Origin of the sequence: Mycoplasma sp. P36-A1, from assembly GCF_049478495.1 — a bacterium.
Lineage (GTDB): Bacteria > Bacillota_I > Bacilli_A > JAJDGJ01 > JAJDGJ01 > P36-A1.
The window spans coordinates 980,416-1,095,758 of record NZ_CP168083.1 but is presented as its reverse complement, the minus strand read 5'-3'; the positions used below and the strand labels follow the sequence as shown (position 1 = coordinate 1,095,758).

101 protein-coding genes and 1 riboswitch (1 of these 102 running past the window's edge) are annotated in these 115,343 nt (G+C 26.2%); of the genes, 75 read left to right on the top strand and 26 right to left on the bottom strand.

Translation table 4 applies throughout. The features are described from left to right. Positions 1 to 207 precede the first annotated feature (207 nt). Entirely contained in the window at positions 208 to 801 is a 594-nt protein-coding gene (locus tag ACD762_RS05215) for a hypothetical protein (RefSeq protein WP_423362912.1), read from the top strand. Between the two features lie 309 nt (positions 802 to 1,110). On the opposite strand, the gene ACD762_RS05210 is transcribed toward ACD762_RS05215, so the two are convergent. Continuing rightward, the gene (locus tag ACD762_RS05210; protein WP_423362910.1) at positions 1,111 to 2,844 is read right to left on the bottom strand and encodes a hypothetical protein; all 1,734 of its coding nucleotides are present in this window, start codon (positions 2,842 to 2,844) and stop codon (positions 1,111 to 1,113) included. Between the two features lie 271 nt (positions 2,845 to 3,115). On the opposite strand from ACD762_RS05210, the gene ACD762_RS05205 reads away from it, so the two are divergent. Further along, entirely contained in the window at positions 3,116 to 4,297 is a 1,182-nt protein-coding gene (locus ACD762_RS05205) for an NAD(P)-dependent malic enzyme (RefSeq protein ID WP_423362908.1), read from the top strand. 35 nt (positions 4,298 to 4,332) lie between these two features. Here the strand turns inward: ACD762_RS05205 and ACD762_RS05200 are convergent, their stop codons facing one another. The 3 genes from ACD762_RS05200 to ACD762_RS05190 all read right to left on the bottom strand — a co-directional run bounded on the left by ACD762_RS05200 (position 4,333) and on the right by ACD762_RS05190 (position 7,883). Continuing rightward, positions 4,333 to 4,851 (bottom strand): hypothetical protein, encoded by a 519-nt coding sequence (locus ACD762_RS05200; RefSeq protein ID WP_423362906.1) that lies wholly within the window; start codon positions 4,849 to 4,851, stop codon positions 4,333 to 4,335. Between the two features lie 138 nt (positions 4,852 to 4,989). Then, positions 4,990 to 6,249: a peptidoglycan editing factor PgeF gene (pgeF, locus tag ACD762_RS05195; RefSeq protein ID WP_423362904.1), complete on the bottom strand. Its 1,260-nt coding sequence runs from the start codon at positions 6,247 to 6,249 to the stop codon at positions 4,990 to 4,992. A 5-nt stretch (positions 6,250 to 6,254) separates the two neighbouring features. Next, positions 6,255 to 7,883, bottom strand: a complete 1,629-nt coding sequence (locus ACD762_RS05190) for an Rqc2 family fibronectin-binding protein (protein ID WP_423362903.1) — start codon at positions 7,881 to 7,883, stop codon at positions 6,255 to 6,257. Between the two features lie 174 nt (positions 7,884 to 8,057). On the opposite strand from ACD762_RS05190, the gene gmk reads away from it, so the two are divergent. The 4 genes from gmk to ACD762_RS05170 all read left to right on the top strand — a co-directional run bounded on the left by gmk (position 8,058) and on the right by ACD762_RS05170 (position 12,587). Beyond that, entirely contained in the window at positions 8,058 to 8,618 is a 561-nt protein-coding gene (gene gmk, locus ACD762_RS05185; protein WP_423362901.1) for a guanylate kinase, read from the top strand. A 49-nt stretch (positions 8,619 to 8,667) separates the two neighbouring features. Beyond that, positions 8,668 to 10,818 (top strand): replication restart helicase PriA, encoded by a 2,151-nt coding sequence (priA, locus tag ACD762_RS05180; RefSeq protein WP_423362899.1) that lies wholly within the window; start codon positions 8,668 to 8,670, stop codon positions 10,816 to 10,818. A gap of 9 nt (positions 10,819 to 10,827) precedes the next feature. Continuing rightward, positions 10,828 to 12,093 (top strand): 16S rRNA (cytosine(967)-C(5))-methyltransferase RsmB, encoded by a 1,266-nt coding sequence (gene rsmB, locus ACD762_RS05175; protein ID WP_423362897.1) that lies wholly within the window; start codon positions 10,828 to 10,830, stop codon positions 12,091 to 12,093. Between the two features lie 272 nt (positions 12,094 to 12,365). Next, the gene (locus ACD762_RS05170; protein WP_423362896.1) at positions 12,366 to 12,587 is read left to right on the top strand and encodes a hypothetical protein; all 222 of its coding nucleotides are present in this window, start codon (positions 12,366 to 12,368) and stop codon (positions 12,585 to 12,587) included. Between the two features lie 49 nt (positions 12,588 to 12,636). Here ACD762_RS05170 and ACD762_RS05165 read toward each other — a convergent pair whose 3' ends face one another. Together ACD762_RS05165 and ACD762_RS05160 are read right to left on the bottom strand one after the other, a co-directional pair. After that, a complete protein-coding gene (locus ACD762_RS05165) occupies positions 12,637 to 13,089 on the bottom strand; it encodes a hypothetical protein (RefSeq protein WP_423362894.1) in 453 nt (150 codons plus the stop codon). Between the two features lie 114 nt (positions 13,090 to 13,203). Beyond that, a complete protein-coding gene (locus ACD762_RS05160) occupies positions 13,204 to 13,821 on the bottom strand; it encodes an acetate uptake transporter (protein WP_423362892.1) in 618 nt (205 codons plus the stop codon). Positions 13,822 to 14,097: 276 nt separating this feature from the next. Between ACD762_RS05160 and rlmN the strand changes: the two genes are divergently transcribed. The 11 genes from rlmN to ACD762_RS05105 all read left to right on the top strand — a co-directional run bounded on the left by rlmN (position 14,098) and on the right by ACD762_RS05105 (position 32,410). Then, positions 14,098 to 15,216, top strand: coding sequence for a 23S rRNA (adenine(2503)-C(2))-methyltransferase RlmN (gene rlmN, locus ACD762_RS05155; RefSeq protein WP_423362890.1), 1,119 nt, complete (start codon positions 14,098 to 14,100; stop codon positions 15,214 to 15,216). Further along, positions 15,137 to 15,865, top strand: coding sequence for a Stp1/IreP family PP2C-type Ser/Thr phosphatase (locus ACD762_RS05150; protein WP_423362888.1), 729 nt, complete (start codon positions 15,137 to 15,139; stop codon positions 15,863 to 15,865). The genes rlmN and ACD762_RS05150 overlap by 80 nt, the downstream gene beginning before the upstream one ends. Before the next feature lies 1 nt (position 15,866). Then, positions 15,867 to 17,606, top strand: a complete 1,740-nt coding sequence (gene pknB, locus ACD762_RS05145; protein ID WP_423362886.1) for a Stk1 family PASTA domain-containing Ser/Thr kinase — start codon at positions 15,867 to 15,869, stop codon at positions 17,604 to 17,606. A 13-nt stretch (positions 17,607 to 17,619) separates the two neighbouring features. Further along, positions 17,620 to 18,498: a ribosome small subunit-dependent GTPase A gene (rsgA, locus tag ACD762_RS05140; protein WP_423362884.1), complete on the top strand. Its 879-nt coding sequence runs from the start codon at positions 17,620 to 17,622 to the stop codon at positions 18,496 to 18,498. Further along, positions 18,498 to 19,163: a ribulose-phosphate 3-epimerase gene (gene rpe, locus ACD762_RS05135; protein WP_423362882.1), complete on the top strand. Its 666-nt coding sequence runs from the start codon at positions 18,498 to 18,500 to the stop codon at positions 19,161 to 19,163. The genes rsgA and rpe overlap by 1 nt, the downstream gene beginning before the upstream one ends. Then, on the top strand, positions 19,150 to 19,761 hold the full coding sequence (locus ACD762_RS05130; protein WP_423362880.1) for a thiamine diphosphokinase: 612 nt from the start codon (positions 19,150 to 19,152) through the stop codon (positions 19,759 to 19,761). The genes rpe and ACD762_RS05130 overlap by 14 nt, the downstream gene beginning before the upstream one ends. 28 nt (positions 19,762 to 19,789) lie before the next feature. Then, positions 19,790 to 22,825: a DNA polymerase III subunit alpha gene (locus ACD762_RS05125; RefSeq protein ID WP_423362878.1), complete on the top strand. Its 3,036-nt coding sequence runs from the start codon at positions 19,790 to 19,792 to the stop codon at positions 22,823 to 22,825. A gap of 14 nt (positions 22,826 to 22,839) precedes the next feature. After that, the gene (gene polA, locus ACD762_RS05120; protein ID WP_423362876.1) at positions 22,840 to 25,440 is read left to right on the top strand and encodes a DNA polymerase I; all 2,601 of its coding nucleotides are present in this window, start codon (positions 22,840 to 22,842) and stop codon (positions 25,438 to 25,440) included. 409 nt (positions 25,441 to 25,849) lie between these two features. Further along, a complete protein-coding gene (glnA, locus tag ACD762_RS05115) occupies positions 25,850 to 27,184 on the top strand; it encodes a type I glutamate--ammonia ligase (RefSeq protein ID WP_423362875.1) in 1,335 nt (444 codons plus the stop codon). A gap of 111 nt (positions 27,185 to 27,295) precedes the next feature. Next, positions 27,296 to 31,627: a PolC-type DNA polymerase III gene (locus tag ACD762_RS05110; RefSeq protein ID WP_423362874.1), complete on the top strand. Its 4,332-nt coding sequence runs from the start codon at positions 27,296 to 27,298 to the stop codon at positions 31,625 to 31,627. Between the two features lie 207 nt (positions 31,628 to 31,834). Beyond that, positions 31,835 to 32,410 (top strand): hypothetical protein, encoded by a 576-nt coding sequence (locus ACD762_RS05105; RefSeq protein ID WP_423362873.1) that lies wholly within the window; start codon positions 31,835 to 31,837, stop codon positions 32,408 to 32,410. Between the two features lie 92 nt (positions 32,411 to 32,502). Here ACD762_RS05105 and ACD762_RS05100 read toward each other — a convergent pair whose 3' ends face one another. Then, positions 32,503 to 33,648: a nucleotidyltransferase gene (locus tag ACD762_RS05100; protein WP_423362872.1), complete on the bottom strand. Its 1,146-nt coding sequence runs from the start codon at positions 33,646 to 33,648 to the stop codon at positions 32,503 to 32,505. A gap of 120 nt (positions 33,649 to 33,768) precedes the next feature. Between ACD762_RS05100 and lspA the strand changes: the two genes are divergently transcribed. From lspA to ACD762_RS05060, 8 genes are all read left to right on the top strand, one after another. Continuing rightward, positions 33,769 to 34,260 carry a signal peptidase II gene (lspA, locus tag ACD762_RS05095; RefSeq protein ID WP_423362871.1) on the top strand — a complete coding sequence of 164 codons (492 nt, stop codon included), beginning with the start codon at positions 33,769 to 33,771 and terminating at the stop codon, positions 34,258 to 34,260. Further along, positions 34,220 to 35,137, top strand: coding sequence for an RluA family pseudouridine synthase (locus tag ACD762_RS05090; RefSeq protein ID WP_423362870.1), 918 nt, complete (start codon positions 34,220 to 34,222; stop codon positions 35,135 to 35,137). The genes lspA and ACD762_RS05090 overlap by 41 nt, the downstream gene beginning before the upstream one ends. Before the next feature lie 170 nt (positions 35,138 to 35,307). Then, complete coding sequence (locus ACD762_RS05085) at positions 35,308 to 36,576, top strand: hypothetical protein (RefSeq protein ID WP_423362869.1); 1,269 nt, start codon at positions 35,308 to 35,310, stop codon at positions 36,574 to 36,576. After that, on the top strand, positions 36,569 to 36,994 hold the full coding sequence (locus ACD762_RS05080) for a deoxycytidylate deaminase (protein WP_423362868.1): 426 nt from the start codon (positions 36,569 to 36,571) through the stop codon (positions 36,992 to 36,994). Before ACD762_RS05085 ends, ACD762_RS05080 begins: the two co-directional genes overlap by 8 nt. A gap of 54 nt (positions 36,995 to 37,048) precedes the next feature. After that, positions 37,049 to 37,765, top strand: coding sequence for a hypothetical protein (locus ACD762_RS05075; protein ID WP_423362867.1), 717 nt, complete (start codon positions 37,049 to 37,051; stop codon positions 37,763 to 37,765). Further along, positions 37,734 to 38,195 (top strand): D-aminoacyl-tRNA deacylase, encoded by a 462-nt coding sequence (gene dtd, locus ACD762_RS05070; RefSeq protein WP_423362866.1) that lies wholly within the window; start codon positions 37,734 to 37,736, stop codon positions 38,193 to 38,195. Before ACD762_RS05075 ends, dtd begins: the two co-directional genes overlap by 32 nt. Before the next feature lie 355 nt (positions 38,196 to 38,550). After that, complete coding sequence (nifJ, locus tag ACD762_RS05065; protein WP_423362865.1) at positions 38,551 to 42,063, top strand: pyruvate:ferredoxin (flavodoxin) oxidoreductase; 3,513 nt, start codon at positions 38,551 to 38,553, stop codon at positions 42,061 to 42,063. A 206-nt stretch (positions 42,064 to 42,269) separates the two neighbouring features. Continuing rightward, positions 42,270 to 42,788, top strand: a complete 519-nt coding sequence (locus tag ACD762_RS05060; protein ID WP_423362864.1) for an ECF transporter S component — start codon at positions 42,270 to 42,272, stop codon at positions 42,786 to 42,788. 72 nt (positions 42,789 to 42,860) lie between these two features. On the opposite strand, the gene rpsT is transcribed toward ACD762_RS05060, so the two are convergent. Further along, the gene (gene rpsT, locus ACD762_RS05055) at positions 42,861 to 43,124 is read right to left on the bottom strand and encodes a 30S ribosomal protein S20 (protein ID WP_423362863.1); all 264 of its coding nucleotides are present in this window, start codon (positions 43,122 to 43,124) and stop codon (positions 42,861 to 42,863) included. Between the two features lie 218 nt (positions 43,125 to 43,342). Between rpsT and fmt the strand changes: the two genes are divergently transcribed. Genes fmt through hemW form a run of 3 tightly spaced genes read left to right on the top strand, consistent with a single transcriptional unit; the run spans position 43,343 to position 47,663 of the window. Beyond that, positions 43,343 to 44,293, top strand: coding sequence for a methionyl-tRNA formyltransferase (fmt, locus tag ACD762_RS05050; protein ID WP_423362862.1), 951 nt, complete (start codon positions 43,343 to 43,345; stop codon positions 44,291 to 44,293). Beyond that, the gene (lepA, locus tag ACD762_RS05045; RefSeq protein ID WP_423362861.1) at positions 44,294 to 46,102 is read left to right on the top strand and encodes a translation elongation factor 4; all 1,809 of its coding nucleotides are present in this window, start codon (positions 44,294 to 44,296) and stop codon (positions 46,100 to 46,102) included. Then, entirely contained in the window at positions 46,092 to 47,663 is a 1,572-nt protein-coding gene (hemW, locus tag ACD762_RS05040) for a radical SAM family heme chaperone HemW (RefSeq protein ID WP_423362860.1), read from the top strand. The genes lepA and hemW overlap by 11 nt, the downstream gene beginning before the upstream one ends. 35 nt (positions 47,664 to 47,698) lie before the next feature. Here hemW and alr read toward each other — a convergent pair whose 3' ends face one another. Together alr and ACD762_RS05030 are read right to left on the bottom strand one after the other, a co-directional pair. Then, entirely contained in the window at positions 47,699 to 48,865 is a 1,167-nt protein-coding gene (gene alr / locus ACD762_RS05035; protein ID WP_423362859.1) for an alanine racemase, read from the bottom strand. Next, positions 48,840 to 50,033, bottom strand: a complete 1,194-nt coding sequence (locus tag ACD762_RS05030; RefSeq protein ID WP_423362858.1) for a pyridoxal phosphate-dependent aminotransferase — start codon at positions 50,031 to 50,033, stop codon at positions 48,840 to 48,842. The genes alr and ACD762_RS05030 overlap by 26 nt, the downstream gene beginning before the upstream one ends. A 296-nt stretch (positions 50,034 to 50,329) precedes the next feature. On the opposite strand from ACD762_RS05030, the gene ACD762_RS05025 reads away from it, so the two are divergent. The 15 genes from ACD762_RS05025 to ACD762_RS04955 all read left to right on the top strand — a co-directional run bounded on the left by ACD762_RS05025 (position 50,330) and on the right by ACD762_RS04955 (position 63,291). Further along, entirely contained in the window at positions 50,330 to 50,794 is a 465-nt protein-coding gene (locus ACD762_RS05025; RefSeq protein ID WP_423362857.1) for a methylated-DNA--[protein]-cysteine S-methyltransferase, read from the top strand. Further along, the gene (gene glpX, locus ACD762_RS05020; protein ID WP_423362856.1) at positions 50,787 to 51,755 is read left to right on the top strand and encodes a class II fructose-bisphosphatase; all 969 of its coding nucleotides are present in this window, start codon (positions 50,787 to 50,789) and stop codon (positions 51,753 to 51,755) included. Before ACD762_RS05025 ends, glpX begins: the two co-directional genes overlap by 8 nt. Positions 51,756 to 51,826: 71 nt before the next feature. Next, positions 51,827 to 52,435, top strand: coding sequence for a protein adenylyltransferase Fic (fic, locus tag ACD762_RS05015; protein WP_423364712.1), 609 nt, complete (start codon positions 51,827 to 51,829; stop codon positions 52,433 to 52,435). A gap of 316 nt (positions 52,436 to 52,751) precedes the next feature. Further along, positions 52,752 to 53,681 carry a GTP 3',8-cyclase MoaA gene (moaA, locus tag ACD762_RS05010; protein ID WP_423362855.1) on the top strand — a complete coding sequence of 310 codons (930 nt, stop codon included), beginning with the start codon at positions 52,752 to 52,754 and terminating at the stop codon, positions 53,679 to 53,681. A 153-nt stretch (positions 53,682 to 53,834) separates the two neighbouring features. Continuing rightward, positions 53,835 to 55,676 (top strand): aldehyde ferredoxin oxidoreductase family protein, encoded by a 1,842-nt coding sequence (locus tag ACD762_RS05005; RefSeq protein WP_423362854.1) that lies wholly within the window; start codon positions 53,835 to 53,837, stop codon positions 55,674 to 55,676. After that, on the top strand, positions 55,676 to 55,897 hold the full coding sequence (locus tag ACD762_RS05000; RefSeq protein ID WP_423362853.1) for a MoaD/ThiS family protein: 222 nt from the start codon (positions 55,676 to 55,678) through the stop codon (positions 55,895 to 55,897). Before ACD762_RS05005 ends, ACD762_RS05000 begins: the two co-directional genes overlap by 1 nt. 1 nt (position 55,898) lies before the next feature. Further along, complete coding sequence (locus tag ACD762_RS04995) at positions 55,899 to 56,570, top strand: HesA/MoeB/ThiF family protein (RefSeq protein ID WP_423362852.1); 672 nt, start codon at positions 55,899 to 55,901, stop codon at positions 56,568 to 56,570. Further along, positions 56,565 to 56,683, top strand: a riboswitch (molybdenum cofactor riboswitch). (Overlaps the previous gene by 6 nt.) Before the next feature lie 43 nt (positions 56,684 to 56,726). Further along, positions 56,727 to 57,530 carry a substrate-binding domain-containing protein gene (locus tag ACD762_RS04990; RefSeq protein ID WP_423362851.1) on the top strand — a complete coding sequence of 268 codons (804 nt, stop codon included), beginning with the start codon at positions 56,727 to 56,729 and terminating at the stop codon, positions 57,528 to 57,530. 4 nt (positions 57,531 to 57,534) lie between these two features. Continuing rightward, positions 57,535 to 58,179: an ABC transporter permease gene (locus ACD762_RS04985; protein ID WP_423362850.1), complete on the top strand. Its 645-nt coding sequence runs from the start codon at positions 57,535 to 57,537 to the stop codon at positions 58,177 to 58,179. After that, on the top strand, positions 58,166 to 58,780 hold the full coding sequence (locus tag ACD762_RS04980) for an ATP-binding cassette domain-containing protein (protein ID WP_423362849.1): 615 nt from the start codon (positions 58,166 to 58,168) through the stop codon (positions 58,778 to 58,780). The genes ACD762_RS04985 and ACD762_RS04980 overlap by 14 nt, the downstream gene beginning before the upstream one ends. Before the next feature lie 2 nt (positions 58,781 to 58,782). Then, the gene (locus ACD762_RS04975) at positions 58,783 to 60,009 is read left to right on the top strand and encodes a molybdopterin molybdotransferase MoeA (RefSeq protein ID WP_423362848.1); all 1,227 of its coding nucleotides are present in this window, start codon (positions 58,783 to 58,785) and stop codon (positions 60,007 to 60,009) included. Continuing rightward, a complete protein-coding gene (locus ACD762_RS04970; protein ID WP_423362847.1) occupies positions 59,991 to 61,901 on the top strand; it encodes a molybdopterin biosynthesis protein in 1,911 nt (636 codons plus the stop codon). The genes ACD762_RS04975 and ACD762_RS04970 overlap by 19 nt, the downstream gene beginning before the upstream one ends. Beyond that, a complete protein-coding gene (gene moaC, locus ACD762_RS04965) occupies positions 61,901 to 62,380 on the top strand; it encodes a cyclic pyranopterin monophosphate synthase MoaC (RefSeq protein WP_423362846.1) in 480 nt (159 codons plus the stop codon). Before ACD762_RS04970 ends, moaC begins: the two co-directional genes overlap by 1 nt. Further along, positions 62,373 to 62,822, top strand: coding sequence for an MOSC domain-containing protein (locus tag ACD762_RS04960; protein WP_423362845.1), 450 nt, complete (start codon positions 62,373 to 62,375; stop codon positions 62,820 to 62,822). The genes moaC and ACD762_RS04960 overlap by 8 nt, the downstream gene beginning before the upstream one ends. Continuing rightward, positions 62,815 to 63,291: a molybdopterin-binding protein gene (locus ACD762_RS04955; RefSeq protein WP_423362844.1), complete on the top strand. Its 477-nt coding sequence runs from the start codon at positions 62,815 to 62,817 to the stop codon at positions 63,289 to 63,291. Before ACD762_RS04960 ends, ACD762_RS04955 begins: the two co-directional genes overlap by 8 nt. A 41-nt stretch (positions 63,292 to 63,332) precedes the next feature. Here ACD762_RS04955 and ACD762_RS04950 read toward each other — a convergent pair whose 3' ends face one another. Further along, the gene (locus ACD762_RS04950; RefSeq protein ID WP_423362843.1) at positions 63,333 to 64,184 is read right to left on the bottom strand and encodes a bifunctional 5,10-methylenetetrahydrofolate dehydrogenase/5,10-methenyltetrahydrofolate cyclohydrolase; all 852 of its coding nucleotides are present in this window, start codon (positions 64,182 to 64,184) and stop codon (positions 63,333 to 63,335) included. Between the two features lie 256 nt (positions 64,185 to 64,440). Between ACD762_RS04950 and clpB the strand changes: the two genes are divergently transcribed. Both clpB and ACD762_RS04940 read left to right on the top strand, forming a co-directional pair. Then, positions 64,441 to 67,011, top strand: a complete 2,571-nt coding sequence (clpB, locus tag ACD762_RS04945) for an ATP-dependent chaperone ClpB (RefSeq protein WP_423362842.1) — start codon at positions 64,441 to 64,443, stop codon at positions 67,009 to 67,011. 128 nt (positions 67,012 to 67,139) lie between these two features. Beyond that, complete coding sequence (locus ACD762_RS04940) at positions 67,140 to 68,471, top strand: hypothetical protein (protein WP_423362841.1); 1,332 nt, start codon at positions 67,140 to 67,142, stop codon at positions 68,469 to 68,471. On the opposite strand, the gene ACD762_RS04935 is transcribed toward ACD762_RS04940, so the two are convergent. From ACD762_RS04935 to ACD762_RS04925, 3 genes are all read right to left on the bottom strand, one after another. After that, on the bottom strand, positions 68,427 to 68,813 hold the full coding sequence (locus ACD762_RS04935) for an iron chaperone (RefSeq protein ID WP_423362840.1): 387 nt from the start codon (positions 68,811 to 68,813) through the stop codon (positions 68,427 to 68,429). The two genes, ACD762_RS04940 and ACD762_RS04935, sit on opposite strands and share 45 nt — an antisense overlap. A 66-nt stretch (positions 68,814 to 68,879) precedes the next feature. Then, positions 68,880 to 70,340 (bottom strand): PH domain-containing protein, encoded by a 1,461-nt coding sequence (locus tag ACD762_RS04930; protein WP_423362839.1) that lies wholly within the window; start codon positions 70,338 to 70,340, stop codon positions 68,880 to 68,882. Next, positions 70,304 to 70,846 carry a hypothetical protein gene (locus ACD762_RS04925; protein WP_423362838.1) on the bottom strand — a complete coding sequence of 181 codons (543 nt, stop codon included), beginning with the start codon at positions 70,844 to 70,846 and terminating at the stop codon, positions 70,304 to 70,306. Before ACD762_RS04925 ends, ACD762_RS04930 begins: the two co-directional genes overlap by 37 nt. Positions 70,847 to 71,053: 207 nt before the next feature. Between ACD762_RS04925 and ACD762_RS04920 the strand changes: the two genes are divergently transcribed. The 5 genes from ACD762_RS04920 to ACD762_RS04900 all read left to right on the top strand — a co-directional run bounded on the left by ACD762_RS04920 (position 71,054) and on the right by ACD762_RS04900 (position 75,411). After that, complete coding sequence (locus tag ACD762_RS04920) at positions 71,054 to 71,203, top strand: hypothetical protein (protein WP_423362837.1); 150 nt, start codon at positions 71,054 to 71,056, stop codon at positions 71,201 to 71,203. A gap of 164 nt (positions 71,204 to 71,367) precedes the next feature. After that, positions 71,368 to 72,321, top strand: coding sequence for an ABC transporter substrate binding protein (locus ACD762_RS04915; protein WP_423362836.1), 954 nt, complete (start codon positions 71,368 to 71,370; stop codon positions 72,319 to 72,321). 441 nt (positions 72,322 to 72,762) lie between these two features. Then, entirely contained in the window at positions 72,763 to 73,722 is a 960-nt protein-coding gene (locus ACD762_RS04910) for an ABC transporter substrate-binding protein (RefSeq protein WP_423362835.1), read from the top strand. 13 nt (positions 73,723 to 73,735) lie between these two features. Then, positions 73,736 to 74,605 carry an ABC transporter permease gene (locus ACD762_RS04905; RefSeq protein ID WP_423362834.1) on the top strand — a complete coding sequence of 290 codons (870 nt, stop codon included), beginning with the start codon at positions 73,736 to 73,738 and terminating at the stop codon, positions 74,603 to 74,605. 2 nt (positions 74,606 to 74,607) lie between these two features. Continuing rightward, a complete protein-coding gene (locus ACD762_RS04900) occupies positions 74,608 to 75,411 on the top strand; it encodes an ABC transporter ATP-binding protein (protein ID WP_423362833.1) in 804 nt (267 codons plus the stop codon). Positions 75,412 to 75,472: 61 nt separating this feature from the next. On the opposite strand, the gene ACD762_RS04895 is transcribed toward ACD762_RS04900, so the two are convergent. Continuing rightward, positions 75,473 to 76,141 carry a potassium channel family protein gene (locus ACD762_RS04895; protein ID WP_423362832.1) on the bottom strand — a complete coding sequence of 223 codons (669 nt, stop codon included), beginning with the start codon at positions 76,139 to 76,141 and terminating at the stop codon, positions 75,473 to 75,475. 284 nt (positions 76,142 to 76,425) lie between these two features. On the opposite strand from ACD762_RS04895, the gene ACD762_RS04890 reads away from it, so the two are divergent. Further along, positions 76,426 to 77,826 carry a TrkH family potassium uptake protein gene (locus ACD762_RS04890; RefSeq protein WP_423362831.1) on the top strand — a complete coding sequence of 467 codons (1,401 nt, stop codon included), beginning with the start codon at positions 76,426 to 76,428 and terminating at the stop codon, positions 77,824 to 77,826. Between the two features lie 143 nt (positions 77,827 to 77,969). Here ACD762_RS04890 and ACD762_RS04885 read toward each other — a convergent pair whose 3' ends face one another. Next, positions 77,970 to 78,980 carry a metal-dependent hydrolase gene (locus tag ACD762_RS04885; protein ID WP_423362830.1) on the bottom strand — a complete coding sequence of 337 codons (1,011 nt, stop codon included), beginning with the start codon at positions 78,978 to 78,980 and terminating at the stop codon, positions 77,970 to 77,972. Then, positions 78,980 to 80,026: a hypothetical protein gene (locus ACD762_RS04880; RefSeq protein ID WP_423362829.1), complete on the bottom strand. Its 1,047-nt coding sequence runs from the start codon at positions 80,024 to 80,026 to the stop codon at positions 78,980 to 78,982. The genes ACD762_RS04885 and ACD762_RS04880 overlap by 1 nt, the downstream gene beginning before the upstream one ends. Before the next feature lie 148 nt (positions 80,027 to 80,174). On the opposite strand from ACD762_RS04880, the gene ACD762_RS04875 reads away from it, so the two are divergent. The 4 genes from ACD762_RS04875 to ACD762_RS04860 all read left to right on the top strand — a co-directional run bounded on the left by ACD762_RS04875 (position 80,175) and on the right by ACD762_RS04860 (position 85,974). Beyond that, entirely contained in the window at positions 80,175 to 82,760 is a 2,586-nt protein-coding gene (locus ACD762_RS04875; RefSeq protein WP_423362828.1) for a DNA translocase FtsK, read from the top strand. After that, positions 82,750 to 83,991 carry an EF-P 5-aminopentanol modification-associated protein YfmF gene (gene yfmF / locus ACD762_RS04870; protein WP_423362827.1) on the top strand — a complete coding sequence of 414 codons (1,242 nt, stop codon included), beginning with the start codon at positions 82,750 to 82,752 and terminating at the stop codon, positions 83,989 to 83,991. Before ACD762_RS04875 ends, yfmF begins: the two co-directional genes overlap by 11 nt. Beyond that, positions 83,984 to 85,252: an EF-P 5-aminopentanol modification-associated protein YfmH gene (gene yfmH / locus ACD762_RS04865; protein ID WP_423362826.1), complete on the top strand. Its 1,269-nt coding sequence runs from the start codon at positions 83,984 to 83,986 to the stop codon at positions 85,250 to 85,252. Before yfmF ends, yfmH begins: the two co-directional genes overlap by 8 nt. A 446-nt stretch (positions 85,253 to 85,698) precedes the next feature. Continuing rightward, complete coding sequence (locus ACD762_RS04860; RefSeq protein ID WP_423362825.1) at positions 85,699 to 85,974, top strand: TM2 domain-containing protein; 276 nt, start codon at positions 85,699 to 85,701, stop codon at positions 85,972 to 85,974. Between the two features lie 72 nt (positions 85,975 to 86,046). Here ACD762_RS04860 and ACD762_RS04855 read toward each other — a convergent pair whose 3' ends face one another. Next, complete coding sequence (locus ACD762_RS04855) at positions 86,047 to 86,220, bottom strand: hypothetical protein (protein WP_423362823.1); 174 nt, start codon at positions 86,218 to 86,220, stop codon at positions 86,047 to 86,049. A gap of 306 nt (positions 86,221 to 86,526) precedes the next feature. Here ACD762_RS04855 and rnmV point away from each other — a divergent pair, with 306 nt between their 5' ends. From rnmV to ACD762_RS04815, 8 genes are all read left to right on the top strand, one after another. Further along, on the top strand, positions 86,527 to 87,057 hold the full coding sequence (gene rnmV / locus ACD762_RS04850; protein WP_423362822.1) for a ribonuclease M5: 531 nt from the start codon (positions 86,527 to 86,529) through the stop codon (positions 87,055 to 87,057). Further along, positions 87,050 to 87,916, top strand: coding sequence for a 16S rRNA (adenine(1518)-N(6)/adenine(1519)-N(6))-dimethyltransferase RsmA (gene rsmA / locus ACD762_RS04845; RefSeq protein ID WP_423362821.1), 867 nt, complete (start codon positions 87,050 to 87,052; stop codon positions 87,914 to 87,916). The genes rnmV and rsmA overlap by 8 nt, the downstream gene beginning before the upstream one ends. A 5-nt stretch (positions 87,917 to 87,921) precedes the next feature. Further along, positions 87,922 to 88,782 (top strand): 4-(cytidine 5'-diphospho)-2-C-methyl-D-erythritol kinase, encoded by an 861-nt coding sequence (gene ispE / locus ACD762_RS04840; protein ID WP_423362820.1) that lies wholly within the window; start codon positions 87,922 to 87,924, stop codon positions 88,780 to 88,782. Continuing rightward, complete coding sequence (locus tag ACD762_RS04835; protein WP_423362819.1) at positions 88,766 to 90,502, top strand: ABC transporter ATP-binding protein; 1,737 nt, start codon at positions 88,766 to 88,768, stop codon at positions 90,500 to 90,502. Before ispE ends, ACD762_RS04835 begins: the two co-directional genes overlap by 17 nt. Next, complete coding sequence (locus ACD762_RS04830; RefSeq protein WP_423362818.1) at positions 90,496 to 92,373, top strand: ABC transporter ATP-binding protein; 1,878 nt, start codon at positions 90,496 to 90,498, stop codon at positions 92,371 to 92,373. The genes ACD762_RS04835 and ACD762_RS04830 overlap by 7 nt, the downstream gene beginning before the upstream one ends. Positions 92,374 to 92,384: 11 nt before the next feature. Further along, a complete protein-coding gene (locus ACD762_RS04825; RefSeq protein ID WP_423362817.1) occupies positions 92,385 to 93,686 on the top strand; it encodes a pyrimidine-nucleoside phosphorylase in 1,302 nt (433 codons plus the stop codon). 268 nt (positions 93,687 to 93,954) lie between these two features. Beyond that, positions 93,955 to 94,278 carry a hypothetical protein gene (locus ACD762_RS04820; RefSeq protein WP_423362816.1) on the top strand — a complete coding sequence of 108 codons (324 nt, stop codon included), beginning with the start codon at positions 93,955 to 93,957 and terminating at the stop codon, positions 94,276 to 94,278. Between the two features lie 72 nt (positions 94,279 to 94,350). Next, entirely contained in the window at positions 94,351 to 96,420 is a 2,070-nt protein-coding gene (locus ACD762_RS04815; protein WP_423362815.1) for an ATP-dependent DNA helicase RecG, read from the top strand. Positions 96,421 to 96,884: 464 nt separating this feature from the next. Here the strand turns inward: ACD762_RS04815 and ACD762_RS04810 are convergent, their stop codons facing one another. Next, positions 96,885 to 97,337 (bottom strand): hypothetical protein, encoded by a 453-nt coding sequence (locus tag ACD762_RS04810; RefSeq protein ID WP_423362814.1) that lies wholly within the window; start codon positions 97,335 to 97,337, stop codon positions 96,885 to 96,887. Between the two features lie 132 nt (positions 97,338 to 97,469). Between ACD762_RS04810 and ACD762_RS04805 the strand changes: the two genes are divergently transcribed. Together ACD762_RS04805 and ACD762_RS04800 are read left to right on the top strand one after the other, a co-directional pair. Continuing rightward, positions 97,470 to 97,667: a hypothetical protein gene (locus ACD762_RS04805; protein WP_423362813.1), complete on the top strand. Its 198-nt coding sequence runs from the start codon at positions 97,470 to 97,472 to the stop codon at positions 97,665 to 97,667. 197 nt (positions 97,668 to 97,864) lie between these two features. Continuing rightward, complete coding sequence (locus ACD762_RS04800; RefSeq protein WP_423362812.1) at positions 97,865 to 99,208, top strand: short-chain fatty acid transporter; 1,344 nt, start codon at positions 97,865 to 97,867, stop codon at positions 99,206 to 99,208. 33 nt (positions 99,209 to 99,241) lie between these two features. Here ACD762_RS04800 and ACD762_RS04795 read toward each other — a convergent pair whose 3' ends face one another. Further along, a complete protein-coding gene (locus ACD762_RS04795) occupies positions 99,242 to 99,751 on the bottom strand; it encodes a hypothetical protein (RefSeq protein WP_423362811.1) in 510 nt (169 codons plus the stop codon). A gap of 73 nt (positions 99,752 to 99,824) precedes the next feature. Beyond that, entirely contained in the window at positions 99,825 to 100,736 is a 912-nt protein-coding gene (locus ACD762_RS04790) for a CorA family divalent cation transporter (protein ID WP_423362810.1), read from the bottom strand. 154 nt (positions 100,737 to 100,890) lie between these two features. Here ACD762_RS04790 and rnc point away from each other — a divergent pair, with 154 nt between their 5' ends. The 6 genes from rnc to ACD762_RS04760 are packed head-to-tail and all read left to right on the top strand — an operon-like array spanning position 100,891 to position 108,423. Beyond that, positions 100,891 to 101,589, top strand: a complete 699-nt coding sequence (gene rnc, locus ACD762_RS04785) for a ribonuclease III (protein ID WP_423362809.1) — start codon at positions 100,891 to 100,893, stop codon at positions 101,587 to 101,589. Beyond that, the gene (gene ligA, locus ACD762_RS04780; RefSeq protein WP_423362808.1) at positions 101,589 to 103,595 is read left to right on the top strand and encodes an NAD-dependent DNA ligase LigA; all 2,007 of its coding nucleotides are present in this window, start codon (positions 101,589 to 101,591) and stop codon (positions 103,593 to 103,595) included. The genes rnc and ligA overlap by 1 nt, the downstream gene beginning before the upstream one ends. Further along, positions 103,588 to 103,875 carry an Asp-tRNA(Asn)/Glu-tRNA(Gln) amidotransferase subunit GatC gene (locus tag ACD762_RS04775; protein ID WP_423362807.1) on the top strand — a complete coding sequence of 96 codons (288 nt, stop codon included), beginning with the start codon at positions 103,588 to 103,590 and terminating at the stop codon, positions 103,873 to 103,875. Before ligA ends, ACD762_RS04775 begins: the two co-directional genes overlap by 8 nt. After that, a complete protein-coding gene (locus ACD762_RS04770; protein WP_423362806.1) occupies positions 103,875 to 105,332 on the top strand; it encodes an amidase family protein in 1,458 nt (485 codons plus the stop codon). Before ACD762_RS04775 ends, ACD762_RS04770 begins: the two co-directional genes overlap by 1 nt. Continuing rightward, positions 105,332 to 106,762, top strand: coding sequence for an Asp-tRNA(Asn)/Glu-tRNA(Gln) amidotransferase subunit GatB (gatB, locus tag ACD762_RS04765; protein ID WP_423362805.1), 1,431 nt, complete (start codon positions 105,332 to 105,334; stop codon positions 106,760 to 106,762). Before ACD762_RS04770 ends, gatB begins: the two co-directional genes overlap by 1 nt. Before the next feature lie 11 nt (positions 106,763 to 106,773). Beyond that, positions 106,774 to 108,423: a ribonuclease J gene (locus ACD762_RS04760; protein ID WP_423362804.1), complete on the top strand. Its 1,650-nt coding sequence runs from the start codon at positions 106,774 to 106,776 to the stop codon at positions 108,421 to 108,423. 173 nt (positions 108,424 to 108,596) lie between these two features. Here the strand turns inward: ACD762_RS04760 and ACD762_RS04755 are convergent, their stop codons facing one another. After that, positions 108,597 to 110,372, bottom strand: a complete 1,776-nt coding sequence (locus ACD762_RS04755) for a YgiQ family radical SAM protein (RefSeq protein WP_423362803.1) — start codon at positions 110,370 to 110,372, stop codon at positions 108,597 to 108,599. Positions 110,373 to 110,527: 155 nt separating this feature from the next. Between ACD762_RS04755 and ACD762_RS04750 the strand changes: the two genes are divergently transcribed. Together ACD762_RS04750 and nth are read left to right on the top strand one after the other, a co-directional pair. After that, positions 110,528 to 111,085, top strand: a complete 558-nt coding sequence (locus ACD762_RS04750) for a DnaD domain-containing protein (protein WP_423362802.1) — start codon at positions 110,528 to 110,530, stop codon at positions 111,083 to 111,085. Then, entirely contained in the window at positions 111,078 to 111,731 is a 654-nt protein-coding gene (nth, locus tag ACD762_RS04745; protein WP_423362801.1) for an endonuclease III, read from the top strand. The genes ACD762_RS04750 and nth overlap by 8 nt, the downstream gene beginning before the upstream one ends. 36 nt (positions 111,732 to 111,767) lie before the next feature. Here the strand turns inward: nth and ACD762_RS04740 are convergent, their stop codons facing one another. Next, on the bottom strand, positions 111,768 to 112,016 hold the full coding sequence (locus tag ACD762_RS04740; RefSeq protein WP_423362800.1) for a hypothetical protein: 249 nt from the start codon (positions 112,014 to 112,016) through the stop codon (positions 111,768 to 111,770). 171 nt (positions 112,017 to 112,187) lie between these two features. Between ACD762_RS04740 and ACD762_RS04735 the strand changes: the two genes are divergently transcribed. Together ACD762_RS04735 and ACD762_RS04730 are read left to right on the top strand one after the other, a co-directional pair. After that, positions 112,188 to 112,649 carry a GyrI-like domain-containing protein gene (locus ACD762_RS04735; RefSeq protein WP_423362799.1) on the top strand — a complete coding sequence of 154 codons (462 nt, stop codon included), beginning with the start codon at positions 112,188 to 112,190 and terminating at the stop codon, positions 112,647 to 112,649. Next, entirely contained in the window at positions 112,649 to 113,032 is a 384-nt protein-coding gene (locus ACD762_RS04730; RefSeq protein ID WP_423364699.1) for a hypothetical protein, read from the top strand. The genes ACD762_RS04735 and ACD762_RS04730 overlap by 1 nt, the downstream gene beginning before the upstream one ends. 8 nt (positions 113,033 to 113,040) lie before the next feature. Here ACD762_RS04730 and ACD762_RS04725 read toward each other — a convergent pair whose 3' ends face one another. The 3 genes in view from ACD762_RS04725 to ACD762_RS04715 are tightly spaced (at most 59 nt apart) and all read right to left on the bottom strand, a layout consistent with a single transcriptional unit that may run on beyond the window. Beyond that, a complete protein-coding gene (locus ACD762_RS04725; RefSeq protein WP_423364698.1) occupies positions 113,041 to 113,634 on the bottom strand; it encodes an SOS response-associated peptidase in 594 nt (197 codons plus the stop codon). A 59-nt stretch (positions 113,635 to 113,693) separates the two neighbouring features. Beyond that, the gene (locus ACD762_RS04720; RefSeq protein ID WP_423364697.1) at positions 113,694 to 114,449 is read right to left on the bottom strand and encodes a YjjW family glycine radical enzyme activase; all 756 of its coding nucleotides are present in this window, start codon (positions 114,447 to 114,449) and stop codon (positions 113,694 to 113,696) included. After that, positions 114,449 to 115,343 carry the 3' portion of a YjjI family glycine radical enzyme gene (locus ACD762_RS04715; protein ID WP_423364696.1) on the bottom strand. It continues 617 nt past the right edge of the window, so the window shows 895 of its 1,512 coding nt (coding positions 618-1,512); its start codon lies off the right edge, out of view; its stop codon occupies positions 114,449 to 114,451. Before ACD762_RS04715 ends, ACD762_RS04720 begins: the two co-directional genes overlap by 1 nt.

Below are 115,343 nucleotides of genomic sequence, written 5' to 3'. Positions count from 1 at the left end.
AAAATTAATAATAAATTACTAAATCATATTTAAGATACATATTTTTTAACTTTATTAAAATATTTTTATGTATCTATAATACACTATAAAAATAGATTGTAATTTAAAAGTTGGTTTGATATACTTTATTTATCAAATATAAGCGCCTAGGTATCATTAAATTTGAAAAGATAAGAAGTATTAAAACAAATTGAAGGAGAATAAAATGTGAAAAATGTAAAATTTATTGTGCTTGTTTTTTACCTTACTTTAGGAATTAATATATTAAATAACAACTCAGTTTCAGCAATTAGCAATAATAAAGAAATTAATATTCAAACTAACAACAATACAATAATAACAAAAGAAAACATATATAAACATCTACTTGATATGGGTTTTTCTAAGAATGAAAGTAGCAAACTTATAAATAGTGATCCAGTCTTAAATAATGAATTATTGAATACTGAGTATTCAAATTCAAGATATAATACTACAATAAAAATAAGCAATTCAGATTTAGGATTATCTTTAACTTTAAATGGTATAGCATCTATGTCAAAAGCAACATTAGCAAAAAAAATAGTATTAAAAATGGGAGCATCTGCTGCATTATGGGCACCAATAGCTGTAGGATCAATAGTAGGTTATTTAAATGATAAAGCGGGTTGTAAAGGTTTTAATAGCAATATACAACAACTGTATTCAACTAACAATGATGGTTTTATTAGTTGGATTGTTGGACCACTAACTATTAAGCCGTATAAATGATGAAGTTTAAATTCAACATACAATTATGTATTTATTCTATTGTTGCGATAGTTTATTTCATAGTTTTACCATTTTTATCATTATCACTATACAATAAATACTTGTTTCCCATACTATTTTTCCCAGCTTTATTAACAAGCTATACTTATTTAAAAAACAAAAAGAATATTATAAGTATATTACTATTTATTACAATAATTATATTTTATATTTATATTTTATTTAATATGTTTATATAAATGACTAGACTGAAACTTAAATGTATAATTTTACATAACACCCATTAAAGTTAGTATAAATTCTAACTTTAATGGGTGTTATTATATATCTAAATATGCTAGTGTTTTAAACTATAATTAACTAGGCAACCTTTAAGTTTGTAACCTTCTTATTTTTTATGTATCTTTTATTATTAGTACTTGATTTGATAATTTTTCCTTTTAGAGTTAAGCCTTTATAAGTCTCTTTTTTAGAATAAGCGGCAAAATTACCAACAGAACTACTAGAAGTAGCATAGACATTACCTTTTGCCTTTGAATTATATATAACACCTAAATTACTTGCGACAAAGCCACCAATTTCTTTTTTAGAGTAGGTGTTACCAGTAGCTATACAATTTTTAAGTGTACCTTCATTATCAGCAACAAAACCAGCAGCTTGAAAAACTTTAGCATAAGAATTAGCATTTGTTTTTGTATTCGAAACATAACCAAACTCATTGTCTCCAATAGCTCCAGCAGCTTCATCATTTAAAGAATAAACATGATACTTAGCTTTCTTAGCATTAAAAGTGCTGTTGTGAAGTCTAGCAAAATTATTTATTCCAACAATACCACCAACTTCAGAATAACCTTTGATATAAACTTCACCTGAAATATTTACATTGTTTATGCTAGCTTGTAAATTCTTATACTTACTACCTTTATAACTAATCCATGAGTATTTATTACTATCATATTTTTGTAAGTTAAAGCCAACAGCTCCACCAATTCTTTTACCTCCATAAACTTTAATATTAGAGACTTTTACATCGTTAATTTTTGCATTTTTATTTATAGAAGGGGACTTATGATTAATACCAGCAATACCACCAATAGCATCATCAGCATATATTCTTATATTATTTATTGAACTATTACTAATAATAGCACTTCTATTATACCCAACAATACCACCAAAATAATCACCTTCATATGATTTTTTACTACCATTGAAAGCTAAATTACTATATTTTTTATTATTATTAGCTCTTTTAGATTTTAAACGTATATTATCCAGTTTAACATTCTTAATAATAGCTTGTTTAATTACTCTTTTAGCATAAGTTTTATTCTTATTAGAAGAAACATTATTAGCAACTAATCCTCCAGCAATATCATTACAAACAACATTAACCTTACTAGCCTTAATATTTTCTACAATACCCTTATTTTCAGAAATAATACCACAATAATTATTACCAACAACATTGATTTTATAAAAATTTACATCTTTAATTACACCATAATTATATGAAATAACTCCTTGATTATTAGCATTATCATTATTAAGAATTCTTGCATTATTAATGTTTAAATTAACAATCTGTCCATAGTTTTTAGCTATTAGTACTTTTGAAGTACCAATAAATGCTTTATTATTTCCATATACAATTACATTTTTATTTATAGTAGCAGTATTCATATTAGATCCAGAAAAATTAATATCTTTTACAATATTAATATTTTTATTCTTAATATTAATACTATTTGTAGCAAAATTATTCCATTCAGCTAAAGTAGTGATGTTTATAATAGAATCATCAACTTTTATTGCTTTCATATCACATTCAATATTCAAATCATCTAAAATATCACATTTATTCTTTTGACATTGAGCATCACAATACAAACTATCATTAATATTTTTATCACTTATAGAAAAGATGTACTTATTATTAGTATATTTATTGATTTTACTGTAGCCAGCTTGATAATTAGTAACATCATCTTTTTCATTTGCCATTACAAAGGTTTGATTTATATTTATTATTATGATTATCATAATAAAGGGTAGTATTTTCTTTATAGTATTTTTAATATATATATTTAACATTATTGGCCACCTTTCAATTTGTTCACTATTTGTCTAAACCATTATACCATAATGCTTTAAATATATTAAGTTAAAATTAATTAAGTGAAAATAATATTATGATTATCAATAAATAAACAATTAATAATTAGTAACAATATATTAACAACCATCTAATATGACTAAATAATAAGAGATTTTTATAATAATATTTGATAGAACCTTTAACTTAGACAAGCTAAATGTTACAATTAAGTAAGTAAACAATAGGAATTAAACAAAGGAGATATTTATGGACGTATATTCACAATCAATTGAGTTGCATAAAAAGTTAAAAGGTAAAATTAGTACAGAAACTAAAATGCCAATTAAAACTAAAGAAGAATTATCACTTCTATATTCACCTGGTGTTGCACAACCATGTATTGAAATAGCTGATGATGAAAGCAAAGTATATGATTATACAATTAAGGGAAATACTATTGCTATTATTAGTGATGGTAGTGCAGTTTTAGGTTTAGGAGATATCAAAGCTAAAGCTTCAATTCCAGTAATGGAAGGTAAAGCAGCCTTATTTAAATCATTTGCAGATGTTAATGCTTTTCCAATATGTGTGGAAACGCAAGATGCAGATGAAATAATACAAATAGCTAAAAATATAGCTCCAGTATTTGGTGGAATTAATCTAGAAGATATTAAAGCTCCAAAATGCTTTTATGTTGAAGAAAAATTAAAAGAGATGTTAGATATTCCAGTTTTTCATGATGATCAACACGGAACTGCAATAGTATGTCTATCTGGATTAGTAAATGCCTTAAAAGTAGTTAATAAAAAAATAGAAGACATTAAAGTTGTTGTTAATGGTCTAGGATCTGCAGGAGTAGCTATTGTAAAACTATTTGCAGTCTATGGAGTTAAGAATTTTTCTTTATGTGATATCAATGGAGAGATATTTAGTGGAGAATTAACACCAGATTTAATTGATGGTTTAGTTGATATGATTCAAGAAAGAAAAGTTATCACTGACTCACCTAAATTAGCTGAAGCAATTAAGGGTGGAGATGTTTTTATTGGAGTATCAGCAGCTAACATTGTTACAAAAGAAATGGCAGAATCAATGAATAAAGATGCTATTATATTTGCAATGGCTAATCCTAATCCTGAAATAAAACCAGAACTAGCTAAAGAAGCAGGAGTAGCTATAATGGCAACAGGTCGTAGTGACTATCCAAATCAAATTAATAATGTCTTAGTTTTCCCTGGTATTTTTAAAGGGGCATTAGATGTTAGAGCTAAAGCAATTAACACTGAAATGAAAATTGCAGCAGTAGAAGCTTTATCTAGTATTATAAGCGATGAAGAACTTAGTAGAGAGTATATAATACCTAGTCCATTTGATGAAAGAGTTGTCGAAAGAATTAGTAATGCAGTCAAACAAGCAGCAATAGATACAAATGTTGCTAGAATAAAATAACAAAAAAACTATCACTTCATTCAAGTGATAGTTTTTTATAATGTAATTTTACATTCGTTATACTCAGCTATAAAGTTTGCAACATTGCTTTCATCAATAACAATAACAGATCTTAGATAATATATTATATTAGCAAGTGATAGTGTTTTTTGACTCATGTTTGATTCAAATTCAGTCACTAAATTATCAGCCATTTTATATAAAAGAAATGTAATCATATTTTTAAAATCAGTAGATGTTTCTAAATTTTCACCTTTACTTTTATTTAAAGTAGTTAATGCATCTTTATATCTTTCCTGTATTATTTCAGTTTGATATATATTATTCTCTAAAGCTAAATTGTATAAGTCATTCAATATTATTTCATCACTTATAGTATTTTTAATTACTTTATTGAAAACAAACTCTAAACATTCTTTTTTCTTAGCATCAATGAAATCGTTACTTTTAATAGTATATTCACTGTACTTATCAATAACATCATTTAATTCAACTTTAAACTCATCTATTGTACCAATATCTGAAGATTGATTACTATAGTCTAATATGTTCATAGTATTACCCCCTTATAATATAAAATATTATACCAAATAGTTGTAATAATAAAGCATAAGGCTTTATTTAATAAAAACTATACAATTAATTATGATATTTAGTTACATCTATGATGTAATAAACAATAAAGATATTACTTATTTATAAGTTATGACACTATCCATTCTTACATCATAAGAATCAGTAGGTAATTTTTCAAATATAAATTCATTAAAGCTAATACCAACTATAGCTGAATTTGTTGCTTTAATAATATAACGATCATAGAAACCTTTACCATGACCAAGTCGTTCATTTTTCTTATCAAAGGCAGCAGCAGGAACTAAAATCAAATCCAATTCTCTTGGATCAATTGTATCATCATTATATGCTTCTAAACAGCCAAACTTAGTCATTCTTACTTTTGTAGGATCATATTTAACAGCTACCATTTGACCATCTTTAATAATTTTAGGAATATAAATATTTAATTTAGAATTATTAGCTAAAGATGTTAAATCTACCTCATTTGACATAGGTAAATAAATAAAAATATTTTGATAGTTGTTTTTATTTATTAACTCATTAACTTGCTCTAATATATTAGTATTTTGTTGTTCTTTATCTTTAATTATTATAGATTTAGCATATTTACGATAGTTTCTTTTATTTTCTTTTAAGCCAATTAAACTTATCATACGACCACAATTCTTATTTTCTCTATATGAAAAATAATCACTATATGTAAAGGTATCATGATTTAAATATTGAATGTTATCAATAAGAATACCTGCTTTTTGTAATTGTAAAGTATTATATAATCTATTATCAAATAAATATTTACCATTACTCTTAGTTTTAAATAATTTTTCAATATCAAATATTTTAGATGCATTAACTAAGTTTTTAACATAATCATCAACTTCATAACTATCTTGCATTATACTTGGCCCTAAAAAAACTTTAGTAGTTTCTAGATTTAAACATTCATTTTTTACAAGATAGTTTATAGTATTAAAAGCAATAAGTTTTGCAGAGCCAGCATAACCAGCATGAATAGCACAAACAATGTTACTTTTATAATCATATACTAATATTGGTAAACAATCAGCTGTAAATACAGATATGTAGACACCAGGTTCTTTTGTGTATAAAGCATCTGCTTGATCAATAGGATTTAGCAAACCTTTGTTTACCTTAATAATTTTAGAACTGTGTATCTGTTTAAGATAGTAAATATTATTAACATCAATATTTAAATCATTAGCAAGAATGTTGTAATTAGCATCCACATCTTCTTTTTTATCATTTACATGATAGCCAAAATTTAAATTATTTAAAGGTAGAGATGATACTCCATCTTTATTATTTGAAGTAATTGCTAAGACATTATCATCATTAATCCAAGTATAATACATATTATTTATCCTCTCTTTAATTGAAGTATTAATTCATAATTATTATCAATTGTAATAGTTTCATTAGTATTAAATGTTACCATACCTAATTTAGCACCTTTTAATTTTTTTAAATTTTTAACTAAAGTGTAATCAACATCATACTTTATGTCTTTAGATGCCTTTGAATAATATAAAGCTAATCTTGCTCCCCATTCTAAATCATTTGAAGTAACATTTTCAGAATGAATAATAACATGAGAACCTGGAATACCTTTAACATGCGTCCATGTATCAAAGCGACTTGCTAATTTAAAGGTAATATAATCATTTTGAATATTATTTTTACCGACAAATAAAGTAGTATTATCAGGAGTAATGTATGTTTCATACATTGGTGCTTTCTTCTTTTTCTTAGATATTTTATGATTTTTAATATGAATATATTTTTTACTAACTAGTTCATCAATAATTTCACTAGTATCATTAATATTAGCATATTCTAAATTTTCAAGACTATTTGATAAGACATCATTAATTATGGTAGCTTGATCAATTTGTTCTTGAATAAAAGATAGTGAATTTTTAGCTTTATTATACTTATTCATGATTCTACTTGCATTTTCTATTAAAGTATATTTAGAATCAAGAACGATAGTTATACTCTTATTTAAATCATAATCAAATACATCAATTTGATCATATCGCTTATTCTTATCGTATAAGTAAATATTATTAAAAATTAAAGTAGCTTCATATTTTAAATTATCATTGTTTTGATTAACAATTAAATCATTAGATAATTTATCTATTTTACGTGAATTCTTTTTTATTGTTGATTTTATTGTTTTAATCTCTTTCTTAAAGATTTGGTTAATCGACTTTTCACTACTTTCTTTAGAATATTGATAATCAAAAGCAGCATTAATATCATTAAATTGCTTATATTCTTTTGAAGTATAGTTTAAAGGAATCATTGAAATAATATCATCATAAACATAAACCTTATTAGAATCAAGATATTCTTTTAAAATAGAACTTGCATCATATCCTTGAGTATTTAAATGTAGAAATTCTTTATTAATCATCGAACTAAATCCTTGATACTCTTTTGTATAGTCACTAGAATTTTCAATAGATTTTAAAGGATTCTTTTTATCAGATACTAAAGGTTCATAGTAAGCACCTTTATGCATAATTCTAACAGTTCCCATAGATAAAGGAACAAATCTCAAAGTATGAATAATTTTAAAATTTTCATCAGTTAAAATAGTATTTGAATGTCTTCCTACTAATTCAAATATAAGATATCTTTTTTGTTCATCTCTTAATTCATTTAATTTAGTAATTTCAAAAATAATACTTCTATCTGCTTCAGTTTGCTTAATATCACTAATAATCCCACCTTCTAATTGTTTTCTTAAAACCATAGTAAAGTTTGTAGGAGTATCTAATGTTTGATAATTGTTTTCACTTAAATGCAACCTAAATGTATTGCTTTGTATAGAGTTAATAAGTTGATAACTCTTTCTATTTGCTCTTATTTTAAATAACAATTCAAAATCATTCAATTGATATATTTTTTGTATTTTTCCAGTAAGAATTTTTTCTTTTAAATCCTTTACTAAGATTGTTGTTAATAGTCCATCTATCATTTTTATCACCCAGTAAATTATAACATATATAAAGTAATTATATATGAATCTTTTAATCAAGACTTAATACTAATTGTGTAATTATAGTGATAAAGATAACTTATTCACAAGTACATATTGAAATATTTCTAAATAAAATATATAATTAACTAAGTACATTTAGGAGTGATTTATTTGAAAAAAGGCAAGCTAATAATATTAAGTGGACCAAGTGGAGTTGGAAAAGGAACAATAAGAGAAAGGCTGTTTGAAGAATCTAATTTAAATCTAGCATATTCAATTTCAATGACAACAAGAAAACCAAGAGTTGGTGAACAAGATGGTGTAGATTATTTCTTTGTTAGCGAAGAAGAGTTTTTAGCAAAAATTCAAGAGCATGGATTAATTGAGTGGGCACAATTTGTTGGTAATTATTATGGAACACCAAAAGCTTACGTTCAACAATTATTAAACGAAGGAAAAAATGTTTTATTAGAAATAGAAGTACAAGGAGCAACACAAGTTAAATCAATGGTACCAGAAGCATTAACAATCTTTATAGTACCACCTACAATAGAAGAGTTAGAAAGAAGAATAAGAGGGCGTAGAACAGAAGTTGAAGAAGTAGTTCAACAACGACTAAATAAAGCTAAGTATGAACTTACTCTTACAAATAACTATAGTTTTGTTGTAGAAAATAATGATTTAGAACAAACCGTATCAGAAATTGATGCAATTATTAGAGATAATGTTTAAACTAAAGAGTTAATCTTTAGTTTTTATTTTGAAAGGGGGGAGTAGTTTAATGTATACAATCAATATTTTAGTTCAATATAAAAATATCTTACTAAATCAAGAATATACTTATTATAGTAAAAATGAAGTAAAAAAATATTCAAGAGTTCAAATAAACTTTAATAATAAAGAAATAATAGGTTTAGTTATTAATGTAGAAGAAGGTATGATTAATAACAAAAAAGATTTTAAAATAAAAGAAATAACTAAAGTAATAGACCAAACACCTTTAATAAATGATGAGTTATATAATTTAGCATTATTCATGCAAAAAAAATACTTAGTATCAAAAATGGATGCAATTACAACAATGTTACCATCTAAAATGAGATTAGATGATAAAACAAAAGTTTCTCAAGTTGTATGGATCTACTATCAAGAATCTAATGAAGTAATAAAAGGAAAAACCTTAAAAGCTAAAGAATATTTAAAAAATAGTGAAAAAGTACTATTAAAAGACTTTACTAAATTATTTTCAAGTTACTGTGCTAATAGTTTAGTGGAAAAAGGATATGCAAAAAAAATTAAACATAATAAACTTTACAGTTTAGTTGATCAAAAACAAAAAGATTTTAAAAAACTAAATAATTTACAAGAAAAAGCCTATAATGCAATTATTGAGACAAAACAAACAACTAGTTTGTTACATGGAATAACTGGCTCAGGTAAAACAGAAGTATATTTACATTTAGCTAAGCATTATGTTTCAAATAATAAGTCAGTTCTAATTCTAGTACCTGAAATTACCCTTACATTAATGATGCAACAAAGGTTTGCTTCAAGATTTGAAAATAACATTGCTATATTACATTCAAAATTAACTGACAATGCTAAATATCAAGAATACCAAAAAATAGTTAACAACGATGTTAAAGTAATAGTTGGTACAAGATCAGCAATATATGCACCAATAAAAAATCTAGGATTAATAATAATAGATGAAGAACACGATAGTTCATTTAAACAAAATAATAATGTTACATATAATACTATTGATATTGCACAACAAAGAGCACTATATCATAATGCTAAAATAGTCTTAGGTAGTGCAACTCCTAGTATGAACACTTTTACTAAGGCTTACACCAAACAATATAACTATGTAAGTATTAATCAAAGAGTAAATAATTTGAATTTGCCTAAAGTTAATATAGTAGATTTAAACTATGAAAACATAGCTAATATCGTTAGTGATACTACTCTTAATAAAATGCAAGAGTTTTTAGATAATTCTAAACAAATAATAGTTTTACTAAATAGAAGAGGCTATTATAATTTCTTTCAATGTCGAAGTTGTAAAGAAATAATAAAATGCCCTAATTGTGATTTACCACTAACATATCATAAAAAAGAAAATACATTAATCTGTCATCATTGTGATTATAAAATAACCAACTTACAAGAATGTCCTACATGTCATAGTAAAGAATTTAAAAAAATAGGTTTTGGAACACAAAGAATAGAAGAATATATTCAAGAAAAATTTAATAGTTATAATGTAGCAAGAATAGATCAAGACAGTGTTAAAAACATTGCAGCATTAGAAACTATAATCAATAATTTTAATGAACAAAAAAGTGATATATTAATAGGAACACAAATGATTGCTAAAGGATTAGATTTTGCAAATGCCGATTTAGTAGTAGTTTTAAATATTGATTCATCTTTATCATTTAATCAATATGATGCAGCATATAATGCGTTTGTTTTATTAGTACAAGTTCAAGGAAGAAGTGGAAGAGCTAGTGGAAAAGGAGAAGTAGTAATTGAAACCTTTATGCCACAAGATTATGTAATTCAAAAGGCTATTAACCATGATTATCTTGGCTTTTACAGTTTAGAAATGTCCAAAAGAAGACAGAGTAATAATCCACCATACTATTACCTAGCTCTTTTAACTTTTTCATCAATTGATGAAAAACAACTTGAAATAGAAGTAGAAAAGGCAGAACAAAGCTTAAAAAAATACTATAATAATCAAGATAATATAATAGTAGAAAGAGAATACTACATCTTACATAAAGTTGCCAATACTTATAAAAAAGCCATTATCGTAAAATATAAAGATTATGATATAATATATAAACAACTGTACAAGCTAAAAATGATCTATGCTAAAAATAGAAATATAAAATTACAAATAGATACAGAATACTATTAGGAGAAAATAATGAAAGACTATAAAAACCCAAGATTAGTTGCTTATGAAGCAATATATGAAGTAATGTTTAAAGAAGGATATTCAAATTTAATTTTACAAAAAAGTATGAATGCTTTAAGTGAAAAAGATAAAGGACTATGTACAACTATAACTTATGGAACAATTCAAAATTTTGATTTATTAAACTATCAATTAACACAAGTCCATTATGATAAATTAAATAATAAACAGCTATGTATTATAATAATGTCATTGTTTCAAAAACATTTTTTAACTAAAATACCAGACTATGCAATTATTCAACAAGCTGAAAAGGTTACAGAACAAGTAATAGATCGTAATGCTAAAAGATTTGTTGTAGCACTATTAAAACAATTGCTAGAATTACCACTTATTTATGCTAAAACAGATAATGCTGATAAAGATTTAGCAATAAATTATTCTCATCCACTATGGATGATAAAAATGTTAAAAAAACAATATGGTGAGGAAACACTATTAAAAATACTAAAATCAAATAATGCAATTGCTAAAACGCATATCAGATACAATATTTTATCAAATAAATTAGATGAAGTATTAAAAGATCCAAATGTAAAGAAATCAGAAGTAGTCGAAAATGGCTATTATTATTTAAAAGGAGATCTTACAAAACAAGAAATGTATCTTAAAGGATACATAAGTATACAAGATTTTTCATCACAACAAGTTGCAATTTTTGCAGATCCTAAACCAGATATGAAAGTTCTTGATATGTGTGCAGCACCAGGTACTAAAACAACACATCTAGCAGAATTAATGCAAGATAAGGGTCAAATTGATGCAATTGATATATATGCTCATAAAATTGATTTAATAAATGAAGGTGCTAAAAGACTAGACTTAAAAAGTATAAAAACATATTTAAATGACTCGACTAAACTAACAGAAACAATACCAACAGAAAGTTATGATTTGATATTATGTGATGCTGTATGTACAGGACTAGGAGTTATAAAAAGAAAACCTGAAATAAAATATCAAAATATAGGACAAGGAATGGATGAAATAATGGATGTTCAAAGAAAATTATTAGAGCAAGCCTATCAATTACTAAAAAAAGGTGGAACATTAGTTTACTCTACTTGTACGATAAATAAAAAAGAAAATGAAACAATGATAGCTAAATTCATTGAAAAACATAATGATGATTTAACCTTAATAGCTCAAAAACAAATCCTTGGGTTTGAAGTAGATGGCGATGGTTTTTACATGGCTAAAATAATAAAAAAATAATAGTATAAATAAGAAGAAACCACAATTTTTTTAGACTGTGATTTCTTCTTTTTGTATATTCAGTTTTTATAGAATTACTCTAATATCAATTATCAAATTTTATATTTAATTAATATTTAAGCGAATATAAGTTACGATATTAATTTAAATTAATGTTAATTTAATATTAAATTAACAACTTTAATACTATCTACATGTTGTAATTTGAAATTATAATAGTATAATGTTTATTAATAAAGAAATAAAAATAGTTTTAAAGAAAGAGGCCTTTTATGAAAACATTAAACCAATACACAAATAATATCAAAAAATTATATAATCCTAAAAGTAAATATTTCTTATTAAATTTAGTAATTACCTTCTTTTTAATAATATTAGCAATTAAATCATTTATACTAGGATTATTGTTTGATAAAGTACTTGATTCAATTTTACTAGTAACAATGTTTTATTATGCAGTTTCAAAGTTTAAAAAGAATAAAATAAATTCATAAACACATATTCACAATAAAAGCCAGGCTAACTTTATTAGCCTGGCTTTTATTAAGAATTATAATTATCTTTAGTTACTTTTCCATTTTCAATCTCTAAAATAATATCAGTTTTATTTGGATGCATAATAATTATGGTATTATCAACTTTTGTTTGTTCTATATCAAAAGAGTTAGATAACTTAATTAATTGATCCTTTATCGAGTTCCACTCTTGATTAATAAAAGAGTTTTTAGATAGTAAAGTAGCAAGATTAAATAAAGGTGTATCAATTAAAGGCGTAATAACTATAGTATAAGAATTACTTGCACTTTTTGTGATTTTAGCTGTAGCAAAATTACCAAGTGTATCACTAAATTGATTTAAAAGTTGTTGTTCAACAATACTAATATCATCCTTTTTAATATTAGTCTCAATATTTAAATTTTTTTCTGAATCTATATGCTTTATACTACAGCCACTAATACTAAAGCAAATTAATAATAAAATTAGATATTTTTTCATAGTAACCTCCAAATTTGTATAATATAATTATAACCTATTTAATAAACCATAACTAGAGTAATTTAATGACATAAAAATCCAACACTATTTAGATAATGTTGGATTTTTAAATAACTATTTTTTAAATATTCCTAAAGGCTTACCTAGGGGTAAAAATGTTCTGTTAAAATGTTGATTTAAAACATTAGCTGCAACACCATAAAATGAGACAATGGCAATACCTAATTTAGCAAAACCAGCCAACATATGAGTTTCATGATAAGCAATTCCAAAAGTTGATAATGATAATCCAATAAACAGCAAATCAATAAGAATAAAAATTATTAATAATACTTTATTAGTTTCAATTGCTCCTATAGTCATGATTAATGTGAAAATTAAATATCCAATAAAAGCTATTCCTAATTCATTTGGATCAAAAGCACTTTGAAATTCAGCTCCAAATATACCGCTTTGAACCATCCAAGTAGAGGCAATTCCTAGCCAGAATAATCCATATCCAAAAAAAGCTGTTGCTCCAAAGACATTGTTATGTTTAGCATCATAAGCTGCTGCAACTAGTTGAGCTATTGCTCCTAAAAAGATTGCCCAAGGTATAATTCCAGAAACTCCAGATGTAATTCCTAATTTTTGAGATGATGCTACAAGAGTAACCATTGCTAATCCAAATAAACCAATTGCTGATGGATCAATTACTACATGCTTTACATTAATACTGTTTGTTTTTTCCATTTATTTATTATTGCTCCTTAATATTTTTTATTGCATAGTAATTCTATCAAGACGCAATGAAGTTATCAACTAGTTAAAACTTAAATAACAGTTATTAAAGTTTAAAATTAGTTAAAATAAACAAATGTTGGAATTTGTATTATTAATAAATCAAATTTTAGTTCTATATTCATAAAGCTATATTATAAATACTGTGAAATGTAACGATAAAAAGTCTATAATATTACATAGTATTTAGCAAAGATTTAGTTTATAATATATAAAGGTGATTAAACAATGAAATATATATATGATTTAAACTTAGAAGACTTAGAAGAGTACTTCTTACAAATAAATGAAAAAAAATATCGTGCAAAGCAAGTATATGAATGGCTATATGTAAAAAGAGTAGATTCTTTTGAAAAAATGAGTAATTTATCTAAGAATATAATAGCTCAATTAAATGAAAGTTTTTACTTTGATGAGTTAATTTTACATACTAAACAAGAAAGTTTAGATGGTACAATTAAATACTTGTTTAAATTAAAAGATGGAAATTACATTGAAACAGTTTTGATGCGTTATAATTATGGTAATAGTGTTTGTGTATCTTCACAAATAGGCTGTAATATGGGATGTGCTTTTTGTGCATCAGGACAGTTAAAAAAAGTTAAAGATTTAACTAGTGGACAAATAACAGCTCAAGTTATGTTAGTTCAAAAAGATATTGAAATTAATGAAGAACGTGTTTCACATGTTGTTGTAATGGGAATAGGTGAACCTTTTGATAATTATGACAATGTTATGAAATTTATTAGAAACATCAATAATCCTTTTGGTTTAGCAATTGGAGCCAGACATATTACGATTTCAACATGTGGCATAATTGAGGGTATTAATAAATATATGAATGAAGATTTACAAACAAATCTTGCTATATCTTTACATAGTGCAATAAATGAAACTAGAAGTAAATTAATGCCAATTAATGTTAAAGATGATTTACAAGTACTTAAAGAGAGTATTAATCAATACATTCAAAAAACAAATAGAAGAGTAACATTTGAATACATACTACTTAAAGGTATTAATGATTCAGAAGAAGATGCTAAGAATTTGATAAAATATGCAAGAGGAATGAATGTTTATATAAATTTAATTCCATACAATTCAGTTGATAATACAACTTTTAAAAATGTTTCAAGAAATGAAGCTAATAAATTTTCACAATACTTAAAAGATGCCAAAATTAATGTAACTATTAGAAAAGAACATGGAACTGATATTGATGCAGCCTGTGGTCAACTAAGAAGCAAAAAAGAAAAGGAGTGAGTTTATGAAGAAATATGCAATAACTGATATTGGAAAAGTCAGAGAATCAAATCAAGACCAAGCCTTTGTTTATACAAACAATAATTTAGATACCATTGGAATAATATGTGATGGAATGGGTGGTCATAAAGCAGGAGCATATGCTTCATTATTAGCTGCTAAAACTGTCTTGGACTACTTTATAGATGCCAAAGAATTTGCATCAAAAGATGAAGCTAGTCAGTGGCTGTTTGATGCAATAATGGCAGCAAATAAACTAGTAAAAGAAAAATCAGATAATGAAGAAAAATTTCAGGGTATGGGAACAACTCTTTGTATAGCTTTAGTAACAGAAAAATTTATTATGATAGCTAATGTAGGTGATTCTAGAGCTTATGTTATTAATGAAGGAGAACTAAGCTTAATTACAGAGGATCAAACACTAGTTAACATATTACTTAAAAATGGGAAAATAAGTAGTGAAGAAGCACTAAACCATCCAAATAAACATGTGTTGATGTTTGCAATAGGTACTATGGATGAACCACAAATTGATATTTATGAACTTGCTAAAAAAGACTGTACATTATTACTGTGTAGTGATGGAGTATACAATTTAGTAAATGAAAAATATTTACAAACAGTTTTAGATAGTTCATTACCAATTTCTCAAAAAGCAATAAGTATAATAAATGATGCCAATGCAAATGGTGGCTATGATAATATATCAGTAGTTTTAATGGAGGTAAACTAATATGGATAACAGTAACAATGGATATCTTTTAAATAATCGTTATCGATTAATAGATCAAATTGGAGAGGGTGGAATGGCTAATGTATATTTAGCTAAAGACACTATTTTAGAAAGAAATGTTGCAATAAAAGTATTGCGTGGAGACCTTTCACATGATGAAACATTTGTAAAAAGATTTCAACGTGAAGCATTAGCAGCTACGACACTAGAACATCCAAACATTGTTCAAGTTTTTGATGTTGGAGAAGAACAAGGTTATCATTATATAGTTATGGAGTATGTTGAAGGTAAAACCTTAAAACAATTAATTAAACAACATGGACCACTTTCAGTAGGAGAAGTTATAGATGTAATGGAACAATTAGTATCAGCAGTAGAACACGCGCATTCACGCCATGTAATACATCGTGATATTAAACCACAAAATGTTATGGTTAGAAGTGATGGAGAAGTAAAGTTAACTGACTTTGGGATTGCTATTGCCCAAAACTCAGCACAACTAACACAAACAAATTCAATAATGGGATCAGTTCACTACTTAGCACCTGAACTTGCTAAAGGACAACAAGCTTCAGTACAAAGTGATATTTATGCATTAGGTATAGTAATGTTTGAATTATTAACTGGAACAATTCCTTTTGCAGGAGACAGTGCAGTCAATATTGCTTTAATGCATATGGAAGAAAAAATACCATCAGTAAGAGAGATTGTAGGTAGTGATGTAAGCCAAGCTGTTGAAAATATAGTCTTGAAAGCTACAGCTAAAAATAAAAATTATCGTTATCAATCAGCTCATGATATGCTAATTGATTTAGTAGATTGTCAATATAAAGAAAATGAACCAGTATTTAATGTTGAAGATGATCAAGTTGAAGAACCATCTGAAACAATAATAATGGATCGAAACGAAATAGATAAACAATTAAAACCAAATAAGACAAGAATGTCAAATAAGAAAAAAGGAATTATTGCAGCAATAATAGCAGCAGTTGCTGTATTAGGTGTAGTACTATTTTTAATCTTTGGTCCAAATTCTAATATGACAGATATTAAAATGCCAGATTTAATTGATAAAACTGAACAAGTTGCAACCGAAGAGTTAACAGCATTAAAAGTAACTGAGGATGAAGGCTTTACAATTAATGTTGAAAAAGAGTATTCAAGCGATATTGCTGAAGGTAATGTAATTTCAACAAATCCAGTTGCGGAAACACAATTAGAAAAAGATGCTAAAATAGTATTGAAAATATCTTCAGGGCAAAAACCAATAGCAGTTGAGAGTGTCGTTGGATTAATGCAAGATGCAGCTACATCAAAGCTACAAGCTCAAGGTTTTAAAGTTAATGTTGAAACTCAAGAATCAGATCAACCACAATACACTGTATTATCTATGAATCCAACTGCTTCAACTGAGTTAGTTCCTGGAAGTTCAGTTACTATTGTAGTAGCAACAGAAGCAAAAGTTACCGTAATCAATGTCAGTGGATTTTCTTATTCAACTGCATATAGTAAATTACAAGAATTAGGATTATTAGTAACAACTAATAACTGTACAGAGGATGCTGTAGTTAAATCACAAAATAAAGCAGCAGGAGATAGTGTTAAAAAAGGAACTACTGTTAAACTAACATGTGAAGTTCAAGAACCAACAACACCATCAGAGCCTAATACTGATAATTCAAATGATGGAACAACAGTTCCAGATGCTGAAGCAGAAGACAACACAAGTACAAATGAATAGTTAGGAATACAAAATGGAAAAAAATGGGATAATCTTAAAACTTACTGGTGGTAACTACTATGTTCAAGTAAAAGATAAAATACTGAAATGTAGAGCACGTGGTAAGTTTAGACATCAAAATATCAAACCCGTAGTTGGGGATAATGTAATAATTGAAATATTAGATCATGATCAAGGATACATATTAGAAGTATTAGAAAGAAAAAATATTTTAATAAGACCAGCTATTGCTAATATTGATCAAGCATTAATTGTCACAAGTTATAAAGAGCCAAACTTTTCTACTAACTTAGTAGATAAATTTCTAGCAATAATTGAAAACTATCAAATTAAGCCAATAATAGTGGTAACTAAAACCGACTTAGCCAAAAGTCTTGAAAGTGCTAAAGATGATTTTAAAGACTACCTTAATAGTGGATATGAAGTATACTTTACAAGCATAAAAGATACTAAGAATTTAAAAGAGTTAACAGATAAAATGAATAATTCAATAAGTGTTTTAGTTGGACAATCAGGTGCAGGAAAGTCTTCACTTCTAAATTCAATGGACCAACAATTTAATATAAAAACAAATGAAATATCAAAAGCATTAGGAAGAGGAAAACATACAACTAGACATGTAGAAATCTTTCAAACAAAAGTTGGATGGATTGCAGATAGTCCAGGATTTTCTAGTCTAGATTTAGAAATGTTAACAGCAATTGAATTAGCACATTCATATCATGATTTTAAAGAAGCTAGTCAATATTGTAAATTCAACAACTGCCTTCATGAAAATGAACCAGGATGTGAAGTAAAAGAAAGAGTAAAACAAAATATTATTCCCCAAGAAAGATATAATAACTATTTATATTTTTTAAACGAGATAAAAAATAGAAAGGAAAAATATTAATGAAAACAATAATAGCACCATCAATATTATCAGCAAACTTTTTAAATTTAAAAGAAGATATAAATAAAATAGACAATTCAAAGGCAGAGTGGATTCACTTTGATGTAATGGATGGACATTTTGTACCAAATATTAGTTTTGGACCAACAATCTTAGAAGTGTTCAAAAATAACTCTAATCGATTCTTAGATGTACACTTAATGGTGAATAATCCTAAATTCTTTATTGATTTATTTATTGATGCAAAAGCTGATTTAATAGTATTTCACTATGAAGCAACTAAAGATATAGAAGAAACAAAACAACTAATTCAATACATTCAAGAAAAAGGTTTAAAAGCAGGTGTTTCAATTAAACCAAAAACAAATGTTGAAGATATTATGCCTATTCTTGATATCGTTGATTTAGTATTAATCATGTCAGTAGAGCCAGGATTTGGTGGACAAAGTTTTATGCTTAATAGTTTAGATAAAGTAAAATATCTAAAAGAATACCAAGCTAAAAATAAAGCTAAATATCTAATACAAATTGATGGTGGAATTAATGAAGAAACTGCACAACAAGCTGCCAATGCAGGTGCGCAAGTACTAGTAGCAGGTTCATATTTATTTAAAAAAGAAGATTTTGCTGCAGCAGTTGAAACATTAATCTATGATGTCAAATAAAAGTGTTAATATAGTTGCAAGTATTCCTTATTCATTAGAGTATGAAAAAGGTGATTTTATAGGTGTAGATCAAGGCTGTCGCTATTTAATTGATAAAAACATCGACATAAACTTAGCGATAGGTGATTTTGACAGTTTAGAAAAAAATTACCTTGATATATTGAGTGCAAATAACACTAAAATAGTAAAACTAAACCCCCATAAAGACTATACAGATTTAGAATGTGCAATAATAGAAGCATATAAACTTAAATATAACCATGTCAATGTTTATGGTGCAATAGGAAAAAGGATTGATCACAGCTTAATAAATATAAATTTATTAAAAAAATATCGCAACTTGAATTTTTACGATGATTATTCAATTATTAAAGTTATTACTAGTACTAGAACATCATTAGACAACTATGCATCAAAATATAAATACTTCTCATTTTTTAATATAGAAGATAATACTATTATTACCTTAAAGAACTTTGAATACCCCTTAAATGATTATCTACTTAAAAGTGATGATACATTATGTATATCAAACGAAATATTAAATAATAGTGAAATAATTACAAATAAAGATATTATCATGGTTGCCTCTAGATAATATCTTTTTTTAAGAAAGGAAAATTAAAGTGTTAATAAATTTAAATGTAAAATCACATTATACAAACAAAAATAGTTTATTGAAACCAATAGATATCATCAATTTTTCAAAAAACAACAATTCAAAATATGCAGCAATTTGTGATTTGAACTACTTTGGTGGTGCTTTAGAATTTATAAAAATTGCACAAAAAAATAATATTATACCTATCTTAGGTTTAGAATTTGAAATAAAAGATCAGTATAGTAGTTATACAACAATTGCCTATGCTAAAAACATACAAGGTTACAAAACTTTACAAAAAATAAGTTCAATACTATATGAAAATAATAAAAAATACCTTGAATTAGACAGTCTTAAAGACAATCAAGAAAACTTATTTATCGTAATAGATATTCTAAAAAGTAAAATTTATCAAGACTATTTACTAGAAAATGATAATTATCAAGACACTTTAAATTTTTACAAAGAAAATTTTAACCAGTTTTACTATTATGTAGATAACTACTATTTTGATGAAGAATTCATAAAACAATTCAGAATAGATTACAATTATGAAAAAGAAATATTAGCAAATCCAGTACGCTATTATCAACCCGAAGATGAAGCAACACTAAAAATATTACAAGCAATAGACAATCAAACAAAATTAGATAGTAAAATCGATAGTTTAAAAGGTAATCAATATTTAAAAGATGAGAAACAATTAAAAGAGAACAAAGATGCTCAAACAATTAATAATACACAAACATTTATAATGCAATTTTCTGACATTATACTTCCTCAAATAGATACTCTTCCAATGTTTAAGTCAACTACAAAAGAAATAAATGATTATTTAACATCATTAAGCATATATGGCTTAAAAAAGAGACTTAAAACAGATATAATTCCAAATAATTATCTAAATAGATTAAAATATGAATTAAGTATAATAATAAAAATGAATTATTCAAACTACTTTTTAGTTGTTTATGATTATGTTTTATTTGCTAAAAGCAATAATATCTTAGTTGGCCCTGGAAGAGGGAGTTCAGCTGGATCATTAGTGGCATATACACTTGGAATAACAAATGTAGATCCAATAATTAATAATCTTATCTTTGAAAGATTTTTAAATCCAGAAAGAATATCATTACCAGATATTGATGTTGATTTTCAAACAAATAAAAGAGAAGAAGTAATTCAATATTTAATAAGCAAATATGGTTATGAACATGTAGCACACATCGTAACATTTGGAACCTTTCAAGCAAAGAATAGTTTAAGTGATGTAGCTAAAGTGATGCAGTTACCAGATTATAAAGTAAATAATCTAAAAAAACTAATACCTGACGTTGCTAAAGTACGATTAATAGAACTACTTAAAACTGAAAAGGCAATAAATTACATGTTAGATCAAGATGAAAAACTGAATTTTGTTTATCATCAAGCAATAAAATTAGAAAATATTATAAGACATATGTCAACACATGCAGCAGGAATACTTTTAACAAAAGAAAAACTAATAGAATATGTTCCAACAATAAAAATTCAAGAACAACCATTATTAGAACAATATGATATGACTTATCTAGAAGATATAGGCTTAAATAAAATGGATATACTTGGATTAGAAACACTAGATGTACTAAGTGGAATATTAGATGATATTGAAGAAAAAATTGATTTAAATAAAATACCACTTAATGATAAAAAAACTTTAGATTTAATGTCATCAGGTAAAACATTAGGTATATTTCAATTTGAAAGTGATGGTGTTATCAACGTTTTAAAAAGAATGAAAATTGACTCAATCAATGATATGGTTGCTACAACGGCCTTATTTAGACCTGGACCAATGAAATATATCGATAACTATATTGCTCGAAAAAATAATCTAGAAAAAGTAGATTATATTGTAGATGATTTAAAACCAATACTACAAGAAACTTATGGAATAATTGTATACCAAGAACAAATTATGCAAATAACACAGGTAATGGCAGGATTTTCATTAGCAAAAGCTGATATAGTAAGAAAAGGTATGGCAAAAAAACAAATAAAAGTTTTAGAAAATATTAAAACAGACTTTATCCAAAATGCAACTTTGAAAGGTTATTCACATGAAGTAGCAACTAAAGTATTTGCAATGATACTACAATTTTCTGATTATGGTTTTAATAAAGCCCATGCTTATAGTTATGCATTGTTAGGTTATTATTTAGCATACTTAAAAGCAAACTATCCTAAAGAGTTTTTCAACAACGTTTTGTATTCAAATATCAATAAAGTTGATAAAATAAAAAAATATGCCTTTGAAATGAAAGATTATGATCTAAAATTAAAAACACCAGACATAAATCTATCAACATTAAAATTTAATAACATAGACAATTATTTTGTTTTACCATTTACAAGTATTGCTGGAATTGGACAAGCAGCAGCAAAATCTATTATTGAAATAAGAGAACAAAACAATAATCATTTTAGTTCATATATAGATGCAGTTGCTAAACTTAAGATGGCCCATATAAATGAAAGTACCATAAAAAACTTAATCTATGCTGGAGCCTTTGATGGATTTTCATATAATAGAAAAACTATGATAGAAAATCTTACAAAAGTACAAAACTACATAGAGATAAATAATCTAGATTCAAATCAAACTATTTTACCATTAAATGTAGTTGCTCCCCCAAAAATAGTACCATATCAAGAAACAGAAGAAGTCTTGAATCATGAATATGAATTACTTAAATTATATTTAAAGAATAATCCTTTAGATAAATACTTAAAAGATAATCCACAACTAATACTAGATAACATCAAAGATAATAAACAAGCAATAGCAATAGTAGACAGTATAAAAGAAATCAAAACAAAGAAAAATCTACAACTAATGGCATTTGTAAGAGTAAGTGATCAATATGTTAGTAAAACATTAATCATCTTTCCCAAAACATACATCAGAATAAAACCAATTTTGAATGTTAAAAATGTTATACTAATTATTGGTAAAGAAGATGAAAAAGAAGTAGATAATATTATAGTAGATAATATTAAAGTGCTTAATAAAAATTAAAAGTGAGGTAAAATATGAAAAAATTAATCGCAATAGATGGAAATTCATTATTATTCAGAGCATATCATGCAACAGCCTTAAGAAACTTAATGCAAACAAGTGATGGAGTGTATACAAATGCTCTATACTCTTTTATAAATATGGTTAATCGAATTCAAAATGTATATGAATATGACTACATAATAGTAGCCTTTGATGCAAGTAAAGATACTTTTAGAAAAAAACAATTCGATGGATATAAAGGAACAAGATCAAGATCACCACAAGAACTAAATATGCAATTTCCACTAGTTAGAGAGTATTTAGATATAATGAATATTCCAAACTATGAAATAGAAGAATATGAGGCAGATGATATAATTGGAACATTAGCTACATTAGGCGATAAAGAAAACATACATGTTGATGTTATAACTAGCGACAAAGACATGTTACAACTACTTAGCAATAATGTAGACTTATTAATGCCTCAAAAAGGTACTCCTGATTTAAAAGTTGTTAATTGTGATAACTTACATGAAATTTGGGATGTAACACCAAAACAAATAATAGATTTAAAAGGACTAATGGGAGATGCAAGCGATAATATCCCAGGAGTAGCTGGTGTAGGTGAAAAAACAGCTGTAAAACTATTGAAGGAATATAATAGTATTGAAAATTTATATGAACATGTTGATCAAGTAAAAGGAAAAATGAAAGAAAAACTTATCATCGGAAAAGAATCAGCATTTATGTCAAAACAACTTGCAACTATAGTAACAGATATGAAATTACCATTTGAAATAAGTGATCTAGTAATAAAAGAGCCAAATTGTAATGAATTAAAAAATTTCTTATATAAATATGAGATGAAATCACTTGTTAAAAGACTGAATATTGAAGATGACAAACCAATTGATAAAGATGAATTTACAATTGATATTGTAGAAAACATCAGTTTAGATTTACTTGTAGATAATAATTTCATATCATTACTATCACTTGAAGAAAATTATCACTTTGCAGATTTTTTAGGTCTGTTTGTAGCAGATAATAAAAAAGTAGAATTTATATACAAAGATAATATTTATCAGGATACAAAACTACTTAACTACTTAGAAAACAATATTAAAATTAGTCACGATGCAAAAAGAAATATTATATTAGCTAAATGGCATAACATTAATATCGCCAATATAAATGATGATATTATGATTAGTAGTTACTTACTTGATGTAGATAATAAAACAGATGCCAATATTATAATTGATGCTAATTTTAATATTGAAACATTAGATGAAAAAGCTCTAAAAAAAGCAGATGAAGCAACTATAATTAATCAAAAAGCAATACAAGCTTATTATCTAAATAAAATGAATCAAATAAATCATACAAAGATGAATGAAATAGAATTAAATGAAGTATATCAAGTAGAAATAAAAATTAGTGATATTTTAGCAAATATGGAATATAGTGGTATTAAAATAGATCAAGATCAAATGAATTCTTTAACTATAGAATATGAGCAAAAAACACAAGAATTAGAACAACTAATTAAAGGATACTATCCAGAAGAAGATTTTAATGTGAATTCACCAATACAACTTGCCACAATCATATTTGAAAAATTAAATATTCCATACCCTGGAGCAAATGGTAAAAAAGTTAAAAAATATTCTACAAGTGTAGATATACTAAATGAAGTAATAAGTCAACATCCAATAATTCCATTAGTGTTAGAATATCGTACATACAAAAAGCTATTATCAACTTATTTGAGTCCAATGCCTAAATATATTAAAAATGATGATAGAGTACATACAATATATAAACAAGCACTTGCTCAAACTGGAAGACTATCTAGTATCGATCCAAATCTACAAAATATCGCAACTAAAACAGATGTTCAAAAACAAGTCAAAAAAATGTTTGTATCAAAAGAAGGTTATTCATTATTATCATTTGACTACTCACAAATTGAATTAAGAGTATTAGCAAGTTTTTCAGATGATCCAGTATTTATTGCCGCTTTCAATAACAATGAAGATATACATGCATCAACAGCAGCAAAAGTTAATGGCATACCAATTAAAGATGTTACTTCTGAAGAAAGAAGTAAAGCAAAAGCCACAAACTTTGGGATTATATATGGATTAAGTGATTATGGACTTGCAAGACAAATAACTGTTTCTAGAGAAGAAGCAGCTACATTTATAAAAAAATACTATGAAATATACCCAAACATACATGGATATTTAAATAAATTAATAGAAGATGCAAGAGATAAAGGTTATACTAGAACAATATTAAATAGAATAAGATATATAAAAAATATAAATTCAAATAACTTTAATATCAGACAAAATGCTCAAAGACAAGCAATGAATACTCCAATACAAGGAAGTGCTGCAGACATTTTAAAACTTGCAATGATAAACATTGAAACAAAGTTAAAAGAAACAGATCTTGATATTACAATGTTACTACAAGTTCATGATGAACTAATATTTGAAGTAAAAGATGATCAAATTAATGAAGCAACAAACATAATAAAAAAAGAGATGGAAAATGCCTATAAATTAAAAGTAGAGCTTGCTGTAGATGCAATTGCTGGTAAAAATTGGTACGAATTATAATAATATTAATTAATACATTGTATTTGTTTAATTAATATAATATAAAAGTTATAAAATAGTAAATTTAAACTAATTGTTCACTATTTATATTATATAGAAAAATACTATAAGCTCTATTATTAAAAACCATAATAATTGAGCTTTTTCTATAGATTTATACCAAAATTACAAAAAAGCGATATATTTAATACTTTAACATAATAATTACAAAAGAGGATATTTATTAAAATTAGATATATAAACTGTTGTTATTTAATTCATATTTACACTAATAGTAAAATCAAAAACAAGCACTTTTGTTCACGATATGAATGTATGTGTTATAATTCACATAAATCAGTTGATAATATTAAAAAATAGTAATACAATTAATGCAAGTTTTAAAATTTAGACATTCAGGAGTGATTATATGGAAAAAGTAGAATTTATTAGAAAACAAGTAGAAGAAAATGACATTCATTTTATAAGACTACAATTCACTGATTTATTAGGTCAAGTAAAAAGTGTAGAAGTTCCCGTATCACAATTAGAATCAGTATTAGCAGGAGAAGTAATGTTTGATGGATCATCAATTGAAGGTTTTGTAAGAATAATGGAAGCAGATATGTTTTTAAAACCAGACTTTGATACTTTTAGAATTATTAGAAAAGATGAAGATGCAAAATTAAACATAGCACGTATTATTTGTGATGTTTTTAAAACAGATGGAACACCATTTGTTGGAGACCCAAGATATATTTTAAAAAATATGCTATTAAAAATGAGAGAACTAGGATTTGCTAACTTTAATATTGGATTAGAACCAGAATTCTATTTATTAAAAACAAATGCAGATGGAACTCCATCAACAAATCCTAATGATTCTGAAAGTTATTTTGATTTAACTTCATTTGAAATGGCAAGTGATTGTTTAAGAGATATTGTTTTAACATTAGAAAACTTAGGATTTGAAATTGAAGCAGCTCACCATGAAGTAGGTCCAGGTCAATATGAAATTAATTTCAAATATGCTGATGTACTTGCTGCATGTGATAATTTACAAACATATAAACATGTTGTAAAAACAGTAGCTCAAAAACATAACTTATATGCAACATTTATGCCAAAACCTTTTGGTGATAAAGCTGGAAATGGTATGCATGTAAACTGTTCATTAAGTGATGATGAAGGCAATAATGTCTTTTATGATCCAAAAGGATACCTAGAGTTATCTACAGTATGCCAACAATGGATTGCAGGAATAATGAAACACGCAAGAGGACTTACTGCTATTACAAATCCTATAGTCAACTCATATAAAAGATTAACACCAGGTTTTGAAGCTCCATGTTACATTGCATGGTCAACAGAAAACCGTTCAACTTTTATTAGAATACCTGGAACAAGAAAAGCAGCTACTAGAACTGAAATACGTTCAGTTGATGTTAGTGCTAATCCATATCTTGCAATGGCTGCAATACTTGCTGCAGGCCTAGATGGAATTGAAAATGAATTAATACCAGATAAACCAACTTTTATTAATTTATTTGCATTAACTAGAAAAGAAAGAAGTGCAATGGGTATTGTTAACTTACCTAATTCATTAAAAGATGCTTTAAATTCATTAGAAGATAATGAGTTTATTCAAAATGCAATAGGAACACATGCTTACAAAAAGTTTGTTAAGGCAAAACTTTCTGAATGGAATGAATATAGACATGAAGTTACTCAATGGGAAATGCAAAAATACTTCAGTAAACTATAATTAAAACTTAATTTATACAAATAATACAAAAGAGTGATTTTTGATCACTCTTTTTTAAATATACAGAAAAATTATAGCTTAAATATGATATAATTAGGCAAGGTGATAACTATGGATTTAATATTAAAACAATTTTTAGAAGAAGAACTTCAATTACCTTATCAAGTAATTGAAAAGCTTCAAAATGCAACAATTGAAAAAGTAGAATATCTTGAAAAAAATAAAGATAAGAAATCTCAAATCTTTATTTTTATTAATTTAGAACAAACACTACCTTTCAAGACATATTTAGAGATAAAAAAACAAATAGAACAAAGTATCTTTAATATAAAAATTATATATAAAACAAGCCTAGCTCTTTATTATAAAGACTCGGTTATTTCATATTATAAATATTTTGTGCAACAATATGCTGATAATGGAATGGTTTATTCAGATGTCTTAAATTTTGAATTTGAACAAAATGAGTTAAGTGTTAACTATATAAATGAAGGTATACAAGACATGTATAAAGTTCATAAAAACAAGATTGAACGTTGCATGGAACTTGTAGGTTTTAAAATAGATTATGTATATAAAGTAGTTGAAGATGAGGATATTAACAAGAAACTAGAAACACTAACAAAAACTAATACAGTTAAAATGCCAATGAAGGCAGAAGTACATAACTACTCAAATGATAACAACAGTAATAATATCCAAAATCAAAAAAGAACATTTTTCAAAAAATCCTTAACAGATTTATCAAAGTATGAGCCAACTAATATTAAAACATTATATGAAGAAGAAAATGATGTTTGTATAGAAGGTTATATATTTGATGATGAACTAAAAGAAACAAGAAATAAAAAACATATTCAAACACTTAAAATAACAGATTATACTGATTCAATACTAATGAAAAGATTTGAAGGTAGAGGATTAAATGTTGAAGATTTAAAAGAGATAAAAAAAGGTATGTGGGTTAGAGCAATTGGTCAAGTGAAATTTGATGACTTCACACAAGATTATGTTTTATTTTTAGAGGCAATTCAACCAATTAAATCAAAAGAAATATCTAGAGAAGATAATTCTTTAGAAAAAAGGGTAGAATTACACTTGCATACAAACATGTCGACAATGGATGGAATATCGCACATAACAGATTATATAAAATTAGCAAAGGCATTTAACCATACAGCAATTGCTATAACAGATCATAATAACATTCAAGCTTTTCCAGAAGCTCAAATGGCAATAAGCCAAACTGATATTAAACCAATCTATGGCATGGAAGCTAGTATAGTTGATGAAACAACATTAATTGTCGAAAATGCATCAGATGATAATATTCAAAGTGCTACCTATGTCTTTTTTGACTTAGAAACAACAGGTTTAAGAAATCAAAAAGATAAAATTATAGAAATAGGTGCTGTAAAATATGAAAATGGGATACAAATAGATAGTTTTGATACCTTTGTTAATCCTCAAAGAAAGATTCCTGAGACAATAAAAGACATAACAAACATTACAGATTATATGGTAGAAAAAGCACCACTAATATCAGAAGTATTACCTAAGTTTATGGATTTTATTAAAGACAGTGTTTTAGTAGCACATAATGCATCATTTGATATGGGCTTTTTACAACAAGCATTATTAGAAAATAAATATGATAAATGTAGTAATACAGTTGTAGATACCTTATTAATAAGTCGTAGTATTACCAAAAAGGGATATCACAATTTAGGAGCATGTGCTAAAAGATATAAGGTTGCCTATGATAGTGAAGGAGCCCACCGTGCTGACTATGATGCTATGGTATTAGCAAGTGTTTATGAGGGCATGAAATTAGATTTATTAGAAAAGCATCAAGTAACAACATTTAATGATATAAATAAAAAAATGATAAGTAAGAACTTTTTAATTGGACAAAGATCACAGCACTTAAGTATATTAGCTAAAAATCAAAAAGGACTTAAAGATCTTTTTAAACTAGTTACCTTAGCTAATACAGAATACTTTAGTAATGAACCTAAGTTATATAAAAGTGTTATTGATAAATATCGAAATGATTTACTAATTGGAAGTGGTTGCTCTAGTTCAGAAATATATAATCTTGCAAATAATGCCAATAAGCAAGATTTACAAAAAGCAATGCAGTACTATGACTATATTGAGGTACTTCCACCAGATATTTTACATTATCAAGTAGACTTAGAACAATATCAAAGTATTCAAGAATTAGAAGAAACAACTAGATATATAATAGAATCGGCTTTAGAAATTAATAAGATAGTAGTTGCTACAGGTGATGTTCATTATACCAATCCAATTCTACAAGAGTTTAGAAATGTTTATGTGTGTGCACCTCGAACTGGTGGTGGATTTCACCCACTATATGATAGAAAAAATAGAATTAAACAAATGCCTAAACAACATTACAAGACAACTCAAGAAATGCTTGATAGTTTTCAATTTTTAAAAAATGATAAGCTTATTAAAGAGATTGTCATAATAAATACCAATAAAATAGCTGATTCAATAGAAGAAGTAAAACCAATAAAAGATGGTTTATCTACTCCTAAAATAGAAGGAGTAGATGATAAATTAACTGATATGTGTTATCAAAATGCATATGCTCAATATGGTAATCCACTTCCAGATATCGTTTTAAAAAGACTAGAAAAAGAACTGAACAGTATTATAAAACACGGTTTTTCTGTAGTTTATTATATTTCATCAAAATTAGTAGTTAAATCATTAGAAGATGGTTACTTAGTAGGTTCACGAGGATCTGTTGGTTCTTCATTTGTAGCAACGATGGCAAATATAACTGAAGTTAATCCACTTGCTGCTCATTATTATTGTCCACATTGCCAATTTAGTGAATTTTTTGAAGATGGTAGTATATTAAGTGGATATGATTTACCTAATAAAAAATGCCCAAAATGTGGTAAAGATTTAATAGGTGATGGTCAAGATATACCATTTGAAACCTTTTTAGGGTTTGAGGGAGATAAGGTTCCTGATATTGATTTAAACTTCTCAGGTGAGTATCAAGCTAATGCTCATGACTATACTAAAGTACTTTTTGGAGAAGAATATGTTTATAAAGCAGGAACTATTCAAACAGTACAAGAAAAAACTGCCTTTGGATATGTAAAAGGATATTTTGAAAAAAATATATCTTTAGATCCAGTTCGTAAAGTAGAAATGGAAAGAATAGCCCAAGGATGTGCTGGAGTTAAAAGAACAACAGGCCAACACCCTGGTGGGATAATAGTTATACCAGATTATATGGATGTACATGATTTTACACCAGTCAATTTTCCAGCTGATGATGTAAATGCAAGATGGAAAACTACCCACTTTGATTTTCATGCAATCCATGATAATGTACTTAAATTAGATATACTAGGTCATGTTGATCCAACTGCAATTAGAATGTTACAAGATTTAACAGATGTTGATCCTAAATCTATCCCAACAAACGATGAAAAAGTAATATCTTTATTTTCATCTAATGATGCATTAGGAATTTCAGATTTAGTAAACTATAAAAATGCAGCAATTGGAATTCCTGAGTTTGGAACATCATTTGTTAGAGGTATGCTTGAAGAAACTAACCCAAAATCTTTTGCAGAACTAGTACAAATTTCAGGATTATCACATGGTACAGATGTTTGGTTAAATAATGCTCAATCATTAATAAAAAGAGGGATCTGTACACTAAGTGAAGTAATTGGTTGTCGAGATGATATCATGGTTTATTTAATGTACAAGGGATTAAAACCTAAACTTGCCTTTACAATTATGGAAAGTGTTCGAAAGGGTAAAGGTTTAAAAGAAGAATGGATAGAAAACATGAAAGAAAATAATGTTCCAGAATGGTACATTGATTCATGTCTTAAAATAAAATATATGTTTCCAAAGGCCCATGCTGTAGCCTATGTATTAATGGCAATTAGAGTAGCTTGGTTTAAAGTGTATTATCCATTAGAATACTATGCAACATACTTTACAACTAGACAAAAATCTTTTGATATTTATACAATGACAAGAGGATTAAGTGAAATAGAAGAAAAAATGGCATATATAAAATCGCTTGGTTATGAAGCAACCGAAAAAGAAATTTCATTGTTTGGAGCTTTTGAAGTTTGCGTTGAAATGCTCAAAAGGGGCTATAAAATAAAAACTATCGATTTAAATAAATCACAAGCAAATTCATTTGTTGTTGATCATGAAGAAAAAGCCATTATTCCTTTTTTCAAAACAATAGATAACTTAGCTGATTTAGTTGCTCAAAGAATAGTTGATGAAGCAAAAATAAAGCCATTTATTTCTAGACAAGATTTACAAGAAAGAACAGGACTAAATAATAATCATATGATGTATTTAGAAAAAATAGGTTCCCTTGAAAATTTACAAGAATTAAATCAAATGAGCTTAGAATTATTTTAAAAGATAATCAATGTTAATATTACGTTAATTGAATGTATTAATTATGAACAACTAACAGACTTTAAAGTCTATTAGTTGTTTTTTATATACTATAAAATAACATATATTGTTTATATTTAGAAAATATTGTAGAGTAAAGCAATAACTTTGTCATTTAGTTATAATTAAGTTAAAATATCATTAGTAAAACAAATAGGGGTGTTAAGCATGAATTTTAACAGAAAAACAAAAAATAAATATTTACTTGGAATATTTGGAACTAAAACGATTTCTTTAAATACTAAGTATAGTTTAAAAGTGAAAAATAAATATAATCAAATAACAAAAGTACTATACTATAACCAAAATATGAGATTAAAAGAAATAGTATGTTACAACTATTATAAGTGTAAAAAGATTAAAAATAAAAAAATTATTGTATGGGATCAAAATAATAAAATAATCTATTTTAATGAAAAAAACTATTACTTAAATAGAAAAATAAAAGATCAACTACACAAACATTATGATCAAGATTTAAATATTCATAAAATTGCTAACTTCAAATATACAAATAAAGGAGATCTTCTAATTAGTGAAATAATAAATGAAAATAAATCTAAAAACACAAAAAAAGTAAGTAGTTATATTTATAATAAAAAAGGTCAATTAAGTTCAAATAAATCAGGCAATGCCTTTAAGATAATTACAAACTTTATCAATAATCAATTAGATTCAATTATAGAGTATAAATACGATTTCAAAGGTAATCTTGTTAACAATCATAATAAATTATGTACTTAATATTAAAAAAAAAACTGTAAAGCATTGATTTTAAAATCAGTCTTTACAGTTTTTTTGTTTCATCTAATAGCTATTTTATATAGTGTTTTCATTTAGACTATTATTGTTTTACTCTGATATTCTTTTTTATTTAAGTAGTCTAAGTTTTGTTTAGCACATGAATATACAAAAGTAACCCTTTTTTCAAAATCTAATGAATTAGATTTAATGGCTGAAAAATTAGATATAACATGATAAGTCGTTAGTTTTTTTAAAGTTTTTATGTATGTTTGTGCGAATTTATTCATAGCTAAAATTCTAATATAATCAACTTTAATATTTAAATGCTCAGTTTTAGTATGATTTAATAGTAAATAAATGATATTTCTTTGGATTCTAGTTTTAGGATATCTTTTTGAAGATAACATATCTATGTAATCAAAAATATTGTTTGTAGAATTAATATGTTTTTTAAATAAAAACTCTAAACCTTCATCAAAACCATAAATCTCTTTTAACTGAGAAGTTGAATAAGTATTTACTAAGTACTTTAGTAAATAGAAATAATCATTAAAGTTTACTAATTCATTATTATTTTCTAAAACTTGAGACATACTTGAATATTTTTCTATTGTTTTATTATTATGTAAGTGATGTCTAATTGCAGTAGCTGAACTAATATTACCAGTTGTTTTTTTAGATAAGAAACTGTTAGTACGTAAAATTGATATTGGTTTAATATCATAGTTATTTCTTACTATTTCTTGAATATAAGCTAAAGCAAGAATATCATTTGACTCTTTTACACTATCAATACCTAAATCATTAAATGCATAATTGCATGCATTAGCATAACGAATACCTTTTTTTACATAATCTTTTAAAAGTAATTGATATTCATTACTAGTAGATACTCTTGCAGCATTTATTAAAGAATCTACATCATTATTTTCAGAACCAAACACTAAATAATCAATCTGACATTCGTTTAAGATTGAAAGAGCACCTTTAGCAAAGTAATTTGCACTATTAATAGCATAAATACTAGGTAGTTCAATTAACAAATCAACGCCATTTCTTACAGCAGCTACTGCTCGTTCATACTTATTTAAAACTGCAGGTTCACCACGCTGCATAAAAGTTGGCGACATAATAGCGATTAATAGATCGCAGTTAGTTTTAGCACGTGCTTCTTTTATATGATGAATATGTCCATTATGGAAAGGATTATATTCAACTACAATTCCTGTTATTACCATTAAATCACCTCGTATAAGTATAATAACGATAATTTAAAGCAAAGTAAATAGTAATTTATAAAAAACGCTAATTGCTATTAGCAATATAAAAATGCTATAATAATTCAAGGTGATATGATAGTGAAAAAATCAAAAATAATAATAATTGCAATTATACTTTTATTTATTGATCAAATAAGTAAATATTTAGTTGCTAGTAATATGAACTTATACCAAAATATAACAATTATTCCAAATTTTTTCAGTCTGTTCTATATTAGAAATAGCGGTGCTGCTTTCTCTATACTAGAAGGACATACTGAATTCTTTTACTTAATTACTGTTGTAGCTTTAGTAGTAGTTTACTTCTTTTATAAAGAAGCAAAAACAAAACTTGCTTACATTGCAACAACATTATTATTGGTTGGAACTTTAGGTAACTTTATTGATAGATTACTCTTTAAAGAAGTTATCGATTTTTTTAGCTTTAGTTTTAAAAACTATAATTTTGCGATTTTTAATGTTGCAGATATATATGTTGTATTGGCAGTAGCACTTTTAATTTTAGATAGTTTTAGAAAGAAGGATGTAAATGAAGAAAATAATAATTGATGAATCATATGATTTAGATAGATTAGACAAAGTAGTAATGAAAGAAGAAGAAGACAAATCTAGATCAACAATTAAAAAAATGATAGAAGAAGGGTTTATTACAGTAAATGATCATCATGTAAAAGCTAATTATACAGTTAAAATAAATGATGTTATTAATATTACTGATTTTATTTTAGAACAACAAACAATCGAGGCTGAAGATATACCTTTAAACATAGTTTATCAAGATGATGATATACTAATAATAAATAAACCATCAGGAATGGTAGTTCATCCAGGTGCAGGTGTGTATTCTAAAACATTAGTAAATGCTTTGATGTTTCACATTAAAGATTTATCAAGAATAAATGGTGAAGTTAGACCAGGAATTGTTCATCGAATTGATAAGGATACAAGTGGTTTATTAGTAGTTGCTAAAAACGATAGAGCCCATAATATTTTGGCTAGCCAATTAGTTGATAAAACATTGAATAGAACTTATTTAGCATTAGTGCACAATCAAATATTTGATGAAAATATAGTAATTGATGCACCAATTGGTAGAGATAAAAATGATAGAACAAAAATGGCAGTGACTTCGCACAATTCTAAACATGCTTTAACTAAAGTTAAGGTCTTAGATGTTTTTGAAAATTCATCATTTGTACAATGTAATTTAGAAACAGGTAGAACACATCAAATTAGAGTGCATTTAGCTTTTATTAAACATCCAATTTATGGTGATCCAAAATATGGTTATCGTAGAGACAATCAAGAGTATGGTCAATATTTACATGCATACAAATTAGGTTTAGTTCATCCAACAACTAATGAATACATGGAATTTGAAGTTGAACCAGAACCAGAGTTTACTAGAAAATTAGAAGAATTAAAATTAGAAAAGAATATTTCTTAATAAAAAAGAGCTAAAATAGTTCTTTTTTATTTATAAAGACTAGAAGTATCGATATTTTAGCGATACTTTAAGTACATTTTGTATATAAGGAGAATTTATTCAAAAATGTACACTTAAAAATTTAAATTGTAGTATAATAAATTATATTGTTATAAAAAGGAGGAAGAAGTTTGAATAATAATAAAAACATATTTGATCGTTTAAAGGTGTTTGAAACGGTTAAAGTCTTAGTAAACTATTACTCCTATAAAGAAGTAATTATAAATAAAGTAGATGGTATATTCCTTGAAAATAGGGCAAGTGAGTGGACTTTAATAAGAGTGAGTGAAAAGAAGTTTGCAACAGTAGAGGAATTTAATGCCGACTTAGAACTTATGAGAAAAGTAAGTGCTCAATATAAAAGAGTAAGCAATATGGATAACATTAAAATATTATGTATTTACTTTGGAGGAACAGTTGCAAGTGAAGTTGAAAATATAACTTCAATAGTAATTGAAAACAGTGATAATTTAAGTCAAAATCCAATTATAGAAAAAGCATTTCCTAAACTTCTAGATGTTAATTTAGACCAAATAGATGGAATAATTCAAATGCAAAAAGATAATGTAAGCACTAAACCAGCTGCAGGAATGCTAGCTGATAAAGTGGTTTTAAAAACTATGAAAGAATTGAATGAAAAGACTAAGTTCACTAGATATTTTGTAATATTATTTATGATTATAAATATGGCTGCAATTTTCTATTTTGATAATGTCAGTGCTTTTCTAACTAATACAAGTTACTACTCTGTCTTTTTTGAGCAGTTTAATCAGTATTATCGCTTGTTTAGTTCAGTATTTCTTAATTCCAATATTTTATATATTGTCTGTTTTATCTTTTTCTTCTTTAGATATAATACTTATATCGAGTTAGAATTAGGTACTAAAAAAACCATTATGTTATATGGAATTTCATTAGTAATGGTAATACTAACAATGATGTTTTTCATTAAAGGTATTGTTGTTGCAGGATCATTTCCAATACTATGTATCTTAGCAGGTGCATATGTCGGAATAGCATCATTACCAGAGAAAAGAAAATTTTTGTTTGCCAATATGTTTAATATAATGATGGTTTTGTTAATGATAATGTTAATATCTACAATGAATTACATTAATTTACCTGCAGGTATAGTTGGTTTTTTAACTGCCGTTGCTTGTGTTTATGCCTTAAATTTAAATAAAGAGGCTATAAATAAAGCGTATTTAGCTACTTTTGCAGTAATTGCAATTGCAATTGCTGGATTAAGCTTTATTCCAGAAAATATATTAGTTAGAGATAAGACATTTGAAGAAAGTTATATAACAGCAATCAAAAGTAAGGATAAAACCAAAGCATCACAACTTTCAGATAAATTAAATACTTATTATGAAAAAATTGGACTTGTAGAATATGAATAAAAAATACTTTGCTGATGCTAAAAAAGCATCTTTACTTTCTAGTGATCCAAATACTCAAGTAGGATGTGTTATTGTAAGCGATGATAAAATAGTATCAGTAGGCTACAACTGTCTTCCTCAAAATTTAAAATGTGAAGATTATCCTTTAGAGTGTAGAAATGGTGAATTTTTAGATACTAAATATCCATACATCTTACACAGTGAAGCTAAAGCAATCGTAGATGCTAAATGCAGTTTAGTAGGTAGTGATTTGTATGTGACACTCTTTCCTTGTAATGAATGTGCAAAACTAATAATTCAAGCAGGAATAAGTAATATTTACTATTTAGAAGATAAGTATGCAGATACAGATATAGTAAAAGCATCAAAAAAAATGTTAGAAGATTCAAATGTAATATTTAAACAAATAATATTATAGAATAGATTAATTAGAAATGTTATAATAATAAAAATTTAAGAAGAGGTGATTTTAATGAGCTTTCCAGAGTACGAATTATTAGTAGATCCTGAAGAGGAACAATTAGGTTTTATTAAAGAATTAAACAGTTTATTACAAATTAATACCAATAATGATTATTATATTGATGAGGAAATTTTTGGTTATGGACTTGAAGTAGAAGTTAGTGCTAAAGTCTCAAGAACGCACATTGTTTTCTTAAAAACAATGTTAAATAACATCATTAATGTAATGAACTATCGTGGTAACATCGTTACTGACAGAACCATAAAAGGTGATTATGGATTTGAGATCTGTTTAGACCCATTAGGATTAGTTGAATGTACTGATGTTTATTATAGAATAAGAGAGATAATTGATTTCTCTAGTGGTGTTTTAGAAGTAACGGCAGAAAAAGCTTGTGGTTTACATATAAATATCAAGGCTGATGAGAGAATTAAAGCAGAAAAATTTAAACAACTATTTGAAATTATTGATATAAACGACAATGAAACTTTTAGTTTTAATGAATATAAAAGAATTATTGATATTCCAGACTATGATACATATTTAAAATTTCAAAAAGAAGTAAGTGGTAAATACCTTGCTGTAAATCTACTTAAAAATAATCTTATTGAATTAAGATGTGTTAACTCATTAATTTCACAAGAAAATTTTGTTTCTTTACTGAATAAAATAGAAGCAATATTTGGAGGTAAAGATGCGAGTAATAGTACAAGTAGTCAAGAGTAGTAGTGTAATAATTCCAAAAGAAAATATAAATAATAAGATAGCAAAAGGTTTAAACTTACTTGTAGGATTTAACCATGAAGATAATCAAGAAATTGCAAAAGCGATGGCAAAAAAAATTAGTAATTTAAGAGTCTTTATAGATGAAAATGAAAAAATGAATTTATCAGTTAAAGATGTAAATGGACAAATTTTATCAATATCTCAATTTACATTGTATGCAGATGCCAAAAAAGGCAATAGACCTGGATTTGTAGAAGCAATGGAACCAAGTAAAGCTTCTGCTTTATACAATTATTTTAATCAGTGTTTAACAGATCATGATATTGAAGTGAAAACAGGTATATTTGGAGCCGACATGATTGTAAATATTGAAAATGATGGTCCAACAACTATCATTTTAGATAGTGATATTATAATAAAAACAAAATAGAATATGTTAATATAGATACTCATTGTAAAATTACAATGAGTATTTCTTGTTAAAAATTAAAAAATTTTAAAAAACACATGAGTTACATACATTTGTCGACTAAAAGAATTATTTATAAATATATTACATGTAAACTTATTTTTGATATATATCACATGGAAAATTAGTAAATCTATACACTGTAGGCAATATCGATAATAAATTACTATACATTAACAATAATGATTATAAATAACTTTGTTAACAATAAATTAACCTTTTTTATACTTAAAAAGCTCTAACATATATGTTTATTTTATACTTTTTTAGTAGTATAATGAAATCATATTAATAAATCGAAGGGAGAAGAAATTCAATGGCAAAAGAATTCTTATCAATGGATGGAAATACCGCTGCTGCATATGTGTCTTACGCATTTACAGAGGTTGCAGGTATCTATCCTATCACACCATCATCAAACATGGCAGAACAAGTAGATGCATGGGCAAGCCAAGGAAGAAAAAACTTATTCAACTCAGTTGTAAAAGTTAGTGAAATGCAATCAGAAGCAGGTGCAGCAGGTGCAATACATGGTGCAATACAAAGTGGGGCTTTAGCAACTACTTATACTGCATCTCAAGGTTTACTTTTAATGATTCCTACAATTTACAAATTAGTAGGTGAATTAAATCCAGCAGTACTTCACGTTTCTGCTCGTGCTTTAGCAACTAGAGCATTATCAATCTTTGGTGATCACCAAGATATCTATTCAGTTAGACAAACTGGTATCCCAATGTTAGTATCACATTCTGTTCAAGAGGTTATGGACTTAAGTGGAATTGCCCACTTAGCTGCTATTAAAGCAAGCGTACCATTCTTACATTTCTTTGACGGATTTAGAACATCTCATGAAATTCAAAAAATCGAAACTATCGATTATGCTGATTTAGATCGTCTTTTAGATAAAGATGCTTTAAAAGCATATAAAGAAAGATGTCTTAACCCACACACAAATCCAGTAACACGTGGTGGAGCTGAAAACGATGATATCTACTTCCAAGGTAGAGAAGCGTCAAATGCTCACTATGACAAAGTTGCTGATGTAGTAAATGATTACATGAAAGAAATCAGTAATATTACTGGTAGACATTATGCTCCATTTACTTACTATGGTAGTGAAAATGCAGAAACAATTATTATTGCAATGGGATCTGTTACAGATACTATTCGTGAAACAATTGATACTTTAAACAAATCAGGTTACAACGTTGGTTTAGTTAAAGTTCACTTATATAGACCATTCTCAACTAAATTCTTAACAGATGTAATTCCAGCTAGCGTTAAAAATATCGCTGTAATGGACAGAACAAAAGAAGAAGGTTCAACTGGTGAACCACTATATGTTGATGTAGCAACTGCTTTAACTGGTAAAGGTTACACAATTATTGGTGGACGTTATGGTTTAGGATCAAAAGATGTTGACCCATCTAACATTAAAGCTGTATATGATCACGCTATTAAAGGTGGAAAACACAACTTTACAGTAGGTATTAACGATGATGTTACTAATCTTTCAATTGAAGTAGATCCTACTTTCAAAGTTGAAGCTGATTATACTTCATGTTTATTCTACGGATTAGGTTCAGATGGAACTGTATCTGCTAATAAAAACTCAATCAAAATTATTGGGGACAAAACAGATTTATATGCACAAGCTTACTTTGCATACGATTCTAAAAAAGCTGGTGGAGCAACAAGATCTCACTTAAGATTTGGTAAAACTCCAATCAGATCAACTTACTATGTAAGAAACATTGATTTCATTTCATGTTCTCTAGATTCATATTTAGAAAAATATGATATGTTAGCTAACTTAAAAGAAGGTGGAACTTTCCTTTTAAATACTACATATACAAAAGATGAAATTATTGATCACTTACCTGAAGCAGTTAAATATGCTTTAGCAAGTAAAAAAGCAAAATTCTTCATTATTGATGCAACTCACATTGCAGACAAAATTGGAATGGGTCGTCGTACAAACACAATCCTTCAATCAGCATTCTTTGCTTTAAATGAACAAATTATTCCTTACGAAAAATCAATTGGTTATATGAAAGAAGCAGCAAATAAAACATACGCTAAAAAAGGTATGGACATTGTTGAACTTAACTATAAAGCAATCGATAATGGTAAAGATGGACTAGTAGAAATCGCTATTGATCCTGCTTGGACTTCTTTAAATCCAACATACATTCACCCAACTAGTGGTGATGATTACTTTGATAACTTTGTTATGCCAATTAACACATTACAAGGTTATGACATGCCTGTTAGTTCATTCACTACTGATTTATTAATAAATGGTGGAATGAGACCAGACATTACATTTAATGAAAAACGTACAATTGCAACTTCAGTACCATCATGGATTAAAGAAAACTGTATCCAATGTAATAGATGTGCATTCGTATGTCCTCACGCTACTATTAGACCATTCTTAGTAGACGAAAAAGAAAAAGCTAATGCTCCTGAAGGATTAGAAACAATCGCACCAGTTGGAAAAGACATGGACGGTTTAGAATATACAATTCAAGTAACACAAGAAAACTGTGTTGGTTGTGCATTATGTGTAGTTGAATGTCCTGGTAAAATGGGAAATAAAGCTCTTGAAATGAAAGATATTCATGAAGAACTTCCTAAAGCACCAGTATCTGATTACGTTTATACAAATGTAACTTATAAAACAAACAAATACCCACTTAACCAAGTTAAAGGATCTCAATTCCAAAAACCATACTTCGAAATTTCTGGAGCATGTGCTGGTTGTGGAGAAACTCCATACTACAAATTAATGACTCAATACTTCGGTAAAGATGCTTTAATTGCTAATGCAACTGGTTGTTCTTCAATCTATTGTGGATCAACTCCTTCAACTCCATTCGTAACTGACGAAAATGGAAATGGACCTGCATGGGCTAACTCATTATTTGAAGATAATGCTGAATTTGGTTACGGTATGAGACTTGCTCAAGATCACAAACGTAATGATATCAAACATTTAATTACAGAAAACATGGATAGTGTTGAAGCTGAATTAAAAGATGCATTCACTAAATATTTAGCAACTACATCAAGAGAAGAAGAAAGAGAAATCGCTCCAACTATCATTGATTTAGCTGCAAAATCATCTAATACAACAGTAAAAGATACTATGGCTAAATTAGGTCAAGACCTAGTTGACAAATCAGTATGGATTATTGGTGGAGATGGATGGGCTTATGACATCGGTTACGGTGGATTAGATCACGTAGTAGCTAATGACTTAAATGTTAACATTTTAGTTCTAGATACTGAAGTTTATTCTAACACTGGTGGTCAATCATCTAAATCATCTCAACGTGGATCAATTGCTAAGTTTGCTGCTTCAGGTAAACAAACAGCTAAAAAAGACCTTGCACAAATTTGTATGACTTATGGTCATGTATATGTTGCTCAAGTATCTATGGGTGCAAACCAAGCACAAGTTATTAAAGCGTTCCAAGAAGCTGAAAGCTATAATGGACCTTCATTAATTATTGCTTATTCTCCATGTATTGAACACGGAATTAAAGGTGGATTAATGAATCACCAAATTACACAGAAAAAAGCAGTTGAATGTGGATACTTCAACCTATTCAGATTCGACCCAAGACTTGAAGATGCTGGTAAAAACCCACTTCAAATCGATGGAAAACCTGCAAACTTTGATTTATTCAAAGACTTCTTAGCTAATGAAACTCGTTTCTCTCAATTAAGCAGAGTTAATCCAGGACAAATGGATGAGTTATTCGAACAAGCTAAAGTAGATGCTGAAAAACGTTATAACAGATTAATGAAATTAGCTCAATAATTTCTTTAAACATATAATTTAAAACTAGGTACTGTAAAGTATCTAGTTTTTTTAGATATCTAACAATTTACAAATACAGTATTGTATAAACAACTTGTACACAAAATTTCTTTATGTTAAAATAAAGTCACTAATGTAATTTAAGTAAACCTTATTAATAAAGGCACTACTGAAAATTATCATAAAAAATACAAAGGAGAAATTTTATGAAATTTACTGTAAAGAACATTGTTTATATAGGACTACTAACTTCATTGACAATAGTAGCAACTTTTATTGGATTCACAATTCCATTGTATGGAAGTAATGGAGCACTAATGCATTTTGGTACTGCAGTATCAGTTGTATCAGTACTAGTGTTTGGTAAAAAAACTGGTACGATATCAGGAACACTTGGAATGACTTTATTTGATATTATTGGAGGATGGGCAAGTTGGGCACCTGGTACCTTTTTTTCAAGACTAGGATTAGGATATATTTTAGGAAAGTTTTCATACGATAAGAATGATAAATTAAGAAATACATCTTATCAAATGATTGGATTATTCATAGGTGGTTTATGGATGTGTTTCATATATTATGTATGGGAAGTAATATTATATCACCAACCAATAGTAGCACTAGGATCAATTCCTGCAAATGTAATACAAATTGCAAGTGGTTTCTTAATTGGAATTCCAATAGCAAAAGTTTTAAATAAATCATTAAAAATAGATAGATTCTAAAAAAATCAGCCTAATGGCTGATTTTTCAATTGCATACAAAAAAAGTCTGATTAATCAGACCTTCAATAATAATTATTTTACAGTGTTTACTAATCTTTGTAATGAAGATTTTTTTCTTGCTACACTGTTTTTATGTAAAATACCTTTAGAATTAGCTTGGTCAAGTTTTTTACTTGCGATAGCAAGGTTAGCTTGAGCCGCTTCAAGATCATTACTTTCAACAGCAATACTTACTTTTTTGATTGCAGTTCTCATAGAAGATTTGAATGCTGAGTTAAAAGTTCTTTTCTTTTCATTAGTTTTTACACGTTTCTTTTGAGATTTGATATTTGGCATTATTTTTCACCTCCACATAAACATAACGCTTAATAATTATATCAACTATTTACAACTTTTTCAATAGCATAAGCTAATAAATAGTCAAAAAGACCTTGCCTAAAGTATATCTTAAATAAGATATAATAGCAATATCTAAAAATATATAATAACTTTACAATTATAACAAGCTCTTATATTAATTAAGTAATTATGGTATAATTACATCGGTGATAAATATGAAAAATAAAAAAATAATATATATGGGAACTACTGACTATTCAGCCTATATCTTACAAAAACTAATAGATAATAAATACAATATAATTGCTTTAATTTCACAACCAGATAAACCATTTGGTCGAAAAAAAGAATTAAAACCAACTCCAACAAAAGAAGTAGCACTAAATAATAATATTGAAGTGTTAGCCTTTGATAATATCAATGATAACTTTGATATTATAGACAATCTTAAACCTGACTTAATAATTACTTGTGCATACGGCCAAAAAGTTGATATAAACATTTTAAATATACCTGAATATAGAAGTATAAATGTTCATGCATCATTATTACCTAAATATCGTGGTGGTGCACCAATCCATTATGCAATAATGAATGGAGAAATTGAAACAGGAAATACCATAATGTATATGGAAGAAGGCTTAGATACAGGGGATATGTTAGCACACTCAATTACTAAAATTGATATCACAGATACAGTCTCATCATTATATCCTAAAATGATGAAAGATGGTGCAGACTTATTAATCTCAATGCTACCTGAATTTTTTGAAAATAAAATAATACCTATAAAGCAAGATAATTCTAAAGCAATAATTGCTAGAAACATTACTAGAGCACAAGAATTTATAACATTTAATAGAGATATTAATGTAGTATATAATCATATGAGAGGTTTAATAAATTGGCCTGGATGCTATAGTATTTTAAATAATAAAAAAATAAAATTTCATAAAATATTTTTTGAAAAGATTAATCATAGTTTTGAACCAGGATTAATTAAAATTGATAGTAAAGAATATTTTAAAATATATACAAATAATGGATTTATTAAAGTTTATGAATTTCAGCTTGAAGGTAAGAAAAAAGTTGAATTTAAATCATATATAAATGGTAATAAATTAGAAATAATGACAGATGAAATTATAAACAAAGGGGTAGAATAAATGAAAATTGATCAAACAAAGATTAGAAACTTTTCGATAATAGCACATATTGACCATGGTAAGTCAACACTTGCAGATAGAATATTAGAAATGACACATACTGTAGAATCTAGAGAAATGAAAGCTCAACTATTAGATACAATGGATATTGAAAGAGAAAGAGGTATTACTATAAAGCTAAATGCCGTTCAGTTATACTATAAAGCAAAAGATAATCAAACTTATCTTTTACATTTAATAGATACTCCAGGTCATGTTGACTTTACTTATGAAGTTTCAAGATCACTTGCAGCATGTGAAGGTGCAGTTTTAGTAGTTGATGCTGCTCAAGGTATCGAAGCTCAAACATTAGCTAATGTCTATCTAGCATTAGATAATAATCTAGAAATAATACCAGTAATTAATAAAATTGATTTACCAGCAGCAGATCCAGAAAGAGTTAAAAAAGAAATAGAAGATGTCATTGGTTTAGATACAACTGAAACGCCACTAATATCAGCAAAATCTGGTATAGGTATTGAAGATGTTTTAGAGGCAGTAGTAAAACATATACCAGCTCCAACAGGAGATGTTAATAATCCTGTTCAAGCATTAATATTTGATTCATACTATGATCAATATCGTGGAATAATTGTTTCAATCAGAGTAATTGAAGGAAAAATTAAAAAGGGTGACATAATTAAAATGATGTCTACTAATGCAGAATTTGAAGTTATTGAAATGGGTGTTAATACACCAAAAGAAGTAAAAAAAGAAGAATTAGTGACTGGTGAAGTAGGTTGGATTGCTGCAGCAATTAAATCAATTAAAGATGTAAATGTTGGGGATACAATTACAACTAAAAATAATCCTGCATCAAGTCCAGTTCCTGGATATCGTAAAATGAATCCAATGGTATTTTGTGGTTTGTATCCAATCGATTCTGCTAGATATAATGATCTTAGAGAAGCACTTGAAAGAATGCAATTAAATGATTCATCACTTCAATTTGAACCTGAGACATCACAAGCCTTAGGGTTTGGATTCAGATGTGGATTTTTAGGATTATTACATATGGATGTTATTCAAGAAAGATTAGAAAGAGAATTTAATCTTGAACTAATTGCAACAGCACCATCAGTTGTCTATCACACATATATGATGGATGAAACAATGATAATCGTTGATAATCCATCAAAACTACCCGATGTTCAATTAATAGATAGAATAGAAGAACCTTATGTTAAAGCAACAATCATGTCTCCTGGAGAGTATGTAGGCCCTATAATGGAATTATGTCAAAAGAAAAGAGGAACATATATTGATATGCAATACATAGATCAAACAAGAATGAGTATTGTATATGAAATGCCACTTTCTGAAATAGTATTTGATTTCTTTGATAGACTAAAATCATATTCAAAAGGTTATGCATCATTTGATTATGAATTAATAGATTATAAACCTAATAAACTTGTAAAAATGGATATTTTATTAAATGCTGAAGTAGTTGATTCACTAAGTACAATAGTACACAAAGATTTTGCTTATGGAAGAGGAAAACAAATTGTTGAAAAACTAAAAGAAATAATACCAAGACAACAATTTGAAGTACCAATACAAGCAGCAATTGGTGGTAAAATAATTTCAAGAGAAACAATAAAAGCTATGAGAAAGAATGTTCTTGCAAAATGTTATGGTGGAGATATATCTAGAAAGAAAAAATTACTAGATAAACAAAAAGAAGGTAAAAAAAGAATGAAAGCAGTTGGATCTGTGGAAATTCCTCAAGAAGCATTCATGGCCGTCCTATCAATGGATGATGAATAAAGCAATCTTTAAAGGTATATATTTTCATATACCTTTTTGTGATAACATTTGCAGTTATTGTGACTTTAATAAAATGTATTATAATGAAAAATTAGCAAATGACTATTTAGAAGCTTTAAATATAGAATATCAATCATATAATATTAATACTGATTATGTTGAATCACTATACATTGGTGGTGGAAGCCCATCATCATTAAATGAAAAACAACTTAAAAGACTTTTTGATATTATAAACCCTAAACAGTATAAAAATCTTAAAGAATTTACAATTGAAATAAATCCAGAATCATTCAATAAAGATAAAGCAGAAATCCTAAAGCAATATAACATTAATCGTGTAAGTATAGGTGTGCAAACTTTCAATGATGTATTATTAAAACTGATTAATAGACAACATACTAAAACACAGGTAATAAATTGTATCTCAATACTAAGAGAAAATAAAATAGATAATATTAGTATTGATTTAATGTATGGTTTAGAAAAACAAACAGCAAAAGACATAATAAATGATTTAGAAATAGTAAAAGATTTAGCAATAAAACATATTTCAGCATATTCTTTAATAATAGAAGAAAACAGTATTCTATATAAACAAAATTATCATAAAGATGAAGATTTAGATTATGAGTTAGAAATGCTGCTTCATCAAGAATTATTAAAACAAGGTTTTGAACATTATGAAGTAAGTAATTATAGTAAAAATCAAAAATATTCAAAACATAATTTATTATATTGGAGTAGTCAACCTTATTTAGGTATTGGTCTAGGAGCTGGTTCCTATGATAAAGAAAAAAGATGGTATAATACTAAAAGTATTACAAATTATAATAAAAATAAATATAATAGAGAAATAGAGTTATTAGATTCAATTGAAAAAAAGATCAGTGATGATATAATAGTGCAATTTCGTATTTTTAATGGAATAAATTTAGACTATTTTATGATTGAGTATAACATTGATTTTCAAAAAAGATTTAAAAATGTTATAATTAAACATAGGGATAAATTATATATAAAAAATAATATATTATATTTTACTAAACAAGGGCAAGAATTTTTAAATGATATAATACTAGCCTTTATAAAAGAAATAGAGGAGTGAGCACAAATGGAATATAAAAACCCTGAATTAATTGTAGACTCATTAAGAGCTCAAGGTTATAGAATAACTAGAGCAAGAGAAGATATTATAAAAGTACTTTGTAATGTTAAACACTATACAGTTGAAGAACTAGTAACAGAATTAAAGAAAATAAAAGATGGTGTTAATGTTGCAACAGTATACAACAATTTAAACTTCTTGGTTGCTGAAGGAATTGTTAATGAGTATAATTTTAATAATAAAAATAGTGTTTACGAGTTAAATATAGGTTTACATGCACATTTAATATGTATAGATTGTAATGATGTAATTAACTTAGAAATACCTGAGTTTATGCAAGTTAAAGATCGAGTAGAAAAAGAAACGCAATTTGATGTTATAGATGCTAAGCTAGATATGTTTGGACATTGTAAAAAATGTATAGATGAAAAAGCTTTAGAAAATTCAAAATAAAAAGAGTTCAATTTGAACTCTTTTTTTTTGTTAATCTACAATTTCAACATATCATTTGAAATTTGAATAACTTCATTATTTTTATAATAAACTCTTGCAAGTCTTGGTCCTAAATTAGTTAATACCTCATGTGTTATAGTATTTAAATGCTTTGCTCTACTATATACATTAATACGAGTATCAGAACCTAAAATTACTATTTCATCATTTATATTTACTTTAACAGGAAATTTAACCATCATTTGATCCATACATATAGATCCAACAATTATACCTTCAACACCATTACATAATACAATAGATTTAGTAAGATGTCTTTGAATTCCATCAGCATAACCAATAGGTAGAGTTGCAATATACTCATAATCAGTCTCAGTAGTATAGTTATTAGAATAACCTATTTTACTACCAACAGGATACTTCATTACTTGAGTTATTCTAGAAGTAATTTCTAAAGTGTCCTTTAATTCATATTTTTTAATAGCAATATCTTCTAATGCATTATACATAGCAATACCAACTCTATTTGCAGTAGTAATTGTAAACTTATCAGCAAACTTTAATAAAGAAGCACTATTAGAGCAATGAATATATTCGTATTTAATTTTACTTTCTTTAACTATACTAGCAAATTTATTATATTGTTGCCATAGATAATCTTCTTTATCATAATCTTCAGCAGTTGCAAAATGAGTATAAATACCTTCGATTTTAATCATCTTATTTTTAGATAATCTTTTGATTGCTTCTAAAGTACTATCAATATCATAAAAACCAATTCTATTCATTCCAGTATTAATTTTCAAATGTACTTTTAAACTTTGAACTAAATCTAAACTTTCTAAAGTTTTAACATTATCTAAATTAGCAACAGTTACAGTAATATAATTTTTAGCTGCAACACTATAATCAGAATCTCTTGTAATACCTAAATTAAGAATTTTCATTCCTTTTTGATGAGTTCTAATTGCTAATGCTTCATCTGTAGTAGCAACAGCTAAAGCATCAACATTACTTTCCTTAACAATCTTAGCCATTTCAATCAAGCCATGCCCATAAGCATTACCTTTAATAACAGCAAATAGCATTTTATCTTTAGAACATGTTTCTTTTATTTTATTTAAATTATATAAAACATTATCTACATTTATTTTAACAATGCTATTACGATAATAATTACTCATATTTTTTCTTATATTCAACAAGACCATCTTTGATAATTTTTGATGCTCTTGCAAGTTTGTCACAATCTAATATATATGCAATTCTAACTTGATTAATTCCTAAATTAGATGCATAAAATCCTTGCGCAGGAGTTAACATTACAGTCTCCTTATTTACAGAAAATTCTGATAATAACCAAGTTACAAAGTGTTCAGCATTTTTAACTGGTAAGTCTAATACAAGATAAAAAGCACCTTGTGGTTTAACAAACTTCATACCATCATGATTATCTAACTCATTAAATAAGAAATCTCTTCTATTTTTATATTCATTTTTAATATCAGTTAAAATAGATTGATCCATATTATATAAAGCAGTAGCGCCTACTTGATCAAGAGTAGCAACACATAATCTTGCTTGTGCTATTTTTTTCAATTGAGTCATAAATTCCTTGTTTTTACAAGCAATATTACCAATTCTTGCTCCACATGCTGAGTATCTTTTTGAAATAGAATCAATGATAATAGTGTGTTGATCCATTTCTTTAAAACTTGCAGGAGAGTAATATTCAACACCATCATATACAAATTCACGATATACTTCATCACTAATAATATATAAATCATGTTCTCTAGCAATTTCACCTAACATAAGTAATTCTTTTTTAGTATAAACTGTCCCAGTAGGGTTACCAGGATTAGAGAATAATATAGCTTTAGTTTTGTCATTAATTTTAGCAACAATTTCTTCTTTACTAGGAAGTCTGAAGCCATTTTCTGAAGAAGTAGTAATAGCATTAGGCACAACTTCACAAATATCAAAGAAACTATTGTAATTAGTATAATAAGGTTCAAAAACAATAACTTCATCATTTGCATCAGCAACACTACTTAATACCATAGATAAAGCTTCACTACCACCAACAGTGACAACTATATCTTCAAACTTAAAATTAAGATTAAATCGATCATAATATTTAACCATAGCATCAATTAATTCTTTTTCACCTTCAGTAGAAGAGTATCCTAATATATCTTCATTGAAATTATTAACTGCTTTCCAAAATGCCTTAGGAGTCTTAATATCTGGATCACCAATATTTAGGTGTAAAATATTAATACCCTTATCTTTAACACTTTTTGCAATACCATCCATTTTCCTTACAGGACTTTCTGGAATGTTTGCGATTCTTTTTGAAATTTTCATAAAAGAACCTCCCTTCGTATTAATCATAACAATAATATTATAAAAAATAAATAGTATTTTACTTAAAATGTATCTTTATTATGTTCTTTTTATAACATACTCTAATAATGCAATTAATTCAAAATAGAAAAAATACTTTAATAAACTAATATAAGTAAAAAAAGCATCGAAAAAAGGTTATAAATTATATATATTTTCAATATCTATAATTATAACTAATGAAAGCGTTTACAAATATATACTATTTTCATTTGATATTTTATAAAGTATGTTATATAATGTACATGGTGATATTTATGATAGCATGTATAAAATTCTCAGATATTTTCATAGTTATTAAAGGTGAAAGAGATATTATTAATTCAATCACTTTTAGTAAAGAAAAAATTACTGAAAATTACTCAGATGATAGTGAAGTAGCAAAAGCAAGATTACAGCTTTTAAAATATTTAAATAAGGAACTTATCGAGTTTGATTTAAAACTTAATTTGCAAGGTTCTAATTTTAAATTGTGTGCTTATAATGGAATGATGAGCATACCTTATGGCAACACACTGAGTTATAAACAACTTGCAAAACTAATCAATAATCCAAATGGAAGTAGAGCAATTGGAAATGCATGTAACAAAAATGAATTTATAATAGTTGTTCCATGTCATCGAATCTTAAAAAGTGATGGTGGCTTAGGCGGATATGCACCAGGTTTAAAATACAAAAAGCTCTTATTAGAGTTAGAAAATAATGGAGGATATTATGGATAAAAATTTAGCTTTAGATTTAGTCAGAGTAACTGAAGTAGCAACAATTAGAGCTGCAGAGCACTTAGGTAAAGGTGATAAAAATGCAGCAGACCAAGCAGCAGTAGATGGAATGCGTCGTATGTTTGACCACATCGATGTTGATGGTAAAATAGTAATTGGTGAAGGTGAAATGGATGAAGCGCCAATGCTTTATATTGGAGAACATGTTGGTATTCCTAATGAAAACTCAGAAGAAATAGATATTGCAGTAGATCCTCTAGATGGAACTAATCTTGTTGCAACATTAAAAGAACAAGCAATTGCAGTAATAGCAGTAACACCAAGAGGTAAAATGTTACATGCTCCAGATATGTATATGGACAAAATTGCAGTAGGACCTAAAGGTAAAGGAGTAGTACATTTAGATTTACCATTAGAACATAATATTGTTGCACTTGCAAAAGTATTAAACAAAGATGTAGAAGATTTAACAGTAGTAATGCTTGAAAGAGAAAGACATCAAAAATATGTAGACATTTGTCGTAAACTTGGATGTAGAGTAAAATTAATCAGTGATGGTGATGTTTCTACAGCAATGGCAACATGTTTTGAAGATAGTGGAATTGATTTAATGATCGGAATGGGTGGAGCACCAGAAGGTGTTTTAGCAGCAGCAGCAGTTAAATGTTTAGGAGGAGACTTCCAAGGACGTTTAATTCCAGAAGATGAAGATCAAATTACTAGAATGGAAGGTATGGGATTAGAACTTAATAAATTACTTACTTTAGAAGATTTAGTAAAAGGTGATGAAGTTCAATTTGCAGCAACAGCTGTAACAGATACAGATTTCATGTCAGGTATTAGATTTGGTGAAAATGATACAGCTTGTACTCAATCAGTTGCAATGAGAGCTGAAACAGGTACTGTAAGATACATCAATACATTACACCACTTAAAAAGAAAAGAAAAATATATTATTTAATAATCTAAACGAGAGCTTTTTAGCTCTCTTTTTTTTAACCTTTTATGTTACAATATATTTATGGAGGTGCAATTATGTTAAAAAACAAACTAAACATTACAGATACTTTAAAACTAGCAAAACAGGAGGAAAGAATATCTAAATTAAAAGCAAAACAACTTTATGACACTAATCTAATAAACGAATTAGAAGTTGGAACATTCCAAGGACTATCTAACATACATAAGTATCTTTTTGAAGATATTTATGACTTTGCAGGTAAACTAAGAGATGTAAACATAGCTAAAGATAACTTTCAATTTGCACCTAGAATGTACCTAAAATCATCACTTCAATACATTGATGAACTACCACAATCAACCTTTGATGAAATTATAGATAAATATGTTGAAATGAATATAGCTCACCCATTTAGAGAAGGTAATGGAAGAGCAATGAGAATATGGTTAGATCTAATACTAAAAAAAGAAATAAATAAAGTAGTGGATTGGTCAAAAGTAGAAAAAGAAGACTATCTATTAGCAATGCAAAGAAGTCCAATCAAGACAATTGAAATAAAACATGTACTATCTAATGCACTAACTTCTAAAATAAATGATAGATCTATCTACTTAAAAGGTATAGATTATTCCTACTACTATGAAGGATTTACAGAGTATGTTTCAACTACAATAAAGTAATGTCTGTCTTAGATAAAAATGATATATTAAGTAAGCCATTTTTTTATAATATAAAGTATTATTAATACATTTTTATGTTTATAAATTTTAGATTAAAACACAATATATTAAATATTAATAAACTATGATATTGATACTTGCTAATTTGTAGAACTGTTAGTAAGATATCTTTCATACAAAATTCAAGATAAGTTAACCCTTATCTTTTTTTTATAAAAGCAACATATGATAGTATAATCATAATAACTATAATATTTTAATTATTATATGTATAAAGTTAAAATTATGTTATTATAATATTAAAGGATGTGAAACTATGAGGGATAGTTATAAAAGAGAAATTGATTATGCAAGAATATCACTATTAGATAATTGTAATATGAAATGTTTATATTGTTATGATGAGAAAAATAAGACTAATAACATAATAGAGTATGATAATGTGATAAACATTATCAATGTACTAGACACATTAAAATTTAAAAAAGTTAGATTTACCGGAGGAGAACCATTACTTCATCCAGATATTGAAAAAATAATAGAATATACAAATAAATATACTAGCATTAATGATATTGGTATTACAACTAATGGAATAGGTCTCATTGATAAAGTACAATCATTAAAAAAAGCTGGTTTAAAAAGAATAAATGTTAGTCTTGATTCATTAAAATTAGATAAGTTTAATAGAATTACAAAATCAGATAAATTACCTGAAATTATTGAAGGTATTCTTAAAGCTAAAAGCATAGGATTAACAGTAAAAATTAATGTAGTATTAATGGAAGCAAACAAAAGAGAAATTAAAAGCTTTTTAGAGTTCAGTAAAAAACATGATATTTTAGTTAGATTTATTGAAATAATGCCTTTTTGTAGTAATACTAATTTTTATGATAAACAAAAAATGTCAATATTTGACTACTTTGAAGATATAAAATATCATAAGGCTAATTTTGATACAAGAGAAGTTGCTAAATACTATTACACTGATGATAATATACTATTTGGTATAATCTTACCAATAAGTACTAATATATGTAGATCATGTAATAGAATACGCTTTACTAGTGATTTAAAAATTAGAACATGTTTACATAATAACATTGAAGTTGATTTAAGTGACTGTATAAATAATCCCAATAAATTAGAAAACATAATAGTAAAATCACTAAAAGAAAAACCAGCAAAACATGAATTACTTAATGATAAATTATCACAAAGATCGATGAATAAAATAGGTGGATAATTCCTTTATATATAACAATTGTAATTAATAATTATAAATAAGTTAGTTAATAGATTATTTATTAAGGATAAGTTATTAAAATGATACATATAATTAATAAAATTATAACATTATGTTATAATTGTTACATATCACAATGGAAGGAGTGTTATTATGAATTCATACAATGGAAAAGTACTTAGAATAAATCTTGAGACAAAAGTTATTACTAAGGAACCATTAGATCAAGAATTAGCTAAAAAGTATATTGGAGGTAGAGGATTAGGAACTGCAATGTTAATGCAAGAAATTGATATTAAAGTAGATCCTTTATCAAAAGATAACAAGCTAATCTTAATCACAGGACCATTATCAGGTACTAGAATATCAACAGGTACTAGGTATATGGCAGTAACAAAGTCGCCACTAAACAATTTAATCGCTAGCTCTAATAGTGGTGGTATTTGGGGATCAATGCTAAAATATGCAGGTTATGATGCTATCATATTAGAAGGAAAGGCAGATAAACCAGTATATATCGATATTGATGATGAAAGTATTAGTATCCAAGATGCTAGCAATGTTTGGACTAAAACAACTGAAGAAGCTACTAATATTATTAAAGAAGAGCTAGCATATAAATCTAAAGATAATGCCTTTGTAGCACCAAATTTAAGAAAAAGCACCTCTGTTTTAGCAATTGGACCAGGTGGAGAAAATCTTTCAAATATGGCTGCAATAATGAATGAAGTAGATAGAGCAGCTGGTAGAAGTGGTGTTGGTGCTGTTATGGGATCTAAAAATCTTAAGGCAATAGCAATTACTACTAATCAAAAAGAAATTCCAACTTTTAATAAAGAAGAATTTAGAAAGCTTATTGGAAGTAGTGCAAAGACATTAAAGGACCATCCGGTTACTGGTGAGGGATTACCAGCTTATGGAACTGCTGTTTTAGTTAATATTATCAATAGTGTTGGATCATTTCCTACTAATAACTTCTTATTAGGAGAATTTGATAAAGCTGATGATGTTAGTGGTGAAACAATGGCAGAAAAATATTTAACTAAAAATACTTATTGTCATCACTGTACAATTGGTTGTGGAAGAGAAGTAAGAATGAAAGATAAAATAGTTGGTGGACCAGAATATGAAACGCTTTGGGGCTTTAGTAGCGATGCTGGTATAAGCGATTTAGAATCAGTAATAGAAGCTAACTTTTGGTGTAATGAAATGGGATTAGACACAATATCTGCTTCAAATACAATAGCATGTGCTATGGAACTATATGAAAAAGGCTTGATAAAAGAAGAAGAAGTAGATGGAGTACCATTAAAGTTTGGAAACTCAGAAGCAATTATTGAATGGGTAAAAAGAATGGGAACATCATACAATGAATTAGCTATTGAAATGGCTAAGGGTTCAAAATCACTAGCTCTTAAGTATGGCGCACCAGAATTATCAATGAGTGTTAAAGGATTAGAAATACCAGCTTATGATCCAAGAGGAATACAAGGAATAGGTCTAAACTATGCTACAAGTAATAGAGGAGCATGTCATGTTAGAGGATATACAATTTCACCAGAAATTTTAGGAGCACCACAATTAGTAGATCGTACTATTACAGAAGGAAAAGCAGATTTAGTAAAAGTATTCCAAGATTTAACAGCTGTTATAGATTCTTTAGGAATTTGTTTATTCACATCATTTGCTTTAGGAGCACCAGACTATGCTTCAATATATAATGCTGCAGTAGGAGAAAACTTAAGCGATGTTGAAATATTAGAAATTGGTGAAAGAATTTACAATTTAGAAAGAGAATTTAATAGACTAGCTGGAATGTTACCAGAAGATGATAATTTACCAGAGAGATTAACTAAAGATGCCTTGAAAAATGAAGCATCAAAAGATATGGTAAGTAGACTAGATATTATGCTTCCAGAGTATTATGAAGCAAGAGGTTGGATAAATGGTTTTCCAACACAAGAAACATTAAAAAGACTAGGTATTGATATCTAATGATTGAGGTTAAACTCTTTGCTAGCTTTAGAGTCAATAGAGAAAAAATAATGTATATAGAATATACTGAAAATATGAATATCAAAGATGTTGCCAAAAAATTAGCTATTAATGAAAAAGAAATTGCAATTTCATTAATAAATGGAAAACATGCACCTCTAGATTCCATTTTAAAAGACAAAGATAAAGTATTTTTATTTCCACCAGTAGGTGGAGGTTAAAATGAATACAAGATATTCAAGAAATTACAATACCATAAGTATTGAACAACAAAAAAAGCTAGCTAAATATAATATCTTAGTAATAGGATTAGGTGGTTTAGGATCACATATAATAGAAGGTCTAACAAGACTAGGTATACAAAATATTGGAATTTGTGATTATGATGTCAGTGAAGAATCAAATATAAACAGACAATTATTAGTGTTTGAAAATAATTTAAATCTGCCTAAAACTAAACTAGCTACTCAGCGTATTTTAGACATAAATGGTAAGTGTAAAATAAAAGTATATCAAAAATTTTATAATAAACAAATTCAACAAGATCTACATGAATATGATTTAATAATAGATTGCTTAGATAATAATATAGTTAGCAACCAATTACTTGAAATATGTATTAAAGCTAATAAGAATATTATCTATGGTAGTATTGCAGGTGATTATGGTTATGTAGGTGTTATAAATAATGATAACAATATATTTAATTACTTGAATTATAATTTAAAAGGAATTGAAAATATGGTAGGAAACCCATATTACATTGTATCTTTAGTTGCAAGTATTCAATTAAAGCTAGCTTTAAAAGTATTATTTAATGAAAAATATATTAAAAAAGGATTTTACTATATTGATTTAAAAGAATTAAGTATTGAAAAAATCACCTTTGAATAAATTTGTCTCCGAGTTTAATATTCTAAGTCAAAAGATATGAATATTAAACCGTTAGGGTTATATAAGAAATCATATAGCCTTCCATTGTGAAAAGGAGATTTTAACATTTTAATTATGTTAAAGTCAATAATAAATCAGAATAAGGGGAATTTCAAAATGAAGAAATTAAATAAATTAATTGTATTAATGTTTATACTTTTTTTAACTGCATGTTCAAGTTCAACACCAAATGGTGATACTATGATGGCAACAACAACAAGCTTAAATGATAGTGGATTATTAGATGCATTAAAACCAGAATTTGAAAAATCAAAAGGTGTTGATCTAAAATGGACTTCAGTAGGTTCGGGTGAAGCCATAAAATTAGCAAGAGAAGGTGAAGCAGCCTTACTGCTAGCACATAGTCCTGCTGATGAAAAAAAATTAGTAGATGATGGTGTATCATTAGGTAGAACAGAAATAATGTATAATAACTTTTTATTTGTAGGCCCTAAAAAACTACAAGCAACAAATCTAAAAGATGCTGTTAAAGAAATATGTGATTCTAAATCATACATTAGTCGAGCTGATGATTCAGGAACACATAAAATGGAAATTTCATTGTTTAAAGAATACTGTAATGGAAAAAATCCAACAAACTATACTGAAGCAAATGATGGAATGGCAGCAACGCTACAACTAGCATCCGAAAAAAAAGGCTATACTTTAGTTGATTATGCAACATGGTTAGAGCAACAAGACAAATTAGATTTAGTAGAAGGTTACTACAATAAAAAAGATTTAGTTAATACATACTCAATTCATTTAATTAAACATGAAAGTCTAAGCGAAGAAGAAGTAAATAATGCAGTGGCTTTTAAAGAATGGTTACTAAGTAGTGAAGGATTAGAAATTATTAAAAATTATGGAATAGATAAGTTTAATAAACCAGTATTTACTCTAGTAGATGGATTAGAGTAAATTTATGTTAGAAATAATCTTACTTACATTATATGTAAACATAAGTTCTACTATTATTGGAATGATAATAGGATCTTGCCTAGGATATATCATCTATTTAATGAAAAAAAGCAAAGTTAAAAAACTTATTATTTATATAAATAAAACACTAATGGGTTTACCTCCAGTAGTATTAGGATTATTTTTGTTTATGTTGTTAAAACGTAGTGGTTCATTAGGTTTTTTAGAAATATTATATACACCTACATCATTAATTGTAGCGCAAACATTATTAATTATACCTATTGTTTCAGGAAACGTTTATCAGCTTTTAATATCAAAGGGTGAAGTTTTATTCTTCACTCTTGATATGTATAAAGCTGATTTTTTACAGACAATAAAAATATGCCTTAAAGAATTTAGAAATGATTTAGTTTTTATATTAATATTAGGATTTTCAAGAGCAGTATCAGAAGTAGGTGCAGTAATGATAGTAGGTGGTAATATAAAACATCACACTAGAATAATGACAACAGCACTTGCAAATTTAAAAAGTATGGGCAACTATGAAGAAGCAGTGAGTTATGGAATGTTATTATTAATCATTTCATTTGTAATACAATTTTTCTTAAGCAACTTAAGCAAGGAGATAAATAATGAAAATTTTTAATCTAAAAAGAAAATATAAAAATTTTGAATTAGACATTGAAATGCTAGAATTAAAAGATAAACAAATAAACTGTTTAATAGGAGATAATGGTAGTGGAAAATCAACACTTTTAAAAGCTATAATAAAAGATGAAAACACTATTTCAAGTAAAACACTAATGTTACAAAAACCATATATCTTTAAAGCAACAGTTCAAGAAAATTTAGAGATTATCAAAAAATTAACAAAAAGTGAAATTGATATTATTGAAATATCACAAAAACTAAACCTGTTTGAGTTACTAAAGCAACAAGCTTTAACACTTTCAGGAGGACAAAAACAAAGATTAGCATTTGCTATGAGTATCATTAGTGATCGTGATTTAATATTACTAGATGAACCGTTTAATAATGTCGATTTAAAATCATTAAATTTAATGCTTTCACTACTAGAAAATTTAGATAAGACTATCTTATTAGTATCCCATAAAATACTTTTATCTAAAAAAATAGGTGAACATTTTATTTTAATAGAAAACGGTAAATTAAACCTTACTGGAAATAAAGAAGAATTTTTTAATCAAGATAATAAAACAATATCTTTAATGATAGAAATGGAGTAACAATGAAACTACTAAAAGTAAGCAGTATCGATAGTATGCAAGAATACTGTATACAATATTTAAAACAAAATATCAAAACAGAAATTATTGATATTAATGATCTAAATAATAGAGTGTTGTCAAAAGATATTTATGCAGCTGAAAACATTCCACAATTTAGAAAAAGTAATGTTGATGGTTATGCAATAAAAGCTTATATTTCAAATGGAGCCACTGAAAATAATGCTATACCATTAAAACTTGTTGGTAGAGTCAAAATAGGAGAAAATACTAATATCAATATGCAAGATGAAGAGTGCATCTATGTTCCTACAGGAGCTATCATACCAAATGATGCTGATTCAATGATTATGATAGAAGATACAAGCATGGTTGAAAATAGTAATATAGTTTTAATAAAAAAAGCCGTTTCTATCAATAATAACATCAGTCAAATAGGACAAGATATCTCATTAAATGAACAGATTTTTAAAGTTAATCATCAAATAAATGAAAGAGATATTGCAATACTTGCTAGTTTAGGTATAAATAAAGTAGAAGTATATAAACAATTTAATGTTAGTATAATATCATCAGGTAATGAATTAGTAGAAATAACAGAAAGTGTAACTGATTCAAAAATACGTGATGTTAATACAATACTTTTAAAAACATTATTAGAAAAAAATAACTTTATAATAAATAAAACATTATTGATAAAAGATAATTTACATGATTTAGAAAAAGCCTTAAATAACAATAGTGATATTATAATAACAAGTGCAGGTAGTTCAAAAGGAGAACATGATTATACTTTAAATGCAATTGAAAATGTTAGTAAAAATATTTTAATAAATGGAATATCTTTAAAACCAGGTAAGCCATCTATCTTAGCTCAAACTAAAAAACAATTGTTTATAGGCCTACCTGGAAATCCAGTATCAGCATATATAGTATTACTTTTAACACTAATTCAAGCTAAAAAATCATTATTATGTAATAATAATAAATCAAGAATTAAAGCTAAATTAAGCAGTAATTATGCAAGTGATCCTGGAAAAACAAATATATTACTAGTTGAACTAGAAAAATATAATGATGAAATAATAGCCAAACCACTGTTTTATCGCTCTAGTCAGGTAAAAATATTAGCAAAAGCTGATGGTTATGTAATTATACCTATAGCTAAAGAAGGATTAAAATTATTAGAAGAAGTTGAGGTGAATTTATTTTGAGAAATACATATCTAAAAACAGTAGATTTAGACAATGTCATGGAGCTATATCTAAATAGAATAAAAAACATTAATGTTTTAAAAACAGAAATCATCAACATAAAAGATTCATTAAATAGAATTACATCAAAAGCAATATATGCTAAAATATCATCTCCAAATTATAATGCTAGTGCAATGGATGGTATAAGTATAGATGCTGCACTTACAGTTGATGCTAGTGAAAACAATCCAATTGTCTTAAAAGAAAAAGATTATAAATATGTTGATACGGGTGATGTAATTAAAGATAATCACAATGCTGTTATCATGATAGAAGACCTTCTTAAAGATTATCAAAATAATATAACTATAATTAAACCTGCAAGTTATTTCCAGCATATTAGAATAATTGGTGAAGATATTACTCAACAACAGATGATAGTTGCTAGTAATCATCAAATTAGAGCAGTTGATATTGGTTCAATAATCGCTTCTAAAAATGAGTATATTGAGGTATATAAACAGCTAAATATTGAAATATTACCAACAGGTGATGAAATAGTCGATGTAGGTATTAAAAAAATGGATCCAGGAATGATAATCGACTCAAATTCAATAATGATTAAAAGTTTATTAGCAGAAATGAATTTAAATTCTAATATTAATCCTGTATGTAAAGATAATAAAGCAGACTTAAAACAGACTCTAACTAGTTTAAGTAAAGAAGCTGATATAATTATAATAAATGCTGGAACAAGTGCTGGAAGTGAAGATTATACAAAAGAAGTAATAGCAGAATTAGGAGAAGTAATAGTTCATGGAATAGCAATTAAACCAGGAAAACCTGCAATTCTAGGTGTAATAAATAAAACAATAATAATTGGACTTCCAGGATATCCTGTATCTGCATATATCGTTTTTGAACAAGTATTAAAACCATTGTTAAATAAGCTATACAAACAAAATATCTATCAAGAAAAAGCTCTTGTTACCTTAACACAAACAATTTATTCATCACTAAAACACTTAGAGTTTGTTAGAGTAAAAATAGGTAAAGTCAATAACAAACTTATAGCAACACCATTATCACGTGGAGCAGGAATTTCAATGTCACTTGCAATGGCTGATGGTATTATCACAATACCTAAGAATAGTGAAGGTTACCATAATCAAGAACAAGTAGAAGTATCTTTACTAAAACCATTAAGAATGTTAGAAGAACAATTAATAATAATAGGATCTCATGACATTATACTTGATGAGATGCAAGACAGTGCCAATATACAAGAAATTTCTTTTAATATTTCATCTAATCATGTAGGAAGTTATGCTGGATTATTAGCATTAAAAAATAAAGAATGCAATATAGCTCCAATACATATTTTAGATGAAGATGGAACATACAACATTAATGTAATAAAAGAGCTATTTACTGAAGAAATGGTTTTAATTAAAGGAGTAAAAAGAAGACAAGTACTTGCCTATAATCTAGAAAACAATAAAAACATTACAGGTATTAAATCATTAAAAGACAAAAGTGTTAAATATGTAAACAGACAAAAAGGTTCTGGTACTACTATATTATTTGAGTACTTATTAAAACAAAGCGATATAAAACTTCAAGAAGTTAATGGTTATGATTTTGTGATGCCTACTCATTTCAATGTAGGAGCTGCAATCAAAAATAATACTGCTGATACAGGATTATTAATAAAAAGTGTAGCTGATATTTTAGCTTTAGATTATTTAGAAGTAATGTCTGAAGAATATGATTTTTTAATATATAAAAGTGATCTTAATAATCTTGGTATTCAAAATTTTATAAAAGTACTAACAAGTGATAACTTTAAAGAAAAAATAGCTATTTATGAAACATATGATGTAAGTAATACAGGAAAATTAATATACATAAACGAGGTACTATAATGGAATTCACACATTTAAATAAAGATGATCAAGTATATATGGTAGATATTTCTAAGAAGAAAGAAACTAGTAGAACTGCAAAAGCTAGTGGAAAAATCTACTTATCAAAAGCTACAATTAATAAAATATATGATAATGACATGCCTAAAAAAGATGTTATAACAACAGCAGTAATAGCTGGTATAATGGCAATTAAGAAAACATCAGAATTAATACCAATGGCTCATAATATTTTAATAAACAGTTCAAATATTGAATTTGTTCAACATGATGATTATTTACAATGTATTGCATCAGCTTCAACAACAGGTAAAACAGGAATTGAAATGGAAGTTATTACTGGAGTTAGTATTGCTTTAGCAACTATCTATGATATGGCTAAAGCAGTAGATAAACATATGGTAATTAGTGAAATACATTTAGTAGAAAAAACTGGTGGCAAAACAGATTTTAAAGAAGGGGAGAATAACAATGGCTAAAGTAAATGCAATTAATATTTCAACAGAAAAAGGAACAATTAAAAAGACAATTAAACAAGGTAATTTTATTGAAAATCATGGTTTAGAAAATGATGCACATGCTGGTAAGTGGCATCGTCAAGTTAGTCTTTTAGGACAAGAAAGTATTGCATTGATGGAAAAACAAGGTGCTATAGGTTTATGTTCTGGAAAATTTGCCGAAAACATTACAACTGAAGGTATCGTATTATATGAACTTGCAATAGGGACAAAACTAAAAATAGGAGAGTCGATTCAAGAAGTAACACAAATAGGAAAAGAGTGCCATCAAGGTTGTGAAATTATGAAACAAATAGGCAGTTGCATTATGCCAACTCAAGGAATTTTTACAAGAGTTTTAAAAACAGGAATAATTAAAGAAAATGATACAATTGAAATATTAGGGTTAGATTATAATGTATAATGTAACCCTAATAACACTAAGTACTAGAGCAAGCAATAGTGAATATGAAGATAGTGCTGGAGCTTTTCTTTTATCACTTTTAAACAGTGAAGGTTATGAAGTTGCAGATTATCATTTAATAAATGATGATTATGATAAGTTATTAAATCTGATAAATACTAATACTACAAATAAAGTAAATTTAATAATTACATGTGGTGGTACTGGTCTTACTAAAGATGATATAACCATAGATGTTATTGAAAAGATAATGGATTATGAAGTTAGAGGGATAACTAATGCTATCCATGACTTTAATTTAAAAATATCTACAAATACCATCTTTTCACGCGCATTAGCTGCTGTTAAAGATGAAAGTTTAATAATAACTTTTCCAGGATCATTTAAAGCAATCAGTGAAATAGGACCATACATAATACCATTGTTAAAACATGGAATAGATCATTTAACTAATAAAAAGATACATTAAATAAAAAAAGATTGCGTTTTTAAACACAATCTTTTTTTGTCTTATATTAAATTATTTTGTTGAAGTAATGCATCATAAACATGCTTTGCTAAAATTAATGTAGTTAAAGAACCAACTCCACCTGGAACAGGAGTAATAAATTTAGCTTTATCAACAACATTGTCAAAGTCAACATCACCATACAACTTGCCATCTTCAACATTAATCCCAACATCAATAACAACAGCACCATCTTTAACATGATTTTTAGTAATTAAATGTTTAACACCAGCTGCAGCAATAATAACATCGGCACTGTAACACTCTTTAACTAAATCTTTAGTATGAGCACGACAAATAGTAACAGTAGCACGTTCATTCAACATCATAATAGATAGTGGTCTACCAACAGCCATTCCAGCACCAACCACTGTAACATTTAAACCTTTTAACTCTAATCCAATATAATCAATAATACTCATTATAGATTGAGGAGTACAAGGTAAAAAGCCTTTCTTTTCCTGTTGCATTAAACGAGCCATATTTACATAAGACATCCCATCAATATCTTTTTCTGGGCTAATAGTTTGAGCTATAATATCGGCATCTAAATGTTTAGGTAATGGTCTAAAAATAATAATACCATTAATAGCTTCATCTTTATTCATTTCATTAATAATACATAACATATCAGCTAAAGAAACATTATCTTCTAAAACAAGAGACTTTGTTTCAATATCAAATTGCATAAACTTCTTAATTATAGAACGTTCATAAGCCATATCATCACCATTATTACCAACTCTAATTAAAGCAACTTTAGGTAACAAACCATCAGCTTGTTTTTGTAATATTTTAATATCTTCTAAAACACGTAAAGAAACATCCTTACCTTTAATAATTTTTTCATTCATAATATCACTTCCTTCACTCATATAAATTTAATTATATACAATAACAAATAATAAGTCGACAACAAAAAAATAAATTTAACTATTTATGATATATATATGTAAGTAAATGTAATAAATTTGATAATGTATGTAAATAGCGTTAATATCATATTATAAATAAAATATGTATAATTTTAGCACTCGTATTAACAGAGTGCTAAATAAGATGTATAATATAAACAGTTAAAAAAAAGAATTACAAAGAGAGGGCGATATTATGAATCCAGAACAATTTACAAACAAAGTTTCCGAAGCATTAATGCAAGCACAAGGCATAGCTATGGAAAAACAAAACTTAAATGTAGACATAACACATTTATTTCTTGCTTTAGCACAAGACAAACAATCATTGCTAAATAGACTACTTGATAGTCTTAATATAAATAAAAACTTATTTGAAACAGAACTACAATACTTAGTAGATGCAGAAGTAACATCTGCTAATCTAGTTGAAAACATGGGAATTTCGGCTAAGCTAAACATGCTAATAATTAAAGCTGATAAAATAATGAACAATATGAATGATAGTTATCTTTCAGTTGAACATTTAATATTAGCAGCATTTGAAATAAATGATAAAAGAATTAAAGACTTGTTTATAAAATTTAATGTAAACAAAAAACAAGTAGAAAAAGTTATAAATAATATTAGAAACAATCAAAATGTTGATAGTAAAAATCCTGAAGAAACAATGGATGCTTTAAATAAATATGGACGAAACTTAGTAGAAGATGCTAGAAGTGGTAAAATAGATCCAGTAATAGGTAGAGATGAAGAAATTCGAAGAGTAATTAGAATACTTTCTCGTAAAACAAAAAACAACCCAATACTAGTAGGAGAACCAGGTGTTGGTAAAACTGCTATTGTTGAAGGTTTAGCACAAAGAATAGTTCGACAAGATGTTCCTGAAGGATTAAAAAAGAAAACTATTTATGAATTAGATATGGGTTCTTTAATAGCAGGAGCAAAATATCGAGGCGAATTTGAAGAAAGATTAAAAGCAGTTTTAAAAGAAATAAAAGAATCAGAAGGACAAATTATTTTGTTTATTGATGAAATACACACATTAGTAGGTGCTGGTAAAACTGATGGAGCAATGGATGCTGCAAATCTATTAAAGCCAATGTTAGCTCGTGGTGAATTACACTGTATAGGAGCAACAACACTAGCAGAACATAGACAATATATTGAAAAAGATCCTGCTTTAGAAAGAAGATTTCAAAAAGTAATGGTTGATGAACCAACAATGGAAGACTCAGTTTCAATATTAAGAGGTCTTAAAGAAAGATTTGAAATCCACCATGGAGTTAAAATTCATGATGAAGCAATAATTGCAGCAGTTAAACTATCAAAAAGATACATCACAGATCGTTATTTACCAGATAAAGCAATCGATTTAATTGATGAAGCATGTGCTACAATTAGAACTGAAATTGATTCAATGCCAACTGAATTAGATGAACTAACAAGAAGAATAAGACAATTAGAAATAGAAGCAACATCACTTAAAAAAGAAACTAATGTTAAAACAAAAGAAAGATTAGAAAACATACAAAAAGAATTAGCTAACCTTAAAGAAGAAGAACAATCAATGAAAGCTAAATGGCAAAATGAAAAAGAAGATATAACTAAAATACAAAAAATAAAAGAAGATATTGAAAAAGCTCGTAGACAACTAGAAAATGCTAAGAATGATGCACAACTAGAAGATGCAGCTAGATTACAGTATGGAGTTATACCAGATTTAGAAAAACAACTATTAGCAGCTGATGTTGAAGAAAAAAGTAATGAAGATAGACTCTTAACAGAATCTGTTTCTGAAATAGAAGTAGCTCAAATATTATCAAATTGGACTGGTATACCAGTTTCTAAATTAGTCAAAAAAGATAAAGAGAAAATCTTAAACCTTGAAGATAGTTTAAAACAAAGAGTATTTGGACAAGAAGAAGCAATTGAAAAAGTTTCAGATGCAATAATAAGATCAAGAGCAAACATTCAAGATCCAAATAGACCAATAGGTTCATTTATGTTTTTAGGACCAACAGGAGTAGGTAAAACAGAAATAGCAAAAGCACTTGCATTAGAACTATTTGATAGTGAAAGTCAAATGGTCCGAATTGATATGTCAGAGTACATGGAAAAACACAGTGTATCAAGATTAGTAGGTGCACCTCCTGGATATGTAGGATTTGAAGATGGTGGACAATTAACAAATGCAATAGCAAGAAAACCATATTCAATAGTATTACTTGATGAAGTAGAAAAAGCTCATAAAGACGTTTTTAATATCTTACTACAAATATTAGATGATGGAATAATAACTGATTCAAAAGGTAAAACAGTCGATTTTAAAAATACTATAATTATTATGACATCAAATTTAGGATCAGAATATTTGTTAAATGAAAAGTTTGAAGAAGCTTCATTAAAAGTAAACGAACTATTAAAAGGATATTTCAAACCTGAGTTTTTAAACAGAATTGATGAAATTGTAATGTTTAATCCTTTATCAGAAGATTTAGTAAGTAATATTATTACTAAATTTATCAATGAAGTTGGAAGTAGACTTGCAGAAGATAATATTAAATTATCAATTTCAGATCATGCTATAAAACAAATAATAATAGATGGCTTTGATCCAGCATATGGAGCAAGACCATTAAAAAGATATATTCAAAAAAATATAGAAACATTATTAGCTAAAGAAATTATCAAAGACAATATTCTTCCAGAAGACAATATAGAAGTAGATTATCAAGATAACAAATTTTACATTAATAAAAAATAATAGTAAGACTCAAGTAGAAAAACAATTTTACTTGAGTCTTTTTTCATTTAATGACATTTGTTATAGGCAATAAATTATTAAAATATTATATATTATATTATAATATAGCTATTGAAAAGTAGGTGATTATGATTAAATGTGAAGTATGTAAAAATGAAATAGTTTATTATAATGAATCAACAATTATTTGTTCTAAGTGCAAAATGAATTATGATATAAAATATCTAAGAGCAAAAATAGAGAATAATAAAAAGATTATTTCAATAAGTGAATTATTAAATGAAATAATTATATTATACAAACAAAGTAGATATACTGCATGTTTACAAAAGTGTGAAAGTGTATTAAAACTATTTCCTAAAAATAATCAAGCATTACTGTATAAGGCAAAAATAAAATTAGTTTTCAGTATAAAAAATAATAAAGCAGATGATGAATGTTTATATTGTATAGAAAAAGCCTTTCTTTCAAATCATACTAATAATTTTAATATTAAAGAATTAGAGGATGATTTAAATAAACAAATATTGATTTACTTTGAAAATATTGGCAATAGTTTTTCATTACGACCAGATAATAAAGAATTAGTAAAATCTAGTCAAGAAATGATTGAATATTTAAAAAAAGTAATAGAATTGTTTGATCAAAATAATATCAAAATTACCAGACAAAATTATCTAAATGGGCCAAGAATTTTTCATAATAAAATAATCGAAACATTTAATAATAAAATCCTTGCTAACTACACACAATTAAAAACAACACCAGATTTAATACAATGGAAAAGATTTAATAGAAGGATAGAAAGCTGTATTAAATTACTTTTAATGCTAAATGATTTTTTTGATTATGATTTTGATGATGATATTAAAAGATATGAAGATATTATTAAATTAGAAAGATATTCACTTGCAAGTATATATGCAAAACCAATAATTTCTTCAACTAATAAACAGTATGAATATCAACAAGCTTCTTTTACTAAAAAAGAACAAAGTCAAAAAATACAAACTATACATAAATATCAAAAAATTATTAAAGATTTAAATTCTACTAAAAAAGTAGTTCATAATCAAGAAAAGATAAACAAGTATTGGAATGAACAATCTAATGAAAAAATAAAAAATAATTTTTTAATATTACAAAATAACTTACAAGTAAAAGAACAAAATCATTTGTTAATTGAGTCTTCTTATAATGAAAGAATTCAACAGCTCTATCAAGAAATTAAAGTATTAAAAGGCGAAAAAAAACAATATAATATCTTTAAGGTTGACGAAAGAAAACAATTAGATATAAATATAAATGAATTATTAGAAATGATAATTGAATTACAAGAAGAGTGTGAAATGAAATTGCTAAATAATTTAAATATTATAAAAAAAATGCGTAACATCAAAAATCAATATTTAGCATTAACAAACAAAATACCATTGTATAATAAAAATGACACCTTCTAAGTGTCATTTTTTACTAGATGCTAAACTAAATTGTACGATTTCTTTTATTAAATCAATAGGCAGTTCTTGATCGTATCTAAATTGTATGGTACCTTTACTAGTTTTATAATTTATTAATCTATCATGAAAAAATTCAATAGCTTCTGATCCAGGATATAAACTAATATGTTTTTTATAATCAGCAAAATGAACAATATTTCCATTTAAATAAAAAGTAGGAACACCATAAGAATACTTCTCAGTAGCATAAACAAGAATATTTTTAATAGTATCATAAAGTATTAAAAGCCTTTTTTGATGTTGTATATCTTGCTCTTTTATATAATTACTAATTAGACTCATCTATCTCACCTCTATAATTAATAATACAATATGAATTGAAAAAAATCTTTAATAATACAACTAAAACTAATCAATAATTGTAGAAAGCTTAGTATAAATATCTAAAGAATAATATTTAATAAGCTTATGACTATTCCAAATAATATCTGAAAAAATATTAAAACTAATACTTCCAAAATTAAATTTATTATATATGATATTAGTATTATAATTTACTAGTAATATTTTATCTTGTTTAACTACCGTTTTAATAGTTTTTAAATTTAAAAGCATTCCAAAATCGCACTGATTTATATATAAATATGTATCATCATAATCAAGAGAATTAATATGATACAAGTACATATTTTTTAATAATGCAAAGATTAATATAATAGATGCTATTGCAAAGAAAATATAGTATTTATTAATAGTCAACAAGCTTATAAAGTAACATAAGAATAAAAATATTAAATATTTAATAACTGAAACTATCAAGTAACTACTAAACTTAGTTTTATATTTACTAGAAAAATTATTAAATTCATTTAAATTTTGTTCTAGAAAGTTAGAAATATTTTTATCACTAATTACTAACATTAACCATGAATTAGATAATAACTCTTCTTCTTGGGCATAACCTGCAGTAATAACTTCTATAGAGCTTATTTTAAACAATTTTTGTATTAAAGTTTGATGAATTGATATACCATTAATATACTGCTTATAAATTCTAGATGTTTTCTTTTCAATTAAGCCATAGGTAATTTCAAAATAGTCTTGATAATTAAACAATTGATAATCATATACTTTAATAGTACTAACTATTGTAAAATAGCTACATATAATTATAAAAATAATAATATAAGTAATTCCTAAAGTAGAATATAATGCACTACCACTTAAAGCTGTAAAAAGATCATACTTAAAAAGTATAGATAATAATGAAAACATTATAATACTTACAGTAAAAGCAGAAGTTAACATACCAAAAAGTTTTAGTTGCGAAATACTATAAATTAGTAATTGTTTAAAACTAAGTTTTACACTTGAGATACTATCAGTAATCGTTGGTTTTAAAATATCCACTTCAATAGTAGACTTATGTGAGTTTACATAATCTTTAATAATATCATATGTATCAAATACAAAGGTTAAAGAACTTGGATTTGCAATAGTATCATTAGTTTCTATTTTAAAATCTACAGTATTAACTAACATTTGAATAACATTTTGTTTTTTTGAAATATTAGCAATTTTAGTAAAAGGTATAGTAACTTGTGATTTATTAAGCCAACCACTTTTTACTATTAAATGATCATTTTCTAATAATATAAAAGTATAGCGCCATTTAAGATATAAATTGAATATAGTAAATAATAAGCCAATAAAAATAAATAAAATTACAGATTTTAAGTAGTTATTGTTAACAAAATCAAGGCTATCAAGCTTGTCAACAATAAATATTGAAACACCTACATTAAGAATAAATGATTTCAAAAATGAACTACTTACAAATAAACCAATTTTACTTTGTTTATAAATCATTTTAATAAACCTCTTTTTTCCATCAAGATGTCATTAATTATTTGAGCATTTTCCTTAGTTATTAACTTAGTTTTAGTTTCTAAAAAAGAAGTTGAAATACTAATAAAAGCACCATCAAATTGTTCAGCTATAATGTTACTTTTACTTGCATATTGTTGTAAAGTATCATATGGAATAAAATATATTTTAGAAAAAAGCCAACCTTCTTTATATTCTAGACCCATATCTTTAATCGAAATTTTAATAGTAGTTTTATTTAAAATAGGTAAAACTAAATATGAAATAATAATTAATACAATAATAAATAATACGATATAATTAAGATAATTCAATCCTAATTCCAATTTTATCTTTAAATCATAATCATTAATTTTTTCAATTATATCTTTTAAATAATCAAAAAATAACTGTTTAAAAATAAAAATTAATAATGCAATAATAAGCATGTAAACCCTAGTTATATATGAATAAATAATATATTTAGGATTTGCCTTAAACTCTTTCATTTAATCACCTCATGTACATTATAAAGTAATATATTGTTATATCAATTAACAAATAGATAGATATTTGATAAAAAATAATTATAGAGTTAGTATAAATACTAAATGGTTAAAATATTATTAAAATAGAAAAAACAATAAACAAATCGTTGACAGCTTTTATGGTATTGTGTAAAATAGAAACAGATTTACGAAAGAGAGGATACCATCATGAAAAAAATATACGTCAACAATCTATTGAATTCTAATGTAGCAATCTCTAAATCTAATCAAAATTTAACATGCTCTAATAGCTCAATTTTAGAGTCTAAATCTTGGTCATGGATGCTTTCAAATAAAGCATCTATGAGACTTAAATAATTAGAATATTATAATGCATAAGCATTAAGTATTGGTGGTCACATAGATAATATTATCTTGTGGCTATTTTTTTATAGCAAAATATCTTTAGTCACATGATAGATTATTTCATGTGGCTTTTTTATTTAACAATTAATATATAAAAATGAAAGAGGTAAATTATTATGAAAAAAATTAAAACAATTTGTTTAGCATTAGCATTAGGATTAAGTGTTAGTGCTTGTTCACAAACTAAAACAGAATCTAAAAAAGAAGTAAAGAAAATAGGTATTATTCAGATTGTTGATCATCCTGCACTAAATACAATAAAAGAAAATTTAATTCAAACATTAGAAAAAGATGGTTATAAAGATGGTGATAATATCCAAATAGATTATCAAAATGCACAAGGTGATCAAGCTAATCTAAAAACAATTGCTACCAAACTTGCAAAAGAATCAGATTATATTGTAGCAATTGCTACACCATCAGCACAGGCAATTGCAGCTGAAACTAGTGAAATACCAACTGTATTTTCAGCTATTACTGATCCAGTAGAAGCCGGTTTAGTTGATTCAATGGAAAAACCAGGACATAATTTTACAGGGACAAGTGATGCAGTTGATATTGAAAAGCAATTGAGTATATTTAAAAATATTAATCCTAACATTAAAAAAATTGGTCTGATATATAATGCAGGTGAAGCAAATTCTAAGAATGCAGTTGATAATGCAAAGAAAGTTTTAGCTAAAATGAAAATTGAAACAAAAGAAGCAACAGTTGCTTCAACTAATGATATTAAGCAAGCAATGACTTCATTAGCTACTCAAGTAGATGGAATATATGTGCCAATAGATAATACAATGGCATCAGGAATGGCAAGTGTATCAGAAGTAGCTAAACAATATAAAATACCAGTAGTCGCAGGTGCAAATGAACAAGTAAAAGAAGGTGGATTAGCAACTTATGGTGTTAATCAAGCTCAATTAGGTGTTCAAACAGCTAAAATGTTAGAAGATATCATTACTGGAAAAAGCAAAACAGAAAATACTCCTGTTCAAACTGTTAGTGAAGCAGAATTATATGTCAATGAAGATATGGCTAAAGCTTTGAATATTGATCCTAAAACAATTAAATAAAATATTTTAACATAAATAAAGTAATTAATTCTTATTAATAAAATAATTATATTAATTTATATGATAAACAATTATCATAATTTATAAAATATTATTTTCATACATGTGTTGACTTCTTGTTAAAGCAAGAGTAGAATAAACTCAAGATTTAAGAAAGAGAGGTTATCAAAATGAAAACTAATAATATAAACAAGTTACTTATCACAAGTAAGATAATCTCAATCAAATCTAATTATTTCTTTAGTTACTTTAGATAGTCGTTGCATACAATCATGGATGCAACAAAGACTTTGCATCTATGGTGACTCAAGAATTTAATGTTGGTCACATAGATAAATTTATCTAGGTGGCTTAAGTGAAAACTTATAAGCAAGCAATTGCCACTTAGATAATATCTAAGTGGCTTTTTTTATTAATAAAAATTGAAAGAGGTAAAATATTATGAAAAAATTAAAAAGAATTACTCTAGGATTAGCTTTAGCAATTGGTTTAAGTGCTTGTTCAAGTGCAAGTAGTAGTGATACAGAAAAAAAAGATATTTTAAAAATTGGAATTATTCAAATAGTGGATCATCCATCACTTGATGCAATAAGAACAAATGTAATTGCACAATTAGAAAAAGATGGCTATAAAGACGGTGATAATATCCAAATAGATTATCAAAATGCACAAGGTGATCAAGCTAACTTAAAAACCATTGCTTCTAAATTAGCTAAAGAATCAGATTATATTGTAGCAATTGCAACACCATCAGCCCAAGCAATTGCAGCTGAAACTAGTGAAATACCTACATTATTCTCAGGAGTAACAGATCCTGTTGATGCAGGGATTGTAAAAACATTAAAAACTCCAGATACTAATTTTAGTGGAACAACTGATGCTGTAGATATTGAGAAACAGTTATCTATTTTAACAAATATTAATCCTAAAACAAAAACTGTTGGTTTGATTTATAATGCAGCTGAAGCAAATTCTAAAATACAAATAGATCAAGCAAAAGCTATTTTGAAAGAAAAAGGAATTAAAACAGAAGAAGCTACAGTTGCTTCAACAAATGATATCAAACAAGCTATGACTTCATTAACTAGTAAAGTTGATGGAATATATGTTCCATCTGATAATACCTTAGCATCTGGAATGGCAAGTGTTGGAGAAGTTGCAAAAGAAGCTAAAATACCAGTTATAGCTGCTTCATCAGATCAAACATTAGAAGGTGGCTTAGCTACTTATGGAATTGATTATAGTAAACTAGGTGTTCAAACTGGTAAAATGTTAGAAAAAGTTATAAAAAAAGAAGTTGAAATTAGTAAATTACCTGTAGAATCTGCAAAAGATTTAGAATTAACAGTAAACAATGATATGGCAAAAGCATTAGGAATAGAAACAAGTTCTATAAAATAAGGAGTGAAGTAAAATGGATTTAATAATATCATCAATATCAGAAGCACTATTATGGTCAGTTTTAGCAATAGGAGTATATTTAATGTATAAAATATTAGATATAGCTGATCTTAGTGTTGAAGGAATATTCCCATTAGGAGCAGCTAGTTGTTGTGTTGCATTAGTTTCGGGAATAAATCCTATAGTGGCAACAATAATTGGTTTTGTAGCTGGTTCATTAGCAGGATTAGTTGCAGGTTTGATTAGTACTAAATTAAAAATACCAGCATTACTAACAGGTATTTTAGTAATGACAGGCCTATATTCAGTTAATTTAAGAATAATGCAAAAACCAAATGTAAGTCTATTAAGTACTAATACTATATATGATTTACTAAACAATATTATTCCTGAAAAATATCAAGTATTAGTAATAGGAGTAATAATATTAGTGATAATTATTTTAATCCTTTTATGGTTTTACAATACTGAAATTGGTTTAGCATTTATAGCAACAGGTGATAATGAAATAATGGCACAAGCAAATGGAATTAATACAGATCATATGAAAATAATAGGGTATATGATTGCAAATGGATTAGTTGGATTAAGTGGAGCACTACTAGCACAATATAATGGATTCAGTGATGTTCAAAGTGGTATTGGTACTATTGTAATTGGTCTTGCAGCTGTTATTATTGGTGGTGTAATTGTTAAAAATGCGAAGTTTTTAAGCAGATTAATTTTAGTAGTAGTAGGTGCATGTATCTACCGTTTAATTATAAGTTTTGTTTTACAAATGCATATTGAAGCTACCGATTTAAAATTAATATCAGCAGTAATATTAACAATATTCTTAGCACTTCCTAGCTTGAAGTTAAAAAGAAATACAAGGGAGGTATAAGCATGAATAATATGTTAGAAATTAAAAATATTAGTAAAAGTTTCAATAAAGGCACAATCAATGAAAATAAAGTACTTAATGATTTAACTTTAGTTTTAAAAGAAGGTGATTTTGTTACTGTAATAGGTGGAAATGGTGCAGGTAAGTCAACAATGTTAAACAGTGTTGCAGGTGTTTTTGAAATAGATTCAGGACAAATTTTTATAAATCAGGAAGATATTAGTAAAAAATCAATGATCAATCGAGCTGATTTAATAGCAAGAGTATTTCAAGATCCAACTTTTGGAACAGCTCCTAAACTAACAATAGAACAAAATATTTCTGTAGCTTTACAAAGAGGTAATAAAAGAAATTTGACTAAAGCAGTTAAAAAACAAAATGAAAAAATGATTAAAGAACAACTTGCAACTTTTGACCTAGGATTAGAAAATAGACTTAAAACAGAAGTTTCGCTTTTATCAGGAGGACAAAGACAAGCTTTAACATTATTAATGGCGACAATAAAAAAGCCAAAATTATTATTACTAGATGAACATACGGCCGCTCTCGATCCTAAAACAACAGCAAATGTTTTAGAAATTACTGATAAATTAGTAAATAATAATAAAATTACAACGTTAATGATTACTCATGATATGGAAGATGCTATAAAACATGGTAATAGATTAATTATGCTTCACAATGGTAGAATTGTCGTTGATGTTTGTGATCAGGAAAAACAAAATTTAACAGTAAAAGACTTAATTGAAATGTTTAATAAAAACAGTGGTATTAACTTTAATCAAGATGATATTTTATTAAAATAAAACATAAAAAGACCTTTATGAATGATATAAATCATACATAGAGGTCTTTAATGCAAAATAATTAAAATAATCCTTCAAATTCATCTAAAGAGTCATCTTCACCAATAACAATTAAAGAATCATCTTCACCAATTAGAGTATCTCTATTTGGTAAAATAATTTCATCACCACGTTTTATTGCAGCAACCATAACATTATATTTTTCTTTTAATTTTAATTCACTTAAGGTCTTATTGCTTAAATGAGTTTTCTTTGGATACATTTCAATAATACCGAATTTTTCACCAATTAATGATACATAATCAGCAACAATAGGGTGTGCAAGTTGAACAGCAACTTTCATCCCAGCTTGTACTTCTGGTAGAATAATATCTCTTTCATCAATACCAATTTTTAAAAGTGCTGATTTATGTTGAGCATTACTTGCTTTAACAATTAAATGTTCAACTCCCATATCTTTTAATAATAAAGTTGTAATAATATTTGCTTCAATGTTTGAACCAATTGCAACAACTACAGCATCATAATTATTAACTCCAATTTGAGCTAATACTTCTTCATCTCGTGTATCTGCAACCTTTGCATATTCAGTTTGATTTTGAAATTTTAATAGTTTTCTTTCATCTAGATCAACAATTGTAACACGTTGTCCTCTTTCTAATAAAGTTTTCACTACTGAACTTCCAAATCTTCCAAGTCCAATTACTAAGAAATCCTTTGTATTTGCCATATTGGCTACACCTCGCTTTTATGAACTATATTATAATATAATAACAAAAGATATTCAATCAAAATCTATTTCTTTGTTTATACTAGAGAAATATTGTGTAATTTTGTATCAAATAGTCTATATTAAAAAAGAGATTTACTACTTTTATGCAATGATTGTATTAAAAAGTAATAAAATAACATTTTAGTGTGGACAAGCTTTTAAAATATGATAAAATTAGTATGTTCAAATAACATTTGAAATTATGCATATTTTGTGTAATTATGATATAAAGAAGGTGCCATATGAAAAACAACAGTACAATAACAAGAATGAAAAATGAAAATAAAGGATTAGGGTTTAAGAAAAGAATATCTTTACTTTATCTAGCAATTATTGCGCTAGGAACATTAATCTTATATTTACCTATAAGTACAGGACAACAAGATATATCATTTATTGATGCCTTATTTGTTTCAGCTTCTGCTTTTTCAGATACAGGTCTATCTCCAGTACCAACAGCAACCACATTTAACATGTTAGGTCAAATAACTATTCTAATTTTAGTTTATTTAGGTGGTATAGGAATAATGAGTGTTAAATCAATTATTTTTGTAATAATAGGTCGAAAGATTACTTCAAGTGATCGAAAAATGATTTCAACAGAACAGGGTCAAGGAAATAAATCAGGAATGGTTAAAATGATTAAACTATCTGTACAAACTATTTTATTCTTTCAATTATTATTTACCTTAATAATGGGATTACATATGATAATATTTTATGATTATAGTATATTAGATGGATTATGGTTTGGTTTATTTCATTCAATAACTTCAATTAATAATGCTGGTTTTGATTTAACTGGTAATTCTATGGTAATGTTTCAAGAAGATTATTTATTTCAAATATATATAATGATATTAATTGTAATAGGTGGTTTAGGATTTCCTATTCTAGTTGATATTAACAATTATGTTCAGATTAAAATATATAATATGAATAAAGAAAATAAAAAGAAAAAAAGATTTAGATTTACGGTCTTTAGTAAATTAAGCTTTGCAACATATGTCATTATTACAATAGTAGGGTTTATATTACTATTAGTGTTTGACTATGATTTCTTTGTGATGGATAATCCTGGTTTAAAAGGAATATTCTTAAATTTATTCCAAGTAATATCAGCGCGTAATGCTGGATTTGCAACATTTGATTTAACAGACATTGGATCAGCTTCACAACTTGTACTTGCAGCATTAATGTTTATTGGTGCAGCACCAGCATCTACTGGTGGTGGTATTAGAACAACAACATTTGCATTAATATTCTTATATATATTAAACTTTGCCAATAATAGAGATTATGTAGAAGTATTTAGTAGAAGAATTAAAACCGAAAGCATCTATTCAGCTTTTGTAACAATGACAATAGCCAGTTTACTTTGCTGTGTAAGTGCCATAGTCATCGTAGGTTCAAATCAAAATTACCTCTTAACACCAGTTATTTTTGAAATAGCTTCCGCCTTTGGAACAACCGGGCTAACATTGAACTTCACACCAGAGTTAAATTTAGTCTCCAAGCTTTGTATAACTATGTGTATGATAATTGGGCAAATGGGAATTACCAATGCCGTTATCTTATTTGCAAGACAAACATCTGGTGTGGACTTAGTAAAATCACCTGAAGAAGATGTTTTAGTAGGATAATTTAAATATATTTTAAAAGGGTAAAGAAATTTACTCTTTTTTTTCATAAAAAAATCACTATAATTTACTAAAGACAATATGAATCTTTAAATAAATAATAGTGATTTTATGTAATATCAATAATAATATAAATGATATATATTTTAGTTAATACCTTGTTTTTCTTTAACTTTTTCAAAATTTTTATAAGCATTTTCTTCATTTATAGTAAAAGCTAAATATGAAGTAATAACTTTACTATCCTTAATTTGAATAAAACAATTAAAAGTATAAAATTGTTGATTCTTTCTAACCATAAGATATCTTAAATCATAAAATTTTATTTCCAAGACACCATCTCTTTGATGTCTTATCTTGTAATTATATATTGGAGTAAAATCAATAAAAGCTTTATAGTCTTTATCTTGATATAATATTTTTTCTAAATCATTACTTAATACTTCTAATCTTTTCTCAAAACGTATTTGATCAATTTTATTTCTAATAATAAGGCCCATATAAAATTCCTTATCATTTGTTTCATATACATATTTCCAAGTAAAAGGCTGTACTCTAGCTTGTAAAATCAATCTTTTATAATTTCCATATTTTTTAATTAATCTAAATTTAAAATGAAAGTGAACAATAAAAGCAATTAGTAAATAAAGTATTAAAATACTATAGGTAATTGCAAAAGTAGTAAGCACATTTGTATTAAAAATAAAAATTGCAATAAAAGCAATAATATGTAATACAATTAAGATCGCATCAAATGTATATGTAATACCTAAGGCAATCCACTTTTGATAAAAAGGCCATAATAAAGCAACACCATATCCATTTAACAAATCAGTAAATAAATGTAAAGAAACTCCTAAAATACTAACAATAAAATAAACCTCTATATGAGTACGCGCAAAATAATAACCAATTAATGTTAGTATTGATACCCAAAGCAAAGCAAAAACAATCGAATGTGATTTTCCACGATGATTAGCAATGTAGGCATTATTACTTTTAAGTTTAAACAAGACATCAATATCAGGAAAACAATTGGCAGCAATTGATAAAGCAACTACACTACTCGTGTTAACATCTACTCCAGTTGAATTAGCAATTGTAGAGACTACTAATCCAGTTGCAGCTCCCATACATATATGAGAAACAGTATCCATTATTTACGCTCTTTTCCTAAAACAAAATGTCCAATAGTATTAGCTAATTCACTCATTGTTTCATGAACATCTTCTATATATGTATAACCATCAACAGTTAAATAAATATCAAAAATATAACTTGAAGGTTTATTCTCTTTATCAATTATTTTTAACCCTAAACTTTTATCTGCAATATTTATTTTCCTTAAATCCATATCAAAAGAAGAACAAATAAGAGCATTTTCTAAATTTCTTCCTAAATTTGCTATGAAATAGTTGTGCCAATAGTTTTGATCAAAAGCATTTATAAAATAATAATACTCTACAATAAAATTCTTAATATCATACTTTTGTTTAAAATGTTGTTTTGAAAAATTAAATTTATCTGCTAAATCATTCAACACAAGTTTAATAATTTCAACTTTATTTAAATCAAAATACTCTTCCATCATTTTAGAAAAATACTGAAGTTTAAATGTATTTTCGCACACAATCATTAAATTCTTATATGGTTGTTTAGATATCAAAGGTTTAAAAAAATCAAAGTTAGAAATAGAAATACCTCTAGTTGGATGATTAGGACTATTATATTCATTATAATATTTAATAGCAATTCCACCATTATTTTGCCATTCAATTAAATTAGTAGAATAATCATCTAATAAAATACAATCATTTAAATTATCAATTTGAAATAACTCATAAACAATATCAACTTTAGATTCATTATTATCTAAACAAATATATTTATTAATGCCATTGTCATCTTTTAAATTATTTAATTCTTCTACACTTACTCCAAATAAATCTGCAATTCTTTTTTGTTTACCAACTTCATATTCAATAGATGCATACTTAGTCAAAATATATACATCATCCGAATAAAATAATTCTTTTACAACATCAGGATTTCGACAAACTGAGCTATCATACATCATATTGATAGCTTTTTCATTTTCAAAAGGATACTGACTAATAGAAGAATGAATTCTTCCTTCAGTAGATAATGAATAAAACCCAGAATGCTCTAATATCGTATTGTCAACATCTAAAAATAGTTTCAAATCTTCCACCTCAATCACTCTTTTATAATATAGTAATTATAGCACATACACTATTAATTGTTAGTGAATAGTAAAATTAAATTCGATATTTCTATCTTTTTAGTTAAATAAGATAGTGATATGTTATAATATATTTTGAGGTGGTAACGTGGCAAAGAAAAAAAGAATAAGCAAAAAACAAATGCAAATTCAACAACAAAAGCGAAAAGAAATAATAAATTATATCATTTCTTTATTAGTAATTGCAGTTATCGTTATTGCAGTTTTTTCTCTTGGACAAGCAGGAGATTATTTAAACAACTTTTTGAAAAATATTTTTGGTGACATTCCTTTTTATTTAGTAATGTTTCAAATAATTTTATATTGTTTTTACATTTTATATAATGGAAAATCATTAAATTTAACATCTAGATACATCATAGGTGCTTTATTTATAAATATTGGAACAATGGTAATGTTTGGTTGTATTGATTCACCTGCTGCTGGTTTTGCAGCATTAAACAATCAAAATATAAATAACCTACCAATAGGATATTTACAAATGCTTTTCTTTGGTATATTTTCTAATTTTGGTGGCTATTATGGAGCCGGTTTAATTGCTTTCATATTTATTATAATAGGAATTATAATATATTATATGGTTAGTGTAAGTGAAGTTTTAAAAAATAGAACAGCTAAAATAAATGAAAGAACTATAAAAATTAAAGATAATATTGCAGAAAGAAAAGAAATAAAAGAACAAAATAAAGAAAATAATAAGCAAAGTAATATTTTAGAACAAAATAATATAGAAAATAAAAAACCTAAGAAAATATTTAATTTTAATAAAGAAAGTAAATTTGAAAAAATTAATACTATTCCTTCAAATGAAGTAAAAGTGAAAAAATCAAAACATAAAATAATCGATTTTTTTAAAAATGATGATACTACTCCTAAACAGATTAATAATGAAACCGATAATAAGCAAGATATTAATGATCAGTTACAATATGGAAGTATTATAGATGAAATAACTAATAGTAGTGGAAATAATACTTCAGATAGTAATACATCTATCTTTAATGATGACAATCAAATAAGTGATATTGAAATTGCTGAAAAAGACATAGCAAGTATACCTTTTGAAGTAGATGATTTAGATATTTTAAAGATTGCCCAAAGTAAATTATTAACTCAAGACAAATTATTAAAACAAGATAATATAACAAATATTAATCAAGAGCAAACAATAAATGAAAAAGTTCAAGAAATAAAAATTAAAAAGAAGCTTAAGAATGATGAGAAAAAATATAAATTACCTTCTTTTGATTTATTAAGTAATCCTATGACAAGTGATGCAGTATCAATAAATAAGAAATATGCAACTCAACAATCACAAAGTTTAATGGATTTTTTAAAAACATATAAAATAAATGCAAGAGTATCTAATATAATAATAGGTCCTTCTGTTACAAAATTTGAACTTGCCTTAAATGCTGGAATAAGAGTAAATAGAATATCAAATATGTATGATGATATAAAAATGGTATTAGCAGTTAAAGAATTAAGAATTGAAGCACCAATTCCTGGAAAAGCATTAGTAGGTATAGAAATTCCAAATGTTAAAAATAATATTGTAACCTTAAAAGAAGTATTGAATGATATTGATTACAATAAAGAAAACAAATTAGTATTTGGAATAGGAAAAGATATAAATGGTAAATCTATTTATGCTTCAATGGATAAAATGCCGCATTTACTAATAGCAGGTTCAACAGGAGCAGGTAAATCTGTAATGATAAACAGTGTTATTGTTTCTTTATTAATGAATGCTTCGTATAATGATTTAAAACTATTATTGATAGACCCAAAACAGGTTGAACTAGCAATATATAATGATATACCACATTTATTAACACCAGTTGTAAACGATCCAAAAGCGGCCAGTGTTGCTTTGAAAAAAGTAGTAGTAGAAATGGAAAATCGTTATAAACTAATGTCATCAACTAACACTAGAAAAATTGAAGATTATAATAAACATGTAGAATCATTTAATAAAACATGTGCTGATGAATCACTACATATGAATAAAATGCCATACATAGTTGTAATAATTGATGAATTAGCTGATTTAATGTTAGTTTCTAAAAATGAAGTTGAAGAAAGTATAATGAGAATAACACAATTAGCCAGAGCTGCAGGTATACATTTAATAGTTGCAACACAAAGACCTTCAACTGATATAATAACGGGAGTTATAAAAAACAACTTACCAAGTAGAATAGCATTTGCTGTTAGTTCATCTATAGATTCAAGAACAATATTAGGAACAGGAGGAGCAGAGAGCTTACTAGGTAAAGGAGATATGCTTTATGCTCCAGCTGGTCATTTAGGTGGTCCATCACGAGTTCAGGGAGCTTATCTATCGGATGAAGAAATTACAAAAGTAGTTTTCGCAATAAAAAAACAAGGAATACCACAAATTGAAAATGAAATATTTACTAATCTTTCAGATACAAGTCAAACAGAAAATGGCTCACAAGATGACATGTATGATGAAATAGAAGACTTTGTAAAAAGACAAGAAACTGTATCTACTTCAAAAATTCAACGAGAGTTTAGAATAGGATATAATAGAGCCGCAAATTTAATAGATGATTTGGAAAGAAATGGCATTATTTCAGAACAAAGAGGTAGCAAACCAAGACATGTATTAATACAAAATCAAGAATTGGAGTGAAAAGATGAAAAATAACTACAACATTATAAAAGAAGATAAATTTAAAACTAATTATTTAAATATTCGCTTTTTAGTTGAAGCAAACAAAGAGAATACAACTTTAATATCATTATTAACAATATATATGGTCTATTGTAATGATAAACATAGATCATATAAAGCTGCATCAGATTATTTAGATACTTTATATGGTATGAAGTTTGATATTAATACAAGTTTAAAAGGTGAAAATATTGTCATAGATTTCAATACTAGTTTTATTAGCAGTAAGTATTTAGATAAAACACAAAACTATTTAGAAAAAGTTATTGAAGAATTACTTACATATATTTACAAACCATTACAAAATAACAATTTATTTGATGATGAAACATTTAACTTAAGAAAATATGATTTAGCAGAAAGAATTAAAGCAGCATATGATGATAAAACATCTTATGCTTTTGAAAAATATTTTGAGACATTTGCAAAAAATTATCCATTAGCCTTAAATGAATCAGGATATTTAAAACAATTAGAAAATATAGAAAAAGAAGATATTCAAAGCATTCATAAAAAACTTATTAAACAAACACCAATAATATCAGGAATAGTATCTAGTCAAGATTATGATATAATACTTAAATTATTAGAAAATACAATACCAGTACAAAATTATAAAGAATCTTTTAAGTTTTACAATATTAATAAAACAACAACAACTCAAGAAATAATAGATTCACAACAAATAGTACAATCAAAATTACTATTAGGATTTAGTACTAAAAATAAATTGCAAAAAGAAGACTATCATAAAGTTTTAATATTTAATGCGATTTTTGGAATGGGATCAAATTCTTATTTATTCAAAATAGTTAGAGAAAAAGAAAATTTATGTTACACAATAAGAGCAATGTATGAACAATACTCAAATTCTTTAACAGTAATGTCAGGAATAGAACGAAAAAATTATCAAAAAACAGCAACATTAATACAAGACATTCTTACACAAATAAAGAATGGAGAATTTAGTGATCAAGACCTACAAGATGCTAAAATAGTAATGAGTGATGTCATTAATAAGACAAATGATTCTCAAGCAGGACTAGTAATGTATAAAGTAAATAGATTAATGCAAGATTTAACAACAGATTTAAATCAAGATCTTGAACAAATAAATAAAGTAAATAGAGAAGACATAATAAAAATTGCCAATCTATTTGAACTAAAAACAATATATTTATTAAGCGGTGATAAAAATGAATAAAAAATACTACAAACTAATTGACGAAACATTATACTCTTTTAAATGTGATAATGGCTTAGAAGTCTATCTTCTAAACAAACCAGATTACTATAAAACATATGGAATATTTGCTACCAAATTTGGTTCAGTAAATTCAAAATTTATATCAAATGGCAAAGAATACAGTGTAATAGATGGAGCTGCTCACTTTTTAGAACATAAAATGTTTGAAAAAAATGACTATGATGTAATGGATAAGTTCTCAAGTCAACAAGCTTCATCAAATGCATTTACAAGTTTTGATAAAACAGCTTATTTATTTACCGCAACAAACAATGTAAATGAAAACATAGAAACATTGTTAGACTTTGTTCAAGATTTACAACTAACAGATAAAAGTGTCGAAAAAGAAAAACCAATTATATCATCTGAAATAAACATGTATGAAGATGATGCAGATTGGCAATTATTCTTTCAATCACTACAATCAATGTATCACAATAATCCAGTAAAAATTGATATTGCAGGAACAACTGAAACAATATCTAAAATTACTAAAGAAGACTTAGAGTTATATTATAACAACTTCTACCATCCTTCAAATATGGTTTTATTCATTTGTGGTCGTTTTGATTTAGCTAATATTGAACAATTAATAAAAGATAATCAAAATAAAAAACAATTTGAAAAAATAGAGTTAAGTAATATTATTGTAAAAGAACCAAAAGAAGTAAATAAAAAAGAAGTTATCAAAGAAATGGATGTATCAAATACAAAATACATGTTCTCATTTAAAGTAAATGAATATGTCTTAACACCATTAAAACAAGATTTAGCAATGGGAATATTACTAGATGCATTATTTGCTAAATCAAATAACTTTTTTCAAGATTTATTGAAAAATCAAAAAGTTACTAATCACTACCAATATTCATATACCCAAGATGATGTAAATGAATATGCATATATGCAATTTGGATTTGCAACTGATGATGATAAATATTTAACTAACTATTTATCAACTTTTTTCAAGCAAGATCTAACTAAACTTATAAAAATAGATGATTTTAATAGAATAAAAGCTAGATATACAGGTGATTTTATAAGAATGTTTAACAACCCAGAAGGAATAGCAAATACCTTTATCTCATATAAATTTGATAACTATGATTTATTTAATGTCTTAAATGAAATAAATGACATTACAATAGAAGATTTATATAAATTATGTAAATTATTCAATTTAGAGTATAGTACAATAACTAAAATAATAAAAAAATAATTTTCTAAATATCCAATATAACAGACAGGGAAAGCCCTGACTAGATTATTGGGTATTTTTTTGTTAATTACATAAACAATAAAAAAATAATAGAAAATTACTTAAGTAGATACAAAATATTAGAAATATTATGATCAGATAATAGTTAAAACATATATTGTCATTTGTAGGTACTATAGAGAATAGATATAAAATATGCTGATTTTATTACATAAAAATTATTATATTTACCTAACTAATATATAATCAATGATTAATATCTAGTTTAGAAAACAAAATATATACATTTGATTTGTTATAATGTTTAACTTTTATTAAACTATTGTGGTTATTATCTGCAGTTTTTGAGTGCTTATAATGAAAATTAACTGTACAATAAATTAAAATTATAATATAATAAGTGTATACATTATGTATGTTAAACACAAAATGAAAGGGTGGATTTAATGCAAAATGATACATGTGAAAATGTAATTATTGAAAAACCTAAATCTAAATTAATAGCACTATTATTATGGTTTTTTCTTGGGGCTTTTGGAGCTCATAACTTTTACCGTGAGGACAAAACAATAGGTATCTTTCAGCTAATACTAAATATTGTAGGATGGCTAACATTGGGGATAATGATAGGGATTTTATTATTAGTGGCATTAGGTATATGGTTACTTGTTGATCTAATATTTATATTAACTACAGATACAATGAGTTGGGATTTAAACTAAATATAAAAGAAAGACAATACATTAAAACATCATGTTTTAATGTATTGCCTTTTTTTATTACATAAATATGAATTAAACAATTCCATATTGTTTATTCAATTCATTCTTATATGCTTCAATTTCTTCTTTTGTTACATCAGGATTGCTAGTTATAAACTCAGTAATTAGTTGTTCAACCTTTATTTCATTTAACTTTTTAGTTAATGCATCAGCAATCTCATTATGACTATTAGTTTTAATTCCCATTATTATCACCTCATATTTATATTATAAAATAATTCCTAAGTTAAATAAATGCTTAAATTAAAAATAAACTAATAAATCTAAAATATTTTATTTATTATAGTGTTTTAGTTACTTTACAATTAATTATAATCAAATCCTCTTATAAAAATGACATTTTATATTTAAATTAAAACAAATGAATATAACAAGTATTGTGGGAACAAACATAACTAAAGTTTTTATTTTTGATAAATGTTTACATAAAGTATTTATCAATAGATAGAGATTTTTAAGATTTGTAATGTTATAATATAATCGGTGATATATATGAAAATTAAAGAAATAATAGTAGTAGAAGGCGAACATGATGCAACCAAAATCAAACAAATATATGATGCAGATGTTATAGTAACTAATGGATCAGCAGTATCAGATTCTACCTTGAATTTAATAAAAGCTTCCGCAAAAAATCGTGGAATAATAATATTTACAGATCCTGATTTTCCCGGAGAAAAAATAAGAAGAATAGTTAGTGATGCTGTTCCAAATGCTAAGCATGCCTTTATAAGAAAAATAGATGCTATTGATAATGTAAAAAGAAAAGTTGGCGTTGAACATGCCACTGATGAAAATATAAAAGCAGCCTTAAAGGATGTCAAAGAGTTTACTGAAAATGATAGCCTTAGTTGGCAAGAATATATAGATTTAGGACTTATTGGAAATGCTAAAAAAAGAGAAGTAATTTGTAATAAACTAAATATTGGAAGATGTAATGCTAAAACATTATATAAAAGATTAAATATGATGAATATATGTTTTCAAAAATTAGAAAAAATGATTGGAGAATTAGATGAATAATCAAGATATTGCAACTAAAAGTAAGACATTAGATATACTAAAAAAGTATAATATGGTTGCTAAAAAAAATTACGGGCAAAACTTTCTAGTAGATAACAATATTGTTAGAAATATTGTTGCTCAACCTAATATTGATAAAAATACTAATGTATTAGAAATAGGTCCAGGAATAGGCTCATTAACAGAACAACTTGCTAAAGTTGCAAGAAAAGTAGTTAGTGTTGAAATAGATACAAAATTAAAAGATGTCTTAGAAGATACACTACAAGACTATGATAATATTGATATCGTGTATGAGGATTTTTTAAAAGTCGATTTAAAAGAATTAGTAGCTAAACATTTTGATCCTACATTAGATTTAGTCGTCGTTGCTAATCTTCCATACTATATAACAACTCCAATACTTATAAAGTTATTTGAAAATCAATCTTCTATTAATCTAGTAAGTATAACTGCAATGATGCAAAAAGAAGTTGCAAATAGATTAAGTGCTAAAAAAGATACCAAAGATTATAATTCATTAACAATCCTGACTCAGTATTATAGTGAGGCTAAGATAGTAATAAAGGTACCTAAAAATGTATTTATTCCAGCACCTAATGTTGATAGTGCAGTAGTGCTATTCACAATAAAAAAAGAACAAAATAAACCAGAAAATGAACAACTATTCTTTAAATTACTAAGAGTTTTATTTAAACAAAGAAGAAAGACTATTTTAAATAATTTAAATGAATTATATGATGATAAAATTAAAACTAAACAAATATTAGATGCTTTAAATCTAGATTCTAAATTAAGAGCTGAAAATTTAACACTTCAACAGATAATAGATTTAAGTAATTATATAGCAAAGGAGTAATAATAATGATAAAGCATAGTTACGCTAAAATAAATATAGCAATTGATATTAAAAATAAATATGCTGATGGTTATCATAATTTAGATATGATAATGTGTAAAGTAAATCTGTTTGATAAACTATTCTTTTCAACAATGAAAGAAAATAAGATAGTATTAACATGTACTAATATGTATATACCAACAGATAATAGAAATTTAGTCTATAAAGTAATTGAAAAAGTTAAAAAAGTCTATGGAATAGATCGAGGAATAAGAGTAAATATTGCTAAATCAATTCCAATGCAAGCAGGTTTAGGTGGCGGAAGTTCTAATGCTGCTGCTACTTTAGATGCACTAAATGAAATGTTTCATTTAAATATGAATATTCAAGACAAAATAGACTTTACCAAAGAATTTGGTTCAGATATACCTTTCTTCTTCTATAATACTATTTGTCGTGTAAGTGGTTATGGTGATCAAATACAACCATTAGAATGTAACTTGTCACCAATACATGTAATATTAATAAAACCAAGTAAAGGTGTTTCAACAAAAGCAGTTTATGAAAATTTGAAAATCGATGACTTAGTACATCCAGATATAGAAGGATTAATAAAGGCATTAAAAGATGATGATTATGATTTTATAATTAAAAATATAAAAAACTCTCTTCAAGAAAGTTCAATTCAAATAAGACCTGTAATAAAAAAATTTATAGATGAAATAAATCAATTAGGCGTTGATGTAAGTATGGTAAGTGGAAGTGGAACAACAATTTTTGCCTTTACAAAATCAGATGAAGTTTTGAAAAAGGTAAAAAAATCTCATAAAAATAAAAAGAACTTTGTATACGTAACAACTTTACATTATGAAAGAAATAATTAATTTATTAAAGATACCATTTAAAAGATACTCTTTATACTATATAAGTGGTATCTTCTTTTTAATTGTATCTACAACTTTTAACTTACTAAGTCCACAAATTGTTGGAAGTTTTATAAACCATATTACAAACAATACCTTAAATATTACAAATCTATCACAAATCATCTTTATTTTAATAATAATGATGATTTTAGGTTATGGAATAGGTTTTTTATGGATATATCTATTATATATAGTTGGTGAAAAATATAATTTTGACATAAAAACAAATATCTTCAATAAAATAATTAAAGTTGACAATGACTTTTTCTTGAAATTTAAAATAGGAGATATATTAACAAGATTAACTCTTGATATGCAAAACATAACCCTAGCAGTAGGTGATGGAGTTTATTTTGTTGTAGAATCATTAAGTTCAATAATTATGATTGTCATTGCTATGTATTTTACTACAAACTTAACGCTGACAATTATAGTAATAATACCACTATTACTTTTAAGTATTAGTGCTAATATAATCAGTGTTAAGATGGCTAAAAAATATGATATATTACAATCAAATATTTCTTATTTTTCAAGCCAGGTATTACAATCAATTAAAGGTATAAAAATTATTAAAGCCTTTAATAAAGAAAATGTTATCTTAAAACAACTAGAAGATAAAAATCTAACAACTTATGATAAAGGAATAGAAACAGAAAAAATTAGAGTGCTATTAGGTCCAATATATCGTTTTTTCTATGGCTTAATTTATTCAATATCAATAATGTATGGTATTTACCTGCTTTCAAATTCAGAGATTAATGTAGGTCAGTTAGTAGCTTTTAATTTATATATTGGTATGTTAGACTGGCCAATTTATGCCTTGCAATTAGTATTTGGAACACTTCAAAAAGGTGCAACAAGCTACAAAAGAATAAATGAAATACAAGAATATCCAATAGATAATACTTACTATGGTAGTAAAAATATTTCAAAAATAGAAAGTATTCAATTTATTGACTATGATTATTCATATAATAAAGGTCATAAAATACTAGACAGTATAAATTTAAAAATTAATGATCAAGAAAAAATAAAAATTGTTGGAAAAATTGGTGCCGGTAAATCAACTTTACTAAGACAATTACTTATGCTTTACCAACATAATGAAAAAGGTAGAATACTAATAAATGGTAATGATATTACAGATTATAATAAAGAAGAATACTTAGCATTAATTTCATATGCATCACAAACAAATGAAGTTTTTAATATGAGCATTAAAGATAACCTTTTAGTAGGAAATCCAAAGGCTAATAGTGAAGATATACTTAAAGCCTTAGAGCATGCGGCACTATTAGATGAAGTTTTAAATTTTGAAAATGGTCTTGATACTATCATAGGTGAAAATGGAACAAATCTTTCAGGAGGACAACAACAAAGACTAAATCTAGCAAGAGCTTTAATAAAAAGTAGTAATCTATTGTTATTAGATGATGTCTTTTCTGCAGTTGATTTAAAAACAGAAAAACAAATAATGAATAATTTAGAAAATTATTACTCAGATAGAACAATTGTATTAGTTACTCATAGATTAACAAGTATTCAAAAACAAGATCATATATTAGTACTTCAAAATAATAAAATAATTCAAGAAGGAAGTATGCAAGAACTTTTAAAAAGTGAAGGCTGGTTTAATGATAATTATAAATTACAAGAAGGTAGCTTATTATGATAAAAGAACTAATAATACAAAATATTAAAAAATACAAATTTTCATATCTTAAGACTATTATCTTAACCATAATTATAACTATATTAATAAGTATTACAGCTCCATTTTTAGTAAAAGATATGATAGATGATAACATTCTTTCTAACTCCCATTGGAAACTTGCTAATAAAGGTGAGATACTCATAAATAACAAACAATATGAAATGTCTAAGAATGAAAATGATGCTAAACTTACAAGAGATAAAAATAGTAATTATTATTTAGATAATAAAAAATTAAATAATAGTGATAAACAAAATGTAATAAATCTAATATACAAAAAATCATTTTATAAATTATATATATTTTTCGCCTGTTTTCTAGTAGCAGCCTTATTGATGTATATTGCAGACTTAAACATTGCTACAGTAGCAAGAAAATCAATTTATGATTTAAGATCAAAATCTTTAAAAAAATTATTTGAATTACCAATATCATATTTTGATAATAATAGTGATGGTGAAATACTAACTAAAATAATAAATGATACAGATACATATTATAGACTAGTATTAGAAGTAGGAAACATAATTTTAAATAGCTTTATTGTGTATATTAGTATTACATTCACAACCTTATTTATCTCAATACCATTATTTATAATAGCCTTATTTATGATTCCAATTACAATTGTTTGGATTAAATTATATGTAAAAAAAGTAGTTAGTTCCTTTGAATTACAAAGAGATTCATTAGAACATATGAATTCATTAACAAATGAACAAATAAAAGGTATTGATATAATAAAAACATATCAACAAGAAAAAACATCACAGAATAAATTTAATAAATTTGCTAACAACTATTATAATGCATCAAAAAAAGCTTTAATAACAGAATCATTATTTAGTTGGACACTTGTTACTTTTTTACAAAGAGCTTTTATATTAGCAGTTATTACATATTTTGGATTTAATATTTTAAATGAAAAAATAGTATTAAGTGCAGGACTTGCTTATTTAATAATCTATTTTATAAACTCAATAACTTACCCATTACTAGAATTAATCCATATGTTGAACGGTTACAATTCAATAATGGTTTCAATAAAAAGAGTATCTAAATACTTACAAGAGCCAACTAATAAAAGTAATAAGAATGATATTAAAATATTAAATAGTAAAATAGACTTTAAGAATGTTTCTTTTAAGTACAATAATAAGTATATATTAGAAAATTTTAATATTTCATTTTTACCAAATAAAAGAAATGCAATTGTTGGGGCAACAGGAAGTGGAAAATCAACAATTATATCATTAATAATGAGGTTTTATGATATTAACAGTGGTTCTATTTATATTGATGATAAAAATATCGATTGTTATAGTAAAAAATCATTAAGAAATAATATTGGATTAGTACTACAAAAAACTTATCTTTTTGAAGGCACAATATACGAAAATATAGTATTTTATGATTATACAATAAAAAAAGAAGAAGTAATGCAATTAGTAACAATTGCAAGAGCAGACTTTATCATAAATAACCCTTTGGGACTTGAAATGCAAATATCAGAATCTTCAAATAACCTATCAATGGGTGAAAAACAAATAATAGCTTTACTTAGAGCATTAATAAAAAAACCAAAAATTCTTATATTAGATGAAGCTAGCTCTAATTTAGATATGGAAAGTGAAAATGCTATAAATAATTTGATTAACCATTATTCAAAAGATACAACAATAACAATTGTTGCCCATAGAGTTGCTACAATAGCAAATAGTGATATGATATATGTAATCGATAATGGTAAACTAGTTGAACAAGGTAATCACCAACAACTGATGAATGAAAATACAATATATTATAAAAATATACAAGCAATGAATAGTTAAGGAGAAAATATATGAATATTTTAGAAATAATAGAAAAGAAAAAAAATAAAGAGGCATTAACAAAAGAAGAAATACAATATTTTATAGATGGATTTATTAAGGGAGAAATAAAAGACTATCAAGCTTCAGCCTTATTAATGGCTATTGTAATAAATGATATGAATAATGATGAAATAGTTAATTTAACAAATTCAATGCTATATAGTGGTGACATAATTGATTTAAGTCAAATTAAAGGAATAAAATCAGATAAACATTCAACAGGTGGAGTAGGGGATAAAGTTACCTTAGTGCTTGCTCCATTACTTGCAAGTGCAAATGCTACAATATCAAAAATGTCAGGACGAGGTTTAGGTCATACAGGAGGAACAATAGATAAACTAGAAGCTATACCTGGTTTTCAAGTAGAAATACCTTTAGAAGAATTTGTAAGTCTAGTAAATAAAAACAAAATAGCAATTGTTGGACAAACAGGCAACTTAGTACCTGCAGATAAAAAATTATATGCTTTAAGAGATGTTACAGGAACAGTACAATCAATACCACTAATTGCTTCAAGTATTATGTCAAAAAAATTAGCTAGTGGTGCAGACACTATCCTATTAGATGTTAAAGTAGGAAAAGGTGCTTTTATGAAAGATCTTAAACAAGCAGAGAAATTATCAAAAACAATGGTAGAAATAGGAAAGAGCTTAAATAAAGATGTAAAAGCAGTAATAACAGATATGAATCAACCACTAGGATATGCAATAGGTAATGCATTAGAAATAAAAGAAGTAATTGATACTTTGCATGGTAATGGACCAAAAGATCTAACTGAAATATGTTTAAAACTTGGAGCTATAATGCTAGTTCAAGCTAAAATTGAGACTGATGTAGAAAAGGCTTATACTATATTAGAAGCAAACTTACATAATGAAAAGGCATTTAATAAATTTAAAGTTTTTGTAGCAGCACAGCATGGTGATACAACTTATATTGATACACCAGAAAAATTTAGTGAACCTAAAACAGTACTTGAGATTGTAAGTGATAAAGAAGGATACTTACACGAAGTAAATGCTTTAGAGTTAGGACAAGTAGCTTTAGAACTTGGAGCAGGTAGACATACTAAAGAAGATAATATTGATTTTAGTGCTGGAATAGTACTAAAACATAAGATTAATGATTATATTAACAAAGGTGATATAGTAGGTACATTGTATACCAATAAAGAAGTAGATAATAAAATAATAGAAAAATTTAAAGCTGCTTTAATATATTCTGAACATCAAAATCCCAATACCGCACTAATAAAAGAAATAATTTCATAGTAAATATTTAGATAATTTAAGATGTCAAAAGACATCTTTTTTTTGTGCAAAAAATAAATATTATATGCTCTAAATAATATTTATAGCACTTAAAAATAGCTATAAATATAGTATAAAAAATATTGATAGTATTGCAAAAGTTAATAATTAGGTTATTAATGTTAACATATAGTTTAAATATAGTAAAATTAATTATCGTTTCGAATGACATTACAAATCTAAAAATGTTATCATATTGTCGATGCGTAAAAAGGTAAAAGGTGAAATTATGAAAACAATTAAATATACAAGAACTATTATGATCTTTATTGCTTTATTTTTACTTATCAGTAGTAATAATGTAATAAATATGCCAAATAGAAATTTATTCCATAATACATTAACAATTAAAAACAATATTATAAATATTAATAAGTACACTCCACTTAATGATTTAAATAAACAAGGTTTAGAAATAAAAAAAATGAGTGAATACAATAAAATAAAAGCTAAAAGATTTAAAATAATTAATGCGGCTTTTATAATATGTACCTTACTCACAATATTTTTACTAAATAGGGTGTTTTCAAAGTATTCAAGTGATTATAAGTAATATTAAAGTTGCCTATTTTAATATTTGATACAATGTTTAATTTATAAATGGTATAATAAACAAGGTGATACAATGAACAATATAAACTTAAATACTAAATTAATAGAACTTAAATCTATTGATTATACAGATAAAAAAACTAATAAACAAAAAAAGATTGTATTTACGGCAAAAAGATTAAAACTATTAGAAGAATTGAATCTAAATAATATTAATGATTTAATCCATTATTTTCCAAAAAGATATGATTATAGAGAAATAACTCCACTTCAAGAAGGCAAAGTTTTCTTATTATCTATTCTTGATTCAATAATAAAGATTAATTTTTATCGCCCTAAACAAAGTAGAATGAATTTTGAAGTGATTATAGATGATAAAAAAGTAAAAGTTGTAATATTTCATAGACACTTTAGAAAAGTTGAATTTGAAAAGGCAGAATATCTAATAATACAAGGTATCTACTCTACAGCTACTAACACTATAACCGCTAGTGAAATATTTACTGGTAACATTGATGAGATAAAAGGAATTCATCCTAAATACTCATTACCAACTGGTTATAATAATAAATCATTTCAAGATTTACTAATACCAATAATTTCAAATGTGAAAGATCAACTAGAATCTGATATTCCCAATGAATATCTTGTAAAATATAAACTTTTAGATAAGATTACAACTATAGCTCAATTACATTTTCCAACTAATAAAGTTAAATTAGATAAAGCTTTACAAACCCATATTTATGAAGAGTTTTTTCTTTATGCTATCCAATCAATTATTGAAAGAAAGAACAATAGTAAAATTAAAGGATATAATAAAGATATTGATATCAAAGATATTCCTTATTTATTAGACACTTTAAAATATACTTTAAGTGACGATCAAAAAAAGGTGTTAAATGAAATATATTTAGACTTAATTAATTCTCAACCAATGAATCGATTATTGTTAGCGGATGTTGGTAGTGGAAAAACATTAGTTGCTTTAATTAGTTGTTACATGGTTTTTATGAGTGGTTTTCAAAGTGCCTTTTTAGCACCAACAACTATCTTAGCAACTCAACACTATCATGAAGCTTTAGATATATTTAAAGATATTGAATTAAACATTGCTTTATTAACTGGATCAACTTCTAATGCTGAAAGAACTGTGATCTTAGAAGATTTAAACAAAGGTAAGATTGATCTATTAATAGGAACACATGCGATATATCAAAAAACAGTTATCTATAAAAACTTAGGACTTATAATTTTTGATGAGCAGCAAAGATTTGGTGTAGCTCAAAGACAATCATTAAAAAATAAAGGGAAAACTGTTGATTCTTTAATGTTAAGTGCAACACCAATTCCAAGAACACTAGCACAGAGTGTTTACTCGCAATTAAGTATTAGTACTATGGAAAAACCACTACCATTTAAAAAGCCAATTATATCTTACTATTATAAATCTAAATCATTAAAGCCATTTATGAATGAAATGATAGCTTTACTTGAAAAAAAACAACAAGTATATATTATTACACCTTTAGTAGAAGAAAGTTCTGAAGTAGATACTAAAAATGTTATAGATGTCTATAAGAATATATCAATGTATTTTAAAGATAAATATAAAGTAGGAATATTGCATGGTAAAATGAAAAATGAACAAAAAGATGAAACAATGATAAATTTTGCACACCATGAATATGATATACTTGTAGCTACATCACTAATTGAAGTAGGAATTAGTGTTGCAAATGCTAATTGTATAATAATATATGATGCACATCGTTTTGGACTTTCACAATTGCATCAACTTAGAGGAAGAGTTGGTAGAGGTAAAGAACAAGGGTATTGCGTATTTTTAAGCGAATCAGATGAAAAACAGGCCATAGACAAGTTAAATTTCATTACTAATAATAATAATGGTTTTGAAATTGCAAAATACGATTTAGAAACAAGAGGTCCTGGTGATATGCTAGGAGTAAAACAATCTGGATTACCTACATTTAATTTAGCAAATATTGTAACTCATGAAAAAATATTTAAACACGCTTTAAAGGATGCTAATGATTTTTCAAATAGTGTTGAAGAATTTCAAATGTGGTTAAAAAAACATCAACATCTTATTGATTCTTTAAACTTTTATCAATCAATATAAATATTTTCACAATAAAAAAACCGCTTAAGCGGTTTTTTTATAAGAAATATTATGTAAATAATAACTTCTTTTTAATTTAATTTACTTCATAATAGAAGTTAGGGATAATTAAACACATAATACTAATAATAATTGATCAATTAAGTTATTAGAAAATAATTTATTTCAATAAATATATTAAGTTACACTTTCTATGTATAATTTTGAAAAGTTTCACCACACAACTAATAAAACATTTTGAAAATTTTTAGGAATGAAAGTATAGATATTTCTAAAATATCCATATTATTTATATTTTATAGCACATTTAAAATTTAAATAATTTGAACAATTATTTAAGAAATGATAAATATATTCTTTGAAAAATCTTAATATTAAGGTTAGCCTTTAAAAAGGGAAAAGACTAAATGTTATGCATGAGAATACATAATCGGGATATCCTTTTTATATTCTACAACATAAGTTTACTTTTTGGCAACTTTAACGATAATTTTTTTTCACATTTTTAAGGCTTGCTTAAAAAGTTCTGTTAAAATATCTAAATTAACACTTTCTAACTTAGTAAAGTTTAAGCTTGTTTTACTAGTTTTAACTTTACCTAGCCTACTTTTGTAAACTTCTATTAATGGAATATTATCATTATTGTAAACATTTACATAAATACTAAAGTAGTTTTTTTGCCTTGCAAGCCCTAATGCAAACCATTCTACTTGTGTTTTATCAGCTTTAATCATTGAAATATCTTTAAAGGCAATAATGTTTTGATCACTGCCATTCCAAAATTTACCAGTATATATACTACCTTTAATATTAGGATTTATACTATAAACTATGTTTAATAATACATTGAATACTTCTTGATCTTTTTTACTCAAACCTTCTAAGTATTTAGTGATTGACTTTGTAGATTTTTCCATATAATACACCTCTTTTTATTTTTATTGTAGCTATTTGAATAAATAATAGAAAATATAATACAATATATTTTTATTGCAAACGACTAATTATTATATTAATTGTATGATAATATTGATAAAAGGGGTGTTATCATGAATGATAAAGAAAATGAATTTGTAAATCTTGATGATGAATCAAAAAAAGGTAAATACCAAGAATATTTTGATAAGGCTAAAGAATATGGAAATAAAACAATTTCTAATAAACAAACTCAAAAAGCTATTACAACAGTAATTGTTATGGGAGCTGTAGCATTACTCAAAACACTTACAAGTAGAAGAAAGCTTTAATGTTAAGACTGTATTTTATGAAATAAATACAGTCTTTTTGATATCGTTAAATATTATATGATTACTTTATCATTTAATTACTTTATATTAAGATTATTCTTCTTTTCATATAAAAGTATAATAAATTTCACAAAAGGTTCATATCTATTGATATTTCCATCATAAGTGTATATCATATGTATGGGAGGTATTATAATATGAAAAAAATATCGAAATTTCTAGTCAGTTTAGTTCAAAAGTATTTACCAGATCCTTTTGTATTTTGTATCTTACTGACAATCTTTGTTTATGTATGTAGTTTACTAACTACCTCAAACACACCAATATCTTTAATTAATCACTGGTATACAGGATTTTGGTCATTATTAAGCTTTGCAATGCAAATGGTTTTAGTTTTAGTTACTGGATATGCTATGGCAAGTGCACCGTTATTTAAAAAAGCCTTACATAAGATAGCTTTAAAAATTAAAACACCAGCTCAAGCAATTATTGTAGTTACATTAGTAGCCATGATTGCCAATGTAATAAATTGGGGATTTGGACTAGTAATTGGAGCAATTTTTGCAAAAGAAATTGCAAAAGTAGTTAAAAATGTGGATTATCCACTATTAATTGCCAGTGCTTATTCTGGATTCTTAGTTTGGCATGGTGGACTTTCAGGTTCTATTCCACTAGCTTTAGCAACTGGTGGAGAAACACTTAAAACAGCAACTGGTGGAGTAGTTACAGCACCAATTCCTAGCTCTGAAACAATTTTTAGCTTCTTTAATATTACTATAATAGTATTATTATTAATTGCTATTCCTTTAGTTAACATGCTTATGCATCCTAAAAAAGAAGAAGCAATTGTTGTAGATCCTAAAATATTCATTGAAGAAAATCAAACAAATAAAGTAACTGAGAAAAAGTTTTCTGATAAACTAGAAAATTCTAGAATCTTAAGTGGTATTATTATCATTGCTGGTTTAGTATTTATAGTAGGATACTTTAAGGATTCAGGCTTCTTACTAAGCTTAGATATTGTTAACTTTATATTCTTAATTGTAGGTTTAATTTTACACAAAACACCTATTAATTATGTTAGAGCTATTCAAGAAGGTATCTCAGGTAGTGCTGGAATTGTTTTACAGTTTCCATTCTATGCTGGTATCATGGGAATAATGGCTGGAGTTGGTGTTAATGGTGATTCATTTGGATCTATTATTTCAACAGCTTTAGTAAATCTTACAAACGAAACTACATTTAATGTTGTAACATTCTTAAATGCTGGTATTGTTAACTTCTTCATTCCTAGTGGTGGTGGTCAATGGGCAATTCAAGGTCCAATAATTCTGCCTGCTGCTCAACAATTAGGAATTGATGCTGCACATTCTTCAATGGCAATTGCCTGGGGAGATGCATGGACAAATATGATTCAACCATTCTGGGCTTTACCTGCTTTAGGTATTGCTAAACTTAATGCAAAAGATATAATGGGCTATTGTATAGTCGATTTGATAGTTGCAGGGGTAATTATTTGTGGAGTATTCCTAGTCTTATAAATATAAAAAAATCTACAATTTTGTAGATTTTTTTTATACTATTTTTTTAATACTTACAGTATATTCAGAGATATTTAATTCATATCCTTCATAATTAATTTTGCCATTCCAATTTATTTCTTTCATTTTATTATAAAACTCAGTAGTTAATGTCTGATTTTTAAGCATAGTTGTATTAACTGTCATTGCTGTACCATATTCAATACATTTGTAATGATCTTCTTTATCATAGTTATTTTTATCATAAGAAACTACTAAACCTGTTACACTGTTATTTGACGAGTCAAAACTAAACTGTAAAGTGCATTGAGCTAATTTGTCACTAGTTAAATTTAAAGTATTATTACTTTCATTAAATTTAGAATCAAAATCATTAAATTTATATTGTGAACTAGCTCTTATTAAATAATCATTAACAATACTATCTTGTTTAGATGTAGATTTGTAACTTGAACTTAAATTATCATTATTTACATATATACCAATCCCAATTAAAAAAACTAAAACCAACATAGAAATATATTTTTTCTTAATTTTCACCATTAATCTTCCTTTCGATTAATGTTATTATACCGTTTTTTTATGAAAAATAAATAAATAAAATGCTAAAAAGAAATTATTTATTTTTATTTAGAAAATTATATTTTCTAATAAGCCATACAGTTACTAAAATAGATATAATTGTTATTAAATAGGGAACAATATAATTATTTTTAGTATCAAATATCGGTAAATCGACATTCATACCATACCAACCAGTAATTAAAGTTAATGGTAAAAATATAATCGAAACAACAGTCATAATATTCATCGAATTATTCAAACCAATATCTAGTAAATTTTGATACATTTCTTTTAATTGAGAAGTATGATCAATCAAAATCTTTATATTATCATAACTTCTTGAAGCTCTATTTGAAATAAGTTTTATATATTGTTTATATTGCTCATCTTCTACTTGATAACCTAAAATATCTAAAAAATCGCTTACTTCTTCTATCCTTCTTCTAATATTTTCTAAATCTCTTCTTAATTTTAAGATTAATAAATTATATTTCTTTCTTTCATTATCAAGAATAATATTATCTTCTAAGTTTTCAACTCTATTTTGAAATTTTTTTGTTAAATCTTTTATACTTACTATTACTAATGACATTATTAGTACTAATAAATAACTATTTTTAGTTGAAGTAAAAGGCTGTTTTTTCAACTCTCTATTTATCATGTTAATTAAACGATTAATATTTGTACCTTCTTCAATGACAAAAAACAACTTTTCTCCATTAGATGCAAAAAACATACTTAATGATTTATTTTCATTGTAATTTAAGTTTAGATTACCAAAGTAATCATCTTTATAATACTCAATAAAAGTCAGCTTTTGTTCTAAATGGGCAAGTGAATGCATAAAATGCTTTGACAGCCAAGTCGGATTTTGAGTTATTTCTTCTTTTGTAGTAAATATAATTGTACAATTTTCAATATCTGAATTAACAATTTTTTGATTTTCAAAATGAAATTTTTCCATATTTAACACCTCTATAAATTACAATATATATCATTTTGAACAAAAGATAAAATAATATGTAATAAAATAGAAAATATTAAGCATTATAATTAAAAATACTGTATAATAAAGTAATGATTTAGTACTTATTTTAAGAAGAAGTGGATGTGTTATTATGAACTATAGTAATTATTTAAAACAAAAATTTTCAATAATTATAAAGGATGAGCAAATTGTAGAACAAGCTTTAACTCACCCATCATATGCAAATGAAATATTACATAATGAAGAACATTATGAAAGATTAGAGTTTATTGGAGATGCGATTTTACAATTTTTAATTTCTCAATTTTTGTATAAAGAGTTTCCAAAAATGAATGAGGGACAAATGACTGTTTTAAGAGCTAAGGCTGTTAGAGAAGAATCATTAGCTAATTACTCTAAAGAATATGAACTATATAAATATATTAAGGTTGGTAAAGGCGAAAAGAGAGCTGGAGGGGCTTTAAAAAGTTCTGTAATGTCTAATGTCTTTGAATCAATGTTAGGCGCTATATACATTAGTAATGGTTTAGAAGATGCTAGTGTATTTGTTCAAATAGTATATGATGCTGTTGTTAAAGATGACTTTGATGATATTGAAGATTTCAAAACAAAGTTACAAGAATTTGCACAAGCAGATTCTAAAAGAACAGTGATGTATGAATTAATTAAAGTTAGTGGTAGTGCTAATGAACCTGTTTTCGAATTTAAAGTCTTAATGAATGATTTAACTTTGGGTTATGGTAAAGGAACATCTAAAAAGAAAGCTCAACAATGTGCTGCTAAAGATGCACTACAAAAACTTGCTGTCACTATAAAGGAGGAAAATTAGTGGACATTAAGAAACAAATTGATGAATTAGAAAATATCTTAAAAGAGTGGGCTTATGAATACTATACTTTAGATAATCCTAGTGTTGATGATAGTGAATATGATCGTAAATACCATATTTTATTAGATTTGTTAAAAGAAAATCCTCAATATTTAAAAAATGATTCAATAACAAGATCTATAGGTTATGAAATATTAGATAAGTTTGAAAAAATCCAACATGAATATCCAATGTATTCATTAGGTAATGCTTATAGTGAAGAAGATCTTAAATCTTTTGATAAGAGAATTAAAAAAGATGTAAATATACCTTTTGACTATGTACTAGAGCCTAAAATTGATGGTTTAGCAATTGCTTTATCATACAAGCAAGGAAGACTAGTTTTAGCTACAACAAGAGGTGATGGAATTACTGGAGAAAATGTTACTGAAAATATTAAAACAATTAAAGAAATACCTTTAGTTTTAAATCAAGACATTGATTTAGAAGTAAGAGGTGAAATATATCTTAAACTAAGTGAGTTTAAGAGAATTAATAAAGAACAAGAAAAAGCAGGTTTACAAAAATTTGCTAATGCTAGAAATGCAGCTGCTGGTAGTTTAAGACAATTAGATTCAAAAGTAGCAGCAAAAAGAAAGTTAAGTGGTTTCTTTTATCAAATTGCAAACTATGATGCATTAGGCTTAAAGACTCATTGGCAAGCTTTAACTCTTTTAAAAAGTTTAGGATTTAGTGTTAATGAACAAATTATTGAACTTAAAAATATTAACAATATCTTAGACAATTTACATTTAATACAACAAAATAGAGATCAAAATGATTATGATATAGATGGTGCTGTATTAAAAGTAAATCAGTTTAATGTACAACAAGAACTAGGATTTACTGCTAAGTATCCAAAATTTATGATAGCTTATAAATTTGCAGCATTACAAGCAGAAACTAAACTTTTAGATATAGAGTATACTGTAGGAAGAACAGGTAAAATTACTCCTAATGCTATACTAGAACCAGTTTTGGTTTCTGGATCAACAATTAGTAGAGCAACAATGCATAACTTTGATTATATTACTTCAAAAGATATTAGAATTAATGATATGGTAGTTGTTGAAAAAGCAGGGGATGTTATTCCTGCAATTATTAAACCCGTTTTAAGTAGTAGAAATGATTTAGTTATTGTTCCTGAAATGATTGTTAAATGTCCAATATGTTCTACTTCTTTAATCAAGGAAAATGATTCAGTTGATTGGTATTGTCCAAACCCAAATTGTCCTGCAAGAAAAATAGAAAATATTATTCATTATGTTTCAAGAAATGCGATGAATATTGTTGGTCTTGGTGAACAACTAATAGAAAATTTCTTTAATGATGGATTTATTACAGATTTAACAGATATATATAAACTAGAAAAAAAAGAAGCTAAAATATTAGATTTAGAAGGATTTGGTCAGAAGTCTTTTGATAAATTAATATTAAGCATAAATAATAGTAAACAATCAACACTTGCAAGATTTTTATTTGCTTTAGGAATAAGACACCTTGGGCAAAAATCTGCCCAATTAATAGCAAAAGAATTTGAAAATATTAATCAGATTGAAAAAGCAACCTATGAACAACTTGTAAAAATTGAAAGCATTGGACCATCTATTGCTAAGTCAGTTAGTGATTTTTTCTTGAATGATAACAATAAAAAATTAGTTGATGAATTAATTAGTTATGGATTAGTTTTAGAGAATGAAAAAAAAGAAATTGACAATAGTTCAATTTTCACTAATAAAACAGTAGTAATAACTGGTACATTAGTAAATTATAAAAGAAATGATTTAAGTAAACTATTAGAAGCAAAAGGAGCAAAAGTTGCTAATTCTGTTTCTAAAAAAACGGATTACTTAATTTATGGTAGTGATCCTGGCTCAAAATATACAAAAGCTGTAAGTCTTGATGTATCTTTAATGAGCGAAGATAACCTTAATATAATATTGGAAAAGGAGAATGAAAATGGATAGAGCACAAGTCGAAGTTTATTTAAAAGATTTATATTTATCAGCTGAAAGCGAAGAAGAAATGGAATTTATTATGGCAGAATTTACACAAATTGCTAAAGCGGTTCAACATTTTAATGAAATTGATGTTACAGGTGTAGAAGATGCATCATGGCCTTTCTTATTTGAAGGTACTTATTTAAGAGAAGATGTAGTAGATAACACACTTACTCATGATGATGCATTAAGAAATGTAGCAAAAACTCAAGATGGTTATGTAAAATATGTCAAGGTGGTGCAATAATGTATAAAAAAACAATAAAACAACTACACAATAGTTTAAAAAATAAAGAGTTTACTCAAGAAGAACTACTAAACTCAATAAATAATGCTTTAATTAGTTCAAAAGATCTTAATTGTGTAAATACACTATTAAATCCTGAAGCTAAAGAATACTCTTACACAAATATATTAGATGGTATTCCGTATGCAAATAAAGACTTATTTGCAACTAAAAATATTTTAACAACAAGCAGTTCAAGGATTTTAGATAATTATTATCCAATGTACAATTCAACAGTGTTTGAAAAACTAGAAGAAGCTAATACTGTAATGGTATGTAAGTCAAATTTAGATGAATTTGGAATGGGTGGAACTAACTTAAACTCAATATTTGGTGCAACCAAAAATCCATGGAACATTGAAAAAGGTACAGGTGGATCTTCAGGAGGAAGCGCAGGATTAGTAGCTTCAGGAATAGTTCCATTTGCTACTGGTACTGACACAGGAGATTCTGTTAGAAAACCAGCTGCTTATTGTGGTATTTATGGTTATAAGCCTACTTGGGGTACAGTATCACGTTATGGTATTTTCCCATATGCTTCAAGTTTAGACACACCAGGAATATTTGCTAGATGTATTGAAGACATTGCAATAGTTGCTGAAACAATTAATGGTCCAGATAAAAAAGATGGAACATCAATGATGCATACCAAAGAAAACTTTTATTCAAATCTTAAACACCCAAATAAACTAAAAATAGGTTATATTAAAGAACTAATAGAAACTTTTGACAATCCAAAAGTAATTGAACAGTTCAATGAAGTAAAAGAATACCTTGAATCATTAGGACATGAAGTAGTAGAAGTCAACATGGATCTTAATTTATTAAAATGTATTAGAGGAGTTTACCACTCATTAGCAAATGCAGAAGCTAGTTCAAATTTAGCAAATCTAACAGGTGTAATATTTGGTGAAAGAATCGAAAAAGAAACATGGGATAAATCAATAGTTGCAACTAGAAATTTTGGTATTTCTAAATTTTCTAAAGCTAGACTATGTATTGGAGCAATGGCTTTAAAAGAAAAAGACCGTGATTTATATTATATTAAAGCAAAACAAATAAGAACATTATTAATTAAAGGTCACTTAGAACTATTTAAACAAGTAGATATTCTTATAAATCCAAGTGCTAATACTGCAGCCTTTAATCCAGCAACAGATGTAATAAAACAATCAGAATTAACAAATTTAGTAGCTGAAAACTATCTATCAGTTGCCAATATTATTGGTTCACCAGGTTTAACAATTCCAACACATATAATTGATGGAATGCCATTTGCAATTAGTTTAATGGGTAGAACATTTGAAGATCAACTATTATTTGATTTAGGAAAACAATTCGAAGATGGACTACTTGATAACAACTATAAAAATGTAACTAGTTTTTATAATAGATATGCAAAAAAGGAGAATGACTAATGAACTTTGAAACTGTAATTGGAATTGAAATACACTGTGAATTAAAAACAAATACTAAAATGTTTTCAGGATCTAAAGTTGGCTTTCATGATCCAGTAAATACAAATGTTAATGAAGTAGATTTAGGAATGCCTGGATCTCTTCCAACAATAAATAAAAGAGGTGTTGAACAAGCGTTAAAGGCTTGTCATATATTTAACATGAGCATAAATCCATTACTTACATTTGATAGAAAATGCTATTTCTATCCTGATTTAACAAAAGGATATCAAATAACACAAAATGACTTTCCAATTGGTACTAATGGTAGCATCACAATAGAACTTGAAGACTACAAAAAACAAATAAACATAGATAAAGTAGTTATAGAAGAAGATACTGCACAACTAAAACATTATGATGATTATACATTAATAGACTATAATCGTGCAGGGACACCTCTAATAGAAATTATTTCAGATGCTTCTATGAGAACAGCAAAAGAAGCATCAACCTATGTTGCAACATTAAGAAATATGTTAGAGTATGCAGATATCTCAGATGCAAAAATGGAAGAAGGATCATTAAGATGTGATGTTAATGTTTCAATTAGACCATATGGTCAAGAAAAATTTGGAACTAAAACAGAAATAAAAAATCTTAATTCTATTTCAAATATTGAAAGAGCCATTGCTTTTGAAATTTCAAGACAAGAAAAACTTATTTTAAGTGGAGAAACAATAGCTTCTGAAACAAGAAGATTTGATGAAGCTACTAAAACAACAATTAAAATGAGAGGTAAAGATGGTGTTATTGATTATCGATTCCATCGTGAACCAAATTTAATACCTACAAGAATAGACAATTCAATTATTGAAGGTGTAAAAAAAGAAATTCCATTAATGCCTGCAGCATTAAAAGAGTTATATATCAATGAATATGGTATTAGTTTAACTGATGCAAAAATTCTAACTAATAATATTAAAATAAGTAATTACTTTAATGAAACAATTTTATTAACAAGTAACTACAAAACAGTAACCAATTGGATTATTACTGAAATATTTACTTATTTAAATAAAAACAATATTAGTATTGAACAACAATCATTAACACCAAAAGGATTGGCTAAAATGATTAATTTAATGGATGAAGGCTTAATTTCAAGTAAACAATTAAAACAAATATTTGAAATAGTAAATAAAACACAAAATGATGATATTGATAAAATAGTTAAAGAAAACAATATGGCTATGATATCTAATGAAGCTGAAATCTTAGTATTTATTAATAATGCGATAGAAAACAACCCAGCATCTGTACAAGATTATAAAGATGGAAAAGATAGAGCCATTAAATTCTTACTTGGTCAAATAATGAAAAATTCAAAAGGTCAAGTAAACCCAAAATTAACAAATGAGCTATTAATAGAAAAATTAAAAACATTATAAGGAGTGATTAAATGAGTGATATAATAAAATTTGTATCGCTTGGAGGATTAGATGAAAACGGAAAAAACATGTATTGTTTTGAAATAAATGAAGATATATACATCGTTGAATGTGGATTAAAGTATCCAGAGACACAAAATTTAGGTATAGATATTGAAATACCTTCATTTGATTATCTAATAGAAAACAAGCATCGAGTAAAGGCGCTATTTGTGACGCATGCTCACCCAGATACTATGGGAGCAATTCAATATTTATTGAAAGAAGTCTCACCAATAATATATGCAACACAACTAACTTCATGGATTATTGAAGATAGATTAAAAGAAGCAAATATAAAAAATTATAAAATAAAAAGAATAAAAGAAAATTCTATTATGAAAATGGAATCTGGATTAAAAGTGCATTCTTTTAAAACAACACATTCTATTGTTCAATCAGTTGGTATTGCCTTTGAAACTAGCCAAGGATATGTCGTATTCACATCTGACTTTATTTTTGACTTTGCAGCCAAACCTCAATATAGAAGTGATCTTAGAAAACTAATAGAAATGGAAAGAAAAGGTGTTTTAGCATTATTTACTGAATCTGTAGGTGCATCAAAACCAGGCTTTACTGCACCAAACCACAGAATGAGTAGATGGGTAGAACCTATTATTTCTAAAGCATCAAGTAGAGTAGTTATTACAGTTTATACACATAGTTTATTCAATGTTCAAGAAATAGCTAATGTAGCTATTAAATACAATTATCGTATTTTATTCTTTGATAAAGAATTACAAGATTTAGTACACAAACATAATAAACTAGATTTAGCATTAGTACCACCTGATAAAATTGCACCAATCTCTGATATTGATAAAGGAGATGTAATGGTTATCATTTCAGGTAATGGTATTGATTTATTTGAAAAACTAGCTAAAATTGCTTCTAAGGCTGATGAAACATTAAAACCTGGTAGTAATGATACATTTATAATTGCATCACCACCAATCCCAGGTGTTGAACATGTATCTATTAAAGCTATCGATGATATTTCACGTTTAGATTCAGATGTTTTCATTTTATCATCTAAACAAGTAGGTAGTATGCATGCTTCTAAAGAAGATTTAAAAATGATGATTAGTATCCTTAATCCAAAATTTTATGTTCCAATTAAAGGTGAGTACACTCAATTAGTTGATAATGCTGATTTAGGTTATGATATGAACATTTCTAAAGAAAACATTGTAGTTCTAGAAAATGGGGAAATAATAACTTTTAATAATGGTAAATTAGAAGAAGCTAGAAATAAAGTTAAAACTGGTAGTATTTTAATAGATGGTCAAAATGTTAATGATTCTCAAACAGTCGTTTTAAAAGATCGACTAACATTGAGCAATGAAGGTACTGTTATTATTGGTATTGGACTTGATCGAAAAACTAAAGAACAAGTTATGACAATGGATATACAAACAAGAGGATTTATTTACATAAAGGATTCAGAACACATCATTAATAGTATTAGAAAAATAGTAAATAAAACATTAGAAAAATGTGATTTACAAAATGATGTTGGATTTAATGATGCTAAAGGTAAAATAAGAAGTACTGTACAAGATTATATTAAAAAAGAAACTGGAAAAGAACCAATAATTCTTACAATGATAATAACTGTCTAATAAAAGTTATTAAAGTATATATTAATTAAAGGTACTTATTTGATTAAAAGGAGTAATGAAAGTTACTCCTTTTTATTTGGTTTAAATTGTTAGTCATTGTAAATATAATTGCTAATTTTAAGATATAAAAAAACGCTAATAATAGATTTTACATCTGTTATTAGCGGCTATTATTATAATAATCCTTTAGGACCTTTAATTAAATCATCTCTATGCAACTGTTTTAATCCAGAAATAACTAATTTTCTATTTTTAGGGTCTTTATATTGTAAAAAAGCCCTTTGAATTGCTTTATCATTTTCACTTTTTGCAACAAATATTTTTTTATTATTATCTAAAGGATTTGTATTAGTATAATACATCAAAGTAGACATAGTTGATGGTGTAGGGTAAAAATCTTGTACTTGTTTTGGCTGATAATTAATCTTTTTAAGATAAAGAGCTAATTGTAAAGCATCATCTAAAGTAGAACCTGGATGAGAAGACATTAAGTATGGTAAAACATACTGTTCCTTATTTAAATTTTTAGTAACTTTATTAAACTTATCAACAAATTTATCATACAATTTAACACTAGGTTTTCCCATTACCTTTAAAACATTATCAGATACATGTTCAGGAGCTAATCGTAATTGACCAGACACATGATACTTAACTAATTCCTCTAAATATTTATCATCATCTTTTAACATATAATCATATCTAATTCCAGATCTGACAAATACTTTTTTAATACCATCTATTTCTCTTACTTTTTCTAAAATATCAAAATACTTTTCGTGTGAAACTTTAAGGTTATTACAACTGTGGAATCCAAAACAAGATTTTTCACTACAGCTTCCATAATTATTTAGTTTGTCACACATATCATCATTAAAATTAGCAGTTGGTCCACCAACATCATGAATATAACCTTTCCAGTCTTTTAAAGTCATCATTTTCTTTGCTTCAGCAACACAAGATTCTGTTGAACGCATAGAAACCTGTCTACCTTGATGGTAAGTAATTGCACAAAAATTACAACCACCATTACAGCCACGATTAGCACTTATACTAAATTTAACTTCATTTAAAGCCGATACTTTACCTAATCCCATATATTCATCATAACTCTCATATGTAAAAGGTAAATCATATAAGTGATCTAACTCTGATTGAGAAAGTACTGGTTGGGGAATATTTGCAATAACATATTCTTCATTATATGGTTCTACTAAAGTCGTAGCACTTTGATTATCATTATTATTATATTGTTTTAAATAATTCTCAGAATATTTTTTAGAATCTTTTTTTATATCAGAAACCGAATTCATTAAAACATAATCTGGCAAGTTATCAAGAGATTTACTTTTATAACAAGTTCCTTTAATAAAAGTAATGTCTTTAATATCAAGTCCACTATTTAAATAATCAGCTATTTCAACTATAGCTTTTTCACCCATGCTATATACTAATAAATCTGCTGTAGAGCTTAATAATACTGAAGGTAAAATAGTATCTTGCCAATAATCATAGTGAGCAAATCGTCTTAAACTCGCTTCTATTCCACCTATAACAATTGGAACATCATTATAAACTCTTCTTATCAATTTACAATACTCTATGGTAGCATAATCAGGTCTTTTTCCGCCTTTATTATTTACAGAATATTCATCTTGCCTTCTTTTTTTCTTACTTACATAGTAATTATTAACCATTGAATCTATATTACCTGAGCCTACTAAAAAACCTAATCTTGGTATACCACATTTTTTAATTGAATTATCATCTTTTACATTAGGTTGTGCTAAAATAGCACAACTATAACCAAAAGACTCTAAATATCGTGCAATTAAAGATGTCCCAAAACTAGGATGATCAACATATGCATCACCAGTAACTACTACAAAATCAACTTGTTTTATATTTCTTTCTTTTATTTCTTTCTTATTTGTTGGAAGAAAATTCATTTTTATCACCTTTATTCATTATAGCAAATTTACTAATTGTATAATACAAAAATCACAAAATATCTATAATGACTAGATAAATAAAAGCAACTTTATTTAGATATGGTAATTATTATTTACTTATATTATAATAAACTAAGAGAAGAGGGATAAATATGATTAACTATGACTATCTAGTAGAAAATAATATCATAAATAAATATACATTTTTATTACAAAATTATAAATTACTAAACTTAGATGAAAAGGCTGTAATATTAATAATGCACATTGAAGATTTAAATAATAGAAATATCAATATTTCTTCAAAAGTACTTGCAAAAGTAATGAGTCTAACAGAACTTGAAATTAATACTATACTAAATGAACTATTTTCAATAAGAAAAATATTAAGCATCACTAACTCAAATGATACAGTACATATCAATACAAATATAGTTTATGAAAAATTAATGTCTTTAATTATTAACAAACAATATAAAGAAGAATTAGAAAAAGAAAATAAATCTAAACAAAATATCATCAAAACTTTTGAGCAGGAATTAAGACATAAATTAAGTCCATTAGAAGTTGAAATCGTAAGAGAATGGTGCGAAAATTTCAGTGAGGAATTAGTAATTGATAGTTTAAAAACAGCAGTAGTTCAAGGTGTATTAAATTTAAACTATATAGAAAAAATCATTATAAATAAGGCGGAATTACTAAATGTCTAAACAAAATATTACTGGACAAGCAAAGTATGATTTAATCATGAATGTCTTTGAAGAAATGTATCCCCAAGCTCATTGTGAATTAAACTATCAAACCCAATTTGAACTATTAGTAGCAGTCTTACTTTCAGCACAAACCACAGATAAAAGCGTAAATATAATAACACCTAATCTTTTTTCAAAATACAAAACACTAGATGATTATATTAATGTTGATATAAAAGAATTAGAAAATGATTTAAGATTTATTGGATTATATAAAAATAAGGCCAAAAACCTAAAAAAACTAGCACAAGTATTAAAAGAAAAACATAACGGTATAGTACCCTGCAATCGTAGCTATTTAGAAGCATTACCAGGAGTTGGAAGAAAAACAACAAATGTAGTGTTATCAGAAGGTTTTAAAATTCCTGCAATTGCAGTAGACACACATGTAGAAAGAGTCTCAAAACGGTTGAAATTAGCTTATTTAAAAGATAATGTATATGAAGTTGAAGTAAAACTAATGCGTAAATTTCCAAAGGAAAAATGGCATAAACTCCATCATCAATTTATCTTCTTTGGACGATATCATTGTAAAGCTAAAAATCCTAGTTGTGACAACTGTAAACTAAAAATAATATGTCGTTATCCTAATATTCATTTTTAATCAAAAATAAAAGTTAAGCTGATTGCTTAACTTTTTTTATATCACTACTTGATATCCTAATTCAATTAATTCACTAATTTGTTCATCATCATTGAATGACATTATTGGTTTATTATATACATATAAAATAGAGTCGATATACTTTACTTCTTGTTTTTTTACAATTAATGTTTTGTCCTTTACATAAAAATATAAACCATCTTCTTTAAATTCAATTTCATAATCACATTTATGTAAATATATTGGTAATTCAAATTCCTCTTTAATTCTTATAATATTTTCCACTATTTAAACCTCCCCACAATAGTTTAATAAGTCTTGTATAAATTATAATTGTAAAAAATATAAAAGTACAATAATATTGTAATTAATTATAAATAGATACAGTGTTTCAATTGACTTTTTTAACTATAAATGAGAATAATAATATAATAAAAAAATGAAAGAGGGGATTATATGCCTAGAATTACACCATTTGAAATAATAGATACACCAGAAATGATTAGTGCAATTTTTTGTGATAAAGTAGAACATGAACAATTAATACATATTATTGATCATGCAGTTAATACAGTAGAAGACTATGTAGTAGAAAATAGATTACAACCTGTTGATACGCCATATTTAACAATTCCTAATGTTAATGATATTCACTTTGAAATAGAAGTAGGTATTCCAGTACAAAAAGTATTTAAAGAATCAAAAGATATAAAAGTAGGAACAATACCTTCAGGTAAAAAAATAGTTACTTATTACATCGGTGATAATGCACTAATGCAATCATTATATGATGAATTATTCAATGAAATAAAAGAAAAAGGTCATAAAATAGATGGGAATATTTATGAATATTATTTGAATGATTTAGACTTTGGTAAAAATAATTTACTAACTAAAATTGTAGTACCTATAAAATAATGGAAAAAATACAAGTAAAGGTAACTTTAGCCTTAATATCAATGATTCTAACTTGTATAATACTTGTGCTTATACATATGAACCCGGGTCAACAAGAAAATATAATAGTAACAGGTTCAAGAGTATATGTAAGTATTTCAATAGTAATATTAGTTTATGCAATTGGATTAATCCTATTTAAAAAAAATGAATCAATCGCCACTAGATATTTAAGTATAATTATATTAATACTAAGTGTTGGATTAATTTATTTATTATTTATTTCATATTCACCAATGTCAATAAGTTTAATAACAGATGTAATAATTATCTTTTCAATCATTATAAACATTAATTGGTTTTACTTTTCTATTAAAGAAAATAGAGTTGATATTGACACATAAAAAGGGCATTAAGCCCTTTTTACTTTTAATTTAACATCATCATTAGACAAATAATATTTAGTGCACTGAAGATCATTTAACCATGCATTAATATCATTTTTATTAATAATTGCAGGCATTCTATTATGATATTTTTCTACAATTATATTAGGACTTTTAGTTATAATAACAAAGTTATTACTTCCATCATGATTTTCTTGATAGATACCTAACAAATACAAAACATCATCATTTAAAGCTTCAAACATATATTTTTCTTTTTCATTTTTATTAATTACTTTCCATTCATAAAAGCCTGTACATGGAATTAAACATCGCTTATTTAAAATTGCTTTTTTAAATGTTTTCTTTTCAAAGATAGTTTCACTCTTAGCATTTATTAATAAATTACTATTAAAATGATTCTTAAGCCCCCAATTTGCTAAAACAACCTTATATTCTAAGACATTGTCAGCAATAATTATTGGTACAATATTACTAGGATAGATTTCATCGTAATGTTCAACATAAAGATTGTCATCTATTTTATCAATTATTTGCTTTATTTCTTTATTATTACTATCAATGTAATATCTTCCACACATTTTTACACCTACTTTCATTATTATAAAACATACTTTGATAATACTTTAATAATAAAAAAAGTGCCTATAAAAGGCACTTATAATTTTAAATAATTATTTAGTTTATCAAGTCTTGACTGTTTTAAATTTTGAGTAGATAGTTTATTAATTCTTTTTTTAACACTTGGATTTTTTTCAATAAAACTTTCGATATATTGAATAACTTTCTTACTTTCTGAATCTAAAAGATCAACTGTTCTAAGCTCATGTAACTTATTAAGTTTATTTAAATAATCAATAGTTTCTAAATTACTATAGTCAACTCCTGTTAATAGATAATTTTTATTTAATGATTTTATATCAATCATAAAACCATCTACTAATTTAATCAACTCTTCATTAGCACTTACATCAAAATAACCATTAGAATCAATCAATACATTAATATCATGAAGTTTAAGTATTTTTACTACTGATAGAATATCATCAGCTTGTAACATACATTCTCCACCTGAAAAAGTAACTCCATCAATAAAATCTTTGTACTTTATAATCATTGAAGCAACTTCTTTTGGTGTGTGATCTTTAGTTTTAGGAGTAGAACTAAATTCACACTCATAAATACATTTATCACAGTTAATACAAGTTTCTTCATTCCAAGACACTTTACCATTAATATTTGTTAAAGATTTAGTAGGGCAGACATTTATGCATTTTAAACAGTTGTTACACTTGTTAATAGTTTCAAAGTTGTGACAATACAGGCAATTTAAGTTACACTCCTGTAAGAATATAACCATTCTATTTCCAGGACCATCAACAATTGAAAAGGGTATTATATTATTAATTTGCATTAAAATTTGACTTTTCTTGCGAAAACATTAGCACATCTATTAGTACCTTCACCAAATGCTTCAGTATCTCTTAATACAGGTGTACCTTCTTCAAATTTTGATACTTCTGATTTTTTCACTAAATAACCGGTAACACGAATTAAATCAGTATTTTCTTGATAGACAGAAATATATCTCATACCATATTTGAAAGCAGCATCAATGATTGGCTTAAGAGCTTCTGGTTTACTAGAAAATGTTTGATCAAATGCAAATAAATCACCAACTCCACTTGGAAAATATTTATGGAATGGAGCTATTTGTTTAATGTGGTCATAAATCATTGGTTCTTGATTAACTTTTAATCTATGAGCTGGAGTATTATTATAATCCTCATCGCTTAATGAAGCTCCTACTTGAGCATGGAACCAATACTTATTTCCCATTGAATAAGGTGCATAATGACTTTTTATTCTACTTTCAATAAATGATAAAATTTTATGAGCTAGTTTATCTGCTTCCTCACTAAAACCAAACTGTTCTTGCATAGTTTTAGCTTTCACAAAATGATTAACACACTCAAATAATCCAACAATACCAAGCATACCAACAAATCGATCTTTTGAAATAAATCCTTCTGCTTCTAAAAAGCTTGTTTTAAAGAAATTAGATTTATTAACAATAAAGTCTATTTTTTTATCAATAATACTTAAATTAGCTGTTACTATTTTATCTAGTTCTTGTAAAAAATCATCTAGATTATCAAAGTCACTAGCAATAGTTCCTAATCTTAATCTTGTAAGAGTAAAAGCACCACCTTGTTCTGGTAAACAATTATAACAACTTACTATTGCATAACGATCATTTTCACTTGCATAGTATTTATCATTAGCAATACTAGGTTTAGATTTTAGT